Consider the following 112503-nt stretch of genomic DNA (forward strand, 5'->3'; position numbering starts at 1 on the left):
CCTTTGCCCGCTGGGCCGCGGCCGGGGGGGCCCCCCCCCCGCGGGCCCCCCGCCCGGGCCCCCCCCCCGCCCCTCGGGCGGTGTGCGGCGGCGGTGGCCGCGGGGTCGTCGTCCGCCGGTCACCCGGAGGTGACCCGTGGGCTGCTACCGGGCCGTCCGCCGGTTCACTGCGGGGTCATCCGCCGGACGACGTCCGGGTGCTGCTTGATCCAGGCGTCGACCGCCTCGTCCTCGTGCGCCTTGCCGCGCGCGTTGATCTCGCTCTCCAGGCTGCCCAGCTCCTTCTCGCTCATCCTGAAGTTCTTGATCCACTCGGTGAGCTGCGGGTACTGCCCGGGGAACTTCTCGCTGGAGATGGTGCGGACGGTGTTGCCCTCGCCGAAGAGCTTCTTGTCGTCCTTGAGCTTGGTGAGGCCGTAGCGGCTGTACGCCCAGTGCGGCGACCACAGCACGACGGCGACGGGCTGCTTCTTGGCATACGCGCGCTTCAGCTCGGCGAGCATCGCGGGCGTGGAGCCGTCGACGACCTTGTACTCCTTGTCCAGGCCGTAGCCCGGCAGGACCTTGCTCTTGAGGAGGTCCATCTCGCCGGTGCCCGGTTCGATGCCGATGATCTTCCCGCCGAACAGGGACGACCTGCCCTTGAGGTCCTCGAGGGACTTGACGTCCTTGACGTAGGAGGGGACGGCGATCTCCAGGGAGGTCGGCTGGTACCAGGTGCCGAGGTCCTTGAGCTTGTCCTTGCTCTTGTCCCAGTAGTTCTTCTGGGCGTAGGGCAGCCAGGCGTCGAAGTTGAGGTCGATGTCCCCGCCGGCCAGGCCGGTGTAGACGGGGCCGACGTCCATCTGCTTCAGGTTCAGCTTGTAGCCGCGGTCCTCCAGGACGTGCTTCCACAGGTGGGTGACGGCGACGTCCTCGTCCCAGGGGAACCAGGCGACGTTCAGGGGCCGCTTCGCCTCGGCGGGCGCGGACCCGGAGCCGCCGGGCACCGGGGCCAGCTTGTCGACGAGGCCGGGGTTGGCCTTGAGCCAGGTGCGGACGGCGTCCTGCTGCCGTCCCTTGCCGGCCTTGTTGATCTCGGCCTCCAGGCTGGTGAGCTGCTTCTCGTCCAGCTTGAAGTTCTTCAGCCAGTCGCCGACGACGGGGTTGGCGGCCGTGAAGCCCTTGCGGGCCAGCGTGTGCACGCCGTCGCCCTTGCCCCAGGCGCCCTTGGGGTCCTTCAGCTTCTTCAGGTGGTAGTCGTTGTACGCCCAGTGCGGCGACCACAGGGTGACGAGGACCGGTTCCTTCTTGGCGTAGGCGCGCTTCAGCTCGGCCAGCATGGCGGGCGTGGAGCTGTCGACGACCTTGTACTCCTTGTCCAGGCCGTAGTCCTCGAGGACCTTGCTCTTGAGCAGGGCCATCTCGCCCGCGCTGGACTCGATGCCGGTGATCTTGCCGCCGAACAGGGAGGCCTTGCCCTTGAGGTCGTCCAGCGAGTCGATGCCCTTCATGTACGACGGGACGCTCAGCTCCAGCGACGTGGGCCCGTACCAGGAGCCGAGGTCGTCGAGCTGCTTGCCGTACTTCTTCCAGTACTGGGCGTGGGTCGTGGGCAGCCAGGAGTCCGTCTCGAAGTCGACGCTGCCCTGCGCGAGGGAGGTGTAGAGCGGTCCGGCGTCGAACTGCTTGGCCTGCACGTCGTAGCCGCGCTGTTCCAGGATCTCCTTCCACAGGAAGGTGGAGGCGACGCCCTCGTCCCAGGGGATGTAGCCGAGGGTGAGCTTCTTGCCCTTGCCGACGTTCTGTCCGTCGGCGGCGGCCGTGGCGCTGGAGCCGCCACCGCCGAAGATGCCCATGCCGCCCGCGACGAGCGCGAGGACGACCACGCCGACCACGGCGATCTGCGGGCTCGGCCGGTAGGACCAGATCTTCAGGCCCTGCAGGGACCGCGCCCGGGCGGCGGCGCGCCGGCCGAGCGGCGAGACCTGGGTGCCCAGGGCACTGGTCATGCGGTCCAGGTAGATCGCGAGGATCACGATGGCGACACCGGCCTCGGAGCCGAGGCCGACGTCGAGCTGGCCGATGGCCTCGTTGACGTCGCCGCCGAGGCCGCCGGTGCCGACCATGCCGGCGATCGCGGCCATGGACAGGCCGAGCATGATCACCTGGTTGACGCCGGCCATCACGGTGGGCAGGGCGAGCGGCAGCTGGACGCGCAGCAGGGTGCTGCGCGGGGTGGTGCCGAACGCCTCGGCGGCCTCCACCAGCTCCTTGTCGACCTGGCGGATGCCCAGCTCCGTCATGCGCACGCCGGGGGCGAGCGCGAAGATCAGGGTGGCGACGATGCCCGCGGGGCCGCCGGTGCCGAAGAACAGGATGGCCGGGATGAGGTAGATCATCGCGGGCAGTGTCTGCATGAAGTCCAGGAACGGCCGTACCACGGCGCTGACCCGGTCCGAGCGCGCCGCCCAGACCCCGACCGGCACGGAGATCACCAGCGCGATGATCGTCGCGACCAGGACGAGCGCCAGGGTGACCATCGCGTCGTCCCACAGTCCGAGGGAGTCGATGAAGGCGAATCCGACGAAGGTGAGGACGCCGGCCAGGGTGCCGCGCAGCCAGAAGGCGAGCACGGCGAAGATGCCGGCGAGCAGCAGCGGCTGGGGGGCCTGGAGGACGGCGTCGATGCCGTCGTAGGCGCCGGTGAAGACGGTCTTGAAGAAGTCGAAGAGCCAGGACACGTGGTCGAGCAGCCAGTCGACCGCGGAGTTGACCCAGTCGCCGAGCGGGATCCTAGGCACGGGCCACCGCCTTCCTGCCGCCCTTGTCGCGCGGTGCGTCGCAGGTCGCGGGTGTGGTGTCGCGTTCGTCGCCGAGGAAGCCGACGAGCCGCTGCCGGGGGACCACGCCCACGAGGTCGCGGTGCTCGTTCAGCACGGCGACCGGGTGGGGCAGCCGGGCGCTGATGGCGCACAGCTCGGTGAACGGGGTGTCCGGTGCGGCCGTCTCGCAGTCGCAGTCGGCCTCGTCGCCGCGCACCTGGCGGTCCATGACGGCTTCCGCGGTCAGGACGCGGGAGCGGTCGACGTCCTGGATGAAGGAGGCGACGTAGTCGCCCTCCGGGCGCAGCAGGATGTCCTCGGCGGTGCCGTTCTGCACGATCCGGCCGTCGCGCATGACGGCGATGCGGTCGCCCAGGCGCATGGCCTCGTTGAGGTCGTGGGTGATGAAGACGATGGTCTTCTTCAGCGTCTTCTGCAGCTGGAGCAGCTGGTCCTGCATGTCGCGGCGGATCAGCGGGTCCAGGGCGCTGAAGGACTCGTCCATCAGCAGCAGGTCGGCGTCGGTGGCGAGCGCGCGGGCGAGGCCGACGCGCTGCTGCATGCCGCCGGACAGCTCGTCGGGCCAGGAGTTCTCCCAGCCGGCCAGGCCGCACAGGGCGAGCGCCTCGTCGGCGCGGCGACCGCGCTCGGCGCGGGGCACGCCCTGCACTTCCAGGCCGTAGGCGGCGTTGTCGCGGACGCTGCGGTGCGGGAAGAGCGCGAAGTGCTGGAAGACCATGCTGATCTTCTTCGAGCGGACCTCGCGCAGCTCGCGGTCGGTGAGCGCGGTCAGGTCCTGGCCGTCGAAGCACACCTGCCCGGCGGTGGGCTCCAGCAGCCCGTTGAGCATCCGCAGGAGGGTGGACTTGCCGGAACCGGACAGTCCCATCACGACGAAGATCTGTCCGGGGTCCACGGTGAAGGAGGCGTCGATCACGGCGGCGGTGGTACCGCTCGCACGCAGTTCGTCGCGGTCGGCATCCTGCCGGAGTCTCTCCACTGCCTCGTCGGGTCGTCTGCCGAACACCTTGTACAGGTGTTGGGCCTCAAGCCTGGATGCCACGCGCACCTCTCGTCCTAGGGGACAGGGACAGATGCGAAGGATCAGTAACAGTTGAATAACGCAACTACCTTCGCTCGGGCGCGCGCCTGCCCAAGCGCATGCAAGGCAAACAGAAAGTGACCCGCCTCACACCGTGGCCGGTGACTGTCAGAGGCGTACGGCATGATGCGGGACGTGACCGGACGACTGATGCTCCTCGACACCGCCTCCCTGTACTTCCGTGCCTACTTCGGCGTCCCGGAGTCGGTCAGGGCCCCGGACGGCACGCCGGTGAACGCCGTGCGCGGGCTGCTCGACTTCATCGACCGCCTGGTCAAGGACCACCGGCCCGAGCACCTGGTGGCCTGCATGGACGCGGACTGGCGCCCGCACTGGCGGGTGGAGCTGATCCCCTCCTACAAGGCGCACCGCGTCGCCGAGGAACACCCGGGCGGCCCCGACGAGGAAGAGGTGCCGGACACCCTCTCCCCGCAGGTCCCCGTCATCGAGGCGGTGCTGGACGCCGTCGGCATCGCCCGCGTCGGCGTCCCGGAGTACGAGGCGGACGACGTGATCGGCACCTTCACGGCCCGCGCCACCGGCCCGGTCGACATCGTCACCGGCGACCGCGACCTGTACCAACTGGTGGACGACGCCCGCGGGGTGCGCGTGCTGTACCCGGTCAAGGGCGTCGGGACCCTGCAGAGCACCGACGAGGCGCTGCTGCGCGAGAAGTACGGGGTCGGCGGCAGCGGGTACGCGGACCTGGCGCTGCTGCGCGGCGACCCGAGCGACGGGCTGCCGGGCGTGCCGGGCATCGGGGAGAAGACGGCGGCCAGGCTGCTCGCCGACTTCGGCGACCTGGCCGGGATCATGGCCGCCGTCGAGGACCCGAAGGCGAAGCTCACCCCGTCGCAGCGCCGGCGCCTCGACGAGGCACGGCCCTACCTCGCGGTGGCGCCGAAGGTCGTACAGGTCGCCCGGGACGTCCCCCTGCCGGACGTCGGCACCGCCCTGCCGCGCACCCCGCGCGACCCGGCGGCCCTGGACGAACTGGCCGCCCGCTGGGGCCTGGGCGGCTCCCTGCAGCGTCTGCTCGGCACGCTGGCGGCGTGAAGTGGCCGGGAAGGAGGTGCCACCGGAGGGAAGGTGCTAACTTAGGTAAGCCTAAGCAAGGGAACTGGGAGGCCGTCATGGCAGAACGTCCGGCGCGCAAGCCGCGGAGGACCCACACCGCCCGGGTGATCCGCACCGAACGGCTCACCCCGCACATGCAGCGTGTGGTGCTCGGCGGCGAGGAACTCGCCGGTTTCCCGGCCGACACGTGCACGGACCACTACGTGAAGCTGCTGTTCCCGGCCGCGGGCGTCACCTACCCCGAGCCCTTCGACATGCAGCGGATCCGGGAGGAGTTCCCGCGCGAGCAGTGGCCGGTGACCCGTACCTACACCGTGCGCGCGTGGGACCCCGAGCACCTCGAACTGACACTGGACTTCGTGGTCCACGGCGACGAGGGCCTGGCCGGCCCCTGGTCGCTGCTGGTGCGGCCCGGCGAGACGGTGCGCTTCATGGGCCCCGGCGGCGCCTACGCCCCCGACCCGGGCGCCGACTGGCATCTGCTGGCCGGGGACGAGAGCGCCCTGCCCGCCATCGCCCGGTCCCTGGAGGCGCTGCCCCCCGGCACCACCGCCCACGCCTTCGTGGAGGTCTCGGGGCCCGAGGAGGAGCAGAAGATCGACTCCGACGTGGAGGTCGTCTGGCTGCACCGCGGCGAGCGGCCCGTCGGCGCGGCCCTGGTGGAGGCCGTACGGGCGCTGGAATTCCCCGAGGGCCGGGTGCACGCCTTCGTGCACGGCGAGGCCGGCTTCGTGAAGGAACTGCGGCGGCTGCTGCGCGTGGAGCGCGCGATCCCGCGCGAGGACCTGTCGATCTCCGGCTACTGGCGCCTCGGCCACGACGAGGACGGCTGGCAGGCCTCCAAGCGCGAGTGGAACGCCCGGATCGAGGCCGAGCAGGAGGGCGCGGCGAGCGCCGCCTGAGCCGACGGCGCACGCCGAGGGGCGGCGCCCGCGCACGCGGGTGCCGCCCCTCGCTCCGTGGCGGGTACGCCGACGCTCAGTCGCCCGCCACCCGGGCGTGCAGATGCATGTCGTGCCAGCCGTCCGCGTGCAGACCCGAGCGCCGCTTGGTGCCCTCCAGGACGAAGCCGGTCCGGGCGGCGACCCGGCAGGACGCCTCGTTGGCCACGGCGTGCAGCAGTTCCAGTCGGTGGAAGCCGGTCTCCCGCAGGGCCCAGCGGGCGAGAGCGGCGGTGGCACGGGCGGCCACTCCCCTGCCCCGGGCGTCAGGGACCGTCCAGTACGCCACCTCGGCCGCCCCGTCCGCGAGGCGCACCTCGCGCAGCGCGACCCGGCCCACCAGGCGTCCGGCGCCATCGTCCTCGGTCACCGCCCACTGGGCTTCCCGGTCCGCCTCCCAGGCCGCGTGCCACTGCGCGATCCAGCCGGCCACCTCCTCCTGCGAGCCGGCGGAGCGCAGGTGCCAGCGGTGCATGGCCGGGTCCTGGAAGACGGCGTGCACCGCGGGCGCGTCCCCGGGCGTGAAGGGCCGCAGCAGCAGTCCGCCGGCGGCGGGGACGGTGGGCTGCGGCGCACCGGAGAAGGTGCCGGCCGGCAGGACGGGAGCGGTGAGGTCAGGCATACCGCGCATCCTGCCCGGCCCCGGCGGGCCGGCCCAGCGGTTTTCCACCGGGTGCGGCGGCTCGTAGGCTTCGACGGATGAGACGCCGAGCCCGCCCCGCACCGCCCGCACCGCTGCCCCAGCTGCGGGGCGTGGACCCGGTGCGGGTGCGGCTGCCCGCCGGGGGGACATGGGCGACCGTGCGCGAGCACCTGGTGGAACGGCTGTCGGGTGCGGCGCCGGGGGCGGTCGCGGAGATGTTCGACGAAGGACGGATCGTCGCCGCCGACGGACGCCCGGTGGCGCCCGACGCGCCGTACGAACCCGGGATGTTCGTCTGGTTCCACCGGGAGCTGCCCGAGGAGGCGGCGGTGCCCTTCCCGCTGGAGGTGGTCCACCGCGACGATCACCTGGTCGTCGCGGACAAGCCGCACTTCCTCGCCACCACCCCGCGCGGCACCCACGTCACCGAGACCGCGCTGGCCCGGCTCCGCCGCGAGCTGGGCATCCCCACGCTCGGCGCCGCCCACCGCCTGGACCGGCTCACCGCGGGACTGGTGCTGTTCACGGTGCGCCCCGAGGAGCGCGGCGCCTACCAGACGCTCTTCCGTGACCGTCTGGTGCGCAAGGTGTACGAGGCCGTGGCGCCGTACGACCCCGCGCTCGCCCTGCCCCGGACCGTGCGCAGCCGGATCGTGAAGGAGCGCGGGGTGCTCGCCGCCCGCGAGGTGCCCGGCGAACCGAACGCGGTCACGCTCGTGGAAGCGGTCGAGCACCGTGCGGACGGCCTCGCCCGCTACCGGCTCACCCCCGCCACCGGTCAGACGCACCAGCTTCGGGTGCACATGTCCGCGCTGGGCGTGCCGATCCTCGGCGACCCGCTCTACCCGGTGGTGACCGGCCCCGGCCCGGCCGGTGACTTCCGGCGCCCGCTGCAACTGCTGGCGCGGGAGCTGGAGTTCACCGACCCGGTCACCGGGGCGGAGCACCGGTTCCGCAGCGGACGGGTGCTGCGGGCCTGGGCGTCGTACCCGCGGTGGGCGGGTCAGTAGCCGCGCCACCACCGCAGGAAGCGCTGCCAGGCCCCGCGCGGACGGGCCTGCTCCGGGCCTGCCCCGGCAGCGGCCACCGGTGCCGTCGCCGGCGGTGCGGACGGCGCCGGGGCGGGCGCGGCGCCGGCCACCGCGGTCGGCGGACGGTCCGGCGACCCCGCGGTCGGCGGACGGTCCGGCGACCCCGCGGTCGGCGGACGGTCCGGCGACCCCGCGGTCGGCGGACGGTCCGGCGGGACGGCGGTGGTCCGGGGCGCCCCACCGGCCCTGGCCGGGACCGGCTCCGGGGACGGCTCCGGGGCGGGCCGTGCCGTGGTGATCTCCCAGGCCACACGGGGCTGCGGCACCGGCATGGGGGTGTGGCTCGGCTGGGCCCGCACGTCCTGCTGCGGCCGCGGGGTGAACCGCACCGGCAGCTCGACCAGGTGCTGCGAGGCGATCGACTCGGTCCAGCGCAGCTCCTCCTCGGCGCAGTCCAGCTGGATGTCCGGCAGCCGCATCAGCAGGTTGTCGACGCCCACGTCGGCGATGGCACGGCCGATGTCCTGGCCCGGACACTCGTGCGGGCCGCCGCTGAAGGCCAGGTGGGAACGGTTGCCCTGCATGTCCGCGTCCAGGTCGGGCCGGACCCGGGGGTCGACGTTGCCCGGCGCGATGCCGAGCAGCAGGCCGTCGCCGCGGCGGATGCGCCGACCGCCCAGCTCCGTGTCCTGCTTGGCGAAGTAGGCGAAGATGGTGCTGAAGGGCGGCTCGTCCCACAGGGACTGCTCGACCGCCTCCGGTACCGTCATCTGGCCGCCGTTGAGCTGGGCGCGGAAGCCGGGGTCGGTGAGCACCCGGCGGATGGTGTTGGCCAGGAGGTTCGCGGTGGCCTCGTAGGCGGCGATGAGCACGAGCCGCAGGTGCTGCTCGACCTCGTCGTCGTTCAGGCCCGCCGGGTCGGCGATGAGGTGGCTGGTGAAGTCGTCCGCGGCCTGCGCGCGGCGGCGGGCGGCGAGCCGCCGCAGACAGCCCATGATGTACTCGTTGCTGGCGATGGCGGTGTCGGTGCCCTTGAGCATGTCGCGGGCGCACTGCACGAGCCGGTCGTCGTACTCCTCGGGCATGCCGAGGACCTCGCACATCACCGCCATCGGCAGGTGCTCGGCGAACTGGTCGACGAGGTCGGCGCGGCCGGTCTCGCAGAAGCGGTTGACCAGGCGCTGGGTGGCGCGGCCGATGTGGCGGCGCAGTCCGCGGTGGTCGATGGTGGCCATGGCGGCGGTGACCGCGCCGCGCAACCGCTTGTGCTCGTCACCCTCGGCGTGCGAGCAGATGGGCTGCCAGGCGATGTGGGGCATGAGGGGGTGGTCGGGCTTGACCATGCCCTCCTTGAGCGGTGTCCAGATACGGCTGTCCCGGGTGAACTGCGACGGCGTGCGCACCATGTGCAGGTTCTCGGCGTGGCCGAGGACCACCCACATGGGGACGTCGTCGTGCAGCAGCACGGGCGCCACCGGGCCGTGCTGCTCGCGCAGTTGCTCGTAGAGGTCGCCGAGGTCCGGCGCCTCGTGGAGCCGGTGCAGCCCGCCGGCGCCGATGCCGTGCGCGGGGCAGCCGGGGGGCGGAGCGGGGGTGCGGTCGTCCGGACCGGTCAGGGGCTGGTGTTCAGGCGTCACAGCGGTCGCTTTCGGAACGGAAAGGACGGAAGGGGATGGAAGGGAGGAGGCGGAGTGGAGGAGAAGGAGTGAAGGGGCGAGCGGTGGGGCGGCGGAGCCGGCCGGTTCGGGCGCGGTGTCCGCTCAGGTGCGGGAGCCGCGAGCGATGGGGCGGCGGAGCCGGCCGGTTCGGGCGCGGTGTCCGCTCAGGTGCGGGAGCCGGTCATGGCGAGGGAGTGCAGGAAGCGCATGAGCGTCATCAGCACGTCCCGGCTGGAGGCCCGGCGCCGTACGTCGCACTCGACCATCGGGACGTCCTCGGACAGGTCGAGCGCGGTGCGCAGCTCGGCGATCGGGTAACGGGGGGCGTCAGGGAAGGAGTTGATGGCCACGACGAAGGGCACACCGCGTTCCTCCAGCCGCCCCATGACGTCGAAGCTCACCTCCAGGCGGCGGGTGTCGACGAGGACGACCGCGCCGAGCGCCCCCTCGAACAGCCCGTTCCACAGGAACCAGAAGCGCTCCTGGCCGGGGGTGCCGAAGAGGTAGAGCACCAGTTGGTCGGTGATGCTGATGCGGCCGAAGTCCATCGCCACGGTGGTGGCCGTCTTGGAGTCGGAGCCGTAGTCGTCGTCGACCCCGATACCGGCCTGGGTCATGGTCTCCTCGGTGGTCAGCGGCCTGATCTCACTGACCGAGCCGACCATCGTCGTCTTGCCGACCCCGAAGCCGCCGACGATGACGATCTTCACCGCGGCCTGGGCCGTGTGCGGAAGATGGTCCTCGGTGCGCGGGCCGGGGAGGGTGTCAGAGCCGTTGAAGTCCATGCATCACCGCTTCGAGGAGGGAACGGTCGGGGACCGCCTGGCGCACGATCGGGGCGCGCGCCTGTACCAGTTCGGCCGTCAGCAGCTCGGTGATCAGGACCGTCATCGCGCTGAACGGCAGGTTGAGGTAGGCCGACAGCTCGGCCACGGACAGCGGGGCGGTGCACAGCCGCAGCAGGGCCGCCTGCTCGGGGGTGGCGGACGGCGGCGGTTCGGCGCGTGCCACCACGAGGGTGACCAGGTCCAGGGCGGCGCGGGCGCCGTCCTCACCGGCCCCGGCGACGACGTACAGCCGCTCCGGGTTCTTCTCCTCGCCCTGCTTGGCGGGCTTGGGGGGCGGCGGCTCGTGCGCGGGGAAGCGCCTCTGGCGTCGCGGAGGTGTCATACGGTCTGCCCACCCCGCCGGGGCGGACTGGTCAGATGGGCGCCGATGCGCACCACGAGGTCGCGCATGCGGGCGCTCATCATGCCGGGTTCGGTGCGGATGTCGGCGAGCACCGCCAGGTAGGCGTTGGCCCCGGCGGACATCAGGTAGAAGTAGCCGCCGTCGATCTCGATGACCACCAGTTTCATCCGGCCGTCGCTGTCGGGGATCTCGACGGCGACGGCGCTCGCCAGGCTCTGCAGGCCCGCGCAGGCCGCCGCGACCCGGTCGGCCGCGTCCGGGTCGCCGCCGTAGCGGGCGATGCGCAGGCCGTCGGCCGAGAGCACCACGATCATCTCGATGCCCGGTACGCCGTCGTTCAGCTCCTTGAGCATCCAGTCGAAGTTGGCGCGCTGCTGGATCACTTGAGGTCCCCCTCGTCGTCGGCCCCGTCCCGGGCCGGCTTCTCGATCAGGTGCAGGAATGCGGTCGGGTCCTGGGTGAAGGCGGTCGGGTCCGGGCCGGGGTTGTCCTTCTTCAGGCCGTCCCAGAACGCCTCGACCCACAGGCCCGGTTCGGGTTCCTTCTCGGCGGGCTCGGGGACGGCGGGGCGGGGCGTGCTCCACACGGAGCCGCCCTCCTGCTCGGCGCGCTCGGCGGCGACCTGTTCGGCGATGCGCCGGCTGAGCGGGATCTTGACCCGGCTGCGGCGCTGCGGCAGGCCGTTCGGGGTCCACTCCGTCACCTCGGGGACCTCGTCCTCCATCGGCACGGAGGCGGGGATGCGCGGGCTGGTGGGGCGGCGCTTCTTGGGGGCGCGCTTGGGGCCCTCCACAGCGTCCTCGCCGGGCCGCGGGATGGAGGTGGCGCCGATGCCGTGGGCGAGGCCCGGTGCGGGGTCGGTCGTCATCATGTCGCTGGGCACGACGAGGACCGCGCGCACCCCGCCGTACGCGGAGGCCCGCAGCGAGACCTGCATCTTGTACGCCGTGCACAGGCGGCCCACGACGGCGAGGCCCAGGCGCGGGCTCTCCCCCAGTTCCTGGAGGTCGACCCCGGCCTTGGCGGCCTCGACCATCCTCTCGATCCGGTCGCGGGACTCCTCGTTGAGGCTGACGCCGCCGTCCTCGATCTCGATGGCGACGCCGGTCTGCACCTCGACGGCGGTGACGTGCACCTTGGTCTGGGGCGGCGAGTAGCGGGTGGCGTTGTCGAGGAGTTCGGCCGCGGCGTGGATGACCGGCTCGACGTCGGTGCCCTTGATGTTGACCTTGGCGATGGAGTGCAGCTCGATCCGGCGGTACTCCAGGATCCGGGACATGGCGCCGCGCAGCACGCTGTACAGGGTGACCGGGTTGGGCCACTGGCGGCCGGGGCGGCCGCCGCCGAGGACGGAGATGGAGTCGGCGAGACGGCCGATGAGCGCGGTGCCGTGGTCGATGCGCAGCAGGTCGTCGAAGACCTCCGGGCTGCGGCCGTGGTCCTCCTCCATCTCCCGCAGTTCCTTGGCCTGCTGGTGCACGATCGCCTGGACACGGCGGGCGATGCTGACGAAGGAGCGCTGCGTGGAGTCACGCATCGACTCCTCCTGGTCCACGATCTTGAGGATCATGCGGACCACCGCGCGCTGCGGCTCGGAGATCCCGCACCACTCCGGGTCCCCGTCGATGAGGTCGCGCATGACCTCGCGCGGGGTGTGGCTGGCGCGCAGGTACTCGACGGCGGCCGGGAGGATCTCGGTGGCGAGGTAGGAGATCTGCTCGTCGTGGCCGGCGATGCGCGCCTGGAGGTGCTCGGTGCGCCGGGCGTGTTCGGCCCGTTCCGCGCGGATGGTACGGCCGCGGCGCACGGCTTCGGCGCCGGTGAGCAGCACGAGCAGGGTGGCGACGGCGCCGCAGCAGCCGACGGCGAGGCGGGCCGGGTCCGTCACCAGCGCGACGGCGGCTCCGGTGGCCGCCGCCATCAGTATGACCGGCAGCAACAGCACGCGTGCGTAGGGAAGTTCGCGGCCGCCAGGAGGCGATTGGACACTCACCATGTAAGCCCTCTGTGACGAATCGGCTGGGGTTCGGGGCAGCTTCCCGTGGGGTATGCCATGGAACAGTCGGACCTTTGAGATGTCTGGGAACAAACGCACGAATACATGTCAACTCGGTGCGCTGCGGGCGAGCTTAGTCCGACCGGATCATCGGCGTGTCATATTCGGCAAGCACCTGAAACAGGGCCGGGGACAGGAGTACCCTCGGCCGTTTCGCACGCCGTGCGATCGTTCGAACACCGAACGTCACGACGTACAGGCATGCGAAAACCCCTCACCGGGACGGGTGAGGGAACGCCAAGGGGGCGTGACCCTGCGCGGATCGACCGCACACCGTCACGCCCCCTGCCCCGCCGGGGCGGACCTCACCCGACCGACGAGTAGGCGACCACTCCCCTCAGCAGGCCGTCGACCGCCTTGCGCGCGTTCTTCGCCACCGTGGAGTTCTCCGGCGGGGCCGCCGCCGAGATCTGGCCCAGGACGTCGATGACCTGCTTGCACCAGCGCACGAAGTCACCGGCCGGCATCTCCGCCTCCCGCAGCACCTCGTCCAGGCCCTTGCCGGAGGCCCACATGTACGCCGCCCAGGCGAAGCCGAGGTCGGGCTCGCGCTGACCGACGCCCTCGGTCTGGCTGATGCGGAACTCCTCCTCCAGGGCGTCGAGGCGGCCCCAGATGCGCACCATCTCCCCGAGCGCGGCCTTCGCCTTGCCCGAGGGCAGCTTGGGCGCCATGGCGTCGTCACCGACGCGGGCCTCGTAGACCAAGGCCGAGACGCACGCGGCGAGTTCGGCCGGCCCCAGGCCCTCCCAGACGCGCTCGCGCAGGCATTCACTGGCCAGCAGGTCGAGTTCGCCGTACAGCCGGGCCAGCCGCTTGCCGTGCTCGGTCACCTCGTCGCCGCGCAGGTAGTCCAGCTCGGTGAGGAGGGCGACGATCCGGTCGAAGGTGCGCGCGATCGTGTTCGTACGGCCCTCGATGCGGTGCTCCAGCTGCTTGGTGTCGCGCAGCAGCCGGTGGTAGCGCTCGGCCCAGCGGGCGTGGTCCTCACGGTCGTTGCAGCCGTGGCAGGGGTGGGCGCGCAGTTCGGTGCGCAGCCGCGCGATCTCCCGGTCGTCGACCGCCTGCGAGCGCCGCTTGCGGTGCCGGTCGGGCGGGATGTGCCCGGCCTTGGTGCGCAGCGCGGAGGCCAGGTCGCGCCGGGACTGCGGGGAGCGCGGGTTGAAGGACTTCGGGATCCGCATCCGCTCCAGCGGCTCCACGGGCACCGGGAAGTCGATGGCCGCCAGCCGCTTGACCTGCCGCTCGGCGGTCAGCACGAGCGGGCGCGGGCCGTCCTGGTGCTCGAATCCGCGGTGGCCGCCCGCCCGGCCGGCCGGCAGGCCCGGATCCAGGACCAGGGCGAGGCCCGCGAACTTGCCGGTGGGGACGTGGATGATGTCACCCGGCTTGAGCTTCTCCAGGGCGACGGCGGCCTCGGCCCGCCGCTGGACGGCGCCCTGCCGGGCCAGTTCGTTCTCCCGGTCCTTCAGCTCCCGGCGCAGCCGCGCGTACTCCGTGAAGTCCCCGAGGTGGCAGGTCATCGACTCCTTGTAGCCCGCCAGGCCCTCCTCGTTGCGCTGCACCTGCCGGGAGATGCCGACGACCGACTTGTCGGCCTGGAACTGCGCGAAGGAGGTCTCCAGCAGCTCCCGGGAGCGGTGCCGGCCGAACTGCTCGACCAGATTGACCGCCATGTTGTACGACGGCCGGAAGCTGGAGCGCAGCGGATAGGTGCGGGTGCCCGCGAGGCCCGCGAGGTGCTCGGGGTTCATGGCACGCTGCCACAGCACCACCGCGTGCCCCTCGACGTCGATGCCGCGGCGGCCGGCCCGGCCGGTCAGCTGGGTGTACTCGCCGGGGGTGATGTCGGCGTGCTGCTCGCCGTTCCACTTGACGAGTTTCTCCAGGACCACCGAGCGGGCGGGCATGTTGATGCCCAGGGCGAGGGTCTCGGTGGCGAAGACCGCCTTGACCAGGCCACGTACGAAGAGTTCCTCGACGACCTCCTTGAAGGTCGGGAGCATGCCGGCGTGGTGGGCGGCGATGCCGCGCTCCAGGCCCTCCAGCCACTCGTAGTACCCGAGGACGTGCAGGTCCTCGCGCGGGATCGCGGCGGTGCGCTCCTCGACGAGGGCGCGGACCCGTTCCCGCGCCTCCTCGTCGTTCAGTCTCAGGCCCGCGTACAGGCACTGCTGGACGGCGGCCTCGCAGGCGGCGCGGCTGAAGATGAACGTGATGGCGGGCAGCAGGCCCTCGGCGTCCAGCCGCTCGATGACCTCCGGGCGGCTCGGCGTCCAGATCCGGGAGCGCTGGCGGCGCTCGCGCTCGCGGTCGGCCTCGCGCATGTTCCGGCCGCGTCTGCGGTCCTGGTACGACGGGCGGCTGGCCTCCATGCGGGCCATCCGCGTGAGGTCGGGGTTGACGGCCTTCTTGTGGCCCTCGCCCTCCTCGAAGAGGTCGTACATCCGGCGGCCGGCCAGCACATGCTGGAAGAGCGGGACGGGGCGGTGCTCGGAGACGATCACCTCGGTGTCACCCCGGACCGTGTCCAGCCAGTCGCCGAACTCCTCGGCGTTGGACACGGTCGCCGACAGTGACACCAGGGTCACCGACTCGGGCAGGTGGATGATCACTTCCTCCCAGACGGCGCCGCGGAAGCGGTCGGAGAGGTAGTGCACCTCGTCCATGACCACGTAGCCGAGACCGCGCAGGGTCTGGGAGCCCGCGTACAGCATGTTCCGCAGCACCTCGGTGGTCATCACGACCACCGGGGCGTCGGAGTTGAGGCTGTTGTCGCCGGTGAGGAGGCCGACCTTGCCGCTGCCGTAGCGGCGGCACAGGTCGGAGTACTTCTGGTTGGACAGCGCCTTGATGGGCGTCGTGTAGAAGCACTTCTTGCCCTGCTGGAGGGCGAGGTGGACGGCGAACTCGCCCACGATCGTCTTGCCGGAGCCGGTGGGCGCGGCGACCAGCACGCCCTTGCCGGCCTCAAGGGCCCGGCAGGCCTCGATCTGGAACGGGTCGAGGCCGAAGTCGTACATCTCGCGGAAACCCGCGAGTGCGGTGGCCTGCTCGGCAGCTCGCCTGCGCGCTGCCGCGTACCGCTCGGCCGGTGAGAGGTCCTGAGTCATCGTGCTTTCGAGCGTACCGGGCCGCACTGACAACAGGACGATCATTATCCCGATCGCCCCGGCAGCGGACGGATTCCGGCGGCCCGGCGGCCGGTGACCGCCCCGGGAGCGGGGTGGGGCGCCCGGCGAGCGGATGGGCGCCGGGGAGCGGGGTGGGGCGCCCGGAGAGCGGGGGGCACAACGCCGCCCCGGACGCGCGCGGGCCCGCACACGCGCTGGCCCGGACACGCGCAGGCCGGCCGCTCGCGGGGCGGGCGGCCGGCCAGATGCGCGCAGTGGCTCAGGTCACGTCGTCGTAGCCGTTGACCCGCTCGGTGCCGGACTGCTCGGGCAGGGCCCGGGGGGCGGGAACGGGCTCGACCTCGCCGATGTCCTCGGGGGTGAGGTCGAGGTCGGAGGCCTCGTCGTCGGACGGGCCCCCCGCCGTGCGCCGGAGCTTGCGGCGGTCGTTGAACAGGGCGAACCCCACGGCGATGAAGAACAGACCCCAGATCGGCGCCGCCAGGGACAGCATCGTCCCCGGGTCGGGGCTGGGCGTGGCCACGGCCGCGAAGGCGGCGATACCGACGATCATGCCGCGCCACCACCCGAGCATGCGCCGCCCGGACAGCACGCCGGTGATGTTGAGCATGATCAGCAGCAGCGGCATCTCGAAGGCGAGGCCGAAGACGACGACCATGCGGATGCTCAGGTCGAGCAGGTCGTCCAGGGGCAGCAGGTTCTCCGCGCCGCTGGGCGTCAGGTCGATCAGGAACTTCGCCGTCGTCGGCAGCACGTTGTAGGCGAGGTAGCCGCCGGCCAGGAAGAGCGGAAAGCCGAACCCCACGAAGGAGTAGGCGTACTTCTTCTCGTGCCGGTGCAGGCCCGGCGCGACGAAGGCCCACAGCTGGTAGAGCCACACCGGCGCGGCCAGCACGATACCCGTCGTCAGCGCGACTTTCAGGGCCAGGGTGAAGGGCGCCAGCAGACCGCTGACCGTGAGGTGCGCGCAGTGGTTGTCCTTGGCCTTCGCCAGTTGCCCGAAGCTCTGCGGGCAACCGATGGAGTCCAGCACCGGCTTCGTGATGAAGTTGGTGATGTCCTTGTAGTAGAAGGCCGCCACCACCGTCACGACGAGGATCGCAAGGACACCCTTCGCGAGCCGGTTGCGCAGCTCACGCAAGTGGTCCGCGAGCGGCATGCGCCCCTCGGGATCCCTCTCCTTCTTCTGGGCCGGCTTGAGCAACCCACATCCTCATCTCGTGCAGTGGACCGCTGAGGTCCCGGGTCCTCGCGTCAGCGCTGGGGCGTGGTGTCCGTCGGCTCGGCGACCGGGCGGGAGCTGGTCACGTCACCGGGGGAGGCCTGGATCGTGCGCTGAGCCTGCGGGGTCTGCTCGTCCTCGGCGGGCTGGGCGGCGGTCGAGGACGCCTTGCCGTCGCCCTTCATCGCCTTGGCCTCGCTCTTGAGGATGCGCGCCGACTTGCCGAGCGAGCGCGCCATGTCCGGAAGCTTCTTCGAGCCGAACACGAGGACGATCACGAGAATCAACAGCACCAGGTGCCACGGCTCGAGTGCGTTGCGGAACATCTGTCTTCACCTTCTCACTGAGGCGGGGCGGCGGGTCCTGACCGACCGGACGGACAGGGGTCTGACCATCGTGCTGACAGCGATCGTATCGCCCGGGGATGAACTCGGAACCATCCCCACGTGTACTCGTGCCGTGCGGACCGCGCCTCGTTCTTCGGACCGCGCGTAGAGCGTACCCAGCCGCAAGAGCATTGGGTACAGGCCGCAGCACTCCACCCGGCCTGACGTTCAGAACCTCACAGAAGTTCCCGGGACCGCGCACGGGTTCCCGGAAGCGCTCACCGGGGGTCGGCCGCCCGCGCCGCGCTCACCGCGGCCCGCTCCAGGTCCTCGGCCGCCCTGTTGATACGCCGCGCCGAGTCCGAGACCTGCCTGCCGAGGCGTTGCGCCTCCAGGAAGACCCGGATCCCCAGCACACCGAGGACGGCGAGTCCCAGAAATCCCGCAGCTACCGCGAACATCGGCCACACCATGGCCCTGAGCCTAGACGGTCCGCGCAGCGGTTCCGTCCAGGCCCGCGGCCGGCGGCCGGTCGTCGCACCCGCGACGGTCCGGCGCCGGGCACCGCCGGCCGCCGCCGGACCGGCCGAGCGCTGTCCCGCACGGACGGACGGCGTGCGGCCTCGGGCGGGGCCGCGCACCGCGGGGCCGGGCCGCTCGCCCGCCCGGGGCTCCGGGGCGCCCGCTTCCCGGGAGCGAACCTTCACCGGGCAGCGGCACGGGCCGCACACGGCCCCCGCCCGCGCCCGGGCCGCGCCGGGACCGCCCGACGCGCCCGCAGGGGCCTCAGACGGCGCTGTGCAGCCGCAGAGCCCTGACGCCGCCGCTGGTGAGCAGTTCGACGATCCGTTCCCCGGCCGGCTTGCGGGCCGGTACACCGCACTCGGGGCAGGTGAACGAGTAGAAGGTGGTACGGCTGCTGGCGCCGACCACCAGCCGCAGCGCGCTCGCGGCGAGTTCGAAACGGGCCCGGCACTCGGGGCAGCACGCGCGGAACACCGCGGGCGACACGTTCCGCATGCCGGCGAAGGCCGCCGCCACCGACATGCCCGTCCCCGCGGGCGGCGTCGACTCGCTCACAGCGCCTGCTCCTGCCTGCCGTAGGCCCACACCGGCCCGGACGGGCCGCCGGACGCCGTGGGCCCGGCGCCCTCTCGGTCACCGGCCGGGGCTCCCCCGCCGGTGCCCCGGCCGCCCGCGCCGGGCGCCGCCTCGGTCCCGTCGTACGCCGCGAGGGCCTCCCGGGCCGCCTGCCGGGCGCTGTCGGCCAGGGCGCCCGGTGCGACGATCCTGCCGTCCTGCCCCAGGCGCAGCGCCAGACGCCGGAGCGAGGCCGGGTCGGGGGTGCGCAGCGTGATGCGCAGCCCGCCGTCGGGCAGCTCCTCGGCGCTGTCGTGCGGGTAGTACTCGGCGACCCAGCGGCCGCCGGGGCCGACCTCGACGACGACCTCGGGGTCCTCCGCGGCGGGCTGCACCAGCGCCTCGGACAGGTCGCGCAGCTCTATCTCCGGGGGTGCGGACGGCTCGTCGAGGATCGTGATCTCGGCGACCCGGTCGAGGCGGAAGGTGCGGCGCGCCTCGGAGCGGCGGCACCAGGCCTCCACGTACGTGTGTCCGACACTGACCAGGCGGATGGGGTCGATCTCGCGCTCGGTGACCTCGTCGCGCGCGGGTGAGTAGTAGCGGATCCACAGGCGGCGCCGCTCGGAGATGGCCCGGTCGACGTCGGCGAAGACGCCGCCCTCGGACTCGAAGGTCACCGAGAGGCGGGAGCTGGCGCCCGCCGCCTCGCCGGCCGCGGTCTCCACCTTGGCGGTCGCCCGCAGCAGCGCCTGCCGGTCGCTCTCGCGCAGGCCCGGCAGGGTGGCCACCGCGCGGGCGGCGACGAGCAGGGCGGTCGCCTCGTCGGCGGCCAGCCTGAGCGGCTCGGCGGCGTCCGCGCCGAGCGCGGCGGGGTTGTGCCACCAGATCCGCTCACCGTCGGTGTCGATGTCGAGCAGGTCGCCGCCGCGGAAGCTGGTGCCGCACATGGGCAGCACGTCGAGGTCGGAGACCAGCTCGTCCTCGCTGATGCCGAAGGCGCGCGCCACGTCCTCGATCCGGGCGCCGGGCCGCTCCCTCAGATAGGTCACGAGGGAGAGCATCCGCCGGGTCTGGTCGATGGCGTTCGCGGGCCTGACCGGTTTGCCTGCCACGGTGTTCCTCGATCCCCCTCAGCCCTTGGCCACGGCGCGCAGCCGGTCCACCACGTCCGCCCGCAGTTCGGCGGGTTCCAGGACCACCACGTCCGGTCCGAACTCCACCAGCCAGGCGTCCAGCCCGTGCCCGTACGGGATGTCCAACTCGTCCCAGCCGTCGCCGAGTTCCCGGACGGCGGTGGCCTTCGCCCGAAGGGGGTAGCCCGAGCCCGAGCGCAGCCGGATCCGCGCCGAGCGGTCGGCGATCTCGCCGGCCCAGCTCGCGACGGTCTCCCGGACGGTGACGACGTCCGGCACGGGAGCGGTGAAGCGGGCGCCGCGCGAGCGCACCTTGCCGGTGATCCGGGACAGCCGGAAGACCCGCTCGGCGCCGCGGTCGCGGTCGAAGCCCGCGAGGTACCAGTGGCCGCGCCAGCACTCCAGCGCCCACGGCTCCACATGCCGGGGCTCGGGGCGGGCGGCGCTGGCCTTGCGGTAGTCGAAGAGCACCGGACGGCGGTCGCGGCAGGCCAGCATCAGCGGTTCGAAGGCGGCCTCGTGCACCGGGATGCGCGGCTCCAGGGCGCTGTGCGCCTCGTACGGGTCGACGTCCTCGGGCAGACCGGCCGCGCGCAGTTTCTGCAGGGCGCCGCTGGCGGCCCCGGCGAGCCGGGCCTGCTGCCAGACCTTGGCGGCCAGGCCCAGGGCCGCGGCCTCCTCGGCGTCCAGGGTGATGGGCGGCAGCCGGTTGCTGTCCCGGCGGGCGAGGTAGCCGACCTCTCCGTCCAGGCTCTCCACGGTCTCGATGACCAGCCCCAGCTCGCGCAGGTCGTCCTTGTCGCGCTCGAACATGCGGTTGAAGGAGTCGTCGGACGCCGGCGCGCTCCTGTCCGGCCCGGGAGCCGTGCCCCGGCCCGGCCCGAAGGCCTCCACGTACGCCTCGATGGACTCGCGCAGCTCCCGCTTGCTGAGCGGCCGCCGTGTCCCGAGCAGGCACAGCGCGAGGTTCATCAGCCGCTCCGCCTTGGCAATGGCCATCGGCGCCCGTCACCTTCCTCGTGGTGCTTGGAGCTGCGAACAGAAGTGGGGTCCGCTCGGCGAGCGGTGTGGTGCGTGCGACCGCAAGGCGCCGGAAGGGCCCTCGCAGCGGAGCTACCACGACCTTTTGGCAGCGCGGCGAGGGCGCGTGCCGGGCGCCGCCCGCCGGGGCCCACCTGTGTTCGCGGCTCTTACTGCCGACGACCGTACCGCCCCGCGGCACGGTGGCAAAAGCCGAGGGCCCGTGCCCGGCCGGGCATGGGCCCCAGGTGATCGGATCCCGCGCGGATCCCCCGGCTTCCCGGACGGATCCGCGCGGCGGTGATCAGACCCCGAGCAGGTCGACGACGAAGATCAGCGTCTCGCCGGGCTTGATCGCCGGGGTCGGGCTCTGGTTGCCGTAGGCGAGGTGGGCCGGGATGGTCAGCTGGCGGCGGCCGCCGACCTTCATGCCCTGCACGCCCTGGTCCCAGCCCTTGATGACCCGGCCACCGCCGAGCGGGAAGCGGAAGGGGGTGCCCCGGTTCCAGCTGGCGTCGAACTCCTCGCCGGTGCTGAAGGCGACACCCACGTAGTGGACGGTGACGGTCTGGCCCGCCTGCGCCACCTCGCCGTCGCCCTCCCAGATGTCCTTGATCTCCAGGTCCGCCGGGGGCTCGCCGCCCGGGAAGTCGATCTCGGGCTTGTCGATGCTCACGTCTCTAGCTCCTGCTTGTCTGCGAAAAGGCAACATCCACAGTCTTACATCCCGGGCGGCTCACATCGCGGCCAGGATGTCCACGGAGAACACCAGCGTGGAGTCCTTCTTGATGCCGCTGTCCGGCGGCGGGTTGTCGCCGTAGCCCAGGGAGGGCGGGATGACGATCAGGACGCGGCTGCCGACCTTCTTGCCGGTCAGCCCCTGCGCCCAGCCCTTGACGACCTGCTGCAGCGAGAACGACGTCAGCTGGTTCCTCTTGTACGTCGAGTCGAACTCCTTGCCGCCGTCCCACAGCACGCCCTTGTACTGCACCAGCACGGTGCTCTCCGCCTTGACCGCCGGGCCGTCGCCCTCGATGACGTACTCCGCGACCAGCTTCTTGGGCGCCGCCGTCTTCGGGACGTCGACGGAGGGGGCCGCACCGTCGGTGTTGGTGCCCACCTTCGGCAGGTTCGCGTCGTTCTGTCCGGCCGTCTTGCCCTTGGCCGAACTCTTGGAGTTGAAGGCGTCCTGCACATCGACCACGAAGACCAGCGTGTCGGTGCCCTTGATGCCCGCCTGCGCGTTGCCCTGCGTGCCGTAGCCCCAGGTGGGGGGCACCGAGAACTGCACCCTGCTGCCGACCTTCTTCCCGGCCAGCGCATAGCGCCAGCCGTCGATGATCGTGCCCTGGGCGAGCTGGATGAGCAGGGGCGTCTTGCGGTCGTAGGAGTTGTCGAAGACCTTCGCCGTGTCCCAGACCTGACCGAGGTAGTGGGCCTGGACGTAGTCGTTCTCCGCCACCGTGCGGCCGCCGCCGGCGATGACGGTCTTCACCGCCAGGTCCTTGGACGGCGTGCCGGTGCCCTTGGCGACGGTCGGCTTCTCACCGAACTTCGTCCCCGCCGTGATCGCCGGCAGCGGCCCGGAGACGATCTTCGGCGGCGGCGCAGCGGACGTCGCCGGGGCGGTGGGCGACGGAGACTTCGAGGAGGTGTCACCGGCACTGCCCGAGCCGGACTTGTCGTTGCCGCAGGCGGCCAGGGTGACCAGTCCCGCGGGGGCGGAAAGGAGCAGAGAGCGTCGGCGCACGGTGGGCCTCGTAATCGGTCGATCTTGTGGATGGCGTGCGCGCAACTCTACGGGGCGAGAAGGGCGCCGCACGTGAAACGTACGGCGCCCGTGTGGCGTTCCGGCGGGGTCACCCCCGCGCGGGCGAACCGTGGAACGGGGAATCGCGTGGAACGCGCCCCCGCTCCCTGCGCGGATCACATTCCGGCGATCAGCTTCTCCACCCTGTCGTCCACCGAACGGAACGGGTCCTTGCACAACACCGTGCGCTGCGCCTGGTCGTTGAGCTTCAGGTGCACCCAGTCGACCGTGAAGTCACGGCGCTGTTCCTGCGCCCGCCGGATGAAGTCGCCGCGCAGCCGCGCCCGAGTGGTCTGCGGCGGCACCGACTTGCCCTCGAAGATCTTCAAGTCGTTGCAGATCCGGGTGGCTTGGCCCTTCTTCTCCAGCAGGTAGTACAGACCGCGGCGGCGGTGGATGTCGTGGTACGCGAGGTCTATCTGGGCGACCCGCGGATGCGACATGGTCATGTTGTGCTTGGCCCGGTACCGCTCGATGAGCTTGTACTTCATCACCCAGTCGATCTCGGTGCCGATCCGGTCGAGATCCTCGCTCTCGATCGCGTCCAGCGTGCGGCCCCACAGCTCCAGCACCTGCTCCACGGTGCCGGTGCGGATGCCTCGGCGCTCGCAGAAGTCCACGGCCTTCTCGTAGTACTCGCGCTGCACCTCCAGCGCGGACGCCTCCCGGCCGCTGGCCAGGCGCACCTTGCGGCGGCCCGTGATGTCGTGGCTGACCTCGCGGATCGCCCGGATCGGGTTCTCCAGGGTCAGGTCCCGCATCACCGTGCCCGCCTCGATCATGCGCAGCACGAGGTCGGTGGCGCCGACCTTCAGCAGCATCGTCGTCTCGGACATGTTCGAGTCGCCCACGATGACGTGCAGCCGGCGGTAGCGCTCCGCGTCCGCGTGCGGCTCGTCGCGCGTGTTGATGATCGGCCGGGAGCGGGTCGTCGCCGAGGAGACGCCCTCCCAGATGTGCTCGGCCCGCTGGCTCACGCAGTACACGGCCCCGCGCGGCGTCTGCAGGACCTTTCCCGCGCCGCACAGCAGCTGCCGGGTGACCAGGAACGGAATGAGGATGTCCGCGAGCCGTGAGAACTCCCCGTGCCGCGCCACCAGATAGTTCTCGTGACAGCCGTAGGAGTTGCCCGCCGAGTCCGTGTTGTTCTTGAAGAGGTAGACGTCGCCCGCGATTCCCTCCTCGTGCAGGCGTCGTTCCGCGTCTACCAGGAGTCCCTCGAGAATGCGCTCGCCGGCCTTGTCGTGGGTGACCAGTTCGGTCACATTGTCACACTCGGGTGTCGCGTATTCCGGATGTGACCCCACGTCGAGATAGAGCCGGGCGCCGTTTCGCAGAAACACATTGCTGCTGCGGCCCCATGACACGACACGGCGGAAGAGGTACCGCGCCACCTCGTCAGGCGACAGGCGGCGCTGTCCCCTGAACGTGCACGTGACGCCGTACTCGTTCTCCAGCCCGAAAATGCGGCGGTCCATGACTGAACATTACGCCCGATCCCCCGAGCTGAAACGGGGTTCGACAGCACGATTTGGATCATTTTCCGATGAAGCCGCAACGACCGCCCGCCCGGCGGGAGCTGCGAGGACCGATCCGGTGGCCAGCAGCACCAGCAGCGACACCGCCCCGGCCACGGCCGGCACCGCGAAACCCCACAGCGCGCCGCCCGCCTCGACCACCGGGCCCGCGACCCCCGTACCCACCGACGCGCCCACCGTGAACATCGTCACCAGCCAGGAGAACGCCTCCGTCACCGTCCCGCTCGGCGCGTGCCGGTCCACGATGATGAACGCGCAGGCGATGCACGGCGCCAGGAACACCCCGGACACCGCCGTCAGCAGCACCATGGCCACCACCCCCGGCATCAGCGTCAGCGGCAGGTAACACACCGCCAGAAGCGCCACCAGCACCCGCAGTCGCCGCTCCGGCGCACCCGGCCACTGCCGCGCCCCGTAGACGGCCCCGCCGACCAGCGCCCCCAGCCCCAGCGCCGCCATCAGCCAGCCGTACACCGCGTCACCGCCGTGACCGTCCGCGTAGGAGACCGCCGCGACGGTGATGGACCCCAGCGCGACCCCGACGAACAGGAACGCCCCCAGCAGGGCCAGCAGACCCGGCGAGCGCAGGGCCCCCAGCCAGTGCGCCTCGCGCGGCGCCGAACGCCACGCCCGGGACGGCGGCGAGACGACCACCGACAGCGCGCCCAGCACCCCGACGGCGTTCAGCACCACCAGGGCGGCCCGGGCCGACCACAGCGACACGCACAGCGTCACCAGCAACGGTCCGACGGTGAACATGACTTCCTGGGCCACCGCGTCCATCGCGTACGCCGTGTGCACCCGCTCCTGCCCGCGCAGGACCGCGGGCCACAGGGCGCGCAGACCGCCCTCCAGCGGCGGCGTGCAGAGCCCGGCCGCGGCCACCGCCGCCCAGGCGAGCACCGGCGGCTCGGTGCCGGTGAAGGCGAACAGGGTCATCGCCAGGGCGGCCGCCAGCGCCGCGGGCAGCTGGACGCGCGGCTGCCCGTACAGGTCCACCAGGCGCCCGAGCACCGGCTGGCCCACCGCGTTGGCGACCCCGTACACCGCCGCCAGCACGCCGGCGAGGCTGTACGTGCCGCCCTCGGCGCGGACGAACAGCACGATCGCGATCGCCGCGGTCGCGTTCGGCAGCCGGCCCACGAGCGTGCCCGCCAGCAGCCGGGCGGCGTGCCGCGCCCTGAGTATCTCCAGGTATCCGGCGAATCCCGCGGCCATCGCGCGCCCTCCAGGCATGAGTACAGCTTGAGTGTTACGTATAACGTCCGTGGCCATACGTACCATGTGCGCTGTTCACCAGTCCAGACGACCGCGAACGGCCGCGGGACCCCACGGCCGGAAGAAGAGGGGCAGCACCACGGTGGCACGAGGAAGCACCCGGCCCACCAGCCGCGACGTCGCCCAGGCCGCCGGCGTCTCGCAGGCCGCCGTCTCCCTCGTCCTCGGCGACAAGTGGCGCGGCCGGGTCGCCGAGACGACCGCCCAGCGCGTCCGGCAGGCCGCCCGCGACCTCGGCTACCGCCCCAATCTGGCCGCCCGCAACCTGCGCCTCGGCCACACCCGCACCGTCCTGCTCGTCGTCCCCGCTCTGACCACCGAGTTCTTCGCCGGCGTCTACACCGGCGCCGCCCGGGTGGCCGCCGACCACGGCTTCGGCGTCGTCCTGTACCCCTCCCCCGAGGGCGTCGGCCCCGCCAGGAACCCCTTCGCCTCCGCCCAGGCCGCCCTCGACGGCGTCCTCGCCTCCTCCATGGCCGCCGACGCCCTCACCGCCATCCGCGGCGACCAGCTCCCGCTCGTCATGCTCGACAGCGACCCCGCGGGCAGTCTCGGCGCCGCCACGGTCAACCTCGACATCACCGACGGCGTGCGCCAGGTCGCCGACCACCTGCTCGGTCTCGGCCACCGGCGCTTCCTCCACCTCGCCGCCGACGTGCCCTCCTGGACCTTCGAGGCACGGGCCCGGGAACTGGCCGCGCGGCTGGGCGCCGTCCCCGGCACCACCCTGCGCACCGCCCGCGCCCCGATCTCCATCGAGGACGCCCGCGCCGCCACCGAAGCCGCGCTCGGCGCGCCCGGCCCCCGGCCCACCGCCCTGGTCTGCGACGACGACAAGCTGGCCGCGGGCGCCTACAAGGGGCTGCGCCGGCTCGGGCTGCGCGTCCCCGACGACCTCTCCGTCACCGGCCTCGACGACCTCGCCCTGGCCACCGCCATCGATCCGGAGCTGACCACCGTGCGCCTGGACGCGGAACTCTTCGGCGAACGCGGCATGCACGCCCTCCTGGCCGTCCTGGAGGGCCGTGTGCCGGACGGCGGCGACATCCCGGTGGAGCTGGTGGTCCGGGGCTCCACGGCCGCGCCACGGGCCTCCTGAGACGCCGGTGCCCCGGCCGTGACGTCGAGGAGACGCCGGCCGGGGCACCCGGAACACCCGCGGTGGGCTACTTCCCGGTCTCGTCGGACCCGGAGGACTCCTCCGGCTCGTCGTCGTCCTTGGAGATGTCGGTGCTGCCGCCCTGCAGCAGCCGGGCCAGCTGCGGCCCCACGATCCGCTTGAACTTGCGCTGCTGCGGCCGCGTGCGGTCCAGCACCGCCACCTCCAGGCGCTCGGCGGGGATCTCCCGCTCGCTGCCGTTGGTGTCCCGGGACAGCGCCTGCACCGCCAGCTTCAGCGCCTCGGCCAGCGTCATCCCGTCCCGGTGGCGCTGGTCCAGATAGCCGCTGATCTGCTCCGCGTTGCCACCGACCGCGACCGAGCCGTGCTCGTCCACGATCGACCCGTCGTGCGGCAGCCGGTAGATCTGGTCGCCCTCGGGGGTCTCCCCCACCTCCGCGACCACCAGCTCCACCTCGTACGGCTTCTCGGCCGCACTGGAGAAGATGGTGCCCAGCGTCTGCGCGTAGACGTTGGCCAGGCCGCGCGCGGTCACATCGTCCCGGTCGTAGGTGTAACCGCGCAGGTCGGCGTAGCGGACGCCGCCGATGCGCAGGTTCTCGTACTCGTTGTACTTGCCGGCCGCGGCGAACCCGATCCGGTCGTAGATCTCGCTGAACTTGTGCAGCGCGCGGGACGGATTCTCACCGACGAACACGATTCCGTCGGCGTACTGCAGCACCACCAGGCTGCGGCCACGGGCGATGCCCTTGCGGGCGTACTCCGCCCGGTCGGCCATCGCCTGCTGAGGTGAGACATAGAACGGCGTCGACACCGGTTATCCGTCCCTTTCTGTAGAGGTCACTCGATCACCCTGGGCAAGAACCGGCCGCCGCTACAGCAGCGCGGCCCTCGGACCGTCCGGCTGCTCCAGCCGCCGCTGCAGCACCGAGCGGGCGATCTCGGAGGACTCGTCGTCGGTGAGCCGGCGGAAGCCGTCATCGGTGATCACGGTGACGATCGGATAGATCCGGCGGGCGACGTCGGGACCACCGGTCGCCGAGTCGTCGTCTGCCGCGTCGTACAGAGCCTGCACCACCAGTGTGGTCGCCTCGGCCTCGGTCAGGTCGGCGCGGAAGAGCTTCTTCATGGCACCGCGCGCGAAGACCGAACCGGAGCCCGTCGCCGCGTAGCCGTGCTCCTCGCTGCGGCCGCCGGTCACGTCGTAGGAGAAGATGCGGCCCTTGTCGCGGTCCACGTCGTACCCCGCGAAGAGCGGCACCACGGCCAGACCCTGCATCGCCATGCCGAGGTTGGAACGGATCATGGTCGACAGCCGGTTCGCCTTGCCCTCCAGCGACAGCTGCGCGCCCTCGACCTTCTCGAAGTGCTCCAGCTCCAGCTGGAACAGCTTGACCATCTCCACGGCCAGGCCGGCGGTGCCGGCGATGCCCACGGCCGAGTACTCGTCCGCGGGGAACACCTTCTCGATGTCCCGCTGCGCGATGACGTTGCCCATCGTCGCCCGCCGGTCACCGGCCAGCACGACGCCCCCCGGGAAGGTCACGGCCACGATCGTCGTGCCGTGCGGCGCCTCCAGCACCCCCTGCGCGGGCGGCAGCTGCCGCTTGCCGGGCAGCAGCTCGGGCTGGTGCTCGGAGAGGAAGTCCATGAAGGACGAGGACCCAGGCGTCAGGAAGGCAGCTGGTAGACGCCCGGTGCTACGAGTGTTGGCTTCCACGCGATTCCTTCCACATAAGCAGCAGCCCGCCTCATGACATCGGGCCGATCCTTGAACTGCCCCAGTGCGGCGTTGCAGCTGAAGCACAGTACGCCACGGACCCTACCCGTCCCATGGCAGTGATCCACATGCTCCGGCGAAGCCGGCGGGCACCGGCGCGAGCGGCGCCCGGCGCCTCGTCCCGCGGCTTCGCGGGGCCCCTCGCGCACCCGACCGGCGGGCGCCGGCCCGCCCGGCCCCGGGCGGCGCCGACGGAGCCCGGGCCGGCCGCCGGGGCGCGAAAGCCGTGCGCGGACCGGTACCCCGACCGCGCACAGCGCTTCACCACCCCTGATCGGCCCACCCCTAAGCCCCGCGCCCCTTGGGAACGAAGGGAACGGCGGCCTACTGCCCGCCCTTTTGAACGAATGACCTCACGAAATCCTCGGCGTTGGACTCGAGCACATCGTCGATCTCGTCGAGGACGTCGTCCACGTCGTCGCTCAGCTTCTCGTGGCGTTCCTTGAGGTCTTCGGCGGCCTGCGCGTCCTGCGCCTGCTCCTCGACCTCCTCGGTCGCGCGCGTGGCCTTCTGCTGGCCGCCACCGGTGTCCTTCGTTGCCATGACCCTCACCCCGCTCAGTTCGCCCGACATGGTCGGCATTACCGCCGATCGGTGATGATCAGACCCTACAAGCCGGGTCCGACATCGGCCCCGCAGTTTCCGCAACGTCCGGGGGCCACCTCGATGATTCCCGGGCGGGGGCATTTCCACCCTGCCCCCGCCGCCCGGACCGGGTACCCGCTCAGCCGCCGGACAGGACCCTGACCAGGTCCTCGGCCGTGCGGCAGCGGTCCAGCAGCTCCTTGACGTGATTACGCGTTCCGCGAAGCGGTTCCAGGGTTGGGACGCGCTGCAGGGAGTCGCGGCCGGGCAGGTCGAAGATGACCGAGTCCCAGGAGGCCGCGGCGACGTCGTCGGCGTACTGCTCCAGGCAGCGGCCGCGGAAGTACGCGCGGGTGTCCTCCGGCGGCTTCCTGCGGGCCCGGTCCACCTCGGACTCGTCCAGCAGCCGCTTCATCCGCCCGCGGGCCACCAGACGGTTGTACAGACCCTTCTCGGGGCGTACGTCGGCGTACTGGAGGTCCACGAGGTGCAGGCGGGCGGCGTCCCAGTCGAGGCCGTCGCGGCGCCGGTAGCCCTCCATCAGCTCCCGCTTGGCGACCCAGTCCAGCTCGCCGGCCAGGCTCATCGGGTCGTTCTCCAGCCGGTTGAGGGTGTCCTCCCAGCGGGCCAGGACGTCCTTCGTCTGCTCGTCGGCGTCGGCGCCGAAGCGTTCCTCGACGTACTTGCGCGACAGCTCGAAGTACTCCATCTGGAGCTGCACCGCGGTGAGTGTCCGGCCGCTGCGCAGGGTGATGAGCCGTTTGAGTGACGGGTCGTGCGAGACCTGGTGCAGGGTGCGGACGGGCTGGTCGACGGCCAGGTCGACGGCGATGAAGCCGTCCTCGATCATCGACAGGACCAGGGAGGTCGTGCCCAGCTTGAGGTAGGTGGAGATCTCGGAGAGGTTGGCGTCGCCGATGATCACGTGCAGCCGGCGGTACTTCTCGGCGTCGGCGTGCGGTTCGTCGCGGGTGTTGATGATCGGCCGCTTCAGCGTCGTCTCCAGGCCCACCTCGACCTCGAAGTAGTCCGCGCGCTGACTGAGCTGGAAACCGTGCTCGTGGCCGTCCTGGCCGATGCCGACACGGCCGGCGCCGGTGACCACCTGACGGGAGACGAAGAAGGGCGTGAGGTGGCGCACGATGTCGGAGAAAGCGGTTTCCCGCCGCATCAGGTAGTTCTCGTGCGTGCCGTAGGAGGCACCCTTGTTGTCGGTGTTGTTCTTGTAGAGGTGGATCGGCTGGGCCCCGGGCAGCTGGGCGGCCCGCTCGGCAGCCTCGGCCATGATCCGTTCGCCCGCCTTGTCCCACAGAACGGCGTCGCGCGGGTTGGTGACCTCGGGGGCGCTGTACTCGGGGTGGGCGTGGTCGACGTAGAGCCGTGCCCCGTTGGTGAGGATCACGTTGGCCAGGCCGATGTCCTCGTCGGTGAGCTGGGTGGAGTCGGCGGCCTCGCGGGCGAGGTCGAAGCCGCGGGCGTCCCGCAGCGGGTTCTCCTCCTCGAAGTCCCAGCGGGCCCGGCGGGCCCGGTGCATCGCCGCCGCGTAGGCGTTGACGATCTGGGACGAGGTGAGCATGGCATTGGCGTTGGGGTGACCGGGGACGGAGATCCCGTACTCCGTCTCGATGCCCATCACTCGCCGTACGGTCATGCGGCCCTCCTTGCCCGGCGGCGCCCTCGGTCGAGGGCGGCGCTCAAGTACCGCTGGTGCTCGGGTGCCTGTGCGGTGCCCGTCCCCGCACTGCGCGACCCGGCGGTACGAAAGAGCCTAGAACGCCTTTGCGCTGGTGGGGAGATCATTTGCGTCATTGGCTGCTCCATGCGGTGACCCCGGAAAGCAGTCGGCTGCGGGTACCCGGTGAGGGCACCCGCAGCCGCCCTGCTTTTACAGGTACTGACCGGTGTTCGCCACCGTGTCGATGGAGCGTCCGGTGTCCGCGCCCTGCTTTCCGGTGATCAAGGTGCGGATGTACACGATCCGCTCGCCCTTCTTTCCGGAGATCCGGGCCCAGTCGTCCGGGTTGGTGGTGTTCGGCAGGTCCTCGTTCTCCTTGAACTCGTCCACGCACGCCTGGAGCAGGTGGGAGACGCGGAGACCCTTCTGGTTCTTCTCCAGGAAGTCCTTGATCGCCATTTTCTTGGCGCGGCCCACGATGTTCTCGATCATGGCGCCGGAATTGAAGTCCTTGAAGTAGAGGACTTCCTTGTCACCATTGGCGTAGGTGACCTCCAGGAAGCGGTTCTCCTCGGATTCGGCGTACATCTGCTCGACCGCGGTCTGGATCATGGCTCCGACCGTGGCGCCCTTGTCGCCGCCGTGCTCCGAGAGGTCGTCGCCGTGCAGCGGGAGGCGCTCGGTGAGGTACTTCGCGAAGATGTCCTTGGCCGCCTCGGCGTCGGGACGCTCGATCTTGATCTTCACGTCGAGCCGGCCGGGCCGCAGGATGGCGGGGTCGATCATGTCCTCGCGGTTCGAGGCGCCGATCACCACCACGTTCTGCAGGCCTTCCACACCGTCGATCTCCGCGAGCAGCTGCGGGACGATGGTGTTCTCCACGTCCGAGCTGACACCGGAGCCGCGGGTGCGGAAGAGGGACTCCATCTCGTCGAAGAAGACGATGACGGGGGTGCCCTCGCTGGCCTTCTCCCGGGCGCGCTGGAAGACCAGGCGGATCTGCCGCTCGGTCTCGCCGACGTACTTGTTCAGCAGCTCCGGGCCCTTGATGTTGAGGAAGAAGCTCTTGCCCGCGGCCTGGCCGGTGACCTCGGCGACCTTCTTGGCCAGCGAGTTGGCGACGGCCTTGGCGATGAGCGTCTTGCCGCATCCGGGCGGCCCGTAGAGCAGCACACCCTTGGGCGGGCGCAGTTCGTGCTCCTTGAACAGGTCCGGGTACAGGTAGGGCAGCTCGACCGCGTCGCGGATCATCTCGATCTGGTTGCCGAGGCCGCCGATCTGCTCGTAGCCGATGTCGGGGACCTCTTCGAGGACGAGTTCCTCGACCTCGCTCTTGGGCACGACCTCGTAGACGTAGCCGGACCTGGGTTCGAGCAGCAGGGCGTCGCCGGGACGGATGGTGACGTCCAGCAGCGGCTCGGCGAGCCGCACCACCCGTTCCTCGTCGGTGTGCCCGAGGACGAGGGCGCGCTCGCCGTCCTCGAGGATCTCCTTGAGGGTGACGATGTCGCCGACGCGCTCGAACTCCATGGCGTCGACCACGTTGAGTGCTTCGTTGAGCATCACTTCCTGGCCGCGCCGCAGGTCGTCGAGGTCGACGCTGGGGCTGACGTTCACCCGCAGCTTGCGGCCGCCGGTGAAGATGTCTGCGGTGCCGTCCTCGTTGGACTGCAGGAAGACGCCGAAGCCGGCGGGCGGCTGGGCGAGCCGGTCGACCTCTTCCTTGAGGGCCACGATCTGGTCGCGGGCCTCGCGGAGCGTGTTCGCGAGCCGTTCGTTCTGCGCGGACACGCCGGCCAGATTGGTCTGCAGCTCGACGATCCGCTCTTCGAGAATCCTCGTGTGCCGCGGAGAGTCGGCGAGCTTGCGTCGCAGGACGGCGATCTCCTGCTCAAGGTAGGCGATCTGCCCGGCCGGGTCGTCGGACCCTCGTCCCGGGCGGATGCCGCGGTTCATGTCGTCGTCGTGGGCTGCCACGGTCCTCACCTCCTCCAAGGGGAGCTGGACGCTTCCAGACCCTACCTGGGTGGGTGTCGATTGAAACCCCTAGATCACAAAGACTGTCGGGGTGTGTCCGATCTTCACCCTTGCGCTCTCCCTCACGCCAGGGGAATACCCACCGAACAAGATTGGAAAGCCGACGGAGGTAGGGTCGAGACGTTCAACACCCGTCGGAGCTGGCCTGATTCCCGCCCGGTCCGACGTGAAACGGCAGGAGAGATGAGCGTGCAGCAGCGGACCGCGGACGGCGGCGAGGAACTGGAGGTCTGGATCGACCAGGACCTGTGCACCGGTGACGGCATCTGCGCGCAGTACGCGCCGGAGGTCTTCGAGCTGGACATCGACGGTCTGGCCTACGTGAAGGGCCCGCAGGACGAGCTGCTCCAGGCCCCCGGAGCGGCAACGCCCGTGCCGCTGCCGCTTCTCACGGACGTGGTGGACTCGGCGAAGGAGTGTCCCGGCGAGTGCATCCATGTGCGCCGGGTTTCGGACAGGGTCGAGGTGTACGGACCGGACGCCGAGTGACGCCGCGGTCGCCGTTCGTGGTCGCCGTCCCGCTCCCCGGCGTGGTCGCCGGCTGGTTCCGTGCCGTGGCCGCTGTCTGATTCCTCACACCGGCGGCGGTCGGCGGCCCGGCGGTCGCGGGCCGGGCGCCGCCCGCTCGGACGCCGGGCCGGGCGCCGCCCCCCTCAGACGCTGCGGGTCCGGTCCGGCCCGGAGCGCACGAACGCGCCGTTCTCCCACCGCCACTTCGCGCTGTCCTTGAGGTCGGGGCAGCAATTGGGCACGTCGGTCGAGGAGTAGCCGAGCAGGGTCGCGCTGACCTCTCCCGCGCGTACGGCGAAGTCCGTGACGGTGTACCGGTCCTTGGGGTCGACGAGGGTGGCCACGACGCGGGGGGCGGGGGTGCCTTCGGCGCGGGTGAGGACGTAGACGGCGTCGGGCGGGGTGCCCATGGAGGCGTCGCAGTGCACGACGGCGACGGTCTCGGGGCGGCCGTCGTGGTCGAGGTCTCCGGCGGCCTTCTTGGCGACCACCGCCTTCAGCGGCCCGCACTGGATCGGGAAGGTCACGCCGGTGGTGGGGGGCGCGGTGGTCAGGGGGGCGCTCTGGGTCCGGGGGCCGGGGCCGGTGTGCTGGGCGGCGGTGGCGGAGCCCGGCTGGAGGGCCGAGGAGAGGGCGACCACGCCGGCGACGGCCGCGGCGGTGGCGACCCAGTGGATGGGGCGGGTGCGGGTGTGTGCCAGGTCCGGGACGGCGGAGTGCTGCACTAGGAGTGTCTCCCGTGAGGGCTGTGCCGGTGGGGTGGCCAGCATCGTGCCACACGTCACAGTGCGGGGGAACGGTGGGGTGGGTACTCACCCGGGCCGCTGACCGCGTGTTTCGGGTGGGCGCCCAACGTGTGAGCGCCCTGGCTCAGTTCCCGGCCGGGGCCGGGAACTGAGCCAGGGCGCCTGTTCGTTGCGGGTGGGCCCGGGCCGGGTCAGCGGCCGGTGCCTCCGTCGGCGTTGGGGCCCTCGTAGTCCTCGCCGTAGGCGCCCTTGGCGGGGCGGCGGCGGCGCATGGGCGGCTCGACGCCGTCGGCGAGGCGGCGGGCGGTGAGCAGGAACCCGGTGTGACCGATCATGCGGTGGTCGGGCCGGACGGCCAGGCCCTCGATGTGCCAGTTGCGGATCATCGTCTCCCAGGCGGTCGGCTCGTTGAAGCAGCCGATCTCGCGGATGGACTCGACGGTCCGCGCGAGCTGGGTGGTGGTGGCGACGTAGCAGCACAGGATGCCGCCGGGGACGAGTGCCTTGGAGACGGCCTCCAGGCATTCCCAGGGGGCGAGCATGTCGAGGATGACGCGGTCGACGTCGGTGTCGGACAGGTTGTCCTGGAGGTCGCCGACGGTGAGCTGCCAGGCGGGGTGCGGGCCGCCGAAGTAGCGCTCGACGTTGGCCTGGGCGATCTCGGCGAAGTCGGCGCGGCGCTCGTAGCTGTGCAGCATGCCCTGGTCGCCGATGGCGCGCAGCAGGAAGCTGCTGAGCGAGCCGGAGCCGACGCCGGCCTCGACGACGCGGGCGCCGGGGAAGATGTCGGCGAAGGCGAGGATCTGTCCCGCGTCCTTGGGGTAGACGACGGCCGCCCCTCGGGGCATGGACAGGACGTAGTCGGGGAGCAGGGGACGCAGCGCGAGGTAGGCCACGTTGCCGGTGGTGCGGACAACGCTGCCCTCGGGTGCGCCGATCAGTTCGTCGTGCGGGAAGGAACCCTTGTGGGTGTGGAAGTTCTTCCCGGCCTCGAGCGTGAACGTGTAGTGGCGGCCCTTGGGGTCGGTCAGCTGTACCTGGTCCCCGACCTTGAAGGGCCCGCGGCGGCGGGCGGCACCGGTCGGTTCGGACATGTGACCAGCCTACCGGCCCCCGGGAGGGCCGCCGACCACCGCTTCGGGGAAGCGGTGCTCAGCTGGGCCGGGCCATGGCCTTCACGAAGGCGCGCTCGACGTCGGCGGCGGACAGCACGCCGTAGATCTCGCCGGTGTCCTCCACGACGAGGTACTCGGTGGCGGGTGTGGCGCGCAGAACGTCCAGGAGGTCCTCTCCGGCCAGCTCGGCGGAGACCCGCATGCCCTCGGTGAGGTCCTGGGCGAGTGCGCTGGCCGCCACCCAGGGGCGGCGGTGTTCGGGCACGCCCGCGATGGCGGACTCGCGCACCAGGGAGAGGGGCTCGCCGTGGCCGTCGACGACCACCAGGGCACGGGCCCCGGCGGCGTTGGCCCGGCGCAGGGCCTCGGCGAGGGAGGTGGTGGTCTCCACCGGGACGGCGCGGCGGGTGAGGGTGCGGGCGCGCAGTTCGGGCAGGTGTTCGCGCAGCCGGGCCATGCGCAGGCTGTTTCCGGCACCGGTCCAGATGATCGCGGCGACGATCGCGGCGAGCAGGGCGTCGGTGACGGTGCTCATGCCGGCGCTGTCCTCGGCGGTGCTGCCGAGCGCTCCGGACTGACTGAGCAGCGGCAGGCCGATGAGGACGGAGACGGCGAGGGCGCGGCCGACCCAGGCCGCGGCGACGGTGCCGCTCATGGGGCGGCCGGTGATCTTCCAGACGACGGCGCGCAGCATGCGGCCGCCGTCCAGGGGCAGGCCGGGCAGCAGGTTGAACGCGGCGACGATGAGGTTGGAGATCATCAGGGAGGCCAGCAGGACCCCGGGGACCGTGCCGCGTTCGACGGGCTGGAGGGCGAGGTAGAAGACGCCGGACAGGACCAGGGAGAGCAGCGGACCGACGAAGGCGAGGACGAACTCGCGGCCGGGGGTCTCGGCCTCCTTCTCGATCTCGGAGACCCCGCCCAGGAACTGGAGCTGGATGCGGCGCACCGGGAGCTTGAAGCGCAGGGCGGCCACGGTGTGGGCCAGCTCGTGGACGAGTACGGAGCCGTAGAAGGCGACCGCGAAGAAGAGGGAGACCAGGTAGCGGGCGGCCCCCAGCTCGGGCAGGACGCGGTCGAGCTGGCCGCCGAAGACCCAGGTGATCAGGGCGGCGACCAGGAACCAGCTGGGCGCGACGTACACGGGCACACCGAAGGGGCGGCCCATGAGCAGTCCGCCGCCGGGGCCCCGGGGCCGTCGCGGCGGGGGCGGGGGCGGCTGACCGTGGCCGTGGCCGGAGGCCGCCAGGGCGCGGTCGGGGTGGGTGTCGGGAGGAGTGCCGTGCGCGGTGGGGTGGGGGCCGTCGGGCCGGGTGCCGTCGCCGCGTCCGGGAGCGCTGCCGTCGTGGTCCGGGTCCCGCGGGTCCGGGGCCTGGTGCGCGGCGGAAGGCCGCGGGGGGTTCAGCGGGCGGGCGGTGCTGTCGTGGGGCGACGGGGCCGCGGGGCCCGTGGCGGGCTCGGTCGGCTCGTCGTTGCCGGAACGCGGCTGCCCGCTCCCGCCGCTCACGTCCACGGTGTCCCCTCGTTCGAAGCGCCGCCTCCTGGCCTGGCGGCCGGAAGGTCTCGGGTCGATGGTATGCGGCCGTGGCGAACGGTTCCGCCCGGCACCCCAGTGTCGTACCCGCTGCGGTGCACTTCACCGGGGCCGGAGGGGGTCACTGTCAGTGGCGGGCCGTAGGGTTCTGTGCATGGAGACGACTGGCACGCGGGACGGAGCGGCGGACGGCGCGGAGGGCACTGAGGGGCCGGCCGCGCGGGGTGTTGGGACAGCCCCGGTGCCGGCGGCGGACCCGGTCGTGCCGGCGGCCCCTGGTGTCGCGGTGAGCGCCGCCGCGCCGGCGGCCCCGGTCGTCATGGAAGGCCCGGCCGGGGAGTCGGCCGAGGGCGCGGCCGTCACCGTGCGGGCCGCCGCACCGCCCTCCTCGTTGTCGCCGTCGCGCGCCGGGGACTTCATGCAGTGCCCGTTGCTGTACCGCTTCCGGGTGATCGACCGGCTGCCGGAGAAGCCGAGCGAGGCCGCCACCCGGGGCACGCTGGTGCACGCCGTGCTGGAGCGGCTCTTCGACGCCCCGGCGGGCGAGCGGACCGCGCCCCGCGCCAAGGCCCTGATCCCGGGGCAGTGGGACCGGCTGCGCCAGTCGCGCCCGGAGCTGGTGGAGCTGTTCGCCGACGACGCGGACGGCGAGCGGCTGGCGCGCTGGCTGACGGAGGCGGAGCGGCTGGTGGAGCGCTGGTTCACGCTGGAGGACCCGACACGGCTGGAGCCGGCGGAGCGGGAGCTGTTCGTCGAGGCGGAGCTGGAGTCCGGGCTCAGACTGCGCGGCATCATCGACCGGGTGGACGTGGCGCCCACCGGTGAGGTGCGCATCGTCGACTACAAGACGGGCAAGGCACCCCGGCCCGAGTACGCCGAGGGCGCGCTGTTCCAGATGAAGTTCTACGCCCTGGTGGTGTGGCGGCTGAAGCGGGTGGTGCCCCGGCGGCTGCAGCTGGTGTACCTGGGCAGCGGCGACGTGCTGACGTACGACCCGGTCATGGCGGACCTGGAGCGGATGGAGCGCAAGCTGCTGGCGCTGTGGGAGGCGATCCGGCTGGCCACGGAGACGGGTGACTGGCGTCCGCGGCCCACGAAGCTGTGCGGCTGGTGCGACCACCGGGCGCACTGCCCGGAGTTCGGGGGCACTCCCCCGCCCTACCCGCTGCCCGTGGCCCGGACCGAGCCGCCGGTACCCGTGCAGGTACAGGGCACAATGGGCCGGGACTAGGGTCCCAGCGAAGGAGACTTACGTGGCCATCCGCGTCCTACTGGTCGACGACCAGCCACTGCTGCGCACCGGGTTCCGGATGATCCTGGAGGCGGAGCAGGACATCGCGGTCGTGGGCGAGGCCGGAGACGGCCTGCAGGCCCTGGACCAGGTGCGTGCCCTGCAGCCCGACGTGGTGCTGATGGACATTCGCATGCCGCGGATGGACGGGGTGGAGGCCACTCGGCAGATCACCGGTCCGGAGCGTGACGGACCGGCGAAGGTACTGGTGCTGACCACCTTCGATCTCGACGAGTACGTGGTGGAGGCGCTGCGCGCGGGCGCGAGCGGATTCCTGCTGAAGGACGCCCCGGCCAACGAGCTGGTGCAGGCGATCCGCGTGGTGGCGGCCGGTGAGGCGATGCTGGCGCCGAGCATCACCCGCAGGCTGCTGGACAAGTACGCTACGCATCTGCCCTCCGGTGACGAGCCGGTCCCGGACACGCTGCACACCCTCACCGAGCGTGAGGTGGAGGTGCTGAAGCTGGTGGCGCGCGGGCTGTCGAACGCGGAGATCGCCGCGGATCTGTTCGTCAGCGAGACGACGGTCAAGACGCACGTGGGGCACGTGCTGACCAAGCTGGGCCTGCGCGACCGCGTGCAGGCGGCGGTGTACGCCTACGAGAGCGGTCTGGTGCGGCCCGGCGCGCAGTGACGGCGCGGCGCCGGCGACGCCGGAGTGCCGGCGGCAGCCGGCCCGCCGGAACCGGCCGCGGTGGGCCGCCGGTGGCAGCCGGCCCGCCGCCGATGCGGGAGACAGCGTGCGCATGAGGAAGGCGCCCCTTACCGGACTTCCGGTAAGGGGCGCCTTCCTCATGTCTGCTTCGGGGCCCGAGTGGCCTGGCCGGGGGTCAGCTGCTGACGCCGCGCCCCAGCTCCCACAGCTGCAGCGTGGCGGAGGAGTTGATGACGTAGGCGGCGCCCGTGATGTCGTCGCGGGCGGCGACGTACTGCTTGCCCTGCCACAGCGGCAGCAGCGGGACGTCCTTGGCGACGATGTCCTGAATGCCGGTCAGGCTGGAGGAGGCGGTGAGCCGGTCGGCCTGGCGGCGGGACTCGGGCAGCAGGTTCTTGCGGATGTCGTTGCTGACGTACGGCGTGTTCAGCGTGTTGTCGGCGTCGAGGAACGGCGCGATGAAGCTGTCGGCGTCCGGGAAGTCGGGGAACCAGCCCATGCCGAAGACGTCGTACTGACGCTTCTGCATCGTCGGGTGGAAGACCTTCCACGGGGTGCCCTCGATGCTGACGTCGAACAGTCCGCTGGAGTTGAGCTGCTGCTGGAGCACCTCGAACTCCTTCTTGGTGGCCGGGCCGTAGTGGTCGGTCGTGTAGTGCATCGTGAACTTGACCGGGGTCGTGACACCGGCCTTGTCCAGCAGCGACTTGGCCTTGCTGACGCTGGGGTCGCCGTACTTGTTGAAGAACGAGTTGGAGTGGCCGGTGATGGTCGCCGGGACCATCGAGTACAGCGCCTCGGCCTGGGTTCCGTAGACCTTCGCGACGAGGTCGCTGCGGTTGATGACCTGGGCAATCGCCTTGCGTACGGCCTTGTTCTTCACGCTGGGGGCGTCGGTGTTGAAGGCCAGGTAGCGGATTTCCAGACCGGGCATCTCGACCAGGTCGACCTTGCCGTCGCCGGAGGAGTTGGAGAGCTTGCGGATCTGCTCCGGCGACATCGCGCGGGTCATGACGTCGATGTCGCCCTTGTCGATGGCGGCGCCCATGGCGTCGGCGTCGGGGAAGGTCCGCACCTCCACCTTGTCGTTGTTGACCTTCAACGTCCCCTGGTAGTGGGGGTTCTTGGTGAAGACGGCGTCGACGAGTTCGTTGTTCTTGACGTCGGCCTTCATGGTGTAGGGGCCGGACCCGTCCATGCTGAAGCCGTCGCGCAGCTTGTTCTTGTCGTAGTCCTTGGGGTTGACGATGCCCGCGACCGGCGTCGACAGCTTGAACGGGAAGGTGGCGTCGGCGGTGTTGAGGTGGAAGATGACCTCGCGGTCGCCCTGGGTCTCCACCGTGTCGACGGTGGACAGCAGGGCGAAGACGCCGGTGTCCGCCTTGATGGTGCGGGCACGGTCGATGGAGAACTTCACGTCGGCGGCGGTGACGGGGTCGCCGTTGGCGAACTTGAGGCCCTCGCGCAGCGTGCAGGCGTAGCGCTCGTTGCCGCTGTCGGTGAAGCCGCACTTCTCGGCGGCCTCGGGGACCGGCTGCCCCTCGCCCTTGGGCGTGATCATCAGCGTCTGCACGGTCTGCCGCAGCAGGTTCCAGGGGCCGATGTCGTAGGCGTACGCCGGGTCCAGCGGCGCGGGGGCCTGCTTGGTGGCGGTGAACCGGTCCGTGGTGCCGACGACGATGGCGTCGCCGCTCTTGCTCCCGCTGTCGGAACCGCCGCATGCGGCGAGCGCCGGCGCGAGCAGGCCGACCAGGGCCGGCAACACCAAAGTCTTGCGGTTCATGCTCGAGTTTCTCCAGAGCTGTCATGTCCGTGTACCCGGCATGCAGGGGGGTGGTGCGGCCGATCACGGGGTAAGGACGATGTTCTCGCGACGAGACTAGTCCGCGCCCGTCGGGCGGCTCGCTGCCGTGGGAGCCGGGCTGCCATCACGCAGTGGAACCGGGCGCGGACGGTCCGAAAACGCGCCACTGGAAGGATTCGTGCAGCGTTTCATCAATCAGGACACAAAGGCGCCCGGCTCATCCCGGACCAGGGGCGATTCGTATGCCCTTATCTCTCTGTCGACATTGAATTGTGTGGCGAACGTCACATTGCCAACTCGGGTGAGGGGTACCGGAATTCAGCCATCCGGCAGGATTCGAATTCATTCGCACGTCCGTCAGCGGGATTATCCCGTACGGCATCACGGACCGGGACAATTCTCCCCGGCTCCTGCCCGGCACCCGGACGGAGGCCCGGCGCCCGCACCGCTACCCGGCGCTCGGCGGGGTCGGGTAGGTCATCAGCGACTGCAGGAACGGCAGGTCGACCTCTTCGAGCGAGGAGACGACGGTGCGCCGGGGTGCCGGGGCGATGGGGGCGATGGAGGGCACGGCGATGACCCGGCAGCCGGCCGCCTCCGCCGCCGCGACCCCGGTCGCGGTGTCCTCGACGACCGCGCACCGCGCCGGGTCCGCACCCAGCCGGGAGGCCGCCAGCAGGTAGGGGTCGGGGTGGGGCTTGGTGCGCGCCACCTCGTCACCGGCGACCGAGAGGGCGAAATGGTGGGGGCCGAGCGAGGCCAGGACGCGGTCGATGATGCGCCGGTGGGAGGCGGAGACCAGCGCGGTGGGGATCTCGTGCGCGAAGAGTTCGGCCAGCAGCCGTGCGGCGCCCGGCATCAGCGGCAGGGCGCGGTCGATACGGTCCTCGAAGCCCTCGTTGAGCAGCACCGACAGCTCGGCGAGGGTGATGGCGGCGCCGGTGGCCTCGATGAGGAAGCCGGCGCTGCGGGTCATCGGACCGCCGACGACGACATGTCTCCAGGCCTCGTCGAGGGTGTGTCCCAGGGCGGCGAAGACCTCGACCTCCACGTCCCACCAGAAGCCCTCGGTGTCCACCAGGGTGCCGTCCATGTCGAGGAGCACGGCCTGCAGGGCGGAGCCTTCGGCCGCTTGGGTGCCGAGCGTGGGGACCGTACTGGTCATCCGGCGTACCTCCTTGAGGGACGATCAGGCCGGTTCCCGCGCGGGAACCGGCCTGCAGTGGACCGACCAGTGTACGTCGTGAACGGGACGAACGCCTCGTTCGGCACATCCGCGCCCGCCTCCCCGGCACTCTCCGGGAAGGCGGGCAGGCGCGGGACGTCTCAGCGGGCGTTGAAGTACTTCGCCTCGGGGTGGTGGATCACGATGGCGTCGGTGGACTGTTCCGGGTGCAGCTGGAACTCCTCGGAGAGGTGCACCCCGATCCGCTCGGGCCGCAGGAGGTCCGCGATCTTGGCGCGGTCCTCCAGGTCGGGGCAGGCCCCGTAGCCCAGGGAGAAGCGGGCGCCCCGGTACTTCAGGGCGAACATGTCCTCCATGGCGTCCGGGTCCTCACCCGCGAAGCCGAGTTCGGAGCGGACCCGGGCGTGCCAGTACTCGGCCAGGGCCTCGGCCAGCTGCACGGACAGGCCGTGCAGCTCCAGGTAGTCGCGGTAGGAGTCGGAGGCGAACAGGCGGGCGGTCTCCTCGCCGATCCGCGAGCCGACGGTGACCACCTGGAAGCCGACCACGTCGGTCTGCCCGGACTCCTCGGGGCGGAAGAAGTCGGCCAGGCACAGCCGGCGGCCGCGGCGCTGGCGCGGGAAGGTGAACCGGGTGCGTTCGTTGCCCTGCTCGTCCAGGACGATCAGGTCGTCGTCCTTGGACACGCACGGGAAGTAGCCGTGCACGACGGCCGCCTCCAGCAGGTTCTCCGTCTGGAGCCGGTCGAGCAGGCCGCGCAGCCGGGGCCTGCCCTCTCGCTCCACCAGCTCCTCGTAGGTGGGCCCGTCGCCGGTGCGGGCCTGCCTCAGCCCCCACTGGCCCTTGAACAGGGCGCCCTCGTCCAGCCAGGACGCGTACTCCTTGAGCTGGATGCCCTTGCTGACCCGGGTGCCCCAGAACGGCGGCTCGGGCACCGGGTTGTCGGTGGCCACGTCGGAGCGGACGTGGCCCTCCTGCGGGCGTTCCTCGATCTCGACGGCGGCCGCCCGCACCCGGCGCTGCCGCAGCTCGGGCAACGCGGCTCCGGGCACGCCCCGCTTGACGCCGATCAGGGCGTCCATCAGGCGCAGCCCCTCGAAGGCGTCGCGGGCGTAGCGGACCTCGCCCTGGTAGATGTCGTGCAGGTCCTGTTCGACGTAGGCGCGGGTCAGCGCGGCGCCGCCGAGGATGACGGGGTAGGTGGCGGCGAGGCCGCGGGCGTTCAGCTCCTCCAGGTTCTCCTTCATGATCACCGTGGACTTGACCAGGAGCCCGGACATGCCGATGACGTCGGCCTTGTGCTCGTCGGCGGCTTCCAGGATGGCCGAGACGGGCTGCTTGATGCCGAGGTTGACGACGTTGTAGCCGTTGTTGGACAGGATGATGTCGACGAGGTTCTTGCCGATGTCGTGGACGTCGCCGCGCACGGTGGCGAGCACGATGGTGCCCTTGCCGGCCTCGTCGGTCTTCTCCATGTGCGGCTCCAGGTGGGCCACCGCGACCTTCATGACCTCGGCCGACTGCAGGACGAAGGGCAGCTGCATCTGGCCGGAGCCGAACAGCTCGCCGACCACCTTCATGCCGTCCAGCAGGGTGTCGTTGACGATGTCGAGCGCCTTGCGGGACTCCAGGGCCTCGTCGAGGTCGGCTTCGAGGCCGTTCTTCTCGCCGTCGATGATCCGCCGCTTGAGGCGCTCCTCCAGCGGGAGCGCGGCCAGCTCCTCGGCCTTGCCCGCCTTCAGGGACTTCGCGGTGGCGCCCTCGAAGAGCTGCATGAGCTTCTGCAGCGGGTCGTAGCCCTCGCGGCGCCGGTCGTAGATCAGGTCGAGGGCGGTGGTGACCTGCTCCTCGTCGAACCGGGCGATCGGCAGGATCTTGGAGGCGTGCACGATCGCCGAGTCCAGGCCCGCCTTGACGCACTCGTCCAGGAAGACGGAGTTCAGCAGGATCCGCGCGGCCGGGTTCAGCCCGAAGGAGATGTTGGACAGGCCGAGGGTGGTCTGCACCTTGGGACGGCGGCGCTTCAGCTCCCGGATGCCCTCGATGGTGGCCACACCGTCCTTGCGGGACTCCTCCTGGCCGGTGCAGATCGTGAACGTCAGACAGTCGACGAGGATGTCCTCCTCGTGGATGCCCCAGTTCCCGGTCAGGTCGTCGATCAGCCGTTCGGCGATCTCGACCTTCTTCTCGGGGGTGCGCGCCTGGCCCTGCTCGTCGATGGTGAGCGCGACGAGCGCGGCACCGTGCTCGCGGGCCAGCTCGGCGACCTTGGCGAAGCGGGAGCCGGGGCCGGCGCCGTCCTCGTAGTTCACCGAGTTGATCACGGCCCGGCCGCCCAGCTTCTCCAGGCCGGCCCGGATGACGTCGACCTCGGTGGAGTCGAGGACGATGGGCAGGGTGGAGGCGGTCGCGAAGCGGCCGGCCAGCTCGGCCATGTCGGCCACGCCGTCCCGGCCGACGTAGTCCACGCACAGGTCGAGCATGTGCGCGCCCTCGCGGATCTGGTCGCGGGCCATCTCCACGCAGTCGTCCCAGCGGCCTTCCAGCATCGCCTCGCGGAACTTCTTGGACCCGTTGGCGTTCGTGCGCTCGCCGATCGCCAGGTACGAGGTGTCCTGCCGGAAGGGGACCGTCTGGTAGAGGGAGGCGGCGCCCGGCTCGGGGCGCGGGTCGCGCGGGGGCGGGGTCAGGCCGCGCACCCGCTCCACGACCTGCCGCAGGTGCTCGGGCGTGGTGCCGCAGCAGCCGCCGATGAGGGACAGGCCGTAGTCGCGCACGAAGTGCTCCTGCGCGTCGGCGAGACCTTCCGCGTCCAGCGGGAAGTGCGCGCCGTCCTTGGTCAGGATCGGCAGGCCCGCGTTCGGCATGCACAGCAGCGGGATGCGCGAGTGGCGGGTGAGGTAGCGCAGGTGCTCGCTCATCTCGGCCGGCCCCGTCGAGCAGTTCAGGCCGATCATGTCGATGCCGAGCGGCTCCAGCGCGGTCAGCGCGGCGCCGATCTCCGAGCCCAGCAGCATGGTGCCGGTCGTCTCGAACGCCATCGACACCAGCAGCGGCACGTCGGCGCCGGTGGCGTCCATGGCGCGCCGGGCGCCGAGGACCGACGCCTTGGTCTGGAGCAGGTCCTGCGTGGTCTCCACGATCAGCGCGTCGGCGCCGCCGGCCAGCAGGCCCTCGGCGTTGGCCTGGTAGCCGTCGCGGATGGTGGGGTAGCCGACGTGGCCGAGGGTGGGCAGCTTGGTGCCGGGGCCGATCGAGCCGAGCACCCAGCGGGTGCGGCCGTCGCGGGCCGCGTAGTCGTCGGCCACCTCGCGGGCGATGCGGGCGCCCGCCTCGGAGAGCTCCTCGACACGGTCGGAGATCTCGTACTCGGCCGCCGCGGTGTGGTTCGCGCCGAACGTGTTCGTCTCCACGCAGTCGACGCCCGCCGCGAAGTAGGCCTCGTGGACCGAGCGGACGATGTCCGGCCGGGTGACGTTCAGGACCTCGTTGCAGCCCTCCAGCTGCTGGAAGTCCTCCAGCGAGGGCTCCTGGGCCTGGAGCATGGTGCCCATCGCTCCGTCGGCGACCACCACACGGGTGGCGAGCGTCTCGCGGAGGGCGGACACACGGGTCCGGCTGTCGGCGGAAGGGGTCGGCGGCAACGAGGCCATGAAGGGGCTCCCTGAAGGTGCGACGGCTGTCGGCTTTGCGTCTTCCCCGGCAGTCACGGGCGATGGGCCCGGGGCTTCCCGAGGAGGGCGCACGCCGCAAGAGTAGCCGGGACCGGCACGGGGAGGTCAGGGGCGTCCACCACCCGGACGACGGCCGGACGAGCGTGTCACCGTGACCGGGGAGGTGGCCGGTTGCGTAACAGGCGTGGACCGGCCATTAGCGGAGAGTCGACATGGACCGGTAGTGTTCGGCATTGCCGAACGGCGGCAGTGAGTCGCACGCCGGCGGCCGAAGGGGACGGAGGGCAGCACGGCGATGGCACGGAACATCCAGTCGCTCGAACGGGCGGCCGCGATGCTGCGGCTGCTCGCGGGCGGCGAGCGACGGCTCGGCCTGTCGGACATCGCCTCGTCGCTGGGTCTCGCCAAGGGCACCGCCCACGGCATACTCCGCACCCTCCAGCAGGAGGGGTTCGTGGAGCAGGACGACGCCTCGGGCCGCTACCAGCTCGGCGCGGAACTGCTGCGCCTGGGCACCACCTATCTCGACGTGCACGAGCTGCGGGCGCGGGCCCTGGTCTGGGCCGACGACCTGGCCCGCTCCAGCGGGGAGAGCGTCCACCTGGGCGTGCTGCACCAGCAGGGCGTCCTCATCGTGCACCACGTCTTCCGGCCCGACGACAGCCGCCAGGTGCTGGAGATCGGCGCCATGCAGCCGCTGCACTCCACGGCTCTGGGCAAGGTCCTGTCCGCGTACGACCCGGTCGCGCACAGCGAGGCGCTGGAGAGCGAGCGCAAGGCGTTCACGGACCGGACGGTGTGCGCCGCCGAGGGCTTCGAACAGCTCCTCGACCTCACGCGCGCGCGGGGCTGGGCGGCCGACGTGGAGGAGACGTGGGAGGGCGTGGCGTCCATCGCCGCCCCCATCCACGACCGGCGGCGGATGCCGGTCGGCGCGGTCGGCATCACCGGCGCCGTGGAGCGGCTGTGCCGGGAGGGCGAGCTGCGCCAGGAGCTGATAGCCGCGGTGCGCGACTGCGCCCGCGCGGTCTCCCGGGACCTGGGCGCCGGGCGGTTCTGAGCACCGTACGCCGCCTTCCCGCGCTCCCCCGCCCCTCGGGGTCCCGTGGCCCACCGGGCCGGCACGCACGCGCGTGCCGGCCCTTCGCGTACCCGCACGCCCCGTCCGCCGGGCCGGCGCCTCCGGCGTCCCGCGCGCGCGTGCGGAGCAGGGTGTTCCGTGCCGTGCCGGGTGGGACGTTCAGTAACGATCGTGCTTTGCGCAACAGAACTCTTGACGCCCATGTGATGACGAGGTGAGACTCGCGTCCATCGGTCGGCATTGTCGAACACCTTGCGGAAAAACGCGTTAGAGTGTGACAGCGCCAAGGGCCGGCAACGCTCTCACCCCGAGGGCACCAGACCCCCGGAGGGACCCGGGGTTCAGCCACCCCTGGACGAAGGACAAAGGAGTCGCGGGTGTCCAGCTCCGACATCTTCATCGGCGAGACCATCGGTACCGCCATACTCATCCTGCTCGGCGGCGGCGTCTGCGCCGCCGTCACCCTGAAGGCCTCCAAGGCCCGCAACGCCGGCTGGCTCGCCATCGCCTTCGGGTGGGGCTTCGCGGTCATGACGGCCGCGTACATCTCGGGCCCGCTCTCCGGCGCCCACCTCAACCCCGCCGTGACGCTCGCCATCGCCATCAAGGACGGCGCGTGGACGAACGTGCCGACCTACCTCGCCGGCCAGCTGCTCGGCGCCATGATCGGTGCGGTGCTCGTCTGGGGCGCCTACTACGGCCAGTTCCAGGCGCACCTGACCGACAAGGAGATCGTCGGCGGACCCGGCGCCCAGGCCACCGGCGCCAAGGCGGTCGAGGCGCAGGAGAAGGGCGCCGGCCCCGTGCTCGGTGTCTTCTCCACCGGTCCGGAGATCCGCAACGTGGTGCAGAACCTCATCACGGAGATCATCGGCACGTTCGTGCTGATCATCGCGATCCTCACGCAGGGCCTGAACGACAAGGGCAACGGCCTCGGCGTCATCGGCGCCCTGATCACCGGCTTCGTGGTCGTCTCCATCGGCCTCTCGCTCGGCGGCCCCACGGGCTACGCGATCAACCCGGTCCGTGACCTCGGTCCCCGCATCGTGCACGCCCTGCTCCCGCTGCCCAACAAGGGCGGCTCGGACTGGAGCTACGCGTGGATCCCGGTGGTCGGCCCGCTGATCGGCGCGGCCATCGCCGCGGGCGTCTACAACGTCGCCTTCGCCTGACGACCGGCGCGCCCGCCGCCGCCCGCAGCGAGCGCCGAGCCGCACCGCGCGCCGTACGCGCAGCCCCACTGACCACGGACCCCAGGAGCAGACAGTGACCGACGCCCACACCGCCGGACCGTTCATCGCCGCCATCGACCAGGGCACGACCTCGTCCCGCTGCATCGTCTTCGACCGGGACGGCCGGATCGTCTCCGTCGACCAGAAGGAGCACGAGCAGATCTTCCCCAAGCCCGGCTGGGTCGAGCACGACGCCGCCGAGATCTGGACCAACGTCCAGGAGGTCGTCGCCGGCGCCGTCGAGAAGGCCGGCATCACCCGCGACGACATCAAGGCCATCGGCATCACCAACCAGCGCGAGACCACCGTGCTGTGGGACAAGAACACCGGTGAGCCCGTCCACAACGCCATCGTCTGGCAGGACACCCGCACCGACGCCCTCTGCCGCGAGCTGGGCCGCAACGTCGGCCAGGACCGCTTCCGCCGCGAGACCGGCCTGCCGCTGGCCTCCTACTTCGCCGGCCCCAAGGCCCGCTGGCTGCTCGACAACGTCGAGGGCCTGCGCGAGCGCGCCGAGGCGGGCGACATCCTCTTCGGCACCATGGACACCTGGGTCATCTGGAACCTGACCGGCGGTGCCGAGGGCGGGCAGCACGTCACCGACGTCACCAACGCCTCCCGCACCCTCCTGATGAACCTGCACACCATGGAGTGGGACGAGCGGATCGCCGAGTCCATCGGCGTGCCGGTCCGGATCCTGCCCGAGATCCGCTCCTCCGCCGAGGTCTACGGCGAGATCAAGGGCGGCCGGCTGGGCGACCTGCTCGGCGGCATCCCGGTCGCCTCCGCGCTCGGCGACCAGCAGGCGGCCCTGTTCGGCCAGACCTGCTTCGCCGAGGGCGAGACCAAGTCGACGTACGGCACCGGCACCTTCATGGTGATGAACACCGGCGACAAGATCATCAACTCCTACAGCGGCCTGCTGACCACGGTCGGCTACCAGATCGGCGACCAGAAGCCGGTCTACGCGCTGGAGGGCTCGATCGCCGTCACCGGCTCCCTGGTGCAGTGGATGCGCGACCAGATGGGCCTGATCTCCACCGCCGCCGAGATCGAGACGCTGGCGCTGTCGGTGGAGGACAATGGAGGGGCGTACTTCGTACCGGCCTTCTCCGGTCTGTTCGCCCCGTACTGGCGCTCCGACGCCCGCGGCGTGATCGCCGGCCTCACCCGGTACGTCACCAAGGCGCACCTCGCACGCGCCGTCCTGGAGGCCACGGCCTGGCAGACGCGGGAGATCGCGGACGCCATGACCAAGGACTCCGGCGTCGAGCTGGCGGCGCTGAAGGTCGACGGTGGCATGACCTCCAACAACCTGCTGATGCAGACGCTCTCGGACTTCCTGGACGCCCCCGTGGTGCGCCCGATGGTCGCCGAGACCACCTGCCTCGGCGCCGCCTACGCCGCCGGTCTCGCCGTCGGCTTCTGGGCCTCCACCGACGACCTGCGCCAGAACTGGCGCCGGGCCGCCGAATGGACCCCCCGCATGGACGCGGACACCCGCGACCGTGAGTACAAGAACTGGCTCAAGGCCGTCGAGCGGACCATGGGCTGGCTCGAGGACGAGGAGTAAGAACCGCAATGACCAGTCAGTCCACCCTGCAGTCCGTGCCTGCCCTGGGGACGCACCCGGCCTCCGGCTCGAACCCGAGCCGGGCCGAGACCCGGGAGCAGCTCTCCAAGGCGACGTACGACCTCCTCGTGATCGGGGGCGGCATCCTGGGCATCTCCACCGCCTGGCACGCCGCGCAGTCCGGTCTCAGGGTGGCCCTGGTCGACGCCGGCGACTGGGCCGGCGCCACCTCCTCCGCCTCCTCCAAACTGCTCCACGGGGGTCTGCGCTACCTGCAGACCGGCGCGGTGAAGCTGGTGGCGGAGAACCACTTCGAGCGCCGTGCGGTCTCCCGCCAGGTGGCCCCCCACCTGGCGAACCCGCTCACCTTCTACCTCCCCGTGTACAAGGGCGGGCCGCACGGCGCGGCGAAGCTCGGGGCGGGCGTGTTCGCCTACTCCGCGCTCTCCGCGTTCGGTGACGGCGTGGGCCACCTGCTCAGCCCGGCGAAGGCCGCGCAGGACGTGCCGGAGCTGCGCACCGAGAACCTCAAGGCCGTGGCCGTGTACGGCGACGACCAGATGAACGACGCGCGCATGGCCCTGATGACGGTCCGCGCGGCCGTCGAGGCGGGCGCCGTGGTCCTCAACCACGCCGAGGTCACGGGCCTGCGCTTCACCAAGGGCCGGGTGACCGGCGCGGAGCTGCGCGACCGGCTCTCCGGCGACGAGTTCGGGGTGGACGCCCGGCTGGTGCTGAACGCGACCGGCCCCTGGGTCGACCACCTGCGGAAGATGGAGGACCCGAACGCGGCCCCGTCCATCCGCCTGTCCAAGGGCGCCCACCTGGTCCTCAAGCGCACCGCGCCGTGGAAGGCCGCGCTGGCGACCCCCATCGACAAGTACCGCATCACCTTCGCCCTCCCCTGGGAGGACATGCTGCTGCTCGGCACCACCGACGAGGAGTACGAGGGCGACCCGGCCGACGTCGCGGTCAACGACAAGGACGTCGCCCAGATACTCGACGAGGCCGCGTTCTCCATCCGCGACCAGCAGCTCGACCGCGACCTGATCACGTACGCCTTCGCGGGCCTGCGGGTGCTGCCGGGCGGTCCCGGCGACACCGCCAAGGCCAAGCGCGAGACCGTGGTGACCGAGGGCAAGGGCGGCATGCTGTCCGTCGCGGGCGGCAAGTGGACGACGTTCCGGCACATCGGGCGCACCGTCATGAAGAAGCTGGAGGCGCTGCCGGGCCACCCGCTGGGCGACGACTTCGAGCCCATCTCGGCGCTGCCGAAGAAGCTGCCGCTGCCGGGCATCGCCAACCCGCGCGCGGTCGCGCACCGCCTGCTGGTGGACCGTCCCGCGCCCGGCCCGCGCATGGCCGCCGACACCGCCCGGCACCTGGCCACGCACTACGGTTCGCTGGCGCTGGACATCGCCCGACTGGCCAACGAGAACCCGGAGCTGGGCGAGCGCGTCCACCCGGACGCACCGGAGATCTGGGCGCAGGTCGTGTGGGCCCGCGACCACGAGTGGGCCGAGACCCCGGACGACGTGCTGCGCCGCCGCACGACGCTGACGATCCGCGGCCTGGCCACGGACGAGGTCCGGGCGAAGGTCCAGGACGTGCTCGACAAGAAGTAGGCGGTGCGGCGGCACGGCCGGCCCGGCGTCCACCGTGGGGCGCCGGGCCGGCCGTGCCGCGAGGCGGGGCAGGCCGGCTCCCGCCGCGGGACAGCGGGGCGGGGCAGGGTCGGCTACCGCCGCGGGGCGGGCCGGCCAGGAGGCCTCCCGGGCGGCGCACGGGTCGTGCTGCCACCCGCGTCGTGGCGGGGTGGCCGGGTCGCATAATGGCCGCCGACACATCCCATGCACGAGGGGCGGGAGGCCGAGCATGGCAGTGACCGACGAGGCGATCGAGAAGATCAAGGGGATGATCGTCTCCGGCGCGCTGCGGCCCGGTGACCGGCTGCCCAAGGAGAGCGAACTCGCCGCCGATCTGGGCCTGTCCCGCAACTCCCTGCGGGAGGCGGTGCGCGCGCTGTCGCTGATGCGGATCCTGGACGTGCGGCAGGGCGACGGCACGTACGTCACCAGCCTGGACCCCCAACTCCTGCTGGAGGCGCTGAGTTTCGTCGTCGACTTCCACCGCGACGACACGGTGCTGGAGTTCCTGGCCGTGCGCCGCATCCTGGAGCCGGCCGCGACCGCGCTGGCCGCCTCACGCCTCAGCGAGCAGCAACTGATCGCGCTGGAGGCCCAGTTGGACGCGCTCGGCGGCAGCCCCTCGGTGGAGGAGCTGGTCGCCGCCGACCTGGAGTTCCACCGGGCCATCGTGGGCGGTTCGGGCAACTCGGTGCTGTGCTCGCTGCTCGACGGACTGTCCGGACCGACCACACGGGCCCGGATCTGGCGCGGTCTGACCCAGGAGGACGCCGTGGGCCGCACCCTGCGCGAGCACCGGGCGATCCTCGGCGCGCTGCGCGACCGGGACGCGGAGGCGGCGCGTTCCTGGGCGACGGTGCACATCGCGAGCGTCGAGCAGTGGCTGCGTTCGACGCTGTGACCGCGGCGGGCCGTCGCAGGTGCGGGCGCCGCGGGCGGGGCGGTCCACGCCGACGATCTTGGGTGTCCGAGCGCCCCGGACGGGGCAGTGATGCGTTCACTCCCCCGTGCAAGGGGGTCGCGGGCGCCCCCGCCGCACGCCGTAAGGTTGGTGGGTCAAGCGAGGGCACGTCGGAAGGAGGCGCTGGGTGATCGAGCTCGAGGGGGTTCCCGAGCTGATCGACCCGGTCATGGTGGCCGCGTTCGAGGGCTGGAACGATGCCGGCGACGCCGCCTCCACCGCGGTCGCGCATCTGGAGAAGGAGTGGAAGGGCGAGGTGTTCGCGGCGCTGGACGCCGAGGACTACTACGACTTCCAGGTGAACCGCCCCACCGTCTTCATGGACGGCGGTGTGCGGAAGATCACTTGGCCGACGACGAGACTGTCAGTGGTCCGCATCGGCGGGGACAAACCGCGCGACCTGGTCCTGGTGCGCGGGATCGAACCGTCCATGCGCTGGCGCTCGTTCTGCAACGAACTGCTGGGTTTCGCCCACGAACTGGGCGTGGAGCTGGTGGTCGTCCTGGGCGCCCTGCTCGGCGACACCCCGCACACGCGTCCGGTCCCGATCAGCGGGACGACCTCCGACGCGGACCTGGCCCGCCGGATGGACCTGGAGGAGACCAAGTACGAGGGTCCGACGGGCATCGTGGGCGTCCTCCAGGAGGCCTGCACGCACGCCGGGGTCCCGGCGGTCTCCCTGTGGGCCGCGGTCCCGCACTACGTGTCGCAGCCGCCCAACCCGAAGGCGACGCTGGCGCTGCTCAACCGTCTGGAGGACCTGCTCGACCTGCGCATCCCGCTGGGCGAGCTGCCGGAGGACGCGCGCGCCTGGCAGGTGGGGGTGGACCAGCTCGCCGCCGAGGACACCGAGGTCGCCGAGTACGTCCAGACGCTGGAGGAGGCCCGGGACACCGCCGAGCTGCCGGAGGCGTCGGGCGAGGCGATCGCCCGCGAGTTCGAACGGTATCTGCGCCGCCGGGACGGTGGCGGCCCCTCGTCCGGGGGCCACGCGACGGCGGACGGCGGCGAGGCCGGGTTCCTGCGGGACGGCCCCGGCGGGCGCACCCGGCCGCCGAGGCCGCCGAGGCCCGAGGCGGAGTCCGGCGCCGGGGCGGACCGCGGCAAGGACGGCGCCGGGGACGAGGACGCGGACCACGCCCGCGACGGGGACGACGCCCGCGAGGCGGGCGAGGACCGGGCCGCGGACGGCGACCGCGACGACGGCAGGGGCCGGGCCACGGACGGCGACCGCCGCGGCGACCAGGGCCCGGACGGGAACGACGGCTCGGGCGCCGACCCGCAGGAGTGACCCGGCGGACCGGCCGCATGAGCCGGCGACGTGACCGGGCGTGGTGAACGGATCAGGGGCGGTGCGCGGATCGCGCACCGCCCCTGGTGTCCGTACGGGGTCCGTACTCCGGCGTACGGGTCAGACGGCCACGCCGAGCAGGGCGTCCACGGCGCGCGAGACGAGGCCGGGCGCACCGGTGTCCGTGCCGCCCCGCTCCTGCTGGAGCGCGGCCCAGCGGTCCACGGCGGCGAGCGCGGCCGGGGCGTCCAGGTCGTCGGCGAGGGCGTCGCGGATCTCTTCCACCAGGGCGTCGGCGGACGGCCCGTCGGGCCGGGAGACGGCCGCGCGCCAGCGGCCCAGGCGTGCGACGGCGTCCTGGAGCACCTGGTCGGTCCACTCCCAGTCGGAGCGGTAGTGGTGGGCGAGCAGGGCGAGCCGGATGGCCGCGGGGTCGACGCCGTCGCGCCGCAGCCGCGACACGAAGACCAGGTTCCCCTTGGACTTGGACATCTTCTCGCCGTTCAGCGCGACCATGCCGGCGTGGACGTACGCCTTGGCCATGGGGAACTCGCCGGTGAGCACCTGGGCGTGCGAGGCGCCCATCTCGTGGTGCGGGAAGGCGAGGTCGGAGCCGCCGCCCTGGACGTCGAAGCCCATGCCGAGGTGGTCCAGGGCGATGGCCACGCACTCGATGTGCCAGCCGGGCCGGCCACGGCCCAGGGAGCCGCCGTCCCAGCTCGGTTCGCCGTCCCGGGCCGCCATCCACAGCATCGGGTCCAGCGGGTTCTTCTTGCCGGGGCGGTCGGGGTCGCCGCCGCGCTCGGCGGACAGCAGCCGCATCGCGGCGGCGTCGAGGTGCGAGACGCCGCCGAAGCGGGGGTCGGACTCGACGGAGAAGTAGACGTCGCCGTCCAGTTCGTAGGCGGCACCGATGTCGCGCAGGCGTTCGACCAGCGGAACGATGCCGGGTATCGCCTCCACGGCACCTATGTAGTGCCGGGGCGGCAGCATCCGCAGGGCGGTCATGTCCTCGCGGAACAGGGCCGTCTCCTGCTCGGCCAGCTTCACCCAGTCGACGTCGTCGCGCTGCGCCCGCTCCAGCAGCGGATCGTCGACGTCGGTCACGTTCTGGACGTAGTGGACCTGCCGCTTGGTGTCGAGCCACACGCGCTGTACGAGGTCGAACGCGTTGTAGGTCGCCGCGTGCCCCATGTGGGTGGCGTCGTACGGCGTGATGCCGCAGACGTAGATACGGGCGACGGGACCGGGGTCGAGGGTCACCAGGCCCCCGGTCGCGGTGTCGTGGATCCTCAGGTCGCGGCCCTGACCAGGCAGGGCGGGGACCTCGGAAGCGGGCCAGGCATGCATGTCATGAGCGTAACCGGACCGCGGTCCCCTCCACGAACCGGATCTCGCAGTTGGCCGGGAAGGCGCTCTTGCCGGAACGCGAGGGGTGTGCTTCCTACACCGGTGGCCAGGGGATCGCCGGCCACTCCCCCGTCGGTTCCGGGTGGACGCCGGTGCCGAGGAGGGCGTCCACGCGCGCGCGGGTGGCGTCGATCTCCGCCGGGGTGAGCAGGGCGGCCAGCCGGGCCGCGAGACCCGCGCCGTCGGCCAGGGCGTCCTTGAGGCCCTTCAGGACGCACAGGGCCTCCTGGGGCAGGGGCTCGCCGGCCCAGCCCCACAGCAGGGTGCGCAGCTTGTTCTCGGCGTTGAAGGTGACGCCGTGGTCGATGCCGTAGAGCCGGCCGTCCGCCGCGGGCAGCAGGTGGCCGCCCTTGCGGTCGGCGTTGTTGATGACCGCGTCCAGGACGGCCAGCCGGCGCAGCCGCTCGTCGTCGGCGTGCACCAGCAGCGCGGTGCGGTCCTCACCGACCTCCGCGAAGCCGATCGCCTTCCAGCCGGGCCCCGGCTCCTCGGTGTCCAGCAGGGCGAGGAGTTCGGTGCCGGGGCCTTCGGGGGCCGCGTCGATCCACAGCTGGACCATGCCCTCGCCGTAGGGGCCGTCGCGCAGCACGGTCGGCGGGACCAGGCCCCAGCCGGTCGCCTCGGAGACCTCGTAGGCGGCGACCTCGCGGCCGGCCAGGGTGCCGTCGGGGAAATCCCACAGCGGGCGTTCCCCGGCGACCGGCTTGTAGACGCAGGACGCCTGTCGGCCCTCGTGGGCGACCGTGCACAGGAGCACCGCGTTCGAGGCCTCACGGATGCGGCCGCGCACGGTCAGCTCGCCCCGGGCGAGCAGCTCGGCGGGCGCCTGCTCGGGCGTCACGCCCCGCGGCGGTATCCGTTCTGGCGCGGACATACGTGTCCTTCCGGGTCGAGCGGGAGGCTGCACAGCGGGCACGGCGGCCGCCCGGCGTTGACGACGTCGAGGGCGCGCTTGGCGAAGGCCCTCGCCTGCGCGCCGGTGAGCCGGACCCGCAGCATCGGGGGCCCGTTCTCCTCGTCCTGGAGCAGCCGCTCCTCGGCCTCGGCGAGGTCCTCCTCGGACTCGGCGTCGAGTTCGACGAGGGCCTGGGCCTCGACGATCATGCGCTGCTCCTCGCCGTCCCAGGCCAGGGCCATGGTGCCGACCCGGAACTCCTCCTCGACAGGGGTGTCCAGCGGGCCGGTGTCGGCGATCTCGGTGGGGGCGACCGCGGGCACGGCCGCGTTGCCGCCGCTGCGGCGCACCACCTCGTCGAGCAGCTCGTCCATGCGCTCGGCGAGCGCGGCCACCTGGGTCTTCTCCAGGGCCACACTGGTCACCCGGGAGCCGGCGGTGGCCTGGAGGAAGAACGTACGGCGCCCGGGCAGTCCGACCGTGCCGGCCACGAAACGGTCCGGGAGGTCGTAGAGGAACACCTGACGGGACACGTCCTGTCTCCATGGGGGATCGGGAAAACGACGGAATCTTGAGGTCGCGGGCGACCGCTTCACCCTACTGCGGCCGACGATCACGGTGCGCCCGCGCCGCCCCCGACCGGTGCGTCGCCGTCCGAGGGCTCCTCGCGGGGCGCCAGGGACGTGAGGTCGCCGGTGTCGCCGAGGCGCACCAGGAAGGGCCGCAGCCGGGTGTAGCGGATCGCGGTGACGGAGCAGGGTTCAACGGAGATCCGCTGGAAGAGGTCGAGGTGCAGTCCCAGTGCCTCCGCGACGAGGGACTTGATGATGTCGCCGTGGGAGCACATCAGGTACACGGCGTCGGGGCCGTGGTCGCGCTCCACGCGCGCGTTCCACTCGCGCACCGCCTCGGCGGCGCGGGTCTGCATCGCGCGCAGGGACTCGCCGCCGGGGAAGGCCGCGGCGGACGGGTGCGCCTGGACGACCTCCATCAGCGGCTCGTCCTTGAGTTCGGCGAGTTTGCGGCCGGACCAGTCGCCGTAGTGGCACTCCCCGATCCGCTCGTCGGTGTGCGCGCTCAGGCCGGGCCGGGCCTCCAGGAGCGGCTGTACGGTCTCCTGGCAGCGTTGCAGCGGGCTGGTGACCACCTCGGCGATCGGCAGCGCGCCGAGCCGGCCGGGCAGCGCGGCGGCCTGCTCGGCACCGCGTTCGTCGAGGGCGACACCGGGTGTCCAGCCGGCGAGCAGTCCCGCGGTGTTGGCGGTCGAACGTCCGTGCCTGACGAGGATCAGCGTGGGCATGCGGCCAGGGTAGGGGTATACGCGGCCCCGGCGTCGGCCGGGCGAAGGGAGAACACGCTCCGTGATCGTGGACTGTGGCATCTACCGCGGCGGGCACCGGACGGAGGGCCCGGAGGACTTCTCCGACGCCCTGGCCGAGGCACGGGCGGCCGGCGGGTTCGTGTGGGTGGGGCTGCACGAGCCGAGCGCGCAGGAGTTCGACCTGGTCAGCCAGGAGTTCGCGCTGCACGCGCTGGCGGTCGAGGACGCCCTGAAGGCGCACCAGCGGCCCAAGCTGGAGGTCTACGACGACTCGCTGTTCGTGGTGCTGAAGCCGGTGGTGTACGAGCCGCGGAGCGACGCCGTCTCGACCGGCGAGATCATGATCTTCCTGGGTGACTCGTTCGTCGTGACCGTCCGTCACGGTGAGGGCGACGGTCTCGCGACCGTACGGCACCGGCTGGAGCAGGAGCCGGAGATGCTCGGCAAGGGCCCGACGGCGGTGCTGTACGCCATCGCCGACACGGTCGTCGACCACTATCTGGACGTGGCGACCGAACTGCAGACGGACCTGGAGGAGCTGGAGGCGGAGGTCTTCTCCCCCGACCGGGGCGGCTCGCGGAACACCGCCTCCCGCATCTACAACTTCAAGCGGCAGATCACCGAGTTCCGGCGGGCGACGGGACCGCTGGCCGTGCCGATGTCCCGGCTGGGCGGCACGGGGGTGGGCGCGTTCACCGCGACCGTGCCGTTCGTGGACGACTCGGCGCACCCCTTCTTCCGGGACGTCAGTGACCACCTGACCCGGGTGAACGAGTCCGTGGAGGGCCTGGACCGCCTGGTCTCGGACATCCTCTCCGCGCATCTGGCGCAGACCAGCGTCCAGCAGAACGACGACATGCGGAAGATCTCGGCGTGGGCGGCCATGGCCGCGATCCCGACGATGATCGCCGGCATCTACGGCATGAACTTCGACCACATGCCCGAGCTGCACTGGCTGTGGTCCTACCCGGCGGTGATCGCGGTGATGGCCGCACTGGAGGTGCTGCTGTACCGGCAGTTCAAGCGGCGCGAGTGGCTGTGAGGGCGCGCCGCGGGCGTGCTCTCGGCGCACACTGCCCAAGGCGGGCGCGGCAGTGACTCAGGCGCACGCCGGGGTGCGCTCGGGCGGGCTCAGGCGTCTTCGCGGGCGGGGTGCCGGGTCCGGGGGCGCCGGGTGCGGGAGTCCTGGGGGCCGGGAGCCCGGGGCCGGGACGCCCGGCGCGTCGTGCCGCCGGGGCACCGTCCGGCGCCGCCCGGCGCACGGCTCGTGGCCGTTGTGGACGGCCCGGACACCCGCCGCCAGGAGCGCCGCACGGGCCCGCGACCAGCGGAGGACGCGGCCCGTCCGGGCCAGGCCCGCGAGACCGCCGGGCGGTGGGGTCAAGGGAGACCACCGTCCCGCGGGACCGTCGCGCAGGACGCGTCGAGTGCGGGGGCGGGGGTGCTGCAACAGGGGCGGGGGGCGCACTGCGCCGGCAGAGCAGCGGACACCCGGCGCGCGGGGCGTAACCCGGCGGGCGCCGGGGCGTTGTTCCCCGTGACGGCCGTGGCGGGGAAGATCCCCCGAGCCCCCACCACGGCCGCGGAAAGCTCACGCCAGTCCGGCGCGCTCCAGGGCCTCGGTGCCGGCCCGGAGCGAGGCCAGGCGCTCGTCCAGGGTGAATCCCGCCGGGGCGAGGGTCAGCGTGGTCACACCGGCCGCCGCGTAGGCCTTCATCCGGTCCGCGATCCGGTCGACGGAGCCGAGCAGCGTGGTCCGGTCGATCAGCTCGTGCGGTACGGCGGCGGCGGCGCCCTGCTTGTCGCCGGACAGGTACTTGTCCTGGATCTCGGCCGCCGCGCTCTCGTACCCCATGCGCCGGGCGAGCTGGTTGTAGAAGTTCTGCTTGCGGCTGCCCATGCCGCCGACGTAGAGCGCCGTGTAGGGGCGGAAGGTGTCGGCGAGCGCGGGTACGTCCTTGTCCTCGCCGAGCGCGAGGGGGACCGTCGGGCAGACGTCGAAGCCGTCCATCGACAGCCCGGCCTTCTCCCGTCCGGCCCGCAGATGGCGGACCGCGGTCTCCTCCAGGTGGTCGGCCGAGGGGAAGATGAGCAGGGCGCCGTCGGCGATCTCGCCGGTCTGCTCCAGGTTCTTCGGGCCGATGGCGGCGATGTAGAGCGGGATGTGCTCGCGCTGCGGGTGCACGGTCAGCTTGATCGGCTTGCCGGGGCCGCCGGGCAGGGGCAGCGTCCAGTGCTCGCCGTCGTGGGTCAGCCGTTCGCGGGTCATGGCCTTGCGGACGATCTCGACGTACTCGCGGGTGCGGGCGAGCGGCTTGTCGAACTTGACGCCGTACCAGCCCTCGGAGACCTGCGGGCCCGAGACGCCGAGGCCGAGGCGGAACCGGCCGCCGGACAGCGAGTCGAGCGTGGCCGCGGTCATCGCCGTCATCGCCGGCTGGCGGGCGGGGATCTGGAAGATGGCCGAGCCGACGTCGATGCGCTCGGTCTGCGCCGCGACCCAGGTGAGGACGGTGGCCGCGTCCGAGCCGTAGGCCTCGGCCGCCCAGCACACGGCGTAGCCGAGGCGGTCCGCCTCCTGCGCGACGGCCAGATTGTCCGCGTCCATGCCGGCACCCCAGTAGCCGAGGTTGATCCCGAGCCGCATGCCCAATCCCCTTACCGATGAGTAACGTGCCTGTGCGGGAGACCCTAGCGCGGGGCCGGGGAATGCGGCAGGTCGCGGCCGGTGTGACGACGGACTCGCCGGCTGCCGGGAGCGCCGGGAGCGGGTTGTCCACAGGTCACCCACGCGGCATCCGTGGCCAGTAATCTCGGCGTCCATGGAGCAGAGGCATCTCGGCCGTACGGGCCTGCGCGTGTCCCGCATCGGCCTCGGCACCCTCACCTGGGGCCGGGACACCGACGAGCACGACGCCGCGGACATGCTGAAGGCGTTCTGGGAGGCGGGCGGCACCCTCGTCGACACGGCCGACGTGTACGGCGACGGAGAGGCCGAGTACCTGCTCGGGCGGCTGATGGAAGGGCTCGTTCCGCGCCACGACCTGATCGTGTCGACGAAGGCCGGCAGCGTGCCGGACCCCGACCGGCGCTTCGACGGCTCCCGCGGCCATCTGCTGGCGGCCCTGGACGCCTCGCTCACCCGCCTCGGCACGGACTACATCGACGTGTGGCACGTGCACGCGTACGACCCGTACACGCCGCTGGAGGAGACCCTCCAGGCCCTCGACCTGGCCGTGAGCAGCGGCCGGGTGCGCTATGCCGGGGTCTCGAACTTCTGCGGCTGGCAGCTGGCCAAGGCGGCCACCTGGCAGCTGGCGGCGCCGGGCACCCGGACCCGGCTGGCCAGCACGCAGATGGAGTACTCGCTGCTGCAGCGGGGCGTCGAGCGCGAGGTGCTGCCCGCCGCGCTCGATCTGGGCATCGGCATGCTGCCCTCCTCCCCCCTGGGCAGAGGTGTGCTGACCGGCAAGTACCGCGACGGGCTGCCGACGGACTCGCGGGGCGCCTCGGACCATCTGGCGCCGTTCGTCGAGCCGTACCTCGACGACACCGCCGGCCGCATCGTCGACGCGGTGACCACGGCGGCGGACGGGCTGGCGGTGACCCCGCTCCAGGTCGCGCTCGCCTGGGTCCGGGACCGGCCCGGCGTGACCGCCCCGGTCATCGGCGCGCGCACGGCGCAGCAGCTCACGGCCGCATTGTCAGTGGAGACCCTTAGTCTTCCTGACGAGATCTGCCGGGCGCTCGACGACGTGTCGGCGCCCGTGCACCGCTATCCCGATCACGACTGGAGCACGCTGTGAGCACGGAGCCGGAGACCACGGAGAACACCGGGCCGGGGACCCCGGAAGCCGTCCCGGACCCGCGGGGCACCGGCCCGGACCCGGCCGGTACCGAGGCGTCCGGCGCGCAGGGACCGGGCGCGGCGGGGGCCGGTGCCGAGGGGCCCGGCACCGACGAGCCCGGCACCGACGGATCAGGCGACGCGGGGTCCGGGGGCGTCTCGGGCGGCGGTGGGGCGGACACGGCCGGCCCGGGTGACGGCGGCGCCGGCCCGGCGGGCGCGGGCTCGGCGGGCGGGGGCGTCGGCTCGGGCGCGGGCGTGGGCTCGGGCGCGGGCGCGGGCTCGGGCGCGGGCGGTGTTGAAGGTGCCGAAGACGCCGGCGGGGCCGAGTCGGGGGGCGGCGACGAAGTCGGTCGAAGCGGTGACGAGGACGGGCCGGGGGCCGCGGAGCAGGGCGGCTCCGACGGCGGAGGCCGGCTGTCCGAGGCCGAGGCGGAACTCGCCGCGCAGCGGGTGGAGCGGGAGCGCATCGCGCGGCGGAAGGCGGAGAAGGCGGCGCCGATCGAGAGCGGGACCAAGCTCAGCGGCCGGGCGGCCGACCTGCTCGCCGCGGTGCGGGCCGTGGAGAGCGGTGCGAAACCCACGGCCGCGGTCTTCGCCGAGCCGGAGCCGGAAGCCGTGCGGCGCAGGCCCGCTCCCGAACCGGCACGGCGGCCGGCCCCTGCGCCGGCCGAAGCGGCCCCCGCGTCGCCGGCTCCCACCGCCGGGACCGTCGAGGCCGTGGGGCGGGTACTGGCCGAGGGCGGCGCCCCGCGGACACTCGCCCTCCCGGTCACCTCGGCCCTCGGTGAGAGTGCCGAGGACCGGCTGCGGGCCGACCCCTGGCAGTTGCTCCGCGTCCCGGGCGTACGCCCGGAGCAGGCGGACGGCTTCGCGCGGGCGCTGCTCGGGGCGGAGTGCGGGCCCGCCGACGAGCGGCGCGGCCGGTCGTTCACCGTCTGGCTCCTGGAGCAGGCGGCGCTCGCCGGGCACACCGCCCTCGACGCGCCGGCGCTCACCGCCGCCCTGGCCCAGCGCGGCGTCCCCGAGCCGGACGGTGCTCTGCAGGCCGCCCTCGCGGAGGGCGAGGCCCTGGTGTTCCAGGACGCCCTGGAGGAGCCGGGGGCACCGGCTGCCCCGGCCGGCGGCGGGGAGGGCGACGCGGAGGACGGCGAGACCGGCGAGGAACGCCCGGTGCGGATCCTGGTCGGCCTGGAGCGGTACGCGCTCGCCGAGGAGAGCCTGGCCGACGGCCTGGCCCGGCTCGTCAACTCCGCACCGAAGGAGGATGCGCCCGCGCAGAGCTGGGAGCGGGCCGCCGCGGAGGCCCGGGGTTCCACGGCCGAGCTGATCCGCGCGGTCGCGGGCCACGGCCTGGTGCTGCACACGGGCGGGGAGGCTTCCCGGTCGGAGGCGGCCCGGCTGCTCCGGGTGGCCCACGGCCTCGGGCTGCGCGCCTGGGGCGCCACGCACAGTCCGCTCGGCCGGGACGCCTTCACCGCCTCCGAACAGGCCGAGGAGGGCGGTCACGCCGTCGCCACGGTGGCCGGGCTGCTGTCCGGCGCCGAGGGGCCGGGCCGGGACGCGGACGGCGCCCTCGACCTGGATCTCCTCGTCGTCCTCGACGCCCCCCAGCTCGACGTCGAGACGGCGGCCCTGGTCGTGGAGTCGCTGCCGGACGGCGCCCGGCTGGTGCTCGCCGGGGATCCCGGGGTGCTGTGGTCCGTCGGCCCCGGGCGGGTCTTCGCGGACCTGCTGGCGGCAGGGGTCTGCCCGCGCGTCGCCTCCCGGGTGCCGGACCCCGGTCCACTGGGCGAGCTGGTCTCCGGGATCGGCGTCGGCGAGCTGAACCAGGTGGAGGCCCCCGGCAAGGAGGTCGTGATCGTTCCGGTACGGGACGCGGGCGAGGCCGTGCACCGCACGGTCCAGCTCGTCGCGGACTCGGTGCCGCGGGCGATCGGTGTCCCGGCGGAGCAGACCGTGGTGATCACGCCGGGGCACGGCGGCGCGGCGGGCACCCGCGCGCTCAACGCGGCGCTCAAAGAACGGCTGAATCCGGGCCCCGGCCGCTTCGGCGGCTTCGACCCGGGTGACCGGGTGGCCTACTCCCCCGCCCCCGGCCGGACACTGCCCGGTCAGGTGGTGAAGGCCGACGCCGACGGGCTGCACCTGTCGTGCGCGGGCGAGCCCGTGGTCGTGCCCAAGGAGCGGGTGGAGGGCTGCGTGCGGCACGGGTGGGCGCTGACCGCGCACCAGGCCGTGGGCAGCCGGTGGCCCGCGGCGGTCGTGGTCCTCCCCGGGGACGCCGCGCAGGCGCTCAGCAGGCCGTGGGTCTACACCGCGTTCGGCCGGGCGAGCCGTCACCTGTCCGTGGTGCACGGTGTGGAGCAGGCGCTCCCCAGGGCCGTGGCCGAGGTCCCGGCCCGGCCGCGCACCACCCGGCTGCCCGTCCTGCTGGCCCCGCAGACGCGGGCCGAGGCGTAGGCCCGCACCCGGTCCCAGCACGCGGAACCCGGCTGCCGGGGCCCGTGCCGACGCGGGCTCAGCGATCCTGCTGGCCCCGCAGACGCGGGCCGAGGCGTTGGCCCGCGGCCGGTCCCAGCACGCGGAACCTGGTGCCGGGACCGGAGCAGAACCGGCACCGGAACGAACCGGTGCCGGGGCGGGGATGGGCGGTGGCAGCCCGGCCCCGTGCCGACGCGGGCCCAGCGATCAGGGCCGGGCCACCGCAGGCACCCGGCACGGCCCCCGACGCCACCACCGGCGCAGGAGCCGGCAGGATCAGCGGTCCGCATCAGGCCCGCCCCAGGCCCCGGTACAGCCGCCGCCACCGCCGAAGCAAAGGCGGCCGGGCCCAGCGGCCCGCCCTAGAACCCTCCCCAGGCACCCGGCACGGCCCCCGGCGCCACCACCGGCGCAGGAGCCGGCAGGGTCAGCGGTCCGCATCAGGCCCGCCCCCGCCCCAGGCACGGGTACAGCCACCGGCGCGATCGCCGGCGCAGAGGCTGCTGGGCGCCTGCCGACGCGCCGACGGCCCCGCCAGGCGGCCGGGCTCGGCCGTCCCCCTGGCGGGGCCGTCGGGGCAAGGGGGTCGGCCGGGCTCAGCGGTCCGTCGTGTCCAGGGGTTCCAGGTCCTCGTCGTCGTCCTGCTCGTCGAGGCCGGAGCCGAGATCGTCGTCGTCGAGGTCGGACTCGAGGTCCTCGGCGTCCTCGTCGTCCGCCAGGTCCTCGTCCAGTTCTTCGTCCTCATCGTCGAAGACCGCGCTGACGTCGAAGCGGCAGACCACGCGCTCCGGGTCGACCTGTTCGAACGGCGCTTCCAGCCAGTCGCCCGGATCGGCGGGCTCGTCCGCGGCCGTGACCCACAGGGTCGAGTCGCCCTCCTCCAGGCCGAACTCCTTGTGCCGGGAGGCGATCTCGTCGGGTTCGAACTCGCCGAACAGCACACCGAGCGCCCCGTGCACCGTGTCGGGGGTGCCCGCGCCGATGCCCGTTCCGGTCTCGGCGTCCGCGGCCTCCACGCGCTCGGCCTGGGCCAGCAGCCGCTGCGGCTCGGCCACGGCGTAGTCGCGGCGGATCAGCACACTGATCGCGTTCGGTTCCTCGGGGCCCGTGTACGGCGGCAGCGCGTCGTCGCCGGGGATCTCGAAGGGCGTGACCTCGTCGTAGTGGTCGTAGAGCAGTTCGTCGTACGCCTCCGCGGCCGCGGCCAGCTGGTTGAACGCCTCGTAGACGGCCGGGTCGTCGTCCCCCGACCTGCGTTCGACCGCCGCCAGGTGACGGTCGAGCGCGGTCTTGACCGCCTCGGCGGCGGCGCGTACCTCGGCAGCGGTGGGCTGCGCAGCATCAGACATAGTGCAGACGCTATCCGTACCGGGCCCCAGCCCGCACAATAGATGCGATGCCGGAATACGAATTTGTCGACGTGTTCGTCCCGCGCGGGGTGTCCCGCAAGGAGACGACGCGTCTGCTGACGGACCATGCCGAGTACGGACACTGGGAGTTGTACCGCCTGAGCCTGCTGCGGGACGGCAGCCGCAGGGTGCGGTTGCGCCGGCGGATCATCCGCCAGGTGCGTGCCACATGGTGAGCTGAGCCCGGGCCCGGCGGCCACCGGACCCAGCGGGCCCCGCGTCGGCGGGGCCCGCTTCGTCATGCCTGCGTGCCGCGGATGGCGATCAGGCCGAGGCACGCGCCCTGCGGTACAGCACCGCGCCCGCCAGCAGCGCGCCCGCACCGACCGGCAGGACGAGGCCCATGGGCAGCTCACTGCCGGTGTGGGCGAGCTGGCCGCTGCCGCGGGGAGCGGTGACGGTCTGCGTACCGGGGTGGTTGACGTGCACCGCTCCGCCGGGTGTCCGGCCCCCCGTCGACGGCGGCGTGGCCGGCGTCCCCGGATGCCCGGGAGTGCCCGGCGTGCCCGGGTGACCGGGCGTACCCGGCTGACCGGGCGTGCCCGGGTTGCCGGGGTGGCCCGGGTGACCGGGGGTGCCGGGGTGGCCCGGGTGGCCGGGCGGAGTGCCGTGGCCGCCGCCCGGAGGCGTGTGGTGCCCGCCCGTGTTGCCGCACTTGTTGCCCACCGCCGGGTTGAGCACCCCGACCACGTCGACGGTGTTGCCGCAGACGTTCACGGGCACGTCCACCGGCACCTGCACGGTGTTGCCCGAACCGACGCCCGGCGATCCCCCGGTGTGTCCGCCAGCCTGCGCGCCGCCGGAGCCGCCGTGCCCCTTTCCGCCGTGCCCCTTCCCTCCGTGACCGTGTCCGCCGGAGGCACCGCCGCCACCGACGTCGGCGCACTTGTTGCCCACCGCCGGGTTGAGCACCCCGACCACGTCGACGGTGTTGCCGCAGACGTTCACGGGCACGTGCACCGGCACCTGGACCGTGTTGCCGGACAGCACGCCCGGCGAACCGGCCGCGGCGCCCGCGGCGCCCGCGTCGGCGTACGCGGCACCGCTCGCCGCGGCGATCACGCCGGTGGCTGCCGCCATGGTCATCAGGCCCTTGCGGGTGACCTGTCGCATTTTGCTGAATCCCTGCCTTCGACCTTTTCGAACCTTCCGGAACGCGCGTCCCGTGAACGGCGGGAATCGCACCGTCGCCGGCACGGCCGCGCGCGAAAAACCGGCCGGCCCCGGAGCGCGTGGCGCGCGCTCCGGGGCCGACGGGTTCAGACCCCCCACGGAGTCGATGAAGTCAGACCCTCACGGGGCGGGGCACAACGTCACTTGTTGACGCAGGTGTTGCCGAAGGCGGGGTTCAGCAGCCCGATCACCGAGATCGTGTTGCCGCAGACGTTCACCGGCACGTGCACGGGCACCTGGATGACGTTGCCGGAGACGACGCCCGGGGACTGCACGGCGGCACCCTGGGCTCCGGAGTCGGCGGCGGCCAGGCCCGCGCCCGCGAGGACCAGCCCACCGGTGGCAACCGCGGCAGCGACGACCTTCTTGATCATTATTCCTCCTAGTTGGCAAAAGCGATCCCGTGTTGCTGATCGCATTACCTGTAACGAGGAGGGAGTAATGGAGCTACGAGCTTATCGTCGCATTCACCCTTCTCAGTTGTTTCCGCACACGCTGCCGATTACCGCGGTCAAGCAGGGGCTGACCGGGGTCAGGAGGCGTCGATGAAGCGGTCCAGCACCCGCACCCCGAACTTCAGGCCGTCCACCGGCACCCGCTCGTCGACGCCGTGGAACATGCCGGCGAAGTCCAGCTCCGGCGGCAGCTTCAGCGGCGCGAAGCCGAAGCCCCGGATGCCCAGGTCGTCGAAGGACTTGGCGTCGGTGCCGCCGGAGAGCATGTACGGGATCGCCTTCGCGGCCGGGTCCTCCGCCAGCAGCGCCGACTGCATGGCGGCGACCAGGTTCCCGTCGAACGTCGTCTCGACGGCCTTGTCGGCGTGCACGTCCTCGCGCCTGACCTTCGGGCCGAGGATCCGGTCCAGGTCGGCGAGGAACTCCTCCTCGAAACCGGGCAGGAAGCGGCCGTCGACGTGCGCCGTGGCCTCGCCCGGGATGACGTTCACCTTGTAACCGGCGCCCAGCTGGGTGGGGTTGGCGGTGTTGCTCAGGGTCGCGCCGATCAGCTTGGCGATGCCGCCGAGCCGGGCGATCGTGCCCTCCATGTCCTCCGGGTCCAGCTCGGTGCCGAGCGCGTCGCCGAGTTCGTCGAGGAAGGCCCGGGTGGTCTTGGTCACCCGCACCGGGAACTTGTGGCGCCCCAGGCGCGCGACGGCCTCCGACAGCTCGGTGATCGCGTTGTCCCGGTGGACCATCGAGCCGTGGCCCGCCGTGCCGGCCACGGTCAGCTTCATCCAGTGCATGCCCTTCTCGGCCGTCTGGATCAGGTAGAGCCGGCGCTGCTCGCTGACCGTGAAGGAAAAGCCGCCGACCTCGCTGATCGCCTCGGTGACCCCCTCGAAGAGGTCGGGGTGGTGGTCGACGAGGTGCCGGGCCCCGTAGGTGCCGCCCGCCTCCTCGTCGGCGAGGAAGGCGAGCACGATGTCCCGCGGGGGCCTGCGCCCGCTGCGCAGCCGGTCGCGCACGACGGCCAGCGTCATCGCGTCCATGTCCTTCATGTCGACGGCCCCGCGGCCCCACACGCAGCCGTCGGCGACCTCGCCCGAGAAGGGGTGGTGGGTCCAGTCGTCGGCGTTGGCCGGTACGACGTCGGTGTGGCCGTGGATCAGCAGCGCGGGCCGTGACGGGTCCTCGCCCTCGATGCGGGCCACGGTGGAGGCGCGGCCCGGGTGCGACTCGAAGATCTTCGGTTCCAGGCCCACCTCGGCGAGCTTCTCGGCGACGTACTCGGCGGCCTTGCGCTCGCCCGGACCCGAGTGGTCGCCGTAGTTGCTGGTGTCGATCTGGATCAGCTCACGGCAGAGGTCCACGACCTCGTCCTCGCCGGTGACGCCCCTGGCCGTGTCCGTCTCGCTCACGCTGCTTCCTCCCGCTGGTGTGCTGGTGGGCCACCTCGTGTGCCGGTGGTCCGCTCATCCTCCCTCTCTCCGCGGCTCCGCCCCAAGAGCGGTCCCGGCCCGTCACACTCCGTTCACGCGGGATCCGGGGGCGGACCGGGGGTGATCGGGCACGCCGGAAAGCCTGGTAATGTTTACGTCGTCGCCGCGAGGGAAACCCCGCACGACAGACACCTTGTCCGGGTGGCGGAATGGCAGACGCGCTAGCTTGAGGTGCTAGTGCCCTTTATCGGGCGTGGGGGTTCAAGTCCCCCCTCGGACACACTGGAGAACGGCGTCGACCACGGTCGGCGCCGTTCTCGCGTCGTGCTCGTCACACGTGCGTGGCCGCCATGTGGTCCGTGAACCAGTCGCGGGCCAGGTCCGTCACCGCCTCCAGGGCGCCGGGCTCACCGAAGAGGTGCGTCGCGCCCGGGACGATGGAGAGCCGGTTTTCGCAGGTCAGCACGGTCTGCGCCTGGCGGTTGAGGTCCAGGACGGTGGGGTCGGCGCCGCCGACGACGAGCAGCGTGGGCGCGGTCACCGCGGCCAGGGCGGACCCCGCCAGGTCGGGCCGCCCGCCGCGGGAGACGACGGCGGCGACACGGGCGCCCGGTTCCGCCGCGGCCCGCAGCGCCGCAGCCGCGCCGGTGCTGGCACCGAAGTAGCCGACGGCGAGGTCGCGGGCCTCGGGCCGGGCGCGCAGCCAGCGGGTGGCGTCGGCCAGGCGCGCGGCCAGCAGGCGGGTGTCGAACACGTTGTCCCGGTGTCCCGCCTCCTCCTCGGTGAGCAGGTCGAACAGCAGCGTGGCGAGGCCGGCCCGGTTCAGCCCGGTGGCGACGTACAGGTTGCGCGGGCTGTGCCGCCCGCTGCCGCTGCCGTGCGCGAAGACCACGATCCCGGCCGCGTCCGCGGGGACGGTCAGCCGCCCGCCCAGCCGTACGGCGCCTGACGCCACCTCCACCTCGCGGTCGGCGGGTCCGCGGCGCCCGGCCGAGGGCGCGCGCCGCAGGCAGGCGACCACGTCCTCGTCGTCGAGCTGCCCGAAGTCGGCGTAGAACTGGCCGACGGCGAAGAATCCGGCGGGGGTCGCCAGGCTGACCAGTTCGTCCGCCTCGCCCGCCAGCCGCCGGGTCCAGTCCGGCGGTGCGACCGGCACCGCGAGCACGGTGCGCGCCGCTCCCCTGGCCCGTACGGTCCGGCAGGCGGCGCGCGCGGTGGAACCCGTGGCCACGCCGTCGTCGACGAGCACGACGGTCCGCCCGGCGACGACGACCGGCGGGCGGCCGCCCCGGTAGCGCGCGGCGCGCCGGGCCAGCTCGCGCCGCTCGCGTTCCTCGACGCGCTCCAGGGCGCCGGGCCGTACGTGCGCCCCGCGCACGACCGTGTCGTCGACGACCCGCACGCCGTCCTCGCCGATCGCGCCCATGGCCAGCTCCGGCTGGGAGGGCACGCCGAGTTTCCGCACCAGGCAGAGGTCCAGCGGCGCGCCGAGCGCCGCCGCGACGGCGGCCGCGACCGGCACGCCCCCGCGGGGCAGTCCGAGCACGACGACGTCCGGGCCGGCGAGGTGCGCCAGGCGGGCGCCGAGCCGCCTGCCCGCTTCGTCGCGGTCCGTGAAGAGCACCGTGCGGCTCCTTCACTCCCCGGCGGACCAGAGCGGGGCGGACGAGGTCGCCTCCGGGGCTCCGACCGCCTCGATGTCGCCCGCGGCGGCGCGCAGCAGTTCGCGGCCGAGCGCGATCAGGGCACGGCCCGCGGCCAGTTCGTCGCCTATGTCGGGCACGGCCGAGTCGTAGGGGCTGCGGCGGGCCTCCGCGCAGGTCTCCACGACGTTGTCACCGGTGTCCAGGACAATTCGGGCGGTGGTGTCCGGATCGTGTTCGGACAGGTACAGGTTCAGCCGCCACTCCTTGACGGACGCAGGCCGGCTGATGTCGACGGGTCGCGTCATCGTCGGTCCCTCCTCAGCTCCGCTCGCCGGGACGGTGGACTCTCCGCCTCTCCGCACCCCTTCCACTGTGCCTCGGACGCGGGCGTGCCGCGCGGTCGTCCCGGCGGGCGGCCCGCGGCGGCGCGCACCGGGGGGCGCCGGGGCTGATGGACGGCCGCTCGGCGGGGTGGGCCGGGACGGATGGGAGGACGCTCGGCGGTGTGGGCCGGGGCGGATGGGCGACCGGCCGTCGGGGTGGGCCGGGGCGCCGGTGGGCGGTGTGGGCCCGGGTCCGCGGGCGCGGGCACAATGGGCGCCATGACCACGCGTTCCTGCCCGTGCGGGCTGACCGGGCCGTACGAGAAGTGCTGCGGCCGCTACCACGCCGGCGCCGCCGCCCCGAGCGCCGAGGCGCTGATGCGGTCGCGGTACAGCGCCTTCGTCCGGCGGGACCCGGGGTACCTGCTGCGCACCTGGCACCCGCGGACGCGGCCGGCGCGGCTGGACCTGGACCCGGCGATGCGCTGGACGGGACTGGAGATCCTGGGGACGACGGACGGTTCCGCCTTCCACACCACCGGCACCGTGACGTTCCGGGCGTCCTACCGTGGCGGCTCGCTGCACGAGCGCAGCCGTTTCGAGCGGGTGGACGGGGCGTGGGTGTACGTGGACGGCGACTTCCTGCCGTAGGACCTCAGCACGGGGCCTGCCGCCCTACGGCGCCAGGATGTCCAGCTCCTGCAGCGCGCCGACGGTGATCTCGCGGGTCAGCCGTTCGGCGCGTTCGGCGTCGCGCTCGCGGACGGCCTCGGCGACCTGGACGTGGAGGGTGACGGCCGCCGGGTCGGGGTCCTCGAACATGACCTCGTGGTGGGTGCGGCCCGCCAGCACCTCGGCGACCACGTCGCCCAGGCGCGCGAACATCTCGTTGCCCGACGCGGTGAGGATCACGCGGTGGAAGGCCATGTCGTGGAAGAGGTACTGCTCCAGGCGGTGGCCGCGTGAGTTCGCGACCATCCCGAGGGCGCACTCGGTGAGTTCGGCGCACTGCTCGGGGCCCGCGTGCCGGGCGGCCAGCCCGGCCGCCACGGGTTCGACCGCCGAGCGCAGCACGGTCAGCGAGCGCAGTTGCCGCGGCCGGTCGGCGCCCGCCAGACGCCAGCGGATGACCTGGGGGTCGTAGACGTTCCACTGGTTCTGGGGCAGGACGGTCACGCCCACGCGGCGGCGCGACTCGACCAGGTGCATGGACTCCAGGACGCGGACCGCCTCGCGCATCACGGAGCGTGAGACGTCGAAACGCTGCGCCAGTTCGTCGGTGCGCAGGACGCTGCCCGGCGGGTACTCGCCCGCGGTGATGGCGGGGCCGAGGGTGTCCAGTACGCGGCCGTGCAGCCCTCGGCCCGGTGTGCTCATGCACTCAGCGTACGGGGCGGATCACGGATTCAAAAAGTCAGACTTATACGTCACAGTCTCTTGAATTCGTCGTACCTAATGGGTTTCAGTGTGGCGGACGCCGGATGTCGGCGTCCCATGTCGAGGAAGACAGCGAGGCAGTGATGCGCACCCCCCACGTCGTCGTGGTGATGGGCGTCGCCGGCACGGGCAAGACCACGATCGGTCCCCTGCTCGCGGCCCGGCTCGGCGTCCCGTACGCCGAGGGCGACGACTTCCACCCGCAGGCCAACATCGACAAGATGTCGGCCGGAATCCCGCTCGACGACGACGACCGGTGGCCCTGGCTCGACGCCATCGGCGGCTGGGCGCACGGGCGGGCGGGGCTCGGCGGGGTGGTGAGCAGCTCGGCGCTGAAGCGGTCCTACCGCGACCGGCTCAGGGCGGCGGCCCCCGGGATCGTCTTCGTCCATCTGACGGGCTCCCGGCAGCTCATCGAGGACCGGATGACGCACCGCCAGGGTCACTTCATGCCGACCGCGCTGCTGGACTCCCAGTTCGCCACGCTCCAGCCGCTCCAGGCGGACGAGCGGGGCGTCGCGGTGGACGTCTCCGGCTCGCCGGAGGAGATCACCGCGCGCGCCGTGGCCGCGCTGGACGACCTCGACAGCACCGCGCGGTCCGCCCCGGCCGAGCCGTCCCCCCGGTGACGCCTCTCCCCCACGGCCGCCGGCCGCGCCACCTCTGAAACCCACCGTCCCTCTTCACCACCAAGGGAACTCCCCGTGACCAGACTCAGCGTCGAGATGCTGGCAGCGGACGCGCCCCCGCCGATCACCTCGGCCGGACACGCCCAGCTGGGAATCGCCGTCCTGGCGGGCATCGCCGTCATCGTCCTGCTCATCACCAAGTTCAAGCTGCACGCCTTCCTGTCGCTGACCATCGGGTCACTCGTGCTCGGCGCGGTCGCCGGCGCGCCGCTGGACAAGGCGATCACCAGCTTCACCAGCGGCCTCGGTTCGACGGTCGCGGGCGTGGGCGTACTGATCGCGCTGGGTGCGATCCTCGGCAAGCTGCTCGCCGACTCGGGCGGCGCGGACCAGGTCGTCGACACGATCCTGGCGAAGGCCGGGGGCCGGGCGATGCCGTGGGCGATGGTGCTGATCGCCTCGGTGATCGGTCTGCCGCTGTTCTTCGAGGTCGGCATCGTGCTGCTGATCCCGGTGGTCCTGATGGTGGCCAAGCGCGGCAACTACTCCCTGATGCGGATCGGGATCCCGGCGCTGGCCGGTCTGTCCGTGATGCACGGTCTGATCCCGCCGCACCCCGGCCCGCTGGTCGCGATCGACGCGGTCAAGGCCAACCTGGGCGTGACGCTGGCGCTGGGCATAGTCGTCGCGATACCGACCGTGATCATCGCCGGTCCGCTGTTCTCCAAGGTCGCCGCCCGCTGGGTGGACGTCCCCGCCCCGGACCGCATGCTCCCGGAGCGCGCCTCGGAGCAGCTGGAGCGCCGGCCGGGCTTCGGCGCCACGCTGGCCACGGTGCTGCTGCCGGTCGTGCTGATGCTGGTCAAGGCCCTCGTCGACATCGTCGTGGACGACCCGGCGAACATGACCCAGCGGGTCTTCGACGTGATCGGCTCGCCGCTGATCGCGCTGCTCGCCGCCGTGATCGTCGGCATCTTCACGCTGGGCCGGCCGGCCGGGTTCACCAAGGAGCGCGTCAACTCCACCGTCGAGAAGGGCCTGATGCCCATCGCGGGCGTCATGCTCATCGTCGGCGCGGGCGGCGGCTTCAAGCAGACGCTGATCGACTGCGGGGTGGGCCAGATGATCCTGGACATCTCCAAGAGCTGGTCGATCCCGGCGGTGCTGCTGGCCTGGCTGATCGCGGTGGTGATCCGGCTCGCGACCGGTTCGGCGACCGTGGCGACCGTCTCGGCGGCCGGTCTGGTCGCGCCGCTGGCGGCCGACATGTCGACCACCCACGCCGCCCTGCTGGTGCTGGCGATCGGCGCCGGTTCGCTCTTCTTCAGCCACGTCAACGACGCCGGCTTCTGGCTGGTGAAGGAGTACTTCGGGCTGGACGTCGGCCAGACGGTCAAGACCTGGTCGCTGATGGAGACGATCCTCTCCGTGGTGGCGGGCGCCCTGGTCCTCGTCCTCTCCCTGATCCTGTAGGGCTGCGGCGATGACGGCTCACCCCCTCTTCGACATCGCCGGCCGCACCGCCCTGGTCACCGGCTCCTCACGGGGCATCGGGCTGGCCCTGGCCCGCGGCCTGGCCGAGGCCGGCTGCACGGTCGTCCTCAACGGCCGGGACGGCGGCACGCTCGCGAAGGCGGCCTCCGCACTGCCCGGCGACCGGGTGCACACGGCGGCGTTCGACGTGACCGACGGCGCCTCGGTGGCGGCCGGGATCGCGGACGTCGAGGAGCGGGTGGGCCCGCTCGACATCCTGGTCAACAACGCGGGCATGCAACTGCGCGCCCCGCTCCTGGAGTTCACGGACGCGGACTGGCACCGGATCCTGGACACCAACCTCACCAGCGCCTTCCTCGTCGGGCGGGAGGCCGCCCGGCGGATGACCGGGCGCGGCCACGGCAAGATCATCAACATCTGCTCGCTGCAGAGCGAGGTGGTCCGCCCCGGCATCGCGCCCTACGCGGCCACCAAGGGCGCGCTGAAGATGCTCACCAAGGGCATGTGCGCCGACTGGGGGCCGTACGGCGTGCAGGTCAACGGACTGGGGCCCGGCTACATCGAGACCGAGCTGACCGAACCCCTCGTCCAGGACGAGGAGTTCAGCGCGTGGGTGCGCCGCCGCACCCCGGCCGGCCGCTGGGGCCGTACCGAGGACCTGGTGGGCGGGGTGCTGTTCCTCGCCTCCCCGGCCGCGGACTTCGTCTCCGGGCAGGTGCTGTACGTCGACGGCGGCATGACGAGCGTGCTGTAGGCGGCATGACGAGCGTGCGGCGGAAGGGCGGTCCCGGATGCTGGGCTGTGTGATCCACGGTCAGGGCGACCTGCGGGTGCGGGAGCTGCCGGTGCCCGAGCCCGGTCCCGGGCAGGCACTGGTCGCCGTCCGCTACGGCGGGGTGTGCGGTTCCGACCTGCACTACTGGCGCCACGGCGCCGTCGGCGACTTCCGGCTGAGGGAACCGATGGTGCTCGGGCACGAGGTGGCCGGCACGGTCGTCTCCTACGGTCCCGGAGCCGGCGGCCCGGCCCCGGGCACGGCGGTCGCGGTGCACCCGGCGACCCCGTGCGGGACCTGTCCCGAGTGCGCGGACGGGCGGCGCAACGTCTGCCGGGACACCCGCTACCTGGGCAGTGCGGCCCGTTTCCCGCACGTCCAGGGCGGCTTCGCGGCGCGCGTGGCCGTCCCGGCCGCGCAGGTGCGGCCGCTCCCGGCGGGTCTGGACCTGCGCCGGGCCGCCCTCGCCGAACCGCTTGCGGTGGCGCTGCACGCGGTGCGCCGGGCCGGGGACGTGGCGGGCCGGCACCTGCTGGTGACCGGGGCGGGGCCGATCGGCTGCCTGGTCGTCGCCGCGGCGCGGGCGGCGGGCGCGGCCCGCGTGACCGTCACCGACCTGGTGCCGCGCGCCCTGCGGTACGCCTCGGCCGCCGGCGCCGACACGGTCGTACGGGCCGACGACCCGGCGGACCCCGGGTGGCCGTCCGAAGCCGACGTGGCCGTGGAGGCCTCCGGCGTGGCGGCCGGGCTCGACACGTGCCTGCGCCTGGTGCGGCGCGGCGGGGTGGTCGTCCAGCTGGGGATGCTGCCGGCCGGGCGGTCGCCGTTCGCCGGGAACCTCGTCGTCAGCCGGGAGATCGAGCTGCGCGGGGCGTTCCGCTTCGATACGGAGTTCGACGGGGCGCTGCGGCTGCTGGCCGCCGAACCCGTCTTCGACGAGCTGGTCAGCGCGGTGGTCCCGGTGGCCGACGCCGAGGCGGCGTTCGCGCTGGCGGCGGACCGCACGCGGTCGTGCAAGGTGCTGCTGGACTTCGGGGACCCTCGATCGGACCCGGGAGACCTCGAAGGGGACGTCAGCTCACGCTGACCTCCTGAGCCCCGGTGACCTCGGCGGTCACGGGGCCTCGTCGGTCAGGGCCCTCGCCGACGGAGGTGTCCTCGGCGGCCCGGTGATTCGGGCGGCGGCGGCCCGGTGATTCGGGCGGTCCCGTCAGCTGAACCGCCTTCACGGCTTCCAGAGCGGGTGTTCGTGGTCCGCCCAGGTGCGGCTGACCATGCCGGTGCGCAGACCGCGGCGGGCCTCCGGGTCGCCGAGGGCCATGCCGATGTGACCGGCGAGCACCACGCCGATGGTCAGGGCCAGCCAGTCGTGGACGAAGGTGGCTCCGGTGCGCCACCGCAGCGGGGTGAGGTGGGTGAACCACATCATCAGACCGGTACCGAGCATGACCACGGCGGCCCCCGCGATCCAGGCCGCGTAGACCTTCTGACCGGCGTTGAACTTGCCCGCGGGGCGCGCGGCGGGCCGCCGGTCGCGGCGCAGGGCGGCGCGCAGCCACACCTTGTCGTGCGGGCCGAAGCGGTTGAGGAAGCGCAGGTCGGTGCGGAGGGCGCGGGAGGCCAGTCCCAGCAGGACCGGCACCGGGAGCGCGAGGCCCGCGCACTCGTGGACGCGGACGACCAGTTCCCGGCGGCCGACGAGCACCGCGAGCTGCGGGATGTACAGGACGGCGGCCGTCAGCACGCACACGCCCATCAGCGCGGCCGTGGTGCGGTGCACCCACCGCTGGACGGTGCCGAAGCGGCGGACGTCACGGACGGGCGGTGCCGCGGTCTCAGCTCGTGGGGTCATCACTGCGTCCGTTCGAACGGCCGACCCAGGCGTCGACGTCGTACCCCCGGTCCTCCCAGTAGCCGGGACGCACCTCGTCGGTGACGGTGATGCCGGAGAGCCACTTGGCGGACTTGTAGAAGTACATCGGGGCGACGTAGAGGCGCACCGGGCCGCCGTGGTCGTGGCCGAGGTCCTTGTCCTGCATGCGCAGGGCCACCAGTACGTCGGGGCGGCGGGCCTGGCCGAGGGTCAGGCTCTCGGTGTAGGTGCCGTCGAAGCAGGTGAACCGGACGGCCCGCGCCGTGCGGCGGACCCCGGCGGCGTCCAGGAGCCGGGAGAGCCGGACGCCTTCGAAGGCCGTGCCGGGCACCCGCCAGCCGGTGACGCACTGCACGTCGCGGACCATGCGGGTCTGCGGCAGGGCGCGGAGATCGGCAAGGGTGTACGTCGCCGGGTGGTCGACCAGGCCGTCGACCCTCAGCCGGTAGTCGGTGGCGTCCTCGCGCGGGACGGAGGCGGCGACCGAGTAGTAGCGGAAGCCGCCGCCGTTGGGCAGCAGCCCGGTCAGGCCGGTGGGGTCCTTGCCCGAAGCGGCGCCGAGGGCACCCTCCAGACCGCGTTGCAGGGTGGGCGCGGCGACCACGCCGAGGGCGCCCAGGCCCAGGGTGGCGAGGAAGACGCGGCGGCCGACGGGACGGCCGTGCTCCTCCGCCGATGCGGCGGCGCGGCTCTGTTCCTCGGGCGGGCCTGCAAAGCGGCCGCTCCGTTCCTCGGACGGTTCGGGGTTCACGTCTTCATTCGAGCACCCGGGGCCCCGGCGGGCCAGGGTTCGCGGGTGCACGTCAGACTTCCGTCATCTTTACGCCGCCGGCCGGCTTCCGCCCCCGGCCGGCGTCTCCTGGGCCGACCCGGGGCCGGCGCCGGCCTGGACGCCGCCGGCCTGCCGTGTACCCGGCGACCATCAGGAGGGACGCGGTGGCCCCAGCCGGGCGAGGACGGTGGCGCGGTGCGGCGCGGTCCCGCTACGGCCCCCGCCGTGACCGATGCGGCCGAGCGGCGAACGGGCCAGGACTCACAGCCCACCACCCACAGCCCACCACCCGGCCCACGGCCCACGGCTCACGGCTCACGGCTCACGGCTCACGGCTTACGGCTCACGGCCAGCGAATCCTCAGCCCGGGAACACGGACTCAAGGACTGTCGTCGCGTCCCACGCGTCAACCGCCCTGCCCCGGGCGGCACTTGTGGAGCGGGGGCGCGTCCGGCCCCGCCGGGCCGGGCGCAGGCGGGCGGCTCACCCGTGTGGCGTACGCCATGGCGGGGTTCCGCGAGGCGGCCCACCATGGGCGTACTGCCGTGCCATCGCCCTGACGCGCAGGGCGTCGTGGCGGAGTCGACCGCGCGGATCCGGGTACTGGCCCCAGCGAACAGCGCTCCAGGACGCTACAGTCGGCCATTACGCACCCCGTGGCCCGGCCGGATGATCGAGGTACGCAGCGTGTCGGTTCTGGTTCTGATTCTCGCCGTGAGTGCCGCCTGCTGCCTGGGCTTCGGTTTCGTACTCCAGCAGAACGCGGCCCAGCGGGCTCCGCTCAGCGACTTCCTCTCACCGCGGCTGCTGCTCGACCTGGTCAGGGTGCCGCGCTGGCTGGGCGGGATCGGGCTGATGGTCGTCGGTATGGTGCTGGGCGCGATGGCCCTGGGCCGGGGCGAGATCTCCCTGGTGGAACCGCTGCTCGCCACGAACCTGCTGTTCGCGCTGGCGCTGTCGCGCAGACAGACCCGGCAGCCGCTGGGCCGCCAGGGCTGGCTGGGTCTGGCGCTGCTGGCCGGGGGCGTGACGGCGTTCATCCTGGCGGGCCAGCCACGGGCGGGCAGTGCGGTCACCGACCCGCTGCGGCACTGGCTGATCATCGGGACCATGGTCGGCGTGGCGCTGCTGCTGACCACCTACGCCAAGCGGTCCCGGCTCAGCTGGGGGCCGGTGCTGCTCGCGGTGGCCGCCGGGCTGCTGTACGGGGTGCAGGACGCGCTGACCCGGGTGAGCGGGCAGCGGTTCTCGGCGGGCGGCTGGGCGGAGCTGTTCACCAGCTGGCAGCCGTACAGCCTGCTGGTGATCGGGGTGACCGGGCTGATCCTGGTGCAGAGCGCCTTCGAGACGGCCCCGCTGCGCATGTCGCTGCCCGCGCTCACCGCGGCCGAGCCGCTGGCCGGGATCGCCTGCGGCGTCGGCTTCCTCGGGGACCGGCTGCGCACCGACGTCGGCGCGCTGGCCTGGGAGGCCACGGGCCTGGCGGCGATCGTGGCGGGCATCGTCCTGCTCGGTCTGCACCCGGCGATGCCTTGCGGCGTCTCGGTGCCCGAGCAGAAGCGGAAGCTGCAGCCGCGCTGACCCGCGCCGGCCCGGCCGCCGCACCGGAACACGCTGCCCCGCATCCTCGCGGCCGGCTGTCCCGCACCGTCGCCGCCGGCTGCCCCCGTCCGGTGCGGCCTGCTTGGATGGGGGCATGAGCGCTGCGGACGAGATCCTCGACATCGTCGACGCCGACGACCGTGTCGTCGGCCGGGCTCCCCGCGGGGAGGTGTACGCCGGCGGGCTGCGGCACCGCTGCGTCTTCGTCGAGGCCCGGGACGCCCAGGGGCGGCTCTTCGTGCACCGGCGTACGGCGACCAAGCTGGTCTTCCCCTCCCTGTACGACCTGTTCGTCGGCGGGGTCGTCGGAGCCGGGGAGAGCTACGACGACGCGGCGCTGCGCGAGGCCGAGGAGGAGCTGGGCGTGACCGGCCTGCCCCGCCCCGAGTACCTGTTCAAGTTCCTGTACGAGGACGGCGCGGGACACAGCTGGTGGTCGGCGGTGTACCAGGTCCGCTGCGAGCTGCCGGTGCGCCCGCAGGCCGAGGAGGTCGCCTGGCACGGCTTCCTGACCGAGGACGAGGTCCGGCGGCGGCTGCGCGAGTGGGAGTGGGTGCCCGACGGTCTCGCCGCCCACGAGCGGCTGATGGCTCACCGGTCGGGTCAGCGACGGTGACGCGGCCCTCCGGGGCCGGCCGGCCCACGCCCGGATAGGGTCCCCTCGTGATCGACTTCGTACGGAACGTCCGCCTGTGGTTCGCGCCCGAGGAGGTCAGGGAGGAGGGCACCACCCCGGACTACCGCTTCTCGCTGGCCAACGAGCGGACCTTCCTGGCCTGGCTGCGCACGGCGCTCGCGCTGATCGGCGGGGGGTTCGCGGTGGACCAGTTCCTGCCGCACCTGGGGTGGGCCTGGCGCGTCGGGCTGGCGCTCGCCCTGCTCGCGGCGGGCGTGCTGTGCTCGCTGCGCGCGGTCAACCACTGGGTGCGCTGCGAGCGGGCGATGCGCCGCGGCGAGGACCTGCCCGCCTCCCGCTTCCCGGCGCTGCTGGGCATCGTCGTGGCGGTCGTGGCCGTGGCGATGGTCGTGGTGGTCCTGGCGGGACGGGCGGGGTGAGCACGCGGGGCGGGGCGGCCGGTCCGGTGCGCGATCCCGGGCTGCAGCCGGAGCGGACACGGCTCGCCTGGCGGCGTACGACACTGTCGAGCACGGTGGCGGCGGTGCTCGCGGCGAAGACGGCCCTGCACGGCGGCGCCTCCCCCGTCGGCGTCCTGGTCTGCGCCCTGTGCTGCCTGCTCTGGCTGGCGTTCCTGCTGCTGGCCCAGTTCCGCATCCGCGGCCTGGCGCGCACCGCGGCCCCGCCGGCCCTCCCCGCCCGGCTCGCCACGACCGCGGTGCTGTGCACGGTGGCGCTGGCCCTGTGCGCGGCGGTGCTGGTCTTCTAGACCCGCCCCGGCGGCCCGCCTCCGCGCTCCGGCCTCCCGCGCCCTGTCCTCTCAGGACCCCACCGTCACGACGATCTTCCCGCGGGTGCGGCCCTCCTGGCTGCGCCGCTGTGCCTGTGCCGCCCGCTCCAGCGGGAACGTCTCCGCCACGTGCACGCGCAGCACGCCCTGGTCGGCCAGCTCGGACAGGCGGCCCAGATCCTCGGCGTCGGGGCGGACGAAGCAGTAGTGGCCGCCGTAGGAGACCACCTCGGGGTCGGCGATGGAGGCCAGCCGGCCCTCGGGCGCGAGCAGGTGCGCGGAGATCCTGGTGGTCTCGCCGCCGACCGTGTCGAACACGGCGTCGACGCCCTCGGGAGCGAGCCCGCGCACCCGCTCGGCCAGCCCGTCGCCGTAGCTGACCGGCTCGCCGCCCAGGGAGCGCACGTAGTCGTGGTTGCGTTCGCTCGCGGTGCCGATCACGCGGGCGCCCAGGTGGCCGGCGAGCTGGACGGCGAACGAGCCGACCCCGCCCGCGGCGGCGTGCACGAGGACGGTCTCGCCGCGGGCGACCCGGAGCGTCCTGACGAGCACCTGGTAGGCGGTGAGACCGGCCAGCGGCAGCCCGGCGGCCTCCTCGAAGGAGAGGGCGCGCGGCTTGCGGGCCAGGGTGCGCACCGGGGCGGCGACGTACTCGGCCAGGGTGCCGCGGGAGAGGAAGTCCTCGCGCACGTAGCCGATGACCTCGTCGCCGGGGGCGAACTCGGTGACCGCGGCGCCCGGCCGCACCACCGTCCCGGCGAGGTCCCAGCCCGGGACCACCGGGAAGACCGGGTCGAGCAGGGCGTCCAGGTGGCCCTCGCGGCACTTCCAGTCGACCGGGTTGACGGCCGCCGCCCGCACCTTCACCAGCACCGAGTCCGGGCCGACCTTGGGATCGCGGACCTCCCCGTACTCGAGCACCTCGGGTCCGCCGTACCGGCTGTAGCTGATGGCCTTCATGGCACCGACCCTCCGGGCTGCGCGCCGCTCACGCAACCCGGCGCGCTCAGGGGCGCAGCGCCCTCAGCAACAGGTCGGCCAGGTGGTCGGCGACCTGCTGCGGGGTGAGGGGGCCGTCGGGGCGGTACCAGGTGGACAGGTGGTGGACGGAGCCGAAGTGGTAGTCGACGACCAGGTCGGCGGGGGTGGCCCTGGTGAAGACGCCCTTGTCCTGGCCCTCTTCGATGAGCGCGCGGAAGCGTTCGTGGTAGCGCCGGCGCTCGGCGCGCACCTGCTTGTTCTTCTCCGGGCTGAGGTGGTGCATCGACCGGAAGAAGATCATCGCGTCGTCGAGGTTGTCGATCGTGGTGACGACGACGTCGGCGGCGGCGTCCCGCACCCGCTTCTCGACGGGTTCGTCGGCGTCGGCGAAGGCCTCCAGCCGCTCCTGCTGGAGGCGCAGCATGCGTGCGTACACCTCGTGCAGGAGGTCGTCCTTGGAGCCGAAGTAGTGGTACAGCGCGCCCTTGGTGACCCCGGCCGCCTCGACGATCTCCTGCACCGAGGTGCGGTCGTAGCCCTGGTCGGCGAAGAGCCGGGTGGCGGCGGCGAGCAGCCGCTGGGGCACGGGGGTCCCGGCTGATTCCGTCGTCCTGGGCACTGCCGCCACCTGCCTTCCTGAGTCCTACCGGGTGTCGTCGCGGGAACGCAGTTCCCGCCGGAGGATCTTCCCACTCGCCGTCTTCGGCAGCTCCGGCAGGATCTCCACCTGCCGCGGATACTTGTAGGCGGCCAGTCTCTCCTTGCAGTACGCGGCGAGCGCGTCCGGGTCCGCCTCGGCGTCGGGGCGCAGGCTGATGTAGGCCTTCACGGTCTCCCCGCGATAGCCGTCGGGGACGCCGACGACGGCCGCCTCGCGCACCGCCGGATGGGTGTAGAGGACGTCCTCGACCTCGCGCGGCCACACCTTGAACCCGGAGGCGTTGATCATGTCCTTCTTGCGGTCGACGACGTACAGCCAGCCCTGTTCGTCCATGAACCCGATGTCGCCGGTGCGCAGCTCTCCCCCGGGGAAGGTCTCGGCGGTGGCGTCCGGGCGGCGCCAGTAGCCGGGCACGACCTGCGGGCCCTGCACGACGATCTCGCCCTGCTCGCCGAAGGGCACCTCGGCGCCGCTGTCGTCGAGGATCCGTACGACCGTGTCGGGGCCGGGCACGCCCACCGCGAGCGTCCCGGAGACCGGGTCGACGGGGGCCTCGCGGCCGGGGGGCACGGAGGCGCAGGGCGCGGTGCACTCGGTGAGTCCGTAGCCGTTGCGGATGTAGGGGCCGAAGCGGGAGCGGAACTTCTCCACCAGCGCGGGCGGCAGGGGCGCGCCGCCGGAGGAGATGACGTGGAAGGAGGAGAAGTGGTCGGGGGTGACGGCCGGGTGGGCGGCCAGCGCCATGAAGGCGGTGGACGGGCCGACGGTGTAGTGCGGGCGGTGCTCGGCGAACGCCTCCAGGACGACGGAGGGCTCGAAGCGGTACGCCAGCACCAGGGTGCCCGCGCTGTTCAGGCAGGCGCCGAACTGGCAGACCATGCCGGTGATGTGGAACAGCGGCGCCAGCGCGAAGTAGACGGGCCCCTCGGGCAGGCCCAGGCCGGTGCGCTGCCGCTCGGCGTTGTACATGATGTTGCCGTGCGTGTTGGTGGCGCCCTTGGGTGTGCCGCTGGTGCCGGAGGTGTAGCTGATCAGCGCGGTGCCGGCGGGTGCCGGGGCGGGCACGGCGGGGGCCGGGTGGCCGGCGCGGGCGACGGCCGTCAGGTCGTCGGCGTCCGCGGCCCGCGGCAGCCGTTCGAAGGCGAGCACGCGGGGGTCGTCGCGGGTCTGGAGGTCCCGTTCGCACGCGGTGAGCACGATCCGCACGGGCGAGCCGGCGGCGGTGGCGCGCAGGTAGGACTCCCAGGCCCGGTCGGAGCAGACGAGCGCGGTCACCTCGCCGTCCGCCAGGACGTGGGCCAGCTCGGCGGACTTGTACATCGGGTTGACCGGGACGACGGTCGCGCCCGCCTTCCAGGCGCCGAGGACGGCGAGCACGAAGTGCGGGGAGTTCTGCAGGACGACGGCCACCCGGTCGCCGGGGCGCAGGCCGCGCGCGGCGAGGTGTCCCGCCACCGAGTCGCTCAGCGCGTCGGTCTCGCGGTAGGTGAGGCGGGCGTCGAAGTAGGCGAGGAAGGTGCGGTCGGGGGCTTCGGCGGCCGCCCGGCGCAGGGCGTGCACCAGGGAGTCGGCGGGGTCGGCGGGGGCGCGCTGGGCCTCGTCGAGGAGCGGCAGCCAGGGCTTGGCCGCGTACCGGGAGGCGGGGGTGGCGGTCACCGGTTCTCCTCCCAGGTGCGCTGGATGCGGTTCATGTGGGCCACCCAGCGGTCGGGGTCGTCCGCGCGGTTGCGGTAGAAGCCGGCGACCTCGGGGTGCGGCAGGATCAGGAAGCGGTCCTCGGCGATGCCCTTGAACAGGGCGTCGGCGACGTCCCGGGGTTCGATGGCGGTGGGTTTGAGCATCAGGTCGCCGGCGCTGCCGGTGGCGGCCAGCATGTCGGTGCGCACGCCCTGCGGGCAGATGGCGTGCACCTTGATCCCGCGGTGGCCGTAGGTGAGCGACAGCCACTCGGCGAAGGCGTACGCGCCGTGCTTGGTGACGCTGTAGGGGGCGGCACCGATCATGGTGAGCAGTCCGGCGGCGGAGACGGTGGAGACGAACCGGCCCCGGCCGCGTTCGAGCCAGGCAGGGAGCAGCGCCTCGGCGGCACGGACGTGGGCCATGACGTTGACGTCCCAGGCGCGTGCCCAGGCCTCCTCGCCCGCCGCCTCCGAGCCGGGTGCTCCGACCCCCGCGTTGGCGCAGTAGACGTCGACGGTGCCGCCGAGCGCGTCACGGGCGTCGGCCACGATCGCCGAGGCGTCTCCCGGCAGGGCGATGCCGCCGGTCTCCTCGGCGACGGCCGCCGCCCGGGCGGCGTCGAGGTCGTTGACGACGACTCTGGCCCCCTCGGCGGCGAACCGGCGGGCCAGCGCGGCCCCGATGCCGCTCCCGGCTCCGGTGACGACCACTCCCGCACCCTGAACGGCTTGCACCATCGGTCTCCTTCGACGCGGCACGCTCCTGCTCTGCCGCGCCACACTAACCGGTCGGTATGTGATGCGGGAAGAGGTGGCCCGGCACCGCGCGGGTGCGGCTTGAGAGCTGCGGACACAAGGAGAGTCCGATCGGCTCGCGGCGTCCGGTGCATGCGATCGCAAGGCGCCGGAAGGTCCTCCTGGCGGAGCTGCCAGGGCTTTTCGGCAACGCCGCGAGCGTGCGTGCCGGGCAATCTCGAGCCGGGCGCCCCTTTTGTGCGCGGCCCCCAGTGGTGTAGACCTCGGGCACTCCCGCAGGTTCGTTCCCAGCGGCCCGGGGCGCGCGCTAGCGTGCGTGACCATGACACCCGCCCTGATCACGGAGGTCGCCGCATGAAGCTGTCCAGACGGAGTCTGCTCGCCGGCACGGCCGCGGTCGCGGCGTCGGCCGGACCGGCCGCCCGGGCCGAGGCGGCCCCGCAGGGCCGCGGCCGGCCGCTGCGGACCGGGTTCGAGCGGCTGGCGGCCGACGGCTACGCGGTGCTCGACGGGCAGCGGGTCGGCATCGTCACCAACCCGACCGGTGTCACCCGCGACGTGCGGCACATCGTGGACGTGATGCACGCCGACCGCCGGGTGGACCTGGTCGCCGTCTTCGGCCCGGAGCACGGCTTCCGCGGCACCGCGCAGGCGGGCGGCTCCGAGGGCCGCTACGACGACCCGGCCACCGGACTGCCGGTGTACGACACGTACCTCAAGAGCGGGCAGCCCCTCGCCGACGTCTTCACCGCCTCCGGCGTGGACACCGTCGTCTTCGACATCCAGGACGCCGGCGCCCGCTTCTACACGTACATCTGGACCCTGTACGACTGCATGGAGGCCGCCGCGCTCGCCGGGAAGCGGTTCGTGGTGCTCGACCGTCCCAACCCGGTGACCGGCCGGGAGGCACTGGGCCCGGTGCTGCACGAGGAGTTCGCGACCTTCGTCGGGCGGCGGCCGGTCGCACAGGCGCACGGCATGACGGTCGCGGAGCTGGCGCGGCTGTTCAACGGGGAGTTCCTGAGCCGGCCGGTGCCGCTGGAGACCGTCCTGATGACCGGCTGGCAGCGGTCGGACTTCTACGACGCCTCCGGGCTGCCCTGGGTGCCGCCGAGCCCGAACATGCCGACCCCCGACACGGCCCTCGTCTACTCCGGCACCTGCATGTTCGAGGGCACGAACCTCTCCGAGGGCCGGGGCACCACCCGCCCCTTCGAACTGCTGGGCGCGGAGGGGATCGACGGGCGCTGGGCCGACGCGGCGAACGCCCTCGGGCTGCCGGGCGTGCGCTTCCGGGAGGCGTACTTCGCGCCCACCTTCTCCAAGTTCCAGGGCAGGACGGCCGGCGGGGTGCAGATCCACGTCCACGACCGGGCCGCCTACGACCCCGTACTGACCGGGGTCGGCCTGCTGGTGACCGCCAAGCGGGTCTGGAGCGGCTTCGCCTGGCGCCCGGACGACTGGATCGACAAGCTCACCGGTTCCACACGGGTGCGCACCATGATCGACGCGGGCGCGGACACCGACGAGGTGGCGGGCGGCTGGCGCGAGGAACTGGCCGCGTTCCGCAGGACCCGCCGCCACTACCTCCTGTACCGGTGAGGCACGCCCGCCTCTTGTACCGGTGAGGCACGCCCCCCTCCGGTACCGGTGAGGCACGCCCGCGCCGTCACGGCAGGACGACCGGAATTACTCCTTACGGGAGTGTCCTGACGTATGGCCAACCTCCCCCGATCGCAGGACGATGCACCACACATCGCACCGCTTCGGGGGACGAGGGGGTCCGGCCATGGCGGACACGGGCACGGGTGTCGCTCCGTACTGGGAGCTGACCTTCGACGCCGACGGGGACGTGGACGTCCCGGAGCGGGACCGGCTGCTCGCCGGGGCCCGCGCCGGCGGCGTGCGCGACCTGATCGTCTTCGCGCACGGCTGGAACGACGACCGTTCCGGCGCCACGCGTCTGTACCAACGGTTCTTCGCCCCGGTCCCGGGCCTCGCGCCGGCCGCGCGGATCGGCTACGTGGGCGTGATCTGGCCGTCGATGCGGTTCTGCGACGAGCCGATCCCCGACTTCCCGCGCTCCACCGCCGCCGGTACGGTTCCGGGACCCGCGCTCGACAAGGACACCCGGCGCGCCCTCCTGGAGACCTTCCCGGGGCGGGCCACCGTGGTGGACCGGCTCACGCGGATGCTGGACCAGCAGCCGCGCGAGGCGGCCGCCCTGGAGGAGTTCGGGCGGCTGGTGCGGCTGCTGGTGGAGGTGGTGCCACCGGGTCCGCAGGCGCACTTCACGGCGGACACGGTGACGGAGGGCGTGCCGGAGCGCGAGCCCGGCATCCTCACGCGCCCGGCGGCGGACGTCTGCGCCGAGTTCGCGCGGGCGGCGGCCGGGGCGGGACAGGAGTCGTTCTCGCTGCCGAACCCGTGGGAGGGCGCCAAGGAACTGCTGCGGCAGGCGACGTACTACACGATGAAGCGGCGCGCGGGCACCGTCGGCGAGCGCGGGCTGGGACCGGCGGTGGGCCGGCTCGCCGAGGCGGCTCCCGGTCTGCGGGTCCATCTGATCGGGCACAGCTTCGGCGGGCGGCTGGTGTCGTTCGCGCTGCGCGGGCTGCCCGCGGGGGTGCGGACGGTGAAGTCCCTGACCCTGCTCCAGGGGGCCTTCTCGCACTACGCGTTCGCCGCCCGGCTGCCCGGCGACCCGCGCGCGGGAGGTGTCCTGCAAGGGCAGGAGAACCGGGTGGACGGCCCTCTGGTGTGCTGCACCTCGCGCTTCGACACGGCGCTCGGCACGTTCTATCCGCTGGCCTCGCGGATGGCCGACGACGACCGGTCGGTGCTGGGCGTGGACATCGGCGCGCTGCTGGGCGCACGCTGGGGTGCGATGGGGCACGACGGGGTGCAGGCCGTGCCGGGCACGCGCGCGTGCACCCTGGCCGAGGCGCTGAGGGGGCCGCTGCCGGCGTCCGGGTGCGTGAACGTGGACGCGGCCGGGGTGGTCCGGCGCGGCGGGCCGCCCGCCGGCGCGCACAGCGACATCGTGCACCCGGAGCTGGCGCGGCTGGTGCTGGCGGCGGGCCGCGTCGTGTGACCCGCCGCCGGCACCTGGACGTCACCGGTGGGAGGTGTACTCCACCACCTGCTGGAAGGTGGGCCGGTTCTGCCAGCTGATGCTGCCGTGCTTGATGCCGCCCAGCGGGCGCTGGACGATCGAGTCGGCGCACCACTGGTCGCCCGCCGAGCACTGGTCGTCGCCGGGGTAGACCTGGGCCGCGGTCAGGCCCGCGGCCTGCTTGAGCGTGGCGGCCAGAATGCCGTGGCAGGCGGTGAGGCTGCCGGCACCGCAGTACTTGTCCGCCAGCGGCCCCCGCACCTGCTCACCGAGCACCGCCCGGATGTCCTTGTCGACATAGCTCCACCAGCCGTACTGGAAGGCGCTGCCGGCGTGCGAGCCGGTCGGGCCGTGTCCGGCCGACGGGGACTCGTCGACGGGCAGGTTCGCACCGAAGGCGGTGAACAGGTCGCTGCCGAGGCCCGGTTCGAACTCGGCCTTGACCAGCAGCGGCCACCAGGCGTCCAGGATGCGGATCGCGTCGGCGTCGGCGTACTTCTTGGAACCGGCCGAGGTCTCGGTGCGGTGGGCGCCCGCGGCCACCCAGGCCCGCAGCTTGTCCACGGCCGCCGCCGTGGCGGGGTCGGTGACCGGTGAGCTGCCGAGCACCTTCAGCAGCTTCGGCAGCACGTCCTCGGCGCGCAGGTCGGCGACGGCCGCGTCCGCCATCGCCCGGGTGAGCGAGGCCCTGGTCACCCCGCCGGAGGCGACGAGCTTCTTCACCCGGTCCTCCAGCAGGTTGCCGCGGTGCACCGAGCCCTCGCCCCAGGGCGCCGCCGCGTAGTCCTCGGCCTGCTTGTTGTTCCAGGAGATGTAGTAGTCCTGGTCGACCGAGTTGGGGTGCGCGGCGGGCGCGGTGTAGTCGGCGGTGTTGGCCGCCGGGTCCCAGCCGCGCCACTCGTACGGCTGCCGTGCCCAGACCGGGAACTCGGCGTCGACGCCGTCGGCCCGCACCGGGTTGTCACCGCTGTTGTAGTAGGCGGTGTGCGCGGAGTCGGCGTAGAACCAGTTGAAGGTGAAGTTGATGTGCTGCGCGGCCTTCTGGAAGTCCTGCGGGCCCTGGACGAAGCCGGGGTCGTTGAGCATCTGGAAGCCGATGATCGAGTCGGCCTCGTGCAGGTAGGAGGAGCGCAGGGTGGTGTAGGCGACCTTCTTGCCGCCGACGGTGGCGCGGTACTGGACCGGGCCGTACTTGGTGCGCCACACCCGCATCGTGTACGAGCCGGCCTTGGTGCCGTCGGCCACGGTCGGCTTCCAGGCGTTGGCCTGCTGGACCTGGTCCATGGCCGTGCAGGTGCCGTGGTAGAGGTAGTGGTGGTCGTCCTGGCACAGCTCGACGGCGTAGGTGTCGATGATGTCCTGGCCGGAGGTCGTGGCGCTCCACGAGTAGTCCTGGCCGCGCCCGAGTTCGACGTACATGCTCAGGCCCGCGAAGGAGGCGCCGCGGGCGCTGATGCCGGGGCCCTGGATCTCCTGGAGCAGCAGCAGCTGGGGCGCGAAGTAGCCGGTCTGCGGCCCGAAGACGGCGACGGGGTGGCCGCTCGCGGTGTGCTCGCCGCCGACGACGAGGGCGTTGGACATGCCCCGCCGGGCCGAGGAGAGGGCGCTCTTCGCGGCCGTGGCGGCGGCGGTGGCCGCCGAGCGGGCGGTGGCGCTGCCGGTGCGGTCGTACAGGAGGGGTTCCTCGGTGACCGATCCGGCGTCGGGCAGGGCCTCGCCCTTCGGGGAGCCGGGCCTGGTGGCGTACGGGAAGCTCTGGCCGTCGTGGAGGGTGAGGACGGCCTCGGGGTCGTTGCGCTCGCGGAAGGACTCCCACACCCGGGTGCCCTCCTCGACGCCGTACTTGGACTGCGCGGCCATCAGGGAGAGGGCGTTGTTCACCTCGCCGCCCCCGCCGGCGCCGAACAGCGAGCCGACCACCGAGGCCAGCGCGACCAGGTCGGTGACCTTGAAGTGGTCGATGGTGCCGGCGTTGGTGATCGCGTCCTTGTGGCCGGTCAGGACGTACTCGCCGGGGAAGTAGCGTCCGGGGTCGGCGGCGTCGATGTAGGCGTTGATGCCCGCGAGGTAGGCGTTCACGTCGGCGAGGGCCTGCTGCCCGCGCGCGCCGTTCTTCGCCACGGCGCTGTCGATCTGGGCCTGGAGGTCGGCCTCGGTGTAGGGGGCGTTGCGGTAGAACTGCTGCTCCAGGCCCTGGTTGGCGGGCGCGCCGCCCGCGAAGGAGGTCAACTGGCCGCGGCCGACGTGCCGGAAGACGTCCATGAGCCACAGCCGGTCCTCAGCGGCGGCGTACCCGGCGCCGAACTCGGTGCCGTAGCGGGTGGTGCCCGTGATGTGCGGCACGCCGGTCTTCTTGTCCCGGACGATCGTGACGTCACCGCGGCCCGCGGGCTTCTCGGTGGAGGCGACCTGGTCGGCCGGGACGCCGAACGAGGCGTCGTTGAAGAAGGTGTTGATGGTGTCGTCGGTCAGGGCCGGGTAGCCCTTGGCCAGGTTCGCGTAGGGGCCGAGCTGGTCCTCGGCGTGGGCGGGCTGGGTGCCGAAGCCCTGGTTGAGGAGGATCTGGGCGAGGGTGGCGTTGCCGTTCTCGCCCGGCGGCAGGATGTCCGAGCACCGGCCGCCGCAGTGGTCGTCGGCCGCGGCGGCCCTCGGTGCCGCGTCCGCCGCCGCGACCGCTTGGGAAAAGGGTGACAAAAGACCGGCAACGAGGACGCATACGGATGCGGTCTTCAGGAACCCGGGGAATCTGTGGGGAGTTCTCACTCTGTCGAGCGCGCTGTGTGGGGTGCGCCGTGGCATGACTGCTCCTCCCGACGGGGGTGGAGCGGGACGTTACCGGCGGTATCCCCGACTTGGAAGATGAGCACGCGTCACTTTTTGGTGTCCGCGGGAGGGACATGACGGTCGAGCGGGTCGAATCCATGACGGACCACGGAAACCGGATGGAGCCGAATCGCGGGCCGGCACGTCTACCTGACGACGTCGGCAGAGCGCATGTACAGGACGACGCCGAAGTTCCCCACGTACAGCTACAGGTGCAGGTGCAGGTGTGACGGAGGTGCAGGGCGATGGCCGGTTTCCGGAGTCTGGCGAGACAGGTGAGGGATCCGCGGTGCGATCTGGCGCTGCGGCGCTACTCACTGCGCAAGTGCCTTGAGCGGTTCGCCCCTTACGGGCACCGGGCGACCTGGGACCACCTGTGCTCCCGGGCCGGGTTCGGTCCCGAGGACAGGTCTCCCGACCCGGTGCGGCTCGTGGCCGCGCTGGAGGAGCTGGAGGAGGCGCGCTCGGTGTGGCTCGACTACGAGTCCGAGTTCGCCGGGCGCCGCAGGAAGGAGAAGCACGACGGGCTGCGCCGCCCGGGCAGCGTGGACGACTGGCACCGGCTCACCTGGGGCGGCTTCGGGGTCGCGTGGTGCGACGACCCGCGGGTCCACCCGCGCCGCCCCCTGGCCGAGGTACTGCGCCGGCTGATCGCCGCGCTGGAGCGCGCGCCCGGCGCGCAGTGCCCGGTGTGCGGCGGCGAGCGGCTGGTGTGGCGCTACGGCCTGGACCACGAGCCGTCCGCCGGACCGGTCTGCGCGGACTGCGGCATCCTGGTCCCGCGCCCCGTCCTCACCCCCGAGGCACTGGCGTCCGCCCGGCGCGGGCAGCGGCTGCTGGTGTCGGCCTGACCGGGCGGGCCGCCCACGCGGCCTGAGCGGGCGGGCCCGAGCAGGCTGACGGAGCGGGCGGCCTGAGCACTCGGCCTCAGCAGGGGCAGGGGTGAGCCGGGCGCGCGCGTGCCGGGTCGGACCGGGATGCGGCGGGCGCGTGCCCGGTCGGACCGAGAGGTTGCGGGCGCGTGCCGGGTCGCCGGGATGCGGTGGGCGCGTGTCGGGTCGCCGGGATGCGGTGGGGTGTACCGGGCTGCACCGGGGGTGCCTCACCCTCGGGCCGGGGGCGGGCGGCCCCTGCGGGGCTGAGGGGTCGCGGCCCGTCCGCGCCGAGGAGCGCCCCGGTGCGGGGCGGGGCACTGTCCGGCCATGCAGGCATGTCTCAACGGAGCCCGGACGGCCGCGGACGGCGCGGCGGTGCCGCTCACCCCGCGGGCGCTGGCCGACTCCGCGGCGCGGGCCGTCGCGGCCGGCGCCACCGAGGTGGTCGTCCGGCCGCGCACGCCGTGCGGGCGGGAGAGCCTGTCGCCGCGCGTGGTGGCGCCCGCGGTCGAGGCGGTCCGGGCCCGGGTGCCCGTGGCGGTCGGAGTGGACACCGGGGGCCTGGCCGCTCCAGGCATCGTCGAGACCCGGCGCGGCGAGGCCTGGACGGAACCCGGTGCGCCGGCCCGCGCGGCACGCGTGCGGGAGTGGGCGGTGCGGCCCGACTTCGCCCGCGTCGACTGGGACGCACCGGACGCGGAGGAACTGGCCGCCGTCCTGCTCGCCCAGGGCGTCGGCGTGGAGGCGGGTCTCCGGTCGGGCACGGACGGCCCGGAGCGGTTCGCCATGTCGCCGCTCGGCCCCCGCGCACGGCCGCCCGGTCCTGCTCCACGGCAGGGAGGGCGGCGCCTGGCCGGTCCTGCGCCTGGCCGGCCGGCTGGGCCTGGCGGGCCGGGCCGGCCTCGCGGACACGCTGGTCCTGCCGGACGGGCGACGGGCCCGCTCGAACGCCGAGTTGGTCACGGAGGGCCTTCGCCTCCACGGTCACGGCAGCCGAAACCACAGCCGGAGGCGGAGCCAACAACCGTAGGCCACGCCAACGACCGTAGGCTAACGGCCGTATGCCAACAGCCGTAGGCACCTGCTCGAGTTGGCCACGGAGGGCCTTCGCCCACACGGAGACCGCAGCCGAAACCGCAGCCAGAGGCGGAGCCAACAACTGTAGGCAACAAGCGAAGCCCCCGCGGTCCTTCTCGCCAGGCCCACCGGGCGGGGCCGGAAGGGCGGCCGGCGCCCGCCTTCGCCCAGCGCATCCGCCGCTCGGGCGGGGGCGGTGGTGGTGTCAGGCCCGGTTGCTCCGGGCGGACGTGGTGCCGCCGCCGCGCTCCACCATCAGGCGCGAACCGGTGCGCTGTTCACCGAAGACGTCGTCCGGGTTGGACAGGACGCAGGTGTCCAGGGAGAGGCAGCCGCAGCCGATGCAGTCGGTCAGGTGGTCGCGCAGCCGGTTGAGCTGCTTGATGCGCTCGTCCAGTTCCGCGCGCCAGGCCGCGGAGAGACGGGCCCAGTCCTCGCGGGTGGGGGTGCGCTCCTCGGGGAGTTCGGCGAGCGCCTCACGGATCGTGGCCAGCGGGATGCCGACGCGCTGCGCGGCCCGCACGAAGGCGACCCGCCGCAGCGCGTCCCGGCTGTACCGGCGCTGGTTGCCGGTGGTGCGCCGACTGCTGATCAGGCCCTTGGCCTCGTAGAAGTGGAGGGCGGAGACGGCCGCTCCGCTGCGGGCGGACATCTGGCCCACGGTCAGCTCGTGGATCTTCTCGGGAATCTGGGGCACTCCCCAGAGCCTACCGACCCCGCCGGGTCCGGCCGCGTTGACAGGGGCCCGGGCACCGAGCATGCTAAGCAGTTGCTTAGACATGGACGTACGCGCGATGCGAGAGGCCGGGCACATGGCAGAGCCGAGGATCTTCACCTCCGCCGACGAGCTGAAGGCGGCGGTGGGCGAGCAGCTGGGGTACACCGACTGGCTGGAGATCGACCAGAAGCGGATCGACCTGTTCGCGGAGGCGACCGGCGACCACCAGTGGATCCACGTGGATCCGGAGAAGGCCGCCGCGGGCCCGTTCGGCACGACGATCGCGCACGGCTATCTGACGCTGTCGCTGCTCCCGCTGTTCGGGCCGCAGCTGATCCGCGTGGAGGGGGTGAAGATGGGCGTCAACTACGGCACGAACAAGGTCCGCTTCCCCGCCCCCGTCCCGGTCGGCTCGCGACTGCGGTCCACCGCCACGATCACGGGCGTGGACGACGTCACCGGCGGGGTGCAGGTGACCGTCGCCTTCACCGTGGAGCGGGAGGGCGGCGACAAGCCCGTGTGCGTGGCGGAGTCGGTCTCCCGCTACTACCTCTGAGCGGCACCCTGCCCGGGCGCGGTGTCCGTCCGGGCCCCGACCATGCGCAGGACGAGGTCGGCGTAGAGCGCGCCGACCTCCTCCGGGGTGCGGGGGCCCTCCACGTTGAACCAGCGGGCGACGTCGATGCACAGGGAGAGCACGGCCAGCGTCGTGCCGCGCACGTCGGGGACGTCGAACTCGCCCGCGGCCACGCCCTCCTCGATGACCGCGCGCACCTCGGCGTCGACCAGGCGGCGCAGCGCGACGATCTCGGCGCGGGCGTCCGGTCCGAGGGAGTCGAGTTCGTACTGGACGACGCGCGCGGTGGTGCGCCCGCGCGCGTGCCAGCGGACGAAGGAGCTGACGGCGTCGGCGAGCCGCTCGGTCGCGCTGCCCTCGCGCCGGGCCGCGGTGCGCAGGATCTCCAGCGCCTTCTCGTGGCCGATCCGACTGATGCGGTGGAGCAGCTCTTCCTTGGTCTTGTAATGGATGTAGAGAGCGGCGGGGCTCATGCCGGCGCGGCCGGCGATGTCGCGGGTCGTCGTCGCGTGGTAGCCGCGCTCGGCGAAGGCCTCCACAGCCGCCACGAGCAGCCGCCGGGCCGCGTCAGGGGTGACCTCGGCCCACGGCTGCGCGTCCTGGCCGGCCGTCTCCTCCGCCGTACTCATCGCTCGTTCGACCCCTCTCTGCGTCCGGGGGTCCACCATACCGCCGAAGCTGAGCGGGCGCTTAGCATCCCCGGTCGGCGGGGTCGTACACCCGGGGCACGGGGCGGGCGAGGCGCGGGGTACGAGCAGAGGGGCGGCCCGGCTGCGGGATGCGGGGTTCGGGGCGGGGGTTGCGGGTTCAGATCTGGGGTGCGGGTTCAGATCTTCTCGAAGGGGTCGTGCTCGGCGAGCAGCTTCTCCAGGCGCGCCTGGTCGACCCGGCTGACGATCTGGCCGGCCTCCTGGCGGTCGCGGATCACCTTGGCGAGCGTGAAGGCGGAGGTGACGAGGTACAGGACGGCGATTCCGAGGAAGGACCGGACCCAGGCATCGGCGTCCAGCCGGAAGATCCCGATGGCGGTGGCCGTCATGGCGACGGCGAACGAGGCGACGGCCTGCCCGTAGAAGGCGGCCGTGCTCTGCTGCTTGACCGGTGTGTCACTCATGCGGTTCAGCATCGGCGGGTGTGGCCCCCGCCACATCCGCCGGGATACTCAGTCCACGTACTCAGAAACGCGCCGCTCGCCCTGGTCCGCCCGGCCCACCGCCGCCCTCCCCGCCTCACCGGCCCCCGGCCGCGCCTTCACGTCCCACCGGTCCCCCGTCTCACGACGGCGCCGTCGCGTCCCACCGGTCCCCGGCCAATCGCCGCACTCCCGCGTCCCACCAGCCCCCTCCCCCGCCAACCGGACCAGGCTGGCTCGCTCCCCCGTGACCCGCCCCGGGTTCCGCCCCGGCCCGCCCCGGCCTCAGAACGCCGAGACGCCCGTCAGCGCTCGTCCGATGACGAGCTTCTGGATCTGGCTCGTGCCCTCGTAGAGGGTCATCACGCGGGCGTCGCGCAGCAGCTTGCCCACCGGGTACTCGTCGATGTAGCCGTAGCCGCCGAAGACCTGGAGGGCGTTGTTGGCGGCGCGCACGGCGGCCTCCGAGGCGAAGAGCTTGGCCTTGGAGGACTCGACGGCGAACGGCTGCCCGCGGTCGACCAGGTCCGCGACCCGCCAGGTCAGCAGGCGGGCGGCGTCCACGTCGACGGCGATGTCGCTGATCAGCTCCTGGACGAGCTGGTGGTGCGCGATGGACCGGCCGAACTGCTCGCGCTCGCCGGCGTGCCGGACGGCCGCGTCCAGGGCGGCCTGGGCTATGCCGACACAGCCCGCCGCCACCGACATCCGGCCCTTGGCCAGCGCCGACATGGCGACGGAGAAACCCTTGCCCTCCGGGCCCAGCATCGCGGAGGCCGGCACGCGCACGTCCTGGAGGACGAGTTCGGCGGTGGCCTGGCCGCGCAGGCCCAGCTTGCCGTGGATGGTGCGGCGGCTCAGACCCGGGGTGTCGGTGGGCACCAGGAAAGCGGTCACGCCCTTGTGGCCGGGCGCGTCGGTGGAGCGGGCGAAGAGCAGGACGACGTCGGCCCAGGTGCCGTTGGTGATGAACATCTTGCTGCCGTTGACGACGAAGTCGTCGCCGTCGCGCACCGCCCGGGTCGTGAGGCTGCCCGCGTCGGAGCCGGTGCCGGGCTCCGTCAGGCCGAAGCAGCCGACGTACGCGCCGGAGGTCAGGCCCGGCAGCCAGCGCCGCTTCTGCTCCTCGTCGCCCCAGGCGGCGATGGTCTTGGCGACCAGGCCGAGCGAGACGGAGACGATCCCGCGCACGGAGGAGTCGCCGCGGCCCAGCTCCTCGGTCACCAGGCAGTAGGAGAGGTGGTCGCCGCCGCTGCCCCCGTACTCCTCGTCGACGGTCAGCCCGAGGAAGCCGACCTCGCCGAGCTTCTTCACGATGGACCGGTCCACTTCCTCGGCACGGTCCCAGGCCACGACGTGGGGGGTGATCTCCCGCTCGACGAAGTCCCGGGCGAGCTGCCGCACCGCGGTCTGCTCCTCGCTGAGGCCGAGGTTCATGACGGTTCCCCCCACAGATGACGAATCTTGAAAGTCGTACATTTAAATTACCACTGCTAGTTTTACGGCGCAGCCCTACTATGTGCGCCATGGCCCGACCGCGCAAGCCCCTCCTGAGCACCGACCGCATCGTCGCGACGGCGCGGGACCTCGTGGACGCGGAGGGCCTCGCGGCCGTCTCCACCCGCCGGCTCGCGGCCGAACTGGGCGTCAGCGGTCCCTCCCTCTACAACCACTTCCGCACCAAGGACGAGATCCTGGAGGCGGTCGCGGACTCGGTGAGCGCCCAGGTCGACCTGTCGATGTTCGAGGACGGCCGCGACTGGCGGACCGCGCTGCACGACTGGGCCGTCTCCTACCGGGCCGCGCTGCGCGCCCACCCGAACATCGTCCCGGTCCTGGCCCGCGGCCCCGGCCGCCGGCCGGCCGCGCTGCACCTGGCGGACGCCGTGTACGGCGCGATGGTCGACGCGGGCTGGCCGCCCGCGCAGGCCACCTCCATCGGCGCGCTCATGCGGTACTTCGTCATGGGCTCCGCGCTCGGCTCCTTCGCCGGCGGCTTCGTGGACGACGCCGGTGCCTACGACCCCGCCGACTACCCGCACCTGGGCCAGGCCCACCTGCTCGCCGAGCAGCAGGAGAAGATCGACGAGCGGGCCTTCGAGACGGGCCTCGCGGCGCTCCTGGACGGGCTGGCGCAGCAGTACGCGCAGAGCGCGGCGGACGCGGCGGGGGCGGCCGACCCGGAGGACGCGACGGACCCGACGAGCGCGACGGACGCGGCGGGGGCGGCGGACGCGACGAGCGCGACGGACGCGAAGGCCGGACGGTAGGGGCAGGACGCGAGGGCCGGACGGGGCGGGCCTCCACGAAGGCCGGGCGGGACGAGCACCACGCGAGGGCCGGGCAGGAGACGTAGGCCGGGCGGGACGCGAAGGCCCGGAGGACGGGCAGGGCCCTCGACCGGACGGGAGACATGGACCCGGCAGGACGCGAAGGCCCGGAGGACGGGCAGGGGCCCTCGACCGGGCGGGAGACGTGGCGTGCGCGCCCACCGTTCGGCGGGTGCCGAACCGTCCGTGCCGCATGCTGGGACGCATGACCTCGAAGGACCCCCAGGCGCCCGGGCTGGCCGCGCTCGCCGGGCTGATCGCCGACGAGACCCGGGCCGCCTGTCTGCTGGCGCTGCTCGACGGGCGGGCGTGGACGGCCGGCGAGCTGGCCCGGCACGCGGGCGTGGCCGCCTCGACGCTCAGCGAACACCTGGGCAAGCTCGTCGCGGGCGGTCTGCTCGCCGAGGAGCGTCAGGGCCGTCACCGCTACGTCCGGCTCGCCGGCGCGCGGGTGGCCCAACTGGTCGAGGACCTGGCCGCGCAGGTCGCCCCGGCGGCGGCGCGCCGGCCGCGCACCCTGCGGGAGGCCGGCGCCGGCTCCGCGATGGCCCGGGGCCGCACCTGCTACGACCATCTCGCCGGGCGGCTCGGCATCGCCGTCACGGACGCGCTGACCGGGCGCGGACTGCTGCGCCAGGACACCGGTTTCGCGCTCACGGACGCGGGGCTGGACTGGTTCGGCGCGGCGGGCATCTCCCTGGACCGCCGGGGCAGGCGTCCGCTCGCACGGGCCTGCCTCGACTGGACAGAACGGCGCCCCCACCTGGCCGGGGTCGCCGGAGCCGCCCTGTGCCGGCACGCCCTGGACGCCGGCTGGTGCGTGCGCATCGGCTCGGAGCGGGCGGTGAAGGTCACCCCGGCCGGCGAGCACGCGCTGGCCGAGCTGCTCGGCATCGGACGGGCCGCGCTGAGCTGAGTTCCGGCCGCGGCGGCAGGCGGCGTGCCGTGCCCGGCCGGGGTGGCGGTGCCGCGGGCGCGGCCACCCCGGCGGGGCTCAGAACACCACGAGCGCCCGGCCGCCCTTGCCGGCCCGCATGTTCTCGAAGGCGGCCGGGATGCCGTCCAGGCCGATCCGCTCGGTCACCAGCGCGTCCAGGTCCAGGCGCCCGGCGCGGACGTGTCCGGCGAGCACGGGCAGGTCCTCGGCCGGGTCGCAGTTGCCGTAGACACAGCCGCTCAGGGTGCGGCCCCAGTGGAAGATCTCCAGGGCGTTGAAGGTGACCTGCTGGTCCTTGCCGCCGATGCCGACGACGGTGGTCCGGCCGCCGCGGCGGGTGGACTCCCAGGCGGCGCGGATGGAGACGGCGCGGCCCACGCACTCCACGGAGACGTCGACGCCCTGCCTGCCGGTGAGTGCGCGGATCTCGCGCGGGGTGTTCTCCGAGGCGACGACGTAGTCGGTGGCACCCGCGCAGCGCGCCAGTTCCTCCTTGGCGGGGCTCACGTCGACGGCGATGATCCGCGCGGCGCCCGCGATCCGGGCGGCCTGGAGGGTGGCGAGTCCGACGCCGCCCGCACCGAAGACGGCCACCGTCTCCCCGGCCCGCACCCGGGCCGAGTGGTGGACGGCGCCGTAGCCGGTGAGGACGGCGCAGCCGAGGAGGGCGGCGTCGGTGAGCGGGACGCCGTCGGGCAGGGGCAGGACGCAGGAGGCGGCGACGACCGTCTCCTCGGCGAACGCGGCGACGTTCAGTCCGGGGTGCAGGTCGGTGCCGTCGGCGGTGCGGGCGTGGACGCCGGCGGCGCCGGTCAGCGCGTCGGCGCACAGCCAGACCTCGCCGAGCGAGCAGGCGTGGCAGGTGCCGCAGGAGGGCGCCCAGTTGAGGACCACGGCGTCGCCCGGGGCGACGTGGGTGACGCCGTCACCGACGGCGAGCACGGTGCCCGCGCCCTCGTGGCCGAGGACGGCGGGGACGGGGACCCGCATGGTGCCGTCGGTCAGGGAGAGGTCGGAGTGGCAGACCCCGGCGGCGGCCAGCCGCAGGCGCACCTGGCCGGGGCCGGGTTCGGGCAGTTCGATCCGGGTGATCTCCAGCGGTGAGCCGATGGCGGGCAGGACGGCGGCACGTACGGCCATGACGCGTGACTCCCTTAGAACTGGAGGGACTTGGTCTGGAGGTATTCGGTGAGTCCGTGTGCGCCGAGTTCGCGGCCGACGCCGGAGGACTTGTAGCCGCCGAAGGGGGCCAGCGGGTTGAACCGGCCGCCGTTGATGTCGACCTGGCCGGTGTCCATCCGGCGGGCGAAGGCGACCGCCTCGGCCTCCTCGCCCGCCCAGACGGCGCCGGCGAGGCCGTAGACCGTGCCGTTGGCGATGCGCAGTGCGTCGTCCTCGTCGTCGTAGCGCAGGATCGACAGGACCGGCCCGAAGATCTCCTCCTGGGCGATGGTCATGCCCGGGGTGACGTCGGCGAAGACGGTCGGGCTGACGTAGTAGCCCCGCTCGCGCGGGGATCCGGGGCCGCCGGCGACCAGGCGCGCGCCCTCGGCGACGCCCTGCTCGATGTAGCCGCGCACCCGGGCGAGCTGCTCGGCGTTGACGAGGGGGCCGATGCGGTCGCCGTACTTGGCGGCGGCCGTGGCGGCCAGTTCGACCGCCTCGTCGTAGCGGTCGCGGTGGACCAGCATACGGGTCCAGGCGCTGCACGTCTGGCCGGAGTTGGACATGACGTTGGCGACGCCGACGTTCACCGCCTTGGCCAGGTCGGCGCTGGGCAGGATGACGTTGGCGGACTTGCCGCCCAGTTCCAGGGCGACCCGCTTGACGGCGGCACCGGCCGTCGCGCCGATCCGCCGGCCCACCGCGGTGGAACCGGTGAAGGAGACCAGGTCGACGCCGGGGTGTCCGGCGAGCGCCTGCCCGGCGACCGGGCCGAGGCCGGTGACCAGGTTGAAGACCCCGGCCGGGATCCCGGCCTCGTCGACGGCCTCGGCGAAGAGCTGGGCGGTGAGCGGGGTGTCCTCGGCGGGCTTCAGCACCACGGTGCAGCCGGCGGCGAACGCGGGGGCCGCCTTGGCGACGATCTGGTGCAGCGGGTAGTTCCAGGGCGTGATGGCGCCGACCACGCCGGCCGGCTCGTGCAGGACGGTGGAGTTGCCGACGCGCTCCTCGAAGGCGTACGTCGCCGCGAGGTCGGCGTAGGACGCGGCGACCGCGATCGGCAGGCCCGCGTGGACGGTCTGGGAGAACGGCAGGGGTGAGCCCAGTTCGGCGGTGACGGTCTCGGCGATCTCGTCCTTGCGGGCCGCCAGGACGTCCCGCAGGGCGGCCAGGCGCGCGGCCCGCTCGGCCGGCGCGGTCGCCGCCCAGCCGGGGAAGGCGGCGCGGGCGGCGCGCACCGCGGCGTCGACATCCTCGGCGGTGCCGGCGGGCACGGTGGCGAATACCTGTTCGTCGGCGGGGTTCACCACCTCGATGACGTCCCGGTCCGGGGCGGGGCGCCAGGCGCCGTCGATGTACATGCCGTCGTGTGCCTTCATCGTGCTCCTCCGGGGCGGGGGCGTCGTCGCGCTCCGTCGCGCGTCACGACCTCGACAGCCCCATAAACTAGCGCCGATAGTTTTGCGGCGCCAGGGACGCACCCGCGCCCGGAGCCGGGGCACATGACGGGCGGGTCGGGAAGGGCGGGCACCGGCCCGAGAGCCGGGCACGTGACGGACGGAACGGACGGAACGGACGGGCAGGGACCCCGCCCGGCGGCCGGGCCCGGGACCGGGCCGGGCGACCAGGGGCCCGGAGCAGATGGCCAGATGCCCGGAGACCGGACGGCCAAGGGCCCGGACCGGGGCGGTCAGGGGCCCAGGGTGGCGCGGCCCGCTGGGGCCGGCGCCCTGCCCCGGGTGCGGTTCACTTCGTCGACGTCAGATGGGCGAAGACGACCACGTTGCTGGAGTAGCCGGTCCGGCGGGTGTAGAGGCCGCCGCAGGTGATGACGTGCAGTTCGGGTCTGCGGGCGGGTCCGTACACCTCCTTGTCGGGGAAGCGGGCCTTGTCGAAGACCCGCACCTTGTCGACGGTGTAGACGGCGGTACGGCCGTCCGCGCGCCGCACCTCGATGCGGCGGCCCGGCGGGAGCTGGCCGAGGGCGGCGAAGACGGCGGGGCCGGTCCTGGTGTCGCGGTGCCCGACCGCGAGTGCGGTGCCGGACTCCCCCGGCGTGGGGCCGCCCCGGTACCAGCCGACCAGCTTGGGCTTGTCGACCGGCGGCGTCTGGAGCTGCCGGTCCGCGTCGAGGCCGATCCCGGTGACGGGCGCGTCGATGCCGAGGGAGGGGATGCGCAGGGAGGCCGCCGGGGAGCGGGGCAGCGGCCGGGGCGGGGGTGCGGCGGGGGCCGTGCCGTCCCGGGGGCCGGAGCGCTCGCCGTCCGCGCCCGCGCCGCCGGAACCGCCGCCGCCCGGCCCGTCGCCCTCCGCCTCCTGCGGCCCTTCCGTCCCCGCGGTGGCCGTGGCGGCGGCGCGCGGTCCGGCCGCCCGCTGCGGCGCGCCGTGGTCGCGGTGCCCCTCGCACCGCATCCCCACCGTCACCAGGACGGCCGTCAGCACGGCCGTCCTGGCGAGGCGGTAGGCGCGCCTCAGCCGCCAGGGCCTGCGTCCGCGCCTACGCGGCACCATCGGTACGCCGGCGGTTCAGCCGGAGGTACGCGACCCCGCCGACGACGACGAGTCCGACGGCCGCGGCCCCGGCCACCGGGGTGAACGCGGCGGCCGAGGCCAGGCCGCCGCCACCCGCGTGCACGCCGCCCCGGGGGCCCTGCGGGTCCTGCTTGGCCGCCGGTCCGCCGTGCTGGTCGCCGCCGCGCTGGTCGCCGCCTTCCCGGTCGTGGTCCTCGATCTGGCCTCCGGGTCCCTGCGCGCCTTCCTTGCGTCCGTTCTCCTCACGGCAGTTGACGTGGAAGATCTTCTCCTTGGGGACGCCCGCGACGGTCCACATGAGCTTGTACTGCCCGTCGGCCAGCCCGAGCGGGTCGGTGTGTCCGGCACCGGCGGCCAGCGCGATGGTGCCGGTCACGGTGGCGCTGGTGGGCAGCGGGGGCATGGCCTGGATGGTGTAGCCGATGGTCGGCAGGACGTCGAAGTTGACGGCGTCCAGGTAGAACCGGCAGACCACCGGGTCGTCCTTGGAGACGCCGAAGGGCACGCCCACCCGGTGGATCTTGATGTCGCCGGCTTCCCCCTGGGCCACGGCGACGGGCGCTGCCAGCCACGTGGCACCCGCCGCGGTCAGGGCCGTCAGGGCCGCGGCGGCACGGACGCGGGAGCCGAGGGTGCGTGGGAGTGTCAGGGTGGGCATGCGCGTTCCTCCGAGTCAGACGATTTTCATACAAATCGCTCTTTCACCTGACTCTCTTTCACATCAACCCCTGGGTTCACCGCACCTCGCCCCGACGCGCCGCCCCCTGTCATCCGTCCGGCGCAACGGAACGCCGCACACGCCCGCCGTACGTGGCACACGCGGCGGCGTTCACGGCGCGCGGCCACCGTGCACGGCACACGGCCGGCGTACAGCGCGGGAGCGCACGCCCGGCGTGCGGCACAGGTCCGGCGCACAGCGCGTGCCAGGTGCAGGCACGCGCCCGGCGCACAGCGCGTGTCAGGAGCAGGCACGCGCCCGGCGCACGGCACGGGCCCCGTGTACGGCACGTGCCCGGCCACGGCACACGGGGTCCGCTCAGTCCAGCACCCGGCCCAGGTACGCCCGCAGCAGCTCCCGCATCTCGCCGATGATCTCCTCGTCGCCGCCGGGGTCGACCCGGAAGGCGAGCTGGACGAGGGTGTCGGCGGTCTCCACGGCTATCAGGAACGTGCGGCGCAGATCGTCGCCGGGTTCCTGGCGCAGGTGGCCGGCCAGCAGCTGGGTGAGGAGCTCGGCGAGGCGGTGGTTGGGCTCGGCCTGACGTGCGCCGAGCGGTATCTGGTTGCCGAAGTCGACGAGCGAGAACCCGGGGGCGGTGCGCTTCATCGCCAGGTACTCGTCGAGCACGGCGTCCAGGGCGGAGCGCCAGCCGCCGTCCGCCGTCTCCTTCAGGCGGTCCCGTACGCGTTCGGTGTAGCGCTCCAGGTTGCGGTGGGCCAGCGCGTCGGCCATCGCTCGCTTGTTGCCGAAGAACCGGTAGACCGAGCCGATGGGCACGCCGGCGCGCAGGGCGACGGCACGCGTGCTCAGCGCGTCGTAACCGACCTCGTCGAGGAGATCGGCGCAGGCGTCGAGGATCCTGGTCAGCCGTTCGGCGCTGCGCCGCTGCACGGGCGCGCGGCGGAGCGGGGTCGCATGGGGCACGGCCCTCATCATGCCTGTCCGCGGCAGCCGGGTGAAGCGCGCCCGGATGCACGTGCCGGGACCGCCGGTGCCCCCGGCGCGCGCACGGCACACCCCACGCCCGCATCCGCCACCGCACCGCCACCCGCCGGGGACGCCCCACCGGCCGCCGGCGCCCCACCGTCCGCGTACGTCGTACCACCCGCGGGCGCCACCCCACTCGCCGCTGCCGCCCCACCCCCTGCGGGCGCCCTACCCCCTGCCCGCGTCACCCCGCCCGCCCGCGTCGCCCCACCCCCGGGCGTCGCCCCACCCCCGGGCGTCGCTCCGACTCCGGGCACGGCGCCCCTCCCGGGCGTCGCACCACCCCTCGCCGTCGCGTCCTCCCCCGCCGTAGCACCGTCTCCCCGCGCCGCGCCCTCCCCCGCCGTCGCGCCCTCCGTGGCGTGCGGGTCGGACGCCGTGATGTCGGCCGTGCTCTGCACCGGCTTGCCGGACACCGCCCACACCGTGTCGTCGTCGGCGTACAGCCGGGCCGTGACGTGGTGGGTACCGCGGGGGACCAGGCGGGCGGAGAGGCGGTACTCGGGGGTGCGCAGACGGCCGACGGGACGGCCGTCGACCAGCAGCCGGGCGAGGCCGCGCCCGGCGGCGGGGCGCGCCGCGGTGCCGGCCGGGGAGAAGCGGAAGCGGCGGACGGTCAGCCGCACGTCCCAGCTGCCGGCGGCGTCCGGCCGCACCTCGACACCGATCTCCGGCGCGTCCTTCCTGTCCACCTCGCGAAAGGCCCGCCCCTCCTCGTCGGTGTGGCCGGTGATCCTGCCCACCGGGCCTGCCGATTTCCCTTCCCCGCTCCCCCGCGCGCCGCCCGCGCCGCACCCCGCCGACCCGGCGAGCAGCACGGCACAGACCGCGAGCGCGGCGAGAGGCCGGCGCGTCCACCACGTCATGCACCGGAGAGTAGAACAGCGGTCCGACGGCCGGATCCCTCTCAGGTCGGGTTCCGGCCGTCCGCCGCAAGGAGGGCCCGTGGCCCTCTTGCGCACGCGAAAACGCAATCCTACGGTGACCCATAGGAATCGGGTTGCAAGGGAGCGATCATGAGCGGGGACGCACGCAAGACCGCCGAGGCACTGGAGTACCTCTCCGGATTCGGCAACGAGCACAGCTCGCAGGCCGTTGCGGGCGCGCTGCCCGAGGGCCGCAACTCGCCCCAGCGCGCCCCCCTCGGGCTCTACGCGGAGCAGCTCAGCGGTACGGCGTTCACCGAGCCCAGGGCGCACAACCGCCGCTCGTGGCTGTACCGCATCCGCCCCTCGGCGGCCCACCCGGCGTTCGCCCGCACCGGCAACGGCACGCTGCGCACGGCGCCCTTCACGCAGACGGTGCCCGACCCGAACCGGCTGCGCTGGAACCCGCTGCCGGAGCCGGGGCGGGGCACGGACTTCCTCGCGGGCCTGTGGACCCTCGGCGGCAACGGCGACGTCGCCCAGCGCACCGGCATGGCGGTGCACCTGTATCACGCCAACTCCTCGATGGAGCGCGTCTTCAGCGACGCGGACGGCGAGCTGCTGATCGTGCCGGAGCGCGGCGGCCTGCTGCTGCGCACGGAGTTCGGCCTGCTGCACGCCGAGCCGGGCCATGTGGCGCTGATCCCGCGCGGGGTGCGCTTCCGCGTCGAGCTGCTGGACGCGAGCGCCCGCGGCTACGTCTGCGAGAACTACGGCGCCCCCTTCCGCCTCCCCGACCTCGGTCCGATCGGCGCCAACGGCCTCGCCAACGCCCGGGACTTCCGCGCACCGGTCGCCGCCTACGAGGACGTGGACGGTCCGGTGGAGGTGGTGAACAAGTTCTGCGGCAACCTCTGGGCGGCCACCTACGACCACTCCCCGCTCGACGTCGTCGCCTGGCACGGCAACCATGTGCCGTACGTCTACGACCTGCGCCGCTTCAACGTGATCGGGACGATCTCCTACGACCATCCCGACCCGTCGGTCTTCACGGTGCTCACCTCGCCGAGCGACACCCCGGGCCTGGCCGGCGTGGACTTCGTCGTCTTCGCGCCGCGCTGGCTGGTGGGCGAGGACACCTTCCGGCCGCCGTACTTCCACCGGAACGTGATGAGCGAGTACATGGGCCTGATCGAGGGCGCCTACGACGCCAAGGCGGAGGGTTTCGTGCCGGGCGGCGGCTCACTGCACAACATGATGTCGGCGCACGGGCCGGACCGGGAGACCTTCGAGCGGGCGAGCACGGCCGAACTGGCGCCGCAGAAGATCGACGACGGGCTGGCGTTCATGTTCGAGACGCGCTGGCCGCTCACGCTCACCCCGCACGCGGCCCGGGCGGACCACCTCCAGCTGCGCTACGACGACGTCTGGCAGGGCATGGAGAAGCACTTCAGGCCGTTGCACTGAGCGGGTCAGACCGGTACGGATAGGCCGTGACCTCCTTTGCTCCGGATTCGATCGTCCTGAACCGCAAGCTGCCGCTGTGGTACCAGGTGTCCCAGTCGCTGCGCGCCTCCATCCTCGGCCGCTCTCCCCGGGACCCGCTGCGTCTGCCCACGGAGGAGCAGCTGGCCGGGCACTACGGCGTGAGCGTGCTGACCATGCGGCAGGCGCTGAAGGAGCTGGAGGACGAGGGGCTGATCACCCGGCACCGGCGGCGCGGCACGTTCATCGCGCCGGCCGCCCACCGGGGCGCCCCGGTGCGGCTGCTCGGCTCGGTGGACGCGATCGTGGCCCAGCAGTCCGGCATGACGACCGAGCTGCTGGACCACGGCCCGGCGCCGGTGACCGGCGAACTCGCCGAGTTCTTCCCGGACCTGGAGGAGGTGGCGGCCTATCACCGGCTGCGCAGCGACGAGAAGACGGGCGAGCCCACCAACCACGCCCGCAACTACGTCCGTCCGGAGCTGGCCGAGCGGATAGCGCCGCAGGACCTGGTGCGCTGGCCGATGACCAAGGTGCTGCGGGACGTGGTGGGCGCCGACATCAGCCGGATCACGGACACCGTGCAGGCGCGGCTGGCCGACCCGGAGACGGCGCGGCTGCTGGAAGTGCCGCTGCTCAGCCCCATCCTGCACTACACGGGGATCACCTACGACGGTGCGGGCAGGCCGCTGGACGTGGTGGTCATCCACTACCGCGGGGACCGCTTCTCCTTCACGGTCACGCTCGACGCGACGTGACCTGCGCGCCGTCGCCGCGTCGTACGATGCCCGGCGTGACGCACGACGACGCCCCGCTGCTGGCGGACCTCATGCCGTGGTCCGTCGCACCGCCGCGGCTGGGCCGGGCATGGCCCGCGGCCCCGGACCCGGCGAGTCTCAAGGCCCGCTGGGACGCCCTGCTGAAGGCGGCGGGGCCCGACCGGGAGACCCTGTTCGAGCCGACCCGCTCCCGCACCCCGTACACCGCGGTGGGGCAGCTGCCGGGCCGCTCCGGCGGCACGGAGCCGCTGGTACGGGCCTCGGGGCCGTGTCCGGAGCCGGTCCGGGTGCTGATGGCACCCTTCGACGAGCAGTGGCTGCTGCCGGACAACCGGCTGATCGACGCGGCCCGGCCCGAGCTGTGGCGGGTGGCGGACGAACGGCAGATCTTCGTGGTGGAGACGGGCGCGGCCGCGGGCACCGCGGAGCCGGCGCTGCTGGCGACGTCGCTGCCGCCGTTCCCGCGGCCGGGCCGGATCCGCCCGCTGTACCGCCGCCCGGGGGCGCGGGAGCCGAACCTGGCGCCCGGACTGTTGGAGTACCTGGCGGCCCGTCTCGGGCACCGGCCCGACCCGGTCGACGTGCTCGCCTGGGCGCTGGCGGCGGCCCGGCCGGGTCCGGGGGGCCTCGCCGTCCCGCTCACCGCGGACGCCGGGCGGTGGGCACGGGGCGTCGAGGCGGGGCGCCGGGCGCTGTGGCTGATGCGCCGCGACGGTGAGCGGCCCAGGCTGCCCGGCGGGCGCCGCCCCTACGTCCGCGCGCCCCTGCCGGCCCGCCCGCTCGCCCTCCGCTACGACCGGGACGAGGAGACCCTCCACCTCGAGGGGGGCCGCATCTCGCCCGTGCCCGCGGCGGCCTGGGACTTCACGGTCGGCTCGGTACGGGTCCTGGAGCAGTGGTTCACGGCCCGCACGGCCGAGGGCGAACCGGGCACCCTGTCGGCGCTCCGCCCGGCCGCCTGGCCGCAGACGTGGACCTCGGAGCTGCTGGAACTCATCACCGTCCTGGCGCTGCTGGGCGAAGCGCGAGCCGGCGGGGAGGCGGCGGCGCCGGAGGCGGGGGACGCCGTCACGGCCGCCGATCTGCGGGCGGCGGGGGTGCTGCCGGTCCCGGATGCGGCCCGCCGGCCGGCCTCGGTCCTCGGCCTCGTGGAAGAGGGCCCCGGGGGCCAGTTCACCCTGATCTGACGGCCGGGCCCCGCGGGGCGTGCGACACGGACCGCCGCACGGACCGCCGCCGGACCGGGCCGGCCGGTTCCCCGGTGCCCCGCACGCCCGCACGTCTCCCGCGCCCGTACGCCTCCCGCGCGTCCACGCCGTGCGCGGCGGCCGCGCATGCCCTGGCCGTGCCGGACGCGCGCGCCCCATCCGCGCGGCGCGTCGGCGGCGCCTGCCTCAGCCGCGCGGCGCGAAGCCGTCCAGGACGCGCCCCAGGGCCCGTTCGAACACCGCCTCCAGATCGATGGGCCCGGCGTCCTCCGTGAAGGAGGCCGCCAGCCTCGGATAGGCGCCGGTGGCGATCTGGCTGCCCAGGTAGGCGATCCGCACCGCCGTCTCCTGCTCCTCCGACCAGGGCAGGGAGCGGGTGCGTTCGGCGACGGCCAGCTCGTTGGAGACGTACATGGTCACCACGGCGTTGACCATGGCGATCAGCTCCATCTTGGTGCCGTAGGACGCCTCCAGCGGGTCCAGGCAGCCCAGGCAGTGCTCCAGGTAGCGCAGGACGTTGGGACTGAAGCCGTAGACGCCCGACATCAGGCGCGGCAGCCAGGTGTGGCGGCGCATGAGGTCCCGGGACTGGTGGCCCACGCGGAGCATGTCGGCGCGCCAGTCGCCGCTGGGCTCCCACAGCTCGTGCTCGCCGCTGACGGCGTCCACCATCAGCTCGTGCAGGTCCTCCTTGCGGGGGACGTAGTTGTACAGCGACATGGTGCCGCAGCCCAGCTCGGCGGCGACGTGCCGCATCGAGACCGCGTCCAGACCGCCCGCGTCGGCCAGCCGGACGGCCGCCGCCGCGATGTCGGCGCGGGTGTAGGCAGGCCGCGGTCCCCGCCCCGCCCGTTCGGGGCGGGACCAGATCACTTCGGGTCGGGCCGGTCGGCCAGCCATGGATCATCACCTCGCCCCCTCATCCTAGTTACGTACACCGTACGTAGTGCGCTATGGTCGACGCATGACAACTACGTACGCTGTACTTAGTGAAGGTCTGGAGAAGCGTTTCGGGGACGTCCGTGCCGTGCGCGGCCTGGACCTGGCGGTGGCCGAGGGCACGGTCTGCGGCGTTCTCGGGCCGAACGGCGCGGGCAAGACGACGGCCGTGCGGCTGCTGACCACGCTGCTGCGGCCGGACGCCGGCTCGGCCCGGGTGGCCGGGTGCGACCTGGTGCGCGACCCGGCCGCCGTGCGCCGCCGGATCGGGGTCACCGGGCAGGACACGTCCGTGGACGCGGACCTCACCGGGCGGCAGAACCTGCGGCTGTTCGCCCGGCTGCACCGCGTCGCCGGCGGGGCGGCACGCACGAGCGAACTGCTGGAGCGGTTCGGTCTCACGGAGGCCGCCGACCGGACCGCGTCGACCTACTCGGGCGGGATGCGCCGCCGCCTCGACCTCGCGGCCAGCCTGCTGCGTCCGCCGGCCGTCCTGTTCCTGGACGAGCCGACCACCGGCCTCGACCCGGCCAGCCGCAACCGCATCTGGGACGCCGTGCGCGAGCTGAAGCAGCAGGGCACGACGGTGGTGCTGACCACCCAGTACCTGGAGGAGGCCGACCGGCTGGCCGACGACATCGCCGTGGTGGACCGGGGCCGCATCACGCAGACCGGATCACCGGCCCAGCTCAAGGCCCTGATCGGCACGCACGCCGAGGTCGTCGTCGCCCACCCGGACGAGATGACACGGGCGGCGGCCGTCCTGGACCGGCTCACCGGCAGCGAGCCGGTGTTCGACCACGAGCGGGGCGCCGTCGGCGCGGTCGCCACCGACCCCACCCTCACCCTGCCCCGCCTGGTGCGCGAACTGGACGCGGCGGGAGTGCCGCTGCTCGACGCGAGCCTGCGGCCGCCCACCCTGGACGACGTCTTCCTCCGGCTGACCGGACCCGCCCACGACAGCGAGGAGATCGCGGCATGAGCACGCTCACGTACGACGGCACGGCGATGGTGGGCCGGCAGCTGCGCCGGGTCCGCAACAACCCGGGCCTGGCGATCCTCACCCAGATCATGCCCATCAACATGCTGCTGTTCTTCGGCTACGTCTTCGGCAGCGCCCTGGCGATGCCCGGCCGGGAGTACCGTGCCTTCCTCGTGCCGGGGCTGCTGGCGGCGACGGCGGCCGGCGGGATCATGACGGGGATGTTCCAGGCCGCGCAGGACACCCACCGGGGAGTGATGGACCGGTTCCGCGCCATGCCGGTGAGCCGGGCGGCCGTGCCGCTCGGGCAGGCGGTGGCCGACCTCGTCGTCAGCGCGGCGGGCACGGTGCCGCTGCTGCTGGTCGGCCTGGCCGTGGGCTGGCGGATCGAGGGCGGCGCGGGACGGGCGGCGGGCGCCGTGGGACTGCTGCTGCTCTTCCGGTTCGCGTGCACCTGGGCCGGGATCCTGCTGGGGCTGCTCACGCGCAGCGAGGAGGCGGCCGGTCAGCTCGGCGCCTCGACCTTCGTCCTGCCGCTGCTGTCCAACGCCTACATCCCCACCGGCAATCTGACCCCCTGGCTGCGCACCCTGGCCGAGTGGAACCCGATCAGCGCGGTGACGACGGCCCTGCGCGACCTCTTCGGCAATGCGGCGGTGCCCCGGCACGCCGCCTGGCCGACGGCCCACCCGGTCGCCGGGACGCTGGCCTGGTGCGCGGTGCTGCTCGCCGTGTGCGCGCCGCTGGCGGTACGGCGGTACGCGCGCGCCGGGGGCTGACGCAGGGGGTGGAGTGCGGGCCCCGGCGGGCCGGTGGGCGGGGGCCGGTCCGAGCACCGGCCCGAAGACCGGACCGGACACCGGCGGTGGCACGCCGAACGGGCGCCGCGGGCCGTGGGGATGGCGGACGGCGGGACCGCGGCGCGGTACGGGACGGTGTGGTGATCCGGTCCCGGACCCGTGCCCCGAGCGGACGCAGGCCCAGGAACGTCCACGGCGCCCTCCGGAGGTGCCGGAGAGGCCGGGACGGCGGTGCCGCTAGTGCCCGCCGAACAGCGAGCGGCGCAGCCGGCGCAGGGGCGCGAACAGCGACACCCGGCGCATCCGCGCACCCCTGCCCGTGCGGTCGTGCGCGCCACGCGCGGTGAGTTCACGCATCAGCAACGTCGCCTCGGCAGCCTCTCGCTGCGGGACGGCAGGACCGCCCAGCACCGCGAGATGGCGGTCGAGGCGCGAGCTGGTCGCGCTGCTTCCGCAGGTGATCGCAGGGACCCTCGCCCTGCTGCGCACTGTTATCTGCTCCATGTCACTCCCCACCCGTACGAGTCCACCCGGCCCGGGCAGGGTAACCCTATCGCCCCGCACGGGCATGCGTGTATCACGGTCGCAGGATTCACCTTCTGCGCAAGGGGGTTGACGACTACTCTCCGAAGGCGCCCGATTCCGCGGCGAGTTGGACAACGGCTGGCAGACGGGCCGCGGCGCCCGCGGACACCGCCGCGCGGTCACGGCGAGTGATGCGGCACCGCTGCGGGAGGGCGGTCCGCCGAGGGCGTGTCCCCGGCAGCACGGACGCCCGCCCCCGGACGGGGAGGCGGGCGTCGCGTCGGTCTCCTCACCGCCGCCGGAACGTGGGCGATCTCACGTCGCGGCACCGGTGCGCCGCCGGGCGGTGGGGCGGCCGGGCGGCTGGTATCAGGCGGCGCTGTTGAGCACCGGCAGGTAGCCGCTGGAGTGGCCGGCCGCCGTCGGGTGGTAGGACTCGCCGATGTCGAGCCAGTTGACGCTGTGCAGCCAGGAGCTGCCGGAGCAGATCTCGTGGCCGCCGAAGGTGGTGCGGACGTCGCCGAAGGTGAAGCCGTGGTTCGCGGCGACCTTGGCGATGGCCGCGTCGATGTAGTCGGCCGCGCCGTTGATGGCCGACCGCTTGGTCTCCGACAGGCCGAGGCAGGTCTGGCCGAGCAGGTAGAAGCGGGGGTAGCCGATCACGACGACGTGAGCGGAGGGCGCCTTGCCGCGGATCACGGAGTAGAGGTTGTCGAGCTTGCCGGGCAGCGTCGAGTCGACGTAGGCCTTGGCGGTGGCGATGCGGGAGAGGCAGGTGCTGTCGGACTGGAGCACACAGGTCGTCATGACGTCGGAGAACCCGGCGTCGTTGCCGCCGATGGTGATGGAGACGAGGGACGTACCGGAGTCGAGCGGGCCGAGCTGGTTGGCGAGGACGTCGTCGGTCCTGGCGCCCGAGCAGGCGGTGAAGGCGAACGACGACGGGGCGTGGGCGGCGTTCCAGAGGTAGGGGTACGCCTTGGTGCTGCGGTCGCAGTCGCCGCTGGAGCTGATGTAGCTGCCGGCGCCCACTCCGGAGGAGTAGGAGTCGCCGAGGGCCACATAGCCCCCGGTGGCGGCCGGCTGCGCTGCCTGCGCCGCGGCCGTCCCGGTGAGGACGAGACCGACGGTGAGCAGAAGTGAGCCGACGCGTGCGGCAATTCGGGAACGTCTCATGGAACCTCCCTTTAGCAGCTTCTCTGCCGCATCCGTGGTAGCAGCTACGCGCGTCGACTGGAAGTGTCCATGCCAAAGAAAGTTCGTGAACTCCCGGGAAATCAGGGGGCGCAGGGGCGCACCGGCGCACGGTCTGAGTCCTCCTCCCACACTTCGTCAGAGGATGGACAAGAACCCGTACGGCGGCTTCGTCGTGTTGACGGCCCCCGCCCGGCCGCGCGCGGGGGAGCGGCGGCCTGGCCGTGACGCGGGCGGGGAGAGGCACCTCCCCGCCGGACACGGGGCCTGCCCGGCCCTGCCGGCACTGCCCCTGACGGTCCGTGAGCCGGGCCCGTACCGGCGGGCCGGGCGCGGCCGCCGCTTCGCGTGCGCGTGGCCCGTCCAGCTGGTGACCCGTCTGTTCGGCGTCCGCTCCGACCGGTTCGCGGGCACCTGCCCGTCGGCCGAGGTGGCCGCCGTGGACGGCATCGCCCTCCTCGGTCTCGGCCGGGGACGGAAGGAGTACGACAAGCGCCTGCCGGCGCGGGAACCCGTCGTGCCGCAGGGGTGAGTGAGTGCGCGTCACCGGGCGGGGCCGGGGCGCAGGGCCCGGCGCGCCCCGGGGGCGGGAACTGCGCGATGCGGGGCGGTGGCGGCCGGAGCGGGGTCCGGGCGCATTCGGCCTGAGCAGAGTCAGGGCCCGGGCGGCCGGAGCCGGGACCGGGCGCATTCGGCCGGGCGAAGCGGCCGACACGCGACGTACGGCCGGGAAACGGGGTGCGCGGGGCGGTCCGGTGACAGATCATGGCGGCATGTCTGCGAACCCACACGACGCTCTGCCGATCCGGCTCAACGTCGACGACTCCGACTCGCCGTCCGACGTCGTCGACGCGCTGTTCCTCGGCCGCTTCGCGACGGGCGAGCAGCCGTTCTCGCACGCGGTCAACATCGAACGGGTCCGGTCGGGCGCCACGCTGCTCCCGGACGGCGCCCGGGTGCTGCGGGTGGCCCGCGACGACGACCGCAGCGCCACCCTCGCGGAGGGCGACGGCTGGACCCTGCTGGTCTCCCGCTGGAACCGCGGGGCGGACGTCACGGTCACCGCGACCGACGCCGACCTGGCCCAGCGGATCCTGGACCAGGCCACGGACGGCGCGGCGGACGAACCCGAGCCGCAGCCGGAGAACGTGACGATGGGCTTCTGGTACGTCTCCCCGCGTCGCGGCCCGCACCGCACCACCCGGCAGATCGCCGCGGGCACCTGGGACGAGGTCCGGGCCAACTACACGGCGCCGGTCGCGGACGCGATGGACCGCCTGATGAAGACCGGCCCCCAGGACATCGCGGGCCGCCTCCTGCTGCTGCACGGGCCGCCGGGCACCGGCAAGACCTCGGCGCTGCGGACGCTGGCCCGTTCCTGGCGGGACTGGTGCCAGGTGGACTGCGTCCTCGACCCCGAGCGGCTGTTCTCGGACGTCGGCTACCTGATGGACATCGCCATCGGGGAGGAGGACTCGGCGGGCAGGGGCCGCTGGCGGCTGCTCCTGCTGGAGGACTGCGACGAACTGATCCGCGGCGAGGCGAAGCACACGGCGGGCCAGGCTCTCTCGCGCCTCCTGAACCTCACGGACGGCCTGCTCGGCCAGGGCCGCAACGTGCTGGTCGGGGTGACGACCAACGAGGACCTGGAGCGGCTGCACCCCGCCGTGGTCCGGCCGGGCCGCTGCCTGGCCCGCATCGAGGTGGGCCGGCTGACCCGCCGGGAGGCGGTGGACTGGCTG

At 73.0% G+C, this 112503-nt stretch carries 100 protein-coding genes, 1 tRNA gene and 3 pseudogenes (1 of these 104 only partly in view); 41 read left to right on the forward strand and 63 right to left on the reverse strand.

Annotated elements, in window-relative coordinates; translation table 11 throughout:
• Positions 1-164: 164 nt before the first annotated feature.
• Positions 165-2783 carry an ABC transporter permease/substrate binding protein gene (locus tag ABZ719_RS15210; protein WP_366725648.1) on the reverse strand — a complete coding sequence of 873 codons (2619 nt, stop codon included), beginning with the start codon at positions 2781-2783 and terminating at the stop codon, positions 165-167.
• Positions 2776-3867 carry a glycine betaine/L-proline ABC transporter ATP-binding protein gene (locus tag ABZ719_RS15215; RefSeq protein WP_366725649.1) on the reverse strand — a complete coding sequence of 364 codons (1092 nt, stop codon included), beginning with the start codon at positions 3865-3867 and terminating at the stop codon, positions 2776-2778. The genes ABZ719_RS15210 and ABZ719_RS15215 overlap by 8 nt, the downstream gene beginning before the upstream one ends.
• 189 nt (positions 3868-4056) lie before the next feature.
• Between ABZ719_RS15215 and ABZ719_RS15220 the strand changes: the two genes are divergently transcribed.
• A complete protein-coding gene (locus ABZ719_RS15220) occupies positions 4057-4962 on the forward strand; it encodes a 5'-3' exonuclease (RefSeq protein ID WP_366725762.1) in 906 nt (301 codons plus the stop codon).
• Between the two features lie 77 nt (positions 4963-5039).
• The gene (locus ABZ719_RS15225) at positions 5040-5885 is read left to right on the forward strand and encodes a siderophore-interacting protein (protein WP_366725650.1); all 846 of its coding nucleotides are present in this window, start codon (positions 5040-5042) and stop codon (positions 5883-5885) included.
• A 76-nt stretch (positions 5886-5961) separates the two neighbouring features.
• On the opposite strand, the gene ABZ719_RS15230 is transcribed toward ABZ719_RS15225, so the two are convergent.
• Positions 5962-6546: a GNAT family N-acetyltransferase gene (locus tag ABZ719_RS15230; protein ID WP_366725651.1), complete on the reverse strand. Its 585-nt coding sequence runs from the start codon at positions 6544-6546 to the stop codon at positions 5962-5964.
• A gap of 77 nt (positions 6547-6623) precedes the next feature.
• Here ABZ719_RS15230 and ABZ719_RS15235 point away from each other — a divergent pair, with 77 nt between their 5' ends.
• On the forward strand, positions 6624-7577 hold the full coding sequence (locus tag ABZ719_RS15235; RefSeq protein ID WP_366725652.1) for an RluA family pseudouridine synthase: 954 nt from the start codon (positions 6624-6626) through the stop codon (positions 7575-7577).
• Here ABZ719_RS15235 and ABZ719_RS15240 read toward each other — a convergent pair.
• The 16 genes from ABZ719_RS15240 to ABZ719_RS15315 all read right to left on the reverse strand — a co-directional run bounded on the left by ABZ719_RS15240 (position 7571) and on the right by ABZ719_RS15315 (position 24987).
• Positions 7571-9235, reverse strand: a complete 1665-nt coding sequence (locus ABZ719_RS15240) for a cytochrome P450 (protein ID WP_366725653.1) — start codon at positions 9233-9235, stop codon at positions 7571-7573. The two genes, ABZ719_RS15235 and ABZ719_RS15240, sit on opposite strands and share 7 nt — an antisense overlap.
• A gap of 185 nt (positions 9236-9420) precedes the next feature.
• Complete coding sequence (locus ABZ719_RS15245; protein ID WP_366725654.1) at positions 9421-10041, reverse strand: ATP/GTP-binding protein; 621 nt, start codon at positions 10039-10041, stop codon at positions 9421-9423.
• On the reverse strand, positions 10022-10426 hold the full coding sequence (locus ABZ719_RS15250) for a DUF742 domain-containing protein (protein WP_366725655.1): 405 nt from the start codon (positions 10424-10426) through the stop codon (positions 10022-10024). The genes ABZ719_RS15245 and ABZ719_RS15250 overlap by 20 nt, the downstream gene beginning before the upstream one ends.
• Complete coding sequence (locus tag ABZ719_RS15255; RefSeq protein ID WP_037859634.1) at positions 10423-10830, reverse strand: roadblock/LC7 domain-containing protein; 408 nt, start codon at positions 10828-10830, stop codon at positions 10423-10425. Before ABZ719_RS15255 ends, ABZ719_RS15250 begins: the two co-directional genes overlap by 4 nt.
• Positions 10827-12443 (reverse strand): ATP-binding protein, encoded by a 1617-nt coding sequence (locus tag ABZ719_RS15260; RefSeq protein WP_366725656.1) that lies wholly within the window; start codon positions 12441-12443, stop codon positions 10827-10829. The genes ABZ719_RS15255 and ABZ719_RS15260 overlap by 4 nt, the downstream gene beginning before the upstream one ends.
• 365 nt (positions 12444-12808) lie before the next feature.
• Positions 12809-15661, reverse strand: coding sequence for a DEAD/DEAH box helicase (locus ABZ719_RS15265; RefSeq protein WP_366725657.1), 2853 nt, complete (start codon positions 15659-15661; stop codon positions 12809-12811).
• A 235-nt stretch (positions 15662-15896) separates the two neighbouring features.
• Positions 15897-16841: a twin-arginine translocase subunit TatC gene (gene tatC, locus ABZ719_RS15270; RefSeq protein ID WP_366725658.1), complete on the reverse strand. Its 945-nt coding sequence runs from the start codon at positions 16839-16841 to the stop codon at positions 15897-15899.
• A gap of 50 nt (positions 16842-16891) precedes the next feature.
• On the reverse strand, positions 16892-17185 hold the full coding sequence (gene tatA / locus ABZ719_RS15275; protein WP_366725659.1) for a Sec-independent protein translocase subunit TatA: 294 nt from the start codon (positions 17183-17185) through the stop codon (positions 16892-16894).
• A gap of 278 nt (positions 17186-17463) precedes the next feature.
• Positions 17464-17658, reverse strand: coding sequence for a hypothetical protein (locus tag ABZ719_RS15280; protein ID WP_037859627.1), 195 nt, complete (start codon positions 17656-17658; stop codon positions 17464-17466).
• A 313-nt stretch (positions 17659-17971) separates the two neighbouring features.
• The gene (locus ABZ719_RS15285; RefSeq protein ID WP_366725763.1) at positions 17972-18232 is read right to left on the reverse strand and encodes a hypothetical protein; all 261 of its coding nucleotides are present in this window, start codon (positions 18230-18232) and stop codon (positions 17972-17974) included.
• A gap of 29 nt (positions 18233-18261) precedes the next feature.
• Complete coding sequence (locus ABZ719_RS15290) at positions 18262-19380, reverse strand: WYL domain-containing protein (protein WP_366725660.1); 1119 nt, start codon at positions 19378-19380, stop codon at positions 18262-18264.
• Positions 19381-19398: 18 nt separating this feature from the next.
• A complete protein-coding gene (locus tag ABZ719_RS15295) occupies positions 19399-20400 on the reverse strand; it encodes a WYL domain-containing protein (RefSeq protein WP_366725661.1) in 1002 nt (333 codons plus the stop codon).
• A 325-nt stretch (positions 20401-20725) separates the two neighbouring features.
• Positions 20726-21097 carry an FKBP-type peptidyl-prolyl cis-trans isomerase gene (locus tag ABZ719_RS15300; protein WP_030835713.1) on the reverse strand — a complete coding sequence of 124 codons (372 nt, stop codon included), beginning with the start codon at positions 21095-21097 and terminating at the stop codon, positions 20726-20728.
• 60 nt (positions 21098-21157) lie between these two features.
• Entirely contained in the window at positions 21158-22171 is a 1014-nt protein-coding gene (locus ABZ719_RS15305) for an FKBP-type peptidyl-prolyl cis-trans isomerase (protein WP_366725662.1), read from the reverse strand.
• Between the two features lie 176 nt (positions 22172-22347).
• Positions 22348-23709: a Pup--protein ligase gene (gene pafA / locus ABZ719_RS15310; RefSeq protein ID WP_037859616.1), complete on the reverse strand. Its 1362-nt coding sequence runs from the start codon at positions 23707-23709 to the stop codon at positions 22348-22350.
• A gap of 9 nt (positions 23710-23718) precedes the next feature.
• Positions 23719-24987, reverse strand: coding sequence for an MFS transporter (locus ABZ719_RS15315; protein ID WP_366725764.1), 1269 nt, complete (start codon positions 24985-24987; stop codon positions 23719-23721).
• A gap of 142 nt (positions 24988-25129) precedes the next feature.
• Here ABZ719_RS15315 and ABZ719_RS15320 point away from each other — a divergent pair, with 142 nt between their 5' ends.
• Positions 25130-26146, forward strand: coding sequence for a LacI family DNA-binding transcriptional regulator (locus ABZ719_RS15320; protein ID WP_366725663.1), 1017 nt, complete (start codon positions 25130-25132; stop codon positions 26144-26146).
• A gap of 67 nt (positions 26147-26213) precedes the next feature.
• Here ABZ719_RS15320 and prcA read toward each other — a convergent pair whose 3' ends face one another.
• The 6 genes and pseudogenes from prcA to arc all read right to left on the reverse strand — a co-directional run bounded on the left by prcA (position 26214) and on the right by arc (position 32184).
• Entirely contained in the window at positions 26214-26981 is a 768-nt protein-coding gene (gene prcA / locus ABZ719_RS15325) for a proteasome subunit alpha (RefSeq protein WP_366725664.1), read from the reverse strand.
• Between the two features lie 60 nt (positions 26982-27041).
• Entirely contained in the window at positions 27042-27887 is an 846-nt protein-coding gene (gene prcB / locus ABZ719_RS15330; RefSeq protein WP_366725665.1) for a proteasome subunit beta, read from the reverse strand.
• Positions 27839-28018 (reverse strand): annotated as a pseudogene (locus tag ABZ719_RS15335) (endonuclease domain-containing protein); the annotation flags it as partial. The gene prcB and the pseudogene ABZ719_RS15335, both read right to left, overlap by 49 nt.
• A gap of 253 nt (positions 28019-28271) precedes the next feature.
• A complete protein-coding gene (locus ABZ719_RS15340; RefSeq protein WP_037859605.1) occupies positions 28272-28490 on the reverse strand; it encodes a ubiquitin-like protein Pup in 219 nt (72 codons plus the stop codon).
• Between the two features lie 181 nt (positions 28491-28671).
• Positions 28672-30183 (reverse strand): depupylase/deamidase Dop, encoded by a 1512-nt coding sequence (dop, locus tag ABZ719_RS15345; protein WP_366725666.1) that lies wholly within the window; start codon positions 30181-30183, stop codon positions 28672-28674.
• A gap of 234 nt (positions 30184-30417) precedes the next feature.
• Positions 30418-32184, reverse strand: a complete 1767-nt coding sequence (arc, locus tag ABZ719_RS15350) for a proteasome ATPase (protein WP_366725667.1) — start codon at positions 32182-32184, stop codon at positions 30418-30420.
• Positions 32185-32427: 243 nt separating this feature from the next.
• Here arc and ABZ719_RS15355 point away from each other — a divergent pair, with 243 nt between their 5' ends.
• Positions 32428-32733: a ferredoxin gene (locus ABZ719_RS15355; RefSeq protein WP_366725668.1), complete on the forward strand. Its 306-nt coding sequence runs from the start codon at positions 32428-32430 to the stop codon at positions 32731-32733.
• 164 nt (positions 32734-32897) lie between these two features.
• Here the strand turns inward: ABZ719_RS15355 and ABZ719_RS15360 are convergent, their stop codons facing one another.
• The 3 genes from ABZ719_RS15360 to ABZ719_RS15370 all read right to left on the reverse strand — a co-directional run bounded on the left by ABZ719_RS15360 (position 32898) and on the right by ABZ719_RS15370 (position 36128).
• Positions 32898-33479 (reverse strand): hypothetical protein, encoded by a 582-nt coding sequence (locus ABZ719_RS15360; RefSeq protein ID WP_366725669.1) that lies wholly within the window; start codon positions 33477-33479, stop codon positions 32898-32900.
• 212 nt (positions 33480-33691) lie between these two features.
• Positions 33692-34594, reverse strand: coding sequence for a tRNA (adenine-N1)-methyltransferase (locus ABZ719_RS15365; RefSeq protein ID WP_030179604.1), 903 nt, complete (start codon positions 34592-34594; stop codon positions 33692-33694).
• A gap of 58 nt (positions 34595-34652) precedes the next feature.
• The gene (locus ABZ719_RS15370; RefSeq protein WP_366725670.1) at positions 34653-36128 is read right to left on the reverse strand and encodes a site-2 protease family protein; all 1476 of its coding nucleotides are present in this window, start codon (positions 36126-36128) and stop codon (positions 34653-34655) included.
• 340 nt (positions 36129-36468) lie between these two features.
• Here ABZ719_RS15370 and ABZ719_RS15375 point away from each other — a divergent pair, with 340 nt between their 5' ends.
• Both ABZ719_RS15375 and ABZ719_RS15380 read left to right on the forward strand, forming a co-directional pair.
• Complete coding sequence (locus tag ABZ719_RS15375) at positions 36469-37380, forward strand: RecB family exonuclease (RefSeq protein WP_366725765.1); 912 nt, start codon at positions 36469-36471, stop codon at positions 37378-37380.
• 22 nt (positions 37381-37402) lie between these two features.
• Positions 37403-38074: a response regulator transcription factor gene (locus ABZ719_RS15380; protein ID WP_004990257.1), complete on the forward strand. Its 672-nt coding sequence runs from the start codon at positions 37403-37405 to the stop codon at positions 38072-38074.
• A gap of 196 nt (positions 38075-38270) precedes the next feature.
• On the opposite strand, the gene ABZ719_RS15385 is transcribed toward ABZ719_RS15380, so the two are convergent.
• From ABZ719_RS15385 to metH, 3 genes are all read right to left on the reverse strand, one after another.
• Complete coding sequence (locus tag ABZ719_RS15385) at positions 38271-39878, reverse strand: ABC transporter substrate-binding protein (protein ID WP_366725671.1); 1608 nt, start codon at positions 39876-39878, stop codon at positions 38271-38273.
• A gap of 469 nt (positions 39879-40347) precedes the next feature.
• On the reverse strand, positions 40348-41064 hold the full coding sequence (locus tag ABZ719_RS15390; protein ID WP_366725672.1) for an HAD family phosphatase: 717 nt from the start codon (positions 41062-41064) through the stop codon (positions 40348-40350).
• A 161-nt stretch (positions 41065-41225) separates the two neighbouring features.
• Positions 41226-44738 (reverse strand): methionine synthase, encoded by a 3513-nt coding sequence (metH, locus tag ABZ719_RS15395; RefSeq protein WP_366725673.1) that lies wholly within the window; start codon positions 44736-44738, stop codon positions 41226-41228.
• A gap of 316 nt (positions 44739-45054) precedes the next feature.
• On the opposite strand from metH, the gene ABZ719_RS15400 reads away from it, so the two are divergent.
• From ABZ719_RS15400 to ABZ719_RS15425, 6 genes are all read left to right on the forward strand, one after another.
• A complete protein-coding gene (locus ABZ719_RS15400; protein WP_037859583.1) occupies positions 45055-45819 on the forward strand; it encodes an IclR family transcriptional regulator in 765 nt (254 codons plus the stop codon).
• 398 nt (positions 45820-46217) lie between these two features.
• On the forward strand, positions 46218-47012 hold the full coding sequence (locus tag ABZ719_RS15405) for an MIP/aquaporin family protein (protein WP_366725674.1): 795 nt from the start codon (positions 46218-46220) through the stop codon (positions 47010-47012).
• A gap of 94 nt (positions 47013-47106) precedes the next feature.
• The gene (glpK, locus tag ABZ719_RS15410; RefSeq protein WP_366725675.1) at positions 47107-48645 is read left to right on the forward strand and encodes a glycerol kinase GlpK; all 1539 of its coding nucleotides are present in this window, start codon (positions 47107-47109) and stop codon (positions 48643-48645) included.
• 8 nt (positions 48646-48653) lie between these two features.
• Positions 48654-50270 carry a glycerol-3-phosphate dehydrogenase/oxidase gene (locus tag ABZ719_RS15415; protein WP_366725676.1) on the forward strand — a complete coding sequence of 539 codons (1617 nt, stop codon included), beginning with the start codon at positions 48654-48656 and terminating at the stop codon, positions 50268-50270.
• A 250-nt stretch (positions 50271-50520) separates the two neighbouring features.
• A complete protein-coding gene (locus ABZ719_RS15420; RefSeq protein WP_366725677.1) occupies positions 50521-51192 on the forward strand; it encodes a FadR/GntR family transcriptional regulator in 672 nt (223 codons plus the stop codon).
• A 187-nt stretch (positions 51193-51379) separates the two neighbouring features.
• Positions 51380-52543: a PAC2 family protein gene (locus ABZ719_RS15425; protein WP_366725678.1), complete on the forward strand. Its 1164-nt coding sequence runs from the start codon at positions 51380-51382 to the stop codon at positions 52541-52543.
• A gap of 120 nt (positions 52544-52663) precedes the next feature.
• Here ABZ719_RS15425 and mshC read toward each other — a convergent pair whose 3' ends face one another.
• The 4 genes from mshC to ABZ719_RS15445 all read right to left on the reverse strand — a co-directional run bounded on the left by mshC (position 52664) and on the right by ABZ719_RS15445 (position 56148).
• Positions 52664-53893, reverse strand: coding sequence for a cysteine--1-D-myo-inosityl 2-amino-2-deoxy-alpha-D-glucopyranoside ligase (mshC, locus tag ABZ719_RS15430; RefSeq protein ID WP_366725679.1), 1230 nt, complete (start codon positions 53891-53893; stop codon positions 52664-52666).
• Between the two features lie 94 nt (positions 53894-53987).
• Entirely contained in the window at positions 53988-54827 is an 840-nt protein-coding gene (locus ABZ719_RS15435) for an SCO1664 family protein (RefSeq protein ID WP_366725680.1), read from the reverse strand.
• A complete protein-coding gene (locus tag ABZ719_RS15440; RefSeq protein WP_037859571.1) occupies positions 54791-55381 on the reverse strand; it encodes a DUF3090 domain-containing protein in 591 nt (196 codons plus the stop codon). The genes ABZ719_RS15435 and ABZ719_RS15440 overlap by 37 nt, the downstream gene beginning before the upstream one ends.
• 80 nt (positions 55382-55461) lie before the next feature.
• Positions 55462-56148, reverse strand: a complete 687-nt coding sequence (locus ABZ719_RS15445) for a histidine phosphatase family protein (protein ID WP_366725681.1) — start codon at positions 56146-56148, stop codon at positions 55462-55464.
• 61 nt (positions 56149-56209) lie between these two features.
• Between ABZ719_RS15445 and ABZ719_RS15450 the strand changes: the two genes are divergently transcribed.
• Complete coding sequence (locus tag ABZ719_RS15450) at positions 56210-57211, forward strand: magnesium and cobalt transport protein CorA (RefSeq protein WP_037859566.1); 1002 nt, start codon at positions 56210-56212, stop codon at positions 57209-57211.
• Positions 57212-57760: 549 nt separating this feature from the next.
• Here ABZ719_RS15450 and ABZ719_RS15455 read toward each other — a convergent pair.
• Complete coding sequence (locus tag ABZ719_RS15455; protein WP_366725682.1) at positions 57761-58816, reverse strand: LLM class F420-dependent oxidoreductase; 1056 nt, start codon at positions 58814-58816, stop codon at positions 57761-57763.
• A 175-nt stretch (positions 58817-58991) separates the two neighbouring features.
• Here ABZ719_RS15455 and ABZ719_RS15460 point away from each other — a divergent pair, with 175 nt between their 5' ends.
• Together ABZ719_RS15460 and ABZ719_RS15465 are read left to right on the forward strand one after the other, a co-directional pair.
• Positions 58992-59975, forward strand: coding sequence for an aldo/keto reductase (locus ABZ719_RS15460; protein ID WP_366725683.1), 984 nt, complete (start codon positions 58992-58994; stop codon positions 59973-59975).
• Positions 59972-62479, forward strand: coding sequence for a helix-hairpin-helix domain-containing protein (locus ABZ719_RS15465; protein ID WP_366725684.1), 2508 nt, complete (start codon positions 59972-59974; stop codon positions 62477-62479). Before ABZ719_RS15460 ends, ABZ719_RS15465 begins: the two co-directional genes overlap by 4 nt.
• Before the next feature lie 617 nt (positions 62480-63096).
• On the opposite strand, the gene ABZ719_RS15470 is transcribed toward ABZ719_RS15465, so the two are convergent.
• Positions 63097-63849 carry a hypothetical protein gene (locus ABZ719_RS15470; RefSeq protein ID WP_366725685.1) on the reverse strand — a complete coding sequence of 251 codons (753 nt, stop codon included), beginning with the start codon at positions 63847-63849 and terminating at the stop codon, positions 63097-63099.
• Positions 63850-63896: 47 nt separating this feature from the next.
• On the opposite strand from ABZ719_RS15470, the gene ABZ719_RS15475 reads away from it, so the two are divergent.
• Complete coding sequence (locus ABZ719_RS15475) at positions 63897-64085, forward strand: DUF5703 family protein (RefSeq protein ID WP_037859559.1); 189 nt, start codon at positions 63897-63899, stop codon at positions 64083-64085.
• An 88-nt stretch (positions 64086-64173) separates the two neighbouring features.
• Here the strand turns inward: ABZ719_RS15475 and ABZ719_RS15480 are convergent, their stop codons facing one another.
• The 3 genes from ABZ719_RS15480 to ABZ719_RS15490 form a co-directional block, all read right to left on the reverse strand.
• Complete coding sequence (locus ABZ719_RS15480; protein WP_366725686.1) at positions 64174-65022, reverse strand: chaplin; 849 nt, start codon at positions 65020-65022, stop codon at positions 64174-64176.
• Positions 65023-65222: 200 nt separating this feature from the next.
• Entirely contained in the window at positions 65223-65456 is a 234-nt protein-coding gene (gene chpH / locus ABZ719_RS15485) for a chaplin ChpH (protein ID WP_018570377.1), read from the reverse strand.
• Positions 65457-65614: 158 nt separating this feature from the next.
• Complete coding sequence (locus tag ABZ719_RS15490; protein ID WP_366725687.1) at positions 65615-66940, reverse strand: M20/M25/M40 family metallo-hydrolase; 1326 nt, start codon at positions 66938-66940, stop codon at positions 65615-65617.
• Between the two features lie 216 nt (positions 66941-67156).
• On the opposite strand from ABZ719_RS15490, the gene ABZ719_RS15495 reads away from it, so the two are divergent.
• A tRNA-Leu gene (locus ABZ719_RS15495) sits at positions 67157-67241 on the forward strand.
• Positions 67242-67292: 51 nt separating this feature from the next.
• Here ABZ719_RS15495 and ABZ719_RS15500 read toward each other — a convergent pair.
• Positions 67293-68585, reverse strand: a complete 1293-nt coding sequence (locus ABZ719_RS15500) for a phosphoribosyltransferase family protein (RefSeq protein WP_366725688.1) — start codon at positions 68583-68585, stop codon at positions 67293-67295.
• A 12-nt stretch (positions 68586-68597) separates the two neighbouring features.
• The gene (locus ABZ719_RS15505; RefSeq protein WP_366725689.1) at positions 68598-68912 is read right to left on the reverse strand and encodes a dsRBD fold-containing protein; all 315 of its coding nucleotides are present in this window, start codon (positions 68910-68912) and stop codon (positions 68598-68600) included.
• Between the two features lie 297 nt (positions 68913-69209).
• Between ABZ719_RS15505 and ABZ719_RS15510 the strand changes: the two genes are divergently transcribed.
• Positions 69210-69581, forward strand: a complete 372-nt coding sequence (locus ABZ719_RS15510; protein ID WP_366725690.1) for a YchJ family metal-binding protein — start codon at positions 69210-69212, stop codon at positions 69579-69581.
• Positions 69582-69605: 24 nt separating this feature from the next.
• Here the strand turns inward: ABZ719_RS15510 and ABZ719_RS15515 are convergent, their stop codons facing one another.
• A complete protein-coding gene (locus ABZ719_RS15515; protein WP_366725691.1) occupies positions 69606-70307 on the reverse strand; it encodes a FadR/GntR family transcriptional regulator in 702 nt (233 codons plus the stop codon).
• A gap of 143 nt (positions 70308-70450) precedes the next feature.
• On the opposite strand from ABZ719_RS15515, the gene ABZ719_RS15520 reads away from it, so the two are divergent.
• The 4 genes from ABZ719_RS15520 (at position 70451) to ABZ719_RS15535 (ending at position 74352) form a co-directional block, all read left to right on the forward strand.
• Positions 70451-70996 (forward strand): gluconokinase, encoded by a 546-nt coding sequence (locus ABZ719_RS15520; protein ID WP_366725766.1) that lies wholly within the window; start codon positions 70451-70453, stop codon positions 70994-70996.
• 75 nt (positions 70997-71071) lie between these two features.
• Positions 71072-72469, forward strand: coding sequence for a gluconate:H+ symporter (locus tag ABZ719_RS15525; RefSeq protein WP_037859540.1), 1398 nt, complete (start codon positions 71072-71074; stop codon positions 72467-72469).
• Positions 72470-72479: 10 nt separating this feature from the next.
• On the forward strand, positions 72480-73244 hold the full coding sequence (locus ABZ719_RS15530) for an SDR family oxidoreductase (RefSeq protein WP_366725692.1): 765 nt from the start codon (positions 72480-72482) through the stop codon (positions 73242-73244).
• A gap of 37 nt (positions 73245-73281) precedes the next feature.
• A complete protein-coding gene (locus ABZ719_RS15535) occupies positions 73282-74352 on the forward strand; it encodes an L-idonate 5-dehydrogenase (protein WP_366725693.1) in 1071 nt (356 codons plus the stop codon).
• Positions 74353-74490: 138 nt separating this feature from the next.
• Here the strand turns inward: ABZ719_RS15535 and ABZ719_RS15540 are convergent, their stop codons facing one another.
• Positions 74491-75117 (reverse strand): cytochrome b/b6 domain-containing protein, encoded by a 627-nt coding sequence (locus ABZ719_RS15540; protein WP_366725694.1) that lies wholly within the window; start codon positions 75115-75117, stop codon positions 74491-74493.
• Complete coding sequence (locus tag ABZ719_RS15545) at positions 75101-75889, reverse strand: molybdopterin-dependent oxidoreductase (RefSeq protein WP_366725695.1); 789 nt, start codon at positions 75887-75889, stop codon at positions 75101-75103. The genes ABZ719_RS15540 and ABZ719_RS15545 overlap by 17 nt, the downstream gene beginning before the upstream one ends.
• A gap of 690 nt (positions 75890-76579) precedes the next feature.
• Between ABZ719_RS15545 and ABZ719_RS15550 the strand changes: the two genes are divergently transcribed.
• The 4 genes from ABZ719_RS15550 (at position 76580) to ABZ719_RS15565 (ending at position 78897) form a co-directional block, all read left to right on the forward strand.
• Entirely contained in the window at positions 76580-77491 is a 912-nt protein-coding gene (locus ABZ719_RS15550; RefSeq protein WP_366725696.1) for a DMT family transporter, read from the forward strand.
• Between the two features lie 115 nt (positions 77492-77606).
• Complete coding sequence (locus ABZ719_RS15555) at positions 77607-78128, forward strand: NUDIX domain-containing protein (protein ID WP_366725697.1); 522 nt, start codon at positions 77607-77609, stop codon at positions 78126-78128.
• Between the two features lie 47 nt (positions 78129-78175).
• Positions 78176-78568 (forward strand): DUF202 domain-containing protein, encoded by a 393-nt coding sequence (locus ABZ719_RS15560; protein ID WP_366725698.1) that lies wholly within the window; start codon positions 78176-78178, stop codon positions 78566-78568.
• Entirely contained in the window at positions 78565-78897 is a 333-nt protein-coding gene (locus ABZ719_RS15565; protein WP_366725699.1) for a DUF202 domain-containing protein, read from the forward strand. The genes ABZ719_RS15560 and ABZ719_RS15565 overlap by 4 nt, the downstream gene beginning before the upstream one ends.
• A 51-nt stretch (positions 78898-78948) precedes the next feature.
• Here the strand turns inward: ABZ719_RS15565 and ABZ719_RS15570 are convergent, their stop codons facing one another.
• Genes ABZ719_RS15570 through ABZ719_RS15585 form a run of 4 tightly spaced genes read right to left on the reverse strand, consistent with a single transcriptional unit; the run spans position 78949 to position 82977 of the window.
• Positions 78949-79878, reverse strand: coding sequence for an NADP-dependent oxidoreductase (locus ABZ719_RS15570; RefSeq protein ID WP_366725700.1), 930 nt, complete (start codon positions 79876-79878; stop codon positions 78949-78951).
• A gap of 46 nt (positions 79879-79924) precedes the next feature.
• A complete protein-coding gene (locus ABZ719_RS15575) occupies positions 79925-80518 on the reverse strand; it encodes a TetR/AcrR family transcriptional regulator (protein WP_037859671.1) in 594 nt (197 codons plus the stop codon).
• 24 nt (positions 80519-80542) lie between these two features.
• A complete protein-coding gene (locus ABZ719_RS15580; protein ID WP_366725701.1) occupies positions 80543-82216 on the reverse strand; it encodes an AMP-binding protein in 1674 nt (557 codons plus the stop codon).
• Positions 82213-82977, reverse strand: coding sequence for an SDR family oxidoreductase (locus ABZ719_RS15585; protein ID WP_366725702.1), 765 nt, complete (start codon positions 82975-82977; stop codon positions 82213-82215). The genes ABZ719_RS15580 and ABZ719_RS15585 overlap by 4 nt, the downstream gene beginning before the upstream one ends.
• 372 nt (positions 82978-83349) lie before the next feature.
• On the opposite strand from ABZ719_RS15585, the gene ABZ719_RS15590 reads away from it, so the two are divergent.
• Together ABZ719_RS15590 and ABZ719_RS15595 are read left to right on the forward strand one after the other, a co-directional pair.
• Positions 83350-84597, forward strand: a complete 1248-nt coding sequence (locus ABZ719_RS15590; protein WP_366725703.1) for a DUF1343 domain-containing protein — start codon at positions 83350-83352, stop codon at positions 84595-84597.
• A 187-nt stretch (positions 84598-84784) separates the two neighbouring features.
• Positions 84785-86089, forward strand: a complete 1305-nt coding sequence (locus ABZ719_RS15595; protein ID WP_366725704.1) for a serine-threonine protein kinase — start codon at positions 84785-84787, stop codon at positions 86087-86089.
• A 21-nt stretch (positions 86090-86110) separates the two neighbouring features.
• On the opposite strand, the gene ABZ719_RS15600 is transcribed toward ABZ719_RS15595, so the two are convergent.
• Positions 86111-88909 (reverse strand): penicillin acylase family protein, encoded by a 2799-nt coding sequence (locus tag ABZ719_RS15600; RefSeq protein ID WP_366725705.1) that lies wholly within the window; start codon positions 88907-88909, stop codon positions 86111-86113.
• A 269-nt stretch (positions 88910-89178) separates the two neighbouring features.
• On the opposite strand from ABZ719_RS15600, the gene ABZ719_RS15605 reads away from it, so the two are divergent.
• Positions 89179-89784: a hypothetical protein gene (locus tag ABZ719_RS15605; protein ID WP_366725706.1), complete on the forward strand. Its 606-nt coding sequence runs from the start codon at positions 89179-89181 to the stop codon at positions 89782-89784.
• A 351-nt stretch (positions 89785-90135) separates the two neighbouring features.
• Positions 90136-90838, forward strand: a pseudogene (locus tag ABZ719_RS15610) (3-keto-5-aminohexanoate cleavage protein).
• Positions 90839-91090: 252 nt separating this feature from the next.
• Here the strand turns inward: ABZ719_RS15610 and soxR are convergent.
• Positions 91091-91582: a redox-sensitive transcriptional activator SoxR gene (soxR, locus tag ABZ719_RS15615; RefSeq protein ID WP_366725707.1), complete on the reverse strand. Its 492-nt coding sequence runs from the start codon at positions 91580-91582 to the stop codon at positions 91091-91093.
• A gap of 115 nt (positions 91583-91697) precedes the next feature.
• Here soxR and ABZ719_RS15620 point away from each other — a divergent pair, with 115 nt between their 5' ends.
• Entirely contained in the window at positions 91698-92159 is a 462-nt protein-coding gene (locus ABZ719_RS15620) for a MaoC family dehydratase (RefSeq protein WP_366725708.1), read from the forward strand.
• Here ABZ719_RS15620 and ABZ719_RS15625 read toward each other — a convergent pair.
• The 3 genes from ABZ719_RS15625 to ABZ719_RS15635 form a co-directional block, all read right to left on the reverse strand.
• Complete coding sequence (locus ABZ719_RS15625) at positions 92150-92809, reverse strand: TetR/AcrR family transcriptional regulator (RefSeq protein ID WP_366725709.1); 660 nt, start codon at positions 92807-92809, stop codon at positions 92150-92152. The genes ABZ719_RS15620 and ABZ719_RS15625 overlap by 10 nt on opposite strands.
• A 197-nt stretch (positions 92810-93006) precedes the next feature.
• Positions 93007-93294, reverse strand: a complete 288-nt coding sequence (locus ABZ719_RS15630) for a YiaA/YiaB family inner membrane protein (protein WP_366725710.1) — start codon at positions 93292-93294, stop codon at positions 93007-93009.
• 303 nt (positions 93295-93597) lie between these two features.
• Positions 93598-94749 carry an acyl-CoA dehydrogenase family protein gene (locus ABZ719_RS15635; protein ID WP_366725711.1) on the reverse strand — a complete coding sequence of 384 codons (1152 nt, stop codon included), beginning with the start codon at positions 94747-94749 and terminating at the stop codon, positions 93598-93600.
• 89 nt (positions 94750-94838) lie between these two features.
• On the opposite strand from ABZ719_RS15635, the gene ABZ719_RS15640 reads away from it, so the two are divergent.
• Both ABZ719_RS15640 and ABZ719_RS15645 read left to right on the forward strand, forming a co-directional pair.
• Positions 94839-95582, forward strand: a complete 744-nt coding sequence (locus ABZ719_RS15640) for a TetR/AcrR family transcriptional regulator (protein ID WP_366725712.1) — start codon at positions 94839-94841, stop codon at positions 95580-95582.
• Between the two features lie 265 nt (positions 95583-95847).
• Positions 95848-96558, forward strand: coding sequence for a winged helix-turn-helix domain-containing protein (locus ABZ719_RS15645; RefSeq protein WP_366725713.1), 711 nt, complete (start codon positions 95848-95850; stop codon positions 96556-96558).
• A 78-nt stretch (positions 96559-96636) separates the two neighbouring features.
• Here ABZ719_RS15645 and ABZ719_RS15650 read toward each other — a convergent pair whose 3' ends face one another.
• The 6 genes and pseudogenes from ABZ719_RS15650 to ABZ719_RS15675 all read right to left on the reverse strand — a co-directional run.
• Positions 96637-97719, reverse strand: a complete 1083-nt coding sequence (locus ABZ719_RS15650; protein WP_366725714.1) for a Zn-dependent alcohol dehydrogenase — start codon at positions 97717-97719, stop codon at positions 96637-96639.
• 14 nt (positions 97720-97733) lie between these two features.
• Positions 97734-99122, reverse strand: coding sequence for an aldehyde dehydrogenase family protein (locus ABZ719_RS15655; protein WP_366725715.1), 1389 nt, complete (start codon positions 99120-99122; stop codon positions 97734-97736).
• Between the two features lie 367 nt (positions 99123-99489).
• The gene (locus ABZ719_RS15660; RefSeq protein WP_366725716.1) at positions 99490-100254 is read right to left on the reverse strand and encodes a class F sortase; all 765 of its coding nucleotides are present in this window, start codon (positions 100252-100254) and stop codon (positions 99490-99492) included.
• Positions 100241-100933, reverse strand: a complete 693-nt coding sequence (locus tag ABZ719_RS15665; protein ID WP_366725717.1) for a hypothetical protein — start codon at positions 100931-100933, stop codon at positions 100241-100243. The genes ABZ719_RS15660 and ABZ719_RS15665 overlap by 14 nt, the downstream gene beginning before the upstream one ends.
• Before the next feature lie 378 nt (positions 100934-101311).
• Entirely contained in the window at positions 101312-101929 is a 618-nt protein-coding gene (locus tag ABZ719_RS15670; protein ID WP_366725767.1) for a TetR/AcrR family transcriptional regulator, read from the reverse strand.
• Between the two features lie 413 nt (positions 101930-102342).
• Positions 102343-102849, reverse strand: a pseudogene (locus ABZ719_RS15675) (hypothetical protein); the annotation flags it as partial.
• Positions 102850-102999: 150 nt separating this feature from the next.
• Between ABZ719_RS15675 and hmgA the strand changes: the two are divergent.
• From hmgA to ABZ719_RS15690, 3 genes are read left to right on the forward strand one after another with little or no spacing between them, the layout of a single operon-like run.
• Positions 103000-104316, forward strand: a complete 1317-nt coding sequence (gene hmgA, locus ABZ719_RS15680; protein WP_366725718.1) for a homogentisate 1,2-dioxygenase — start codon at positions 103000-103002, stop codon at positions 104314-104316.
• A gap of 26 nt (positions 104317-104342) precedes the next feature.
• On the forward strand, positions 104343-105092 hold the full coding sequence (locus ABZ719_RS15685; protein WP_366725719.1) for a GntR family transcriptional regulator: 750 nt from the start codon (positions 104343-104345) through the stop codon (positions 105090-105092).
• 26 nt (positions 105093-105118) lie between these two features.
• Positions 105119-106300 carry a type ISP restriction/modification enzyme gene (locus tag ABZ719_RS15690; RefSeq protein ID WP_366725720.1) on the forward strand — a complete coding sequence of 394 codons (1182 nt, stop codon included), beginning with the start codon at positions 105119-105121 and terminating at the stop codon, positions 106298-106300.
• 207 nt (positions 106301-106507) lie between these two features.
• On the opposite strand, the gene ABZ719_RS15695 is transcribed toward ABZ719_RS15690, so the two are convergent.
• On the reverse strand, positions 106508-107221 hold the full coding sequence (locus ABZ719_RS15695; RefSeq protein WP_366725721.1) for a TetR/AcrR family transcriptional regulator: 714 nt from the start codon (positions 107219-107221) through the stop codon (positions 106508-106510).
• A gap of 64 nt (positions 107222-107285) precedes the next feature.
• On the opposite strand from ABZ719_RS15695, the gene ABZ719_RS15700 reads away from it, so the two are divergent.
• Both ABZ719_RS15700 and ABZ719_RS15705 read left to right on the forward strand, forming a co-directional pair.
• Positions 107286-108242 (forward strand): ATP-binding cassette domain-containing protein, encoded by a 957-nt coding sequence (locus tag ABZ719_RS15700; protein WP_366725722.1) that lies wholly within the window; start codon positions 107286-107288, stop codon positions 108240-108242.
• Complete coding sequence (locus ABZ719_RS15705; protein WP_366725723.1) at positions 108239-109021, forward strand: ABC transporter permease; 783 nt, start codon at positions 108239-108241, stop codon at positions 109019-109021. Before ABZ719_RS15700 ends, ABZ719_RS15705 begins: the two co-directional genes overlap by 4 nt.
• 258 nt (positions 109022-109279) lie before the next feature.
• Here ABZ719_RS15705 and ABZ719_RS15710 read toward each other — a convergent pair whose 3' ends face one another.
• Positions 109280-109546, reverse strand: a complete 267-nt coding sequence (locus ABZ719_RS15710) for a hypothetical protein (RefSeq protein WP_037860555.1) — start codon at positions 109544-109546, stop codon at positions 109280-109282.
• Positions 109547-109936: 390 nt separating this feature from the next.
• On the reverse strand, positions 109937-110743 hold the full coding sequence (locus ABZ719_RS15715) for an SGNH/GDSL hydrolase family protein (protein ID WP_366725724.1): 807 nt from the start codon (positions 110741-110743) through the stop codon (positions 109937-109939).
• A 163-nt stretch (positions 110744-110906) separates the two neighbouring features.
• Here ABZ719_RS15715 and ABZ719_RS15720 point away from each other — a divergent pair, with 163 nt between their 5' ends.
• Positions 110907-111293, forward strand: coding sequence for a hypothetical protein (locus tag ABZ719_RS15720; protein ID WP_366725725.1), 387 nt, complete (start codon positions 110907-110909; stop codon positions 111291-111293).
• Between the two features lie 241 nt (positions 111294-111534).
• Positions 111535-112503, forward strand: the 5' portion of a protein-coding gene (locus tag ABZ719_RS15725; RefSeq protein ID WP_037860557.1) for a DUF5925 domain-containing protein. Its footprint extends 126 nt past the window's final position; 969 of the gene's 1095 nt are visible here — the first part of the coding sequence; its start codon is at positions 111535-111537; its stop codon lies off the right edge, out of view.

It is taken from the genome of Streptomyces sp. NPDC006743 (genome assembly GCF_040703815.1).
Taxonomy (GTDB): Bacteria; Actinomycetota; Actinomycetes; order Streptomycetales; family Streptomycetaceae; genus Streptomyces.

Bases quoted from the DNA above. Each gene is read 5' to 3' on its own strand.
- ABZ719_RS15220 (WP_366725762.1), top strand. From the start codon at position 4,057: ATGCTCCTCGACACCGCCTCCCTGTACTTCCGTGCCTACTTCGGCGTC.
- ABZ719_RS15225 (WP_366725650.1), top strand. From the start codon at position 5,040: ATGGCAGAACGTCCGGCGCGCAAGCCGCGGAGGACCCACACCGCCCGG.
- ABZ719_RS15230 (WP_366725651.1), bottom strand. From the start codon at position 6,546: ATGCCTGACCTCACCGCTCCCGTCCTGCCGGCCGGCACCTTCTCCGGT.
- ABZ719_RS15235 (WP_366725652.1), top strand. From the start codon at position 6,624: ATGAGACGCCGAGCCCGCCCCGCACCGCCCGCACCGCTGCCCCAGCTG.
- ABZ719_RS15245 (WP_366725654.1), bottom strand. From the start codon at position 10,041: ATGGACTTCAACGGCTCTGACACCCTCCCCGGCCCGCGCACCGAGGAC.
- ABZ719_RS15250 (WP_366725655.1), bottom strand. From the start codon at position 10,426: ATGACACCTCCGCGACGCCAGAGGCGCTTCCCCGCGCACGAGCCGCCG.
- ABZ719_RS15260 (WP_366725656.1), bottom strand. From the start codon at position 12,443: ATGGTGAGTGTCCAATCGCCTCCTGGCGGCCGCGAACTTCCCTACGCA.
- ABZ719_RS15265 (WP_366725657.1), bottom strand. From the start codon at position 15,661: ATGATCGTCCTGTTGTCAGTGCGGCCCGGTACGCTCGAAAGCACGATG.
- tatA (WP_366725659.1), bottom strand. From the start codon at position 17,185: ATGTTCCGCAACGCACTCGAGCCGTGGCACCTGGTGCTGTTGATTCTC.
- ABZ719_RS15280 (WP_037859627.1), bottom strand. From the start codon at position 17,658: ATGGTGTGGCCGATGTTCGCGGTAGCTGCGGGATTTCTGGGACTCGCC.
- ABZ719_RS15285 (WP_366725763.1), bottom strand. From the start codon at position 18,232: ATGTCGGTGGCGGCGGCCTTCGCCGGCATGCGGAACGTGTCGCCCGCG.
- ABZ719_RS15295 (WP_366725661.1), bottom strand. From the start codon at position 20,400: ATGGCCATTGCCAAGGCGGAGCGGCTGATGAACCTCGCGCTGTGCCTG.
- pafA (WP_037859616.1), bottom strand. From the start codon at position 23,709: ATGGACCGCCGCATTTTCGGGCTGGAGAACGAGTACGGCGTCACGTGC.
- ABZ719_RS15315 (WP_366725764.1), bottom strand. From the start codon at position 24,987: ATGGCCGCGGGATTCGCCGGATACCTGGAGATACTCAGGGCGCGGCAC.
- ABZ719_RS15340 (WP_037859605.1), bottom strand. From the start codon at position 28,490: ATGGCAACGAAGGACACCGGTGGCGGCCAGCAGAAGGCCACGCGCGCG.
- dop (WP_366725666.1), bottom strand. From the start codon at position 30,183: ATGACCGTACGGCGAGTGATGGGCATCGAGACGGAGTACGGGATCTCC.
- ABZ719_RS15355 (WP_366725668.1), top strand. From the start codon at position 32,428: ATGAGCGTGCAGCAGCGGACCGCGGACGGCGGCGAGGAACTGGAGGTC.
- ABZ719_RS15365 (WP_030179604.1), bottom strand. From the start codon at position 34,594: ATGTCCGAACCGACCGGTGCCGCCCGCCGCCGCGGGCCCTTCAAGGTC.
- ABZ719_RS15375 (WP_366725765.1), top strand. From the start codon at position 36,469: ATGGAAGGCCCGGCCGGGGAGTCGGCCGAGGGCGCGGCCGTCACCGTG.
- ABZ719_RS15385 (WP_366725671.1), bottom strand. From the start codon at position 39,878: ATGAACCGCAAGACTTTGGTGTTGCCGGCCCTGGTCGGCCTGCTCGCG.
- ABZ719_RS15390 (WP_366725672.1), bottom strand. From the start codon at position 41,064: ATGACCAGTACGGTCCCCACGCTCGGCACCCAAGCGGCCGAAGGCTCC.
- metH (WP_366725673.1), bottom strand. From the start codon at position 44,738: ATGGCCTCGTTGCCGCCGACCCCTTCCGCCGACAGCCGGACCCGTGTG.
- ABZ719_RS15400 (WP_037859583.1), top strand. From the start codon at position 45,055: ATGGCACGGAACATCCAGTCGCTCGAACGGGCGGCCGCGATGCTGCGG.
- ABZ719_RS15415 (WP_366725676.1), top strand. From the start codon at position 48,654: ATGACCAGTCAGTCCACCCTGCAGTCCGTGCCTGCCCTGGGGACGCAC.
- ABZ719_RS15420 (WP_366725677.1), top strand. From the start codon at position 50,521: ATGGCAGTGACCGACGAGGCGATCGAGAAGATCAAGGGGATGATCGTC.
- mshC (WP_366725679.1), bottom strand. From the start codon at position 53,893: ATGCATGCCTGGCCCGCTTCCGAGGTCCCCGCCCTGCCTGGTCAGGGC.
- ABZ719_RS15435 (WP_366725680.1), bottom strand. From the start codon at position 54,827: ATGTCCGCGCCAGAACGGATACCGCCGCGGGGCGTGACGCCCGAGCAG.
- ABZ719_RS15445 (WP_366725681.1), bottom strand. From the start codon at position 56,148: ATGCCCACGCTGATCCTCGTCAGGCACGGACGTTCGACCGCCAACACC.
- ABZ719_RS15455 (WP_366725682.1), bottom strand. From the start codon at position 58,816: ATGCGGCTCGGGATCAACCTCGGCTACTGGGGTGCCGGCATGGACGCG.
- ABZ719_RS15460 (WP_366725683.1), top strand. From the start codon at position 58,992: ATGGAGCAGAGGCATCTCGGCCGTACGGGCCTGCGCGTGTCCCGCATC.
- ABZ719_RS15470 (WP_366725685.1), bottom strand. From the start codon at position 63,849: ATGTCTGATGCTGCGCAGCCCACCGCTGCCGAGGTACGCGCCGCCGCC.
- ABZ719_RS15475 (WP_037859559.1), top strand. From the start codon at position 63,897: ATGCCGGAATACGAATTTGTCGACGTGTTCGTCCCGCGCGGGGTGTCC.
- ABZ719_RS15480 (WP_366725686.1), bottom strand. From the start codon at position 65,022: ATGCGACAGGTCACCCGCAAGGGCCTGATGACCATGGCGGCAGCCACC.
- chpH (WP_018570377.1), bottom strand. From the start codon at position 65,456: ATGATCAAGAAGGTCGTCGCTGCCGCGGTTGCCACCGGTGGGCTGGTC.
- ABZ719_RS15505 (WP_366725689.1), bottom strand. From the start codon at position 68,912: ATGACGCGACCCGTCGACATCAGCCGGCCTGCGTCCGTCAAGGAGTGG.
- ABZ719_RS15510 (WP_366725690.1), top strand. From the start codon at position 69,210: ATGACCACGCGTTCCTGCCCGTGCGGGCTGACCGGGCCGTACGAGAAG.
- ABZ719_RS15515 (WP_366725691.1), bottom strand. From the start codon at position 70,307: ATGAGCACACCGGGCCGAGGGCTGCACGGCCGCGTACTGGACACCCTC.
- ABZ719_RS15520 (WP_366725766.1), top strand. From the start codon at position 70,451: ATGCGCACCCCCCACGTCGTCGTGGTGATGGGCGTCGCCGGCACGGGC.
- ABZ719_RS15530 (WP_366725692.1), top strand. From the start codon at position 72,480: ATGACGGCTCACCCCCTCTTCGACATCGCCGGCCGCACCGCCCTGGTC.
- ABZ719_RS15535 (WP_366725693.1), top strand. From the start codon at position 73,282: ATGCTGGGCTGTGTGATCCACGGTCAGGGCGACCTGCGGGTGCGGGAG.
- ABZ719_RS15540 (WP_366725694.1), bottom strand. From the start codon at position 75,117: ATGACCCCACGAGCTGAGACCGCGGCACCGCCCGTCCGTGACGTCCGC.
- ABZ719_RS15550 (WP_366725696.1), top strand. From the start codon at position 76,580: ATGATCGAGGTACGCAGCGTGTCGGTTCTGGTTCTGATTCTCGCCGTG.
- ABZ719_RS15555 (WP_366725697.1), top strand. From the start codon at position 77,607: ATGAGCGCTGCGGACGAGATCCTCGACATCGTCGACGCCGACGACCGT.
- ABZ719_RS15570 (WP_366725700.1), bottom strand. From the start codon at position 79,878: ATGAAGGCCATCAGCTACAGCCGGTACGGCGGACCCGAGGTGCTCGAG.
- ABZ719_RS15585 (WP_366725702.1), bottom strand. From the start codon at position 82,977: ATGGTGCAAGCCGTTCAGGGTGCGGGAGTGGTCGTCACCGGAGCCGGG.
- ABZ719_RS15590 (WP_366725703.1), top strand. From the start codon at position 83,350: ATGAAGCTGTCCAGACGGAGTCTGCTCGCCGGCACGGCCGCGGTCGCG.
- ABZ719_RS15595 (WP_366725704.1), top strand. From the start codon at position 84,785: ATGGCGGACACGGGCACGGGTGTCGCTCCGTACTGGGAGCTGACCTTC.
- ABZ719_RS15600 (WP_366725705.1), bottom strand. From the start codon at position 88,909: ATGCCACGGCGCACCCCACACAGCGCGCTCGACAGAGTGAGAACTCCC.
- ABZ719_RS15605 (WP_366725706.1), top strand. From the start codon at position 89,179: ATGGCCGGTTTCCGGAGTCTGGCGAGACAGGTGAGGGATCCGCGGTGC.
- ABZ719_RS15620 (WP_366725708.1), top strand. From the start codon at position 91,698: ATGGCAGAGCCGAGGATCTTCACCTCCGCCGACGAGCTGAAGGCGGCG.
- ABZ719_RS15625 (WP_366725709.1), bottom strand. From the start codon at position 92,809: ATGAGTACGGCGGAGGAGACGGCCGGCCAGGACGCGCAGCCGTGGGCC.
- ABZ719_RS15630 (WP_366725710.1), bottom strand. From the start codon at position 93,294: ATGAGTGACACACCGGTCAAGCAGCAGAGCACGGCCGCCTTCTACGGG.
- ABZ719_RS15635 (WP_366725711.1), bottom strand. From the start codon at position 94,749: ATGAACCTCGGCCTCAGCGAGGAGCAGACCGCGGTGCGGCAGCTCGCC.
- ABZ719_RS15640 (WP_366725712.1), top strand. From the start codon at position 94,839: ATGGCCCGACCGCGCAAGCCCCTCCTGAGCACCGACCGCATCGTCGCG.
- ABZ719_RS15645 (WP_366725713.1), top strand. From the start codon at position 95,848: ATGACCTCGAAGGACCCCCAGGCGCCCGGGCTGGCCGCGCTCGCCGGG.
- ABZ719_RS15650 (WP_366725714.1), bottom strand. From the start codon at position 97,719: ATGGCCGTACGTGCCGCCGTCCTGCCCGCCATCGGCTCACCGCTGGAG.
- ABZ719_RS15655 (WP_366725715.1), bottom strand. From the start codon at position 99,122: ATGAAGGCACACGACGGCATGTACATCGACGGCGCCTGGCGCCCCGCC.
- ABZ719_RS15660 (WP_366725716.1), bottom strand. From the start codon at position 100,254: ATGGTGCCGCGTAGGCGCGGACGCAGGCCCTGGCGGCTGAGGCGCGCC.
- ABZ719_RS15665 (WP_366725717.1), bottom strand. From the start codon at position 100,933: ATGCCCACCCTGACACTCCCACGCACCCTCGGCTCCCGCGTCCGTGCC.
- ABZ719_RS15670 (WP_366725767.1), bottom strand. From the start codon at position 101,929: ATGAGGGCCGTGCCCCATGCGACCCCGCTCCGCCGCGCGCCCGTGCAG.
- hmgA (WP_366725718.1), top strand. From the start codon at position 103,000: ATGAGCGGGGACGCACGCAAGACCGCCGAGGCACTGGAGTACCTCTCC.
- ABZ719_RS15690 (WP_366725720.1), top strand. From the start codon at position 105,119: ATGCCCGGCGTGACGCACGACGACGCCCCGCTGCTGGCGGACCTCATG.
- ABZ719_RS15695 (WP_366725721.1), bottom strand. From the start codon at position 107,221: ATGGCTGGCCGACCGGCCCGACCCGAAGTGATCTGGTCCCGCCCCGAA.
- ABZ719_RS15700 (WP_366725722.1), top strand. From the start codon at position 107,286: ATGACAACTACGTACGCTGTACTTAGTGAAGGTCTGGAGAAGCGTTTC.
- ABZ719_RS15705 (WP_366725723.1), top strand. From the start codon at position 108,239: ATGAGCACGCTCACGTACGACGGCACGGCGATGGTGGGCCGGCAGCTG.
- ABZ719_RS15710 (WP_037860555.1), bottom strand. From the start codon at position 109,546: ATGGAGCAGATAACAGTGCGCAGCAGGGCGAGGGTCCCTGCGATCACC.
- ABZ719_RS15715 (WP_366725724.1), bottom strand. From the start codon at position 110,743: ATGAGACGTTCCCGAATTGCCGCACGCGTCGGCTCACTTCTGCTCACC.
- ABZ719_RS15720 (WP_366725725.1), top strand. From the start codon at position 110,907: ATGGACAAGAACCCGTACGGCGGCTTCGTCGTGTTGACGGCCCCCGCC.